This window comes from Serratia sp. ASV30, from assembly GCF_016428815.1.
GTDB lineage: Bacteria > Pseudomonadota > Gammaproteobacteria > Enterobacterales > Enterobacteriaceae > Chania > Chania fonticola_C.
In genome coordinates, this window is the sequence record NZ_JAELTL010000019.1 from 1 (window position 1) to 92593 (window position 92593).

Here is a 92593-nt window from a genome sequence, read left to right on the forward strand (position 1 = left end):
AGATGTGTATAAGAGACAGCTCTATCGGTGAATGGTATTTTTGCCATTGTCGTTATCTTTCCCTTGGATATTGAGAAAATTTGTGTTTCGCTTCGTAGCCAAAAGATAACAGATGCATGAGTAAAGATCTTGCAGTATGATGAAAATTAATTTTATTTTTTAAAATCATATAGTTAACCAACTTTAATTAGTAGAGATAGTAGTTTTATTTCTTGGTATAAACTTCAATTCCCCACCATTGCATCAGTTCACGCCGTTGCTCTAGATACGTAGTGCGATTATAGGCCCGGCGAACCTCATTCTTATCACAGTGCGCTAGCGCTGACTCAATCACATCAGCATTAAACTCCGCCTCATTCATAGCCGTGCTAGCGATAGAGCGTAACCCATGTGCGACAAGCTTACCGCCATAACCTATACGCTTTAAGGCCGCATTTGCTGTCTGGCTGTTCATCGGCTTGCGTGGATCGTTGCGGCTAGGGAATACATGCTCACGCCTACCGCTGATAGGGTGCATGATTTCGAGTATCTCTAATGCCTGGTCTGAAAGTGGAACAATATGATCGCGTTTTGCTTTCATACGTTCTGCCGGTATGCACCATTCCCTTTTCTCTATATCGATCTCGGCCCAAGCGGTTGCTGAGGCTTCCGCAGGACGTATCAGTGTAAGCAATTGCCATTCCAGCAAACAGCGAGTTGGTATCGATAGATTACTCATCGAGATAGTGCGCATCAGCTTAGGCAGTTCTTCGGGGCGTATAGTCGGCATATGCTGCTTTTTAGGGCGCTCGAATGCATTACCAATGCCTGAGGCAGGGTTAGCCTCAATCAAGCCGGTGTTGACGGCGTAAATCATGATCTCGTTGATTCGCTGCACCAGACGGCGAACTGTCTCCAAAGCTCCACGCGCTTTGATAGGCTCCAGCACCTGGATCAGCAAGCGGGCCTTAATTTCCTGAACAGGGACATTCTCCAGGGAAGGTAAGACATCTTTCTCGATGGAGCGCCAGATATCTTTTGCGTGATCCGCGCTCACGTGGGCTTGCTTCAATGCAAACCACTGCTTGGCAACGTTAAGGAAAATGCTTTCCTGTGCAATCTGCTTCTGTTCGGTTTCTTCGGCATCTTTGGCTTGCGGGTCGATACCGCGAACTAGCAGCGAAAGCTTTTCATCACGGATCTGTCGGGCATCGGCTAACGAGAGGGCAGGGTAGGCACCTAGGCTTACGTTGGTTCGCTTGTCAGTACCTGGGCGTTGGTAGCGTAACCGCCACAGCTTTTTGCCGCTGGTCTTGACCAGGAGGAACAGACCGTCGCCATCGTGCAGCGTGTAGTCTTTGTCTTGAGGCTTGGCTTTGAGGATTTCATTGTGGGACAGGGGGCGTGTTAGGCGCGCCATAGCTAGCTTTCTTCCATAATTGGTACACGATTATTGGTACACATTATAGCGTGTACCTAAACGTGTACCAATTATCTCTGGATTCAGGCGGATACTCTCGGACTACTACAGACACAAAAAAGCCCGCAAACCTAGGTGGGATGCGGGCTTTCCGTACTTCTCCGGACTTATCTGGTAATACCCGGATCATTATTTGGTGGAGCTGGGGGGATTTGAACCCCCGTCCGAAATTACTACACCGTCGGCACTACATGCTTAGTCCAATCTTTACATTCGCCGGTCAGCTGCGGATGGACACGCCACTAACAAACTAGCCTGATTAGATTTAGCACTTTAGCCCCAGGCAGGACTTCCATGCGATCTCTTTTGGGTTTGACCTCTCTTTATCCCCGTCTTAAGAGCGGAAGCTAGGGAGAGAGGGCTCTAAGCAGGGTATTAAGCTGCTAGTGCGTAGTTTTCGTCGTTTGCGACTATTTTTTTGCGGCTTTTTACGAGGCAAACCGCCCCTCGGCATGCTCCTAGGGCTTCGCAAATCCCGTCGAATCCAGAATCAGCCCCAAGTACTTTGTGCAGTATAACAGAAGATTACCCTGTTAAGCCAGCGGCTTAACGATTGGCATGCTTCATGATACGGGCTTTCGCCGTCTGCCACTCACGATCTTTGATGTCATCGCGCTTATCGTGTTCTTTCTTACCTTTGGCTACGCCGATCTTCACCTTGCTCCAGGCATTTTTCCAATACATGGAGAGGGCGACGACGGTATAACCATCGCGGGTAACGCGGCCGATCAGTGAGTCTAGCTCACGTTTTTTCAGCAGGAGTTTACGGGAACGTGTTGGATCGCATACCACATGAGTTGAAGCAACGTTCAGCGGCGAAATGGTGGCGCCAAACAGATAGGCTTCACCGTCGCGGAACATCACATAACTGTCGCTGATGTTAGCTTTGCCAGCACGCAGTGATTTTACTTCCCAACCTTGCAGGGCCAAACCCGCCTCGATCTCCTCTTCAATGGAGTATTCGAAACGTGCTCGTTTGTTTTGTGCAATGGTTGCGGAACCGGGTTTGTATGCTTTTTTCTTTGTCATAGTGCGCTCATTATACTGGATGACGCAGCGAAAGAAATCCTTTCCCACTCAGCACCTGCGCAATTTCTCGCATTTTGGATCCGTGCCGCGCGTAGCAGATTTTTTGTTTGGCGCCAGATAAATGGTATTATCTGTACGTTTTTTGCCTCTCAGGAAATGATATGCCCCAGATCAGTCGTTCTGCCTTAGTGCCGTTTAGCGCTGAGCAGATGTATCAGTTGGTTAACGATGTTCATTCTTACCCCGATTTTCTGCCAGGATGCACCGGCAGCCGGGTGATTGCCGCTTCCCCTAATGAAATGACCGCCGCGGTAGAGGTGGCAAAAGCCGGCATCAGCAAAACCTTTACCACTCGCAATACGCTGCTGGATAACCAAAGCATCAATATGCAGCTGGTCGATGGCCCGTTCCGCAAGCTGATGGGCGGCTGGCAGTTCACTGCGTTAAGCCCCGAGGCGTGCAAGGTAGAGCTGCACCTGGATTTTGAGTTCACCAACAAACTGATCGAGCTGGCCTTCGGTAAAGTGTTTAAAGAACTGGCCGGTAGCATGGTGCAAGCGTTCACTCAGCGCGCCAAAGAGGTCTACAGTGTCTGAGATACGCGTTGAGGTGGTCTATGCGTTGCCAGAACGCCAATATGTGCGCCAGGTTAAGTTGGTAGCAGGCAGCAGCGTTGAGCAGGCCATCCTGGCTTCTGGGCTGTTAGAGCTACGGAACGATATCGATTTGGCCAGCAACAAGGTGGGTATTTACAGCCGACCGGCTAAGCTGAACGATGTGCTCAATGATGGCGACAGGGTAGAGATTTACCGGCCATTGATTGCCGATCCGAAAGAACTGCGCCGTCAGCGGGCAGAAAAGGCAAAAAAATAAGGCGCTCAATGCGCCTTATCTTCATCAGAACGTTGTCTTCCGAGTTGCAGCCTGCGACTGTCATGAAGGATCTCACTCTTCCCCCATGGGCCGGATGACAGCTCCGGCTCGGCTTACTCAGTCAGTGCCGGTTTATTCTGCAGATCCGTCAACACACCTGCGCTGTCGAACGTCAACGTCAGCGTTTGCTGCGTGATCTTCTCATGGCCTGGCTCTTGGCGGAACACGTAGAACCACGTCTGGGTACCAAACGGATCCTGCATCATTGGCGTGCCCAATGTGTAAGCAACCTGTTGTTGCGTCATTCCCTTGTGGATTTTTGCCACGTCGGTTGGTGTCAGGTAGTTACCCTGGTTGATATCAGGCCGGTAAACCACCTTCTCAAAAGTAGAACAGCCTGCGGTCAGCATCACAAGAACCACAGCGGCAGCTGTCAGCATTTTACAGCGCATAATAATCACATTCCTTTAGGGCATAGGATGCCGATGATAATAGACCTTGCAGCAGTTGGGAACCTTTACAGGGCCTCATTATGACCTCAGGAAAGTAAAAAAGTTATGCGGCCAGCAATTCTTTTGCGTTTGCCAGCGTATTTTTAGTGACTTCACTGCCGCCAAGCAGGCGCGCCAACTCTTGCAGACGGGCGCGTTTGTCCAAGGGGGACATCTGGGTTTCGGTTACCGTGCCGTCGGTTTGCTTGCTGACAAATAAATGCTGATGACCGCAACCGGCGACCTGCGGCAGGTGGGTGACGCACATAACCTGGGTTGATTCACCCAACTGGCGCAGCAAGCGGCCAACAATGGCGGCCGTTGGGCCACTGATGCCTACGTCCACCTCATCGAAGATCAGCGCCGGAGTTTCCATTTTACGGGCGGTAATGACCTGGATGGCTAATGCGATGCGGGAAAGCTCACCGCCGGAGGCCACTTTTGCCAATGGTTGCAGCGGTTGCCCCGGGTTGGTGGAGACGCAGAACTCAACGCGGCTGGCCCCCTCACTGCTCAGGTATTCCGGTTCAAAGCGGACGTCGATATTGAATTTGCCGTGCGGCATCGAGAGTGCATTCATGCTCTCGGTGATCAGGGTGGTTAACTCGGCTGCATAGTGCTGCCGCTTCTGGTGCAACTGCTCAGCCAGCGCCAGCGCCTGTTGATGATGCAGGTTGACTGCTTCGCTCAGGTGTTGCTGATCGCTAGCCTGTTGGGAAAGCAGCTGTTGCTCATCCAGCAGTTGTTGATGCAGGCCGGGTAATTCTTCCGGTGAAACATGGTGCTTACGTGCCAGGCTGATTTGGCGCGACAGGCGCTGCTCCAGCTCATGCAGGCGGTTGGGATCGAGATCCATGCGGTCTGCGTAATGGCGCAGTTCATCGCTGGCTTCGCTGATTTGGATCGAGGCTTCTTCCAGCATATCCAGCAGGCCGCTTAACTTCTCATCCATGCCGATCAGATCCAGCAGCAGGTGCTTGGTGGTATAGAGCTGGCTGAGCATGTTGTGTTGTTCGTCATCGGCCAGCAGTTGCAGGGCCTGCTGGCTGAGGGTCAGCAACTGGCCGCTGTTGGCCAGACGCTTGTATTCGCTGTCGATCTGCTCAAACTCACCGGCCTGTGGGGCGAATTCGTTCAGCTCTTTCAACTGGTATTGCAGCAGTTGCTTGCGGGCATCGCGCTCGAGAGATTGCTGCTGATGGTGTGCCAGTTCGCGGCAGCTTTGATGCCATTGGTGGTAAGCCTGGTGCATGGCGGCCTGCAAGGCCGGTTCGCCAGCATAGGCATCCAGCAACTGTTTTTGATGTTCGGGTTTTAGCAGCAACTGGTGAGCGTGCTGGCCGTGGATCTGGATCAGGCGCTGGCCAAGTTCCCGCAATTGGGAAAGGGGAACGGCGGTGCCGTTGATAAAGCCACGGGAGCGGCCATCTGTCCCGATCACGCGGCGCAGCAGGCACTCGTTGCTGTCATCCAGCTGGTTTTGTTCCAGCCATTCGCGGGCGGATGGGGTATCTGCCAGTGAGAAGCGGGCACAGATATCGGCACGGGAGGCCCCCAGACGTACCACGTTGCCGTCTGCGCGATTGCCGAGGCACAGGCCCAACGCATCAATAGCAATCGACTTACCGGCACCGGTCTCACCGGTGATTGCCGTCATACCCGCTTGAAAGTCGATCTCCAACTCACGAACGATAGCAAAATTGCTGATGGTTAATTGCGCCAACATAGGGACCTTCCTGTGTATAAACACATAACTGTGATTTCATACAGTATAAACTGGTTTTATATACAGTAAAGCGGTTGGCGCCATTTTTAGAATAATTTTTTTGACCAGCCCAATTTGGTGCTCAACGTATTGAAATAGCTGTAGTCCTTGGGGTGGATCAGGTTTAAGTGGAAGTCGCTGCGGCGGATCAGTACCTCTTCGCCTTCCTGAATGGGCAGGGCGATCTGGCTGTCGCAGCTGATTTCCAGATCGCTGCCGATATGGGAAAACTTCAGGCGAATGGTGCTGTCGCCGTTGATCACCAGCGGCCGGGCGGAAAGCGTGTGCGGGAACATCGGCACCAATGCGATGGCTTCCAGCGATGGAGTCAATATTGGCCCGCCTGCGGAAAGCGAGTAGGCGGTAGAACCGGTTGGCGTGGCGATGATCAGGCCATCGGAACGCTGCGAGAAGGCAAAGCGATCGTCAATATAGACTTCGAACTCGATCATATGCGCCACCTTGCCAGGGTGTAACACCACTTCGTTAATTGCGGTGCTGACGCGGCATTGCTGGTGCTCTTTATGGACGATGGTTTCCAACAGGAAGCGCTTCTCGTCGATATATTCCCCTTCCAGCACGTCCGCCAACTGCTGGAGTGCGTTGTCTGGGTCGAGATCGGTCAGGAAGCCGAGATTGCCACGGTTGACCCCGATCACCTTGATGTCATAACGCGCCAATACGCGCGCTGCGCCCAGCATGTTACCGTCACCACCCACCACGACGGCCAGATCGGCCCGTTGACCAATCTCCGCCAGGCTGCCGGTATCTACGTCTTTCATGCCCAAATCGTGGGCAATTTGGCGTTCAAGGATCACCTTGTAGCCACGGGCAACCAACCATTCGAACAGCATTTCATGAGTAGCCAATGCGGAAGGGTGACGCGGGTGCCCAACAATGCCAATACATGCAAATTTTTTCTTCATCGCTGCCATTTTCCTCACCAGGGACGGTTTATGCCCCACATTGTGACCGGTTGACTTGAAACCCCGGTTTTGATCCCCATAATAAGCCAAGTTGCGAGATTAATGCTAAAACGCGGAGATATTCATGAGTAGTAAAGAACAGAAGACGCCAAACGAGCAAGCCTCGGAAGAAATGGAACAGCAAGCACAGCACGAGGAAGCCATGGCGGCAGGCGCCGATCTGCGCGATGATCGCATTGCCGAGTTGGAAGCCCAACTGGCTGAAGCTCAGCAACGCGAGCGTGATAGTGTGCTGCGTGCCAAGGCCGAAATGGAAAACGTTCGTCGCCGTAGCGAGCTGGATGTCGAGAAGGCTCACAAATTCGCGCTGGAAAAATTCTCCGGTGATTTGCTGCCTGTGATCGACAACCTGGAGCGTGCACTGGAGCTGGCGGACAAGAACAACCCTGAACTGGTCGCGATGATCGAAGGGATTGAACTGACGCTGAAGTCACTGCTGGACGCTGTACGCAAGTACGGCATCGAAGTGGTAGGTGAACTCAACGTGCCATTCAACCCGGACGTTCACCAGGCGATGAGCCTGATGGAATCAGCCGACCATCAGCCGAACCATGTGATGATGGTGATGCAGAAAGGCTACACGCTGAATGGCCGCCTGCTGCGCCCTGCGATGGTAGCGGTATCCAAAGCCAAGTCCTAATAAGACCTGCTGAGGATAAAGGCACCCGCGTGGTGCCTTTTTTGTGCCTGGTGGATCATTCCTGCGGCAGGTGCGGTACCCAGTCAATCGGTGCCAGGCCTTGTTGTTCCAGTAACTGATTGGTTTGCGAAAAGTGGTGGCAACCCAGGAAACCGCGATGGGCAGAAAGCGGGGAGGGATGCGGCGCTTTTAACACATGATGGCGCTGGCGATCGATAAAGCTCCCTTTCTTTTGTGCGTGTGACCCCCACAGCAGGAACACGACCCCCTCGCGATTTTCGTTTAACGCGGCAATGACCTTGTCGGTAAAGGTTTCCCAGCCCAGATTGGCGTGAGAATGCGCCCGGCCACCTTCAACGGTTAATACGGTATTGAGCAGCAGTACGCCTTGCTCGGCCCAGCTTTGCAGGCAGCCGTGTGTCGGGCGTTCAAAGCCGGGGATATCCGTCACCAGTTCTTTGTACATATTGACCAGTGAAGGCGGCGCAGGGATGCCTGGGCGCACGGAAAACGACAGGCCATGGGCCTGGTTCGGGCCGTGATAGGGATCTTGCCCCAGGATCACCACTTTGACGTCTGCCAACTCGGTAAAGCGGAAAGCGTTGAACACGTCTTTCTGCGGTGGATAAATGGTCTTACCAGCCTGGCGTTCATTAGCTACAAAGGCGAGTGTATCCAGAAAGTAGGGCTGCTCTTTCTCTTTGCCGATGACGTCGTGCCAGGTGAGGGAGGTAGACATAAGCACTCTCCTTTGTTTTTGTTAGCAATTCATGGTGCATAGCTTACCGTTAACCTCCGCTCGGCGAAACCCGCTTTTTCAATAGGTATGGCGAGCGAGATATACAAATATTTTTGAAAATTTACAAAAATAATTTTAATGAGCAAAAAGGTAAAATTGATATAAAACATAAATTTGCCTCCGTCGCTCATTTCAGTACCCCGTAAAAATTGATTTTAGTCAAAGAATTGACCCGGTTTGACTGGTATACAGAACAACAAGACAACATTGGTTTTACCAAATGGCCGGAAACCACAACCGAGTTTTCGGCGACGTAGAAATTTTTCTCCCTATTACGGAGGCAACAAAATGATTACTGGTATTCAAATCACTAAAGCGAACAATCAAGCACTGGTGAACTCTTTCTGGCTGCTGGATGAAGAGAAATCAGAAGCGCGCTGTGTATGTGCCAAAGCGGATTATGCGGAAGATCAGATCGTGCCTGTTAGCGAACTGGGCCAGATCGAGTACCGCGAAGTGCCGATGGAAATGCAACCTACCGTGCGCGTAGAAGGTGGTCAGCACCTGAACGTGAACGTGCTGCGCCGTGAAACGCTGGAAGATGCGGTTAAGAACCCAGAAAAATACCCGCAGCTGACCATTCGTGTTTCTGGTTATGCGGTGCGTTTCAACTCACTGACGCCAGAACAGCAACGTGACGTTATCGCACGTACCTTTACCGAAAGCCTGTAATTTTCGGCTAGGTAGACAAAAGGGAGCTTCGGCTCCCTTTTCTATTGTCTTCACCCCAGAAAATAGATTTTGATCACATTACCTGCAAAAAATAATCATTCCCATTACAGAACTCGTATGACTCGCCGATAGCTAAATCAGTTCCATTTGGGGCTGTCTATTGATAAGGAGTCTCTATGAGTTTGCCTTTGAGTTTCATTTCGACGATGGCGCCCATATCCGCTGTATCTGCTGCGGCACTCCCGGCTCAAAACGCAATAAAACCAGTCCAAACCGACGAGCCACAGGTGACAAAAACTGCTGTGTCGCTCCCCTCTGAAAATAGTCGTAATGCACAAAACCTGTTGAATTCACTGACTCACGATCTCTCTGCTGCGGTCCCTTTGGCTGCTAGGCGGGAGGTGTCTCGTGGGCAAGAGTCTCAGCAGGGCGATTACTCTTTGGCGTTATTGGCCAAGGATGTCTACAACCTAACGGGGCATGGTGCAGAGGGTTTTTCGCGCATGAGTGATAACGATTTGCTGAGTGTTGGCATTGACCCCGCAAGTCTATTGGATACAGCCTCGGGCTTACAGGCGGGTATTTATTCGAATAAGCAGCACTATGTGCTGGCTTTCGCTGGTACTAATGATATGCGCGATTGGCTGAGCAATGTGCGCCAGGCTACGGGGTACGACGATGTGCAGTACAATCATGCCGTGGCGATTGCCAAGAATGCCAAAGCTGCGTTTGGTGAAGCGTTAGTGATCACCGGCCATTCGTTGGGGGGAGGATTGGCGGCAACGGCGGCGTTGGCAACCGGTTCTCTAGCGGTAACATTCAACGCCGCTGGGGTTTCCGATCATACTCTGAACCGTTTCGGTATTAATCCCGCTGCGGCAAAGCAAGATGCAGAATCTGGCGGGATCCGTCGTTACAGTGAACAATACGATATGTTGACGGGGACACAGGAGTCGACCTCTCTGCTTCCAGATGCTATCGGGCATAAAATCACCATTGCCAACAATGAAACTCTGAGCGGCACTGATGCTTGGCGGCCAAGCAAATATTTCGATCGCAGCATGACGGCACATGGCATCGATAAGGTAATCAGCTCAATGGCGGAACAGAAGCCGTGGGAGATCAAGGCGAATGCCTAAAAGGTGGTGCAGAGGCTGCTGGATAGCGGCTCTCGTTTTGCCCCTGTTTGGGATCGCTGGGTTATTGATGGTAGCCAAGGAGCACTATATGGAACAGCAAAATTCGCCATTTGCGGGTACCGATAGCCTGTCTTTATCACAGGCGGTGGCTGAAGATGATGTTTGGCAAATTAGCCAGCAAGCAACAGCTGAACGGCTTCATGTGTGGGGAGATTTGCAGATCACACTGTTGCAGTGGGCGATTCTGCAGCAGAGGCCAGGCAGTGTGCAGGCATTGATACAGGCGGGGGCAGATATTGGGCAACCTGGTATGGAGGGCAACGGGGCATTGCATACGGCGGCGATGGTTAAGGATGCGCAATATTTACGCTTGCTATTGCAACAGGCTCCCCAGGTTAATATACGTAATATGGTCACTGGGGCTACGCCATTAGCCGCCGCTGTGCTGGCGGGGCGTGAGGAGCAGGTACGTATACTGTTGAATGCCGGGGCCGACAGTACATTGAGTGACAGAGTAGGGGATACGCCCTTGCACCTGGCCGCAAAAATCAGCGCACCACAGTTGGCGCTGCTGCTGTTACAAACGGGGGCTGATGCCAAGGCACTAAATCAGCAAGGGAGAACGTTCCAGTATTACTTTGCCCAGACGCCAGTGCATTTACAGAATAGCGAGTTGCGTGAGCAGTACCGTCAATTGGAGAGCTGGCTCAAAAGTCAGAAATTGGCAGGGCACTATACTCAGCCTTGAAAATAAAAAACCGCCTTCAAAGTGATGGCGGTTTTTTGATGGCAGAGAGATTATTGTGCGTCTGGTTTGGCTTTTGGCTGGCGGCGCTTACCGACGTTTTTCGCGTCGCGATGGCGTACCTTCACCTTGGCCTTCTCTTTGTTCTTCAGCTTGTCTTCGATGCGCTTGGCCAGCACCTTCTTCGAAGGTTTACCGTTGCTCTTCTCGCTAGGAACCTTGGTGGACGGACGCAGTTCGTCGATCACACGGGCTTTCAGTGGCTCATTGAGGTAACGCCCCACTTTGCCCAGCAGCAGATGGTCGTGCGCCTCTACCAGCGAAATGGCGGTGCCTTTACGCCCGGCACGGCCAGTACGGCCAATGCGGTGCAGATAGGTATCGGCAGTGCGCGGCATATCGAAGTTGAACACGTGGGTGATATCCAGGATATCCAGCCCGCGCGCTGCAACGTCGGTGGCGACCAGCACGTTGACGCGGCCATCCATCATGCGTTTTACCGCTTCGTTACGCTTGGCCTGCACCATTTCCCCTTCGAGATAGCAGGTATTGATGCCCGCTTCACGTAGCCAGGCGGCCAGCTCATGCACGCGCTCACGCTTACGTACAAAGATCACTGACTTCTGCACGTCCGGCTGTTGCAACAGATGCACCAGCAGGGCGGTTTTATGCTTCACGTCATCGGCGCGGTAATACCATTGCAGGATCTTTTTACGTTCGCGGCGGGAAGGATCGGCTTCAACCTCAACCGGCTCCTTCAGGATGCGCTCGGCAAACTCGCGGATAGCTTCGCCTTCCAACGTTGCGGAGAACAGCAACGTCTGGGTACGCCAGCGGGTTTCCGCCGAGATGGTCTCGATATCTTGCGCAAAGCCCATATCGAGCATGCGGTCGGCTTCGTCCAGGATCAGCGTTTCTACCGCACGGCAGTCAAAGTTTTCTTCTTTGATGTATTGCAGCAGGCGGCCGGTGGTAGCAACCACCACGTCCTGGTTTTCACTAAAGACTTCGGCGTGGTTCATATACGCCACGCCGCCGGTGATGGTGGCGATATCCAGCGAGGTATGCGCAGCCAATTCACGAGCCTGATCGGCCACCTGCATTGCCAGCTCACGCGTCGGGGTGAGGATCAGTACGCGCGGTGGGCCAGACTTCTTACGTGGGAAATCCAGCAGATGCTGCAGAACCGGCAGCAAGAATGCGGCGGTTTTGCCCGTGCCGGTCGGCGCCGAACCTAATACGTCGCGCCCGTCCATGGCTGGCGGGATCGCCTCGGCCTGGATAGCGGTGGGGCGATCGTAGCCTTTATCACGCAAAGCGAGGATCAGGCGCTCATCGAGTTCGAGTTCGGAAAAATTGGTTGCTGTCATTATCTACCTCTACTTGGGGCGCCGATTATAGACGGGATGGCCGCAGGGTTCACCCTTTTTAACTTTTACCCTAGATCAGTTTGCCTTATGCTACGCCAGTTTTGTCTGCTGGTGGCTATTGTGAGTAATCAAATTAAAACTAAATCGACCCCGCGCCGCGGCGGTTTTACCTTTAAGCAGTTCTTTGTCGCCCATGATCGTTGCGCGATGAAGGTGGGTACCGATGCGGTTATGCTCGGCGCCTGGGCTGCCGTGGAAAACGTGCAACGAGTGCTGGATATTGGCTGCGGCAGTGGGCTGATCGCCCTGATGTTGGCGCAGCGCACGGCTGGCGAGGTCACCATCGATGCGGTTGAGCTGGATAACGCCGCCGCCTTGCAGGCACGTGATAACGTGTTGGAGTCGCCTTGGCCGCAGAAGATCCAGGTGCACAGCCAGGATATCCATCATTTTGCCCAGCAGCATGCTCATTGTTACGATTTGATCGTCAGCAATCCACCGTATTTTGAGCCTTCTGTCGCCTGTCGCGATCTGGCTCGCACCAACGCCCGCTATACCGAAACCCTGACTCATGACGCCTTGCTGGATAGCGCCGAAAGGCTGATAACGGCGGAGGGGCAGTTCTGCGTGGTGCTGCCTTATGAGATTGGCGAAGCTTTTGAAGTGAATGCCCACCAACGTGGCTGGCACACCGTACGGCGGCTGAACATCAGCGACCGGGCCGACACGCCAAAGCACCGTTTGATGCTGGCATTAGCGCGCAAACCGGTGGCGAAAAAAGAGGCCGAGCTGGCAATAAAACTGGCGGATGGCAGCTACACCACCGATTTCCGCCAGTTGATTACCGATTTCTATCTGAACTACTGAAGCCTCAGGGTTGCAGAATGGTGGGTTTTGGCTCCGGCAACATATCCGGGTAATCCAGCGTGTAATGCAGCCCACGGCTTTCCTTGCGCTCCATCGCGCTGCGCACAATCAGTTCCGCCACCTGCACCAGATTACGTAGCTCCAGCAGATTGTTGGAGATGCGGAAGTTGGCGTAATACTCGTCAATCTCCTGCTGCAACGTATTGATGCGGCGTAGCGCCCGCTCCAGGCGTTTGGTGGTGCGCACGATCCCGACGTAGTCCCACATAAACAGCCGCAGTTCGTGCCAGTTATGCTGGATCACCACGCGTTCATCCGAATCATCCACCCGGCTCTCATCCCACTGTGGCAACTGTTTGGCCAGCTTGATGGCAGGCAGACGCGTCAGAATATCTTCGGCGGCGGACCAGCCATAAACCAGGCATTCCAGCAGTGAGTTGGACGCCATGCGGTTGGCTCCGTGCAGGCCGGTGTAGCTTACTTCGCCAATCGCATACAGGCCGTCCAGATCGGTGCGGCCATGCTGATCGACCATCACGCCGCCACAGGTGTAATGCGCCGCAGGGACGATCGGGATCGGCTGCTGTGTCAGGTCAAAGCCCAACGTCATCAACTTTTCGTGGATCATCGGGAAGTGCTGGGTGATGAATTCCGCCGGCTTGTGGCTGATATCCAGATACATGCAGTCAGCACCCAGGCGTTTCATCTCATGGTCAATCGCGCGGGCGACGATATCGCGCGGCGCGAGCTCACCACGCGGATCAAAGTCTGGCATAAAGCGGCTGCCGTCCGGGCGTTTCAGGTGGGCACCTTCACCGCGCAGCGCTTCGGTCAACAGGAAGTTACGCGCCTGTGGGTGGAACAGGCAGGTTGGGTGGAACTGGTTGAATTCCAGGTTGGCGACCCGGCAGCCTGCGCGCCAGGCCATGGCGATGCCGTCGCCCGAAGAGATATCCGGGTTGGTGGTATATTGATAAACCTTGGCTGCTCCGCCGGTGGCTAACACCACCGTTTTGGCACGGTAGGTTTCCACCTGTTCCCGCTCACGGTTCCAGACGTAAGCGCCCACTACGCGCTTGGTGCCCGGTAAGCCGATCTTGTTGGAGGTGATCAGGTCGACCGCATTGCGGCGCTCCATCACGCAAATATTGGGGTGAGCACTTGCTTTCGCTACCAGGGTAGTCTCTACTTCTTTGCCGGTGGCGTCGGCAGCGTGCAGGATGCGCCGATGGCTGTGTCCGCCTTCCCGCGTCAGGTGATAGCGTTCTTCACCTTGGGAGTTGGTTTCGGTGTCGAACAGGACGCCCTGATCGATCAGCCACTGTACGCAGTGGCGTGCATTGCCGGCAATAAACTCGACGGCGTCTTTGTCACACAGGCCGGCTCCGGCGATCAGCGTGTCATCAACGTGTGAGGCGATGCTGTCCGTTTCATCAAACACCGCGGCGATCCCGCCTTGGGCATAAAAGGTGGCGCCTTCATTGAGCGGACCTTTGCTGAGTACAGTAACCTTGCAATGTTGCGCCAGGCGCAACGCCAGGGAGAGGCCAGCAGCACCGCTACCGACGATCAATACATCGCTAACATGTTCAGATGATGGTTGCATAACGTATGATGTGTGCAGAAGAAGAGTGAAATTCATGTTAGCCTACTTGTCCGGGCAAAAGCCACGGACAAGGTGACATCAACAAAAAAACAATGGCGGTATGGAACTTAGCGTTCCGTATGAACTCCAAGCGAGTGCTTGCTCAGGAAAATAATGTATGGCTGGCGGTACAATTTCACGCGTGGAGATAGATTTGGGGAGAATTTACCTCGGATGAGCGAGCAGTTAACGGATCAGGTTCTGGTTGAGCGGGTCCAGAAGGGCGATCAGAAATCGTTTAACTTACTGGTAATTCGTTACCAGCATAAAGTGGCGAGTCTCGTTTCGCGCTACGTACCACAGGGCGACGTGCCGGATGTGGTGCAGGAGTCGTTTATTAAAGCTTATCGCGCACTGGAGTCGTTCCGTGGCGATAGCGCCTTTTACACCTGGTTGTATCGAATTGCTGTCAATACAGCAAAAAATTATCTGGTTGCTCAGGGCCGGCGCCCACCGTCAAGCGATGTGGATGCCAATGATGCCGAAAATTACGAAAGTGCGGGTGCACTGAAAGAAATTTCGAACCCTGAGAACTTAATGTTGTCAGAAGAACTGAGACAGATAGTTTTCCGTACCATTGAGTCACTCCCAGAGGATCTTCGCATGGCGATTACCCTGCGGGAGTTGGATGGTCTAAGCTACGAAGAGATAGCCGCCATCATGGATTGCCCGGTCGGAACCGTACGTTCACGTATTTTCCGTGCTCGGGAGGCTATCGATAATAAAGTTCAACCGCTGATCCAACGTTAGCGATAGCGGACACTGGAAGGGTACTTAGGCATGCAGAAAGAAAAGCTTTCCGCTCTGATGGATGGTGAAATGTTCGACAATGAGCTGCTGAGTTCATTGAGTAAAGATCGGGCGCTTCAACAAAGCTGGCAGAGCTATCACCTAATCCGTGACACGTTACGGGGTGATATCGGGCAAGTCATGCATTTCGATATCGCAGACCGTGTTGCTGCCGCATTGGAAAAAGAGCCCGCTCGTCTGGTTCCTTCGGCAATCCCCGAATCTCAACCGCAACCTCACACCTGGGGTAAACTGCCGTTCTGGCACAAGGTTCGTCCTTGGGCTAGTCAGCTAACTCAAGTCGGCGTTGCCGCTTGTGTTTCTCTGGCAGTGATCGTGGGTGTGCAACAGTACAATCAGCCAACTGCCCAATCAGGCGCGGCTGAAACACCAGCGTTCAATACGTTGCCAATCATGGGGCAAGCTTCCCCGGTCAGCCTGGGCGTCCCGGCAGACAGTTTCTCAACCGGCAGCGGTCAACAGCAGCAGGTGCAGGAACAGCGTAAGCGTATCAATGCCATGCTGCAGGATTATGAGCTGCAACGCCGTTTGCACTCCGATCAGCTGCAACTTGAACAAAGCAGGCCACAGCAGGCCGCAGTTCAGGTTCCTGGAACTCAGTCTTTAGGAATGCAACAGCAGTAATGAAGCAAATCTGGTTCTCCGTTTGTCTTTTAACGGGCGGCCTGCTCAATTCAAATATCGCCTCGGCGCAGGAACCTGCGTCCGGGGCGTTATTGCAACAAATGAGCAGCGCCAGCCGTTCACTCAATTATGAACTCGCCTATATCAGCATCAGCAAGCAGGGGATAGAGTCGTTACGCTATCGCCATGCAGTGATCGATAAACAGCCCTTGGGGCAGCTGCTGCATATGGACGGCCCTCGTCGGGAAGTGCTGCAACGTGGCGGTGGGATCAGCTATTTTGAGCCTGGTCTGGAACCGTTCACGCTGTCTGGCGATCACATCGTTGACGCCTTGCCCGCCATCGTATTTGCCGATTTCGACTATCTGGCGAAATACTACGACTTCATCTCCGTTGGCCGCACCCGCATTTCCGATCGGCCTTGTGACGTTTACCGCGTCGTGGCTCGTGACGGTTCCCGTTACAGCTATGTGGTCTGGATGGATATGGAGACCAAGTTACCGCTGCGGGTCGATCTGCTCGATCGTGATGGCGAAACGCTGGAACAGTATCGGGTCATCTCGGTAGTGGTGGGCGATCAGGTGAAAAGCGTCATGCAACCTTTGCTTAAAGCCAATCTGCCACCGCTATTGACCCTACCCGCGGCTGAAGACGTTAAGCTTGCCTGGAAAGCAGGTTGGTTGCCTGCTGGCGTTAACGAGGTGGCGCGTAATCGCCGCAAGTTACCGAATGTGGCAGTGCCGGTTGAATCGCGACTTTATAGCGATGGCTTGTTCAGCTTCTCGGTTAACATCAGCCCTTCGGGCAGCAATGCCAGCCAACAGTTTTATCGTCAGGGCCGCCGTACCATCCAAACCGAAATTCGTAATGGCAATGAAATTACCGTGGTTGGAGAATTACCTCCTTCAACGGCGAAACGCATTGCCGACAGCATTACTTTCAAGGTAGCGCCGCAATGATGAAAGAGTGGGCCACGGTGGTCTCGTGGCAACAGGGCGTGGCACAGCTGCGTTGTGAGCCTAAAGCCGGCTGTGGCAGTTGCACCGCGCGTTCTGGCTGCGGTGCTCGCGCATTCGACGAACTGGTGCCTGAAAGTGAACATCTCCTGCAGGTGGCAATCGCCCAGCCTCTGGAACCCGGCCAACGCGTCGAAGTCGGTATCGCCGAAGGCAGCCTGTTGCGCTCGGCGATGCTGGTCTATCTGACCCCATTATTAGGCATGATGCTAGGCGGTGGCCTGCTGCAATGGTGGTTGGGCAGTGACGCAGCGGCGGCACTCGGTGGGATTTTAGGGGGCGGCCTCGCTTTCCTGATCGCACGTGCATTGGCTAAACGCCTCGGCGAACAGGCCAATTATCAACCCGTAGTGCTGCAAATCGGCTTGCCGCCGGGTGCCTTGCGGTTGCACACCGAAACTGAATCCCCGATTTAATACGGCGGCCGCGTCATCGCCGGGTTGCTATAGGCGGGGATGCGGTTGTTGATCATATGCTCCATCAGTGCAATAAACAGATCGGCGCTGAACAGCGAGTCATAACCCAGCGAAAACAGTTCATTGCCTTGTAGATCCAGCAAACGAAGGGTGCCACGCTGCAGATTGTTTTCCAGCCGGTGGATCTTTTCGATCTGAACCTGGGCCTGGGCGGTACTCAGCGTCGTAGCGCTAAGCCGTAATGTTTGGGTCGGTTTCTCTTGCCATGAACCAAGCCAGCCCTTTCTGCTATTGAGATAGGCGAAGGTCAATATTTCCCCCTGATAAAGCGAATTTAATGCCAGCGGCCCACGCTGCTGGATCTGTTGTTGGATCAGGGTTTCAATCAACTGCCGAGAGTGAGAAATATTGCTCTTGATGTTGTACCAGAACGCCGCCTCCGAGGTGCGAAACGCCATATTGTCGTTCAGCCCGCCAAGCAGCCTGCTACCGCGAGAATGGTAGATATCGGCAATCTTTTCAAACGCAATAAACCGTTCTTTATGACTGTGGTGATCCAGCACGCGCACGCCGTGCTCATACAGGCGATAGGTCAGCATTGGCCGCAGATAATGGCGCAATGCCAGCAACATAGTGCCTAACAGAATGGTAACCGCGCCGGCTTGCAGTAAGGCCAGAACGTGAGGATCTTCCATGTTGCTCAATAACGGCATTAACAACAGCACCGCACCGAGTGTGAACAGCAGCGTTACCGCTGCCAAAATGCCCCAGTTGACCTTGGAAAAATCGTGCCGGCTCAGCATTTGCCCTTTATCGATCATGATAAACCTTCCAATCAATGTTCAGAGGAGATGCTGGTGAACTCTGGTGGGCTTGCCGATGTCGTCGTGCCCTGAAGTCTGTTTTTATCCAAAGTTCTTGTCACTTGTAACCGAGGGGCGAGGGAGCGTATATGGGGGTTTATCCGAAAGCAGGTGCCGTGTCGTTTAAATGTAAGTTATTGATAAAAATATTATTTATGAGGTAATTGAGATTGGGTTTATTGCGTAATCGCATAATATGTATTACCACCGGGTTAATATTGTCTGGCCAACAGGATTGGCGCAATTAACCCACAATTTTTATCAGGCCTTCGCCGCGTTAATATCTGCTTTCATCAACTGCGGCGCGTTGTAACACTAAACTACGTATAATCGAATAGCTTCCCTACACCGATTGCTAGGTTTTCAGTGTTGTGGCATGTAGAATGCTGCGATTCAGGCGAAAAATAGCCGACCCATTCACCGTCGCTTTATGTCCATGCGGGTTCCATAGGCGAGTAATTCAGAAATACCAAGGCAGAAAAACTAATTAAATGAAACACATAAGAAATTTTTCTATCATTGCCCATATTGACCACGGTAAGTCGACGCTGTCTGACCGTATTATCCAAATCTGCGGCGGCCTGACCGAACGTGAAATGGCCGCACAGGTGCTGGATTCTATGGATCTGGAACGTGAGCGTGGTATTACCATCAAAGCGCAGAGCGTAACGCTCGACTATAAAGCCAAGGATGGGCAGGTTTACCACCTTAACTTTATCGACACTCCTGGGCACGTTGACTTCTCCTATGAGGTTTCCCGCTCACTGGCCGCCTGTGAGGGTGCATTGCTGGTGGTGGATGCCGGGCAGGGCGTAGAAGCCCAGACCTTGGCCAACTGCTATACCGCACTGGACATGGATCTGGAAGTGGTGCCGGTGTTGAACAAGATTGACCTGCCAGCCGCCGATCCGGATCGCGCTGCACAGGAAATCGAAGATATCGTGGGCATTGATGCGACTGACGCGGTGCGCTGCTCGGCAAAAACCGGCGTTGGCGTGCCTGAAGTGCTGGAGCGTCTGGTGCGTGATATCCCGCCACCAGAAGGTGATGCGGATGCTCCGTTGCAGGCACTGATCATCGATTCCTGGTTTGATAACTACCTTGGCGTTGTCTCCTTGATCCGGGTGAAAAACGGTACTCTGCGCAAGGGCGATAAAGTTAAGGTCATGAGCACCGGCCAAACTTATAACGCCGATCGTCTGGGGATCTTCACCCCGAAACGTGTCGATCGCGACGTGCTGAACTGTGGCGAAGTGGGTTGGTTGGTCTGCGCAATTAAAGATATCCTCGGCGCACCGGTGGGCGATACCTTGACGCTGGCTCGCCAGCCGGCAGACAAAATGCTGCCAGGCTTCAAAAAAGTGAAGCCACAGGTGTATGCCGGCCTGTTCCCGATCAGTTCCGACGATTATGAAGCCTTCCGTGATGCGCTGGGCAAGCTGAGCCTGAACGACGCCTCCCTGTTCTATGAACCAGAGAGTTCCACCGCGTTGGGCTTTGGCTTCCGCTGTGGCTTCCTGGGTCTGCTGCACATGGAGATCATTCAGGAGCGTCTGGAGCGTGAATACGATCTGGAACTGATCACGACGGCACCTACGGTCGTGTATGAAGTCGAAACCACCGGCAATGAAACCATCTACGTCGATAGCCCTTCCAAGCTGCCGCCGTTGAATAACATCGCTGAACTGCGTGAGCCGATTGCGGAGTGTCACATGCTGATGCCGCAGGAATATCTGGGCAACGTGATCACGCTGTGTATTGAGAAGCGTGGCGTACAGACCAACATGGTTTACCACGGTAACCAGGTGGCGCTGACCTACGAAATTCCAATGGCCGAAGTGGTGCTAGACTTCTTTGACCGTTTGAAATCCACCTCGCGCGGTTACGCGTCGCTGGACTATAACTTCAAACGTTTCCAGGCCTCGGACATGGTGCGCGTTGACGTGTTGATCAACAACGAACGCGTAGATGCGCTGGCGCTGATCACTCACCGTGATAACGCACAGTATCGTGGCCGTGAACTGGTCGAGAAAATGAAAGAGCTGATCCCACGCCAGCAATTTGATATTGCGATCCAGGCGGCGATCGGCACGCATATCATCGCTCGTTCTACGGTGAAGCAGCTGCGTAAAAACGTGTTGGCCAAGTGCTACGGCGGCGACGTCAGCCGTAAGAAGAAGCTGCTGCAGAAGCAGAAAGACGGTAAAAAACGCATGAAGCAGGTGGGTAATGTTGAGTTGCCGCAGGAAGCGTTCCTGGCCATTCTGCACGTGGGTAAAGACGGTAAGTAAGAGCGAAAGCTCGCGTAACTAGGGAGTTTACATGGCGAATATGTTTGCCTTGATCCTGGCGATTGCCACTTTGGTGACCGGGATCATCTGGTGCTTTGAGCGCTTTAAATGGGCGCCGGCACGCCGGGCGAAAATCGCGGCGGTCAATGCACAGGCGGCCGGAACGGTCGACGAAGCGGCCTTGGCGAAAGTGGCCAGGCAGCCGGGTTGGGTTGAAACCGGGGCTTCGGTGTTCCCGGTATTGCTGTTGGTGTTTGTGGTGCGTTCGTTTATTTACGAACCGTTCCAGATCCCTTCAGGCTCAATGATGCCGACGCTGTTGATTGGTGATTTTATTCTGGTGGAAAAATTTGCCTACGGCGTAAAGGATCCGATCACCCAGACCACGCTAATTGAAACCGGTCATCCCAAGCGTGGCGATATTGCGGTCTTTAAATATCCACGCGACACCAAACTGGATTACATCAAGCGCGTGATTGGCGTACCTGGCGATCGCGTGACCTATGATCCGGTGAATAAGCGTGTGACGGTGCAAGAGTCCTGTAATAGTGGCCAGGCGTGTGATACCGCATTGGCGGTCACCTACAGCGATATGCAACCGAGCGATTTTGTGCAGATGTTTACCCGTAGCGGCATGGGTGAAGCCAGCAACGGTTTCTTCCAGATCCCTCTGACGGATAACGTGCCACAGGGCGGTATTCGCCTTGGCGAACGCAAGGAAACGTTGGGCAACGTAACTCACCGCATTCTGACCGTGCCCGGTGCACAAGATCAGGTCGGCGCTTACTATCAGCAAGCAGGCCAGCCGTTGGGCGAGTGGGTAGTACCCGCTGGCCATTACTTCATGATGGGCGATAACCGCGATAATAGTGCAGACAGCCGTTATTGGGGATTCGTGCCTGAGAAGAATCTGGTAGGTAAAGCCACTGCGATCTGGATGAGTTTCGAAAAGCAGGAAGGTGAATGGCCAACGGGCGTCAGATTGAGCCGTATCGGTGGTATTCACTAATAGCGTTTTGCAAACTGCAGCCAATTAGGTTGCAGTTTATATGGTCAAGATCCCTATGGATTTCGAGTCGCAGCTAGGCGACACGCTATTTAATCCCCAGGAGCTTACTTTTGGGTAAGTGACTGGGGGAAAATAGTGCAGGTAACAACGCTGCAGCTTGAAAGACGACGGGAAAAACGCAGCAATATATTTCCACTCGTTGTAGAATAGCCCCTCGAGCGATAAAAGTTGGCCCCTTTTGGGCGCCACTGCAAACGAAACAGCTTTGGATTGGCTTTTGGCAAAGCAGGCCTGTTCCGTATGCTGCAAGTTTTTGACGCATTCTTGATCTATTGGTAACTCATGAACCCCATCGTAATAAACAGGCTGCAGCGGAAGCTGGGCTACACTTTTCAACAGCAGGAGCTCTTACTGCAAGCGTTAACTCACCGTAGCGCCAGCAGTAAACACAATGAACGTCTTGAGTTTCTGGGTGATTCGATCCTTAGTTTTGTCATCGCCAATGCGCTCTACCAGCGTTTTCCTCGCGTAGACGAGGGAGACATGAGCCGCATGCGTGCCACGCTGGTGCGGGGCAATACGTTGGCGGAGATGGCGCGCGAATTCGATCTGGGCGAGTGTTTACGCCTTGGGCCGGGCGAGCTGAAAAGTGGTGGATTCCGCCGCGAGTCAATCCTGGCGGATACGGTGGAGGCACTGATTGGCGGTGTGTTCCTGGATAGCGATATTCAAAACGTTGAGCGACTGATTTTGGACTGGTATCGTAGCCGGTTGGACGAAATCAGCCCCGGTGATAAGCAGAAAGACCCGAAAACCCGCTTGCAGGAGTTTTTACAAGGTCGTCATCTGCCGTTGCCAACATATCTGGTGGTGCAGGTTCGCGGTGAGGCGCACGATCAGGAGTTTACTATCCACTGTCAGGTGAGTGGTTTGAGCGAGCCCGTCGTGGGCACCGGCTCAAGCCGCCGTAAAGCCGAGCAGGCGGCAGCGGAACAAGCGCTGAAAAAGCTGGAGCTTGAATGAGCGAAGAAAAACAATACTGCGGTTTTATTGCGATCGTAGGTCGTCCCAACGTGGGCAAATCCACGTTGCTGAACCAACTGCTGGGGCAAAAAGTCTCCATCACCTCGCGTAAACCACAGACGACCCGTCACCGTATTATGGGTATCGATACCGATGGCGCTTATCAGGCCATTTACGTCGACACCCCGGGTCTGCATATCGAAGAAAAGCGCGCCATCAACCGTTTGATGAACCGCGCGGCCAGCAGCTCAATCGGCGACGTCGAGCTGGTGATCTTCGTCGTAGAAGGCACGAACTGGACTGCTGATGATGAAATGGTGGTCAATAAGCTGCGCAGCCTGAAAAGCCCGGTGCTGCTGGCGATCAACAAGGTCGACAACGTTACCGACAAATCCAAGCTGTTGCCGCACATTGCGTTCCTCAGTCAGCAGATGAACTTCCTCGATGTGGTGCCGATCTCTGCCGAAAAAGGCATGAATGTGGACACTATTGCGGCTATCGCGCGCAAAGTGTTGCCGGAAGCGGAACACCATTTCCCGGACGATTACATCACTGACCGTTCCCAGCGCTTTATGGCGTCGGAAATCATCCGTGAAAAGCTGATGCGCTTCCTGGGTGAGGAACTGCCTTACTCGGTGACGGTCGAAATCGAACAGTTCGTACCGAATGAGCGCGGTGGTTACGACGTGCACGGTCTGATCCTGGTTGAGCGTGAAGGCCAGAAGAAGATGGTTATCGGCAACAAAGGTTCGAAGATCAAGACCATCGGTATTGAAGCCCGTCAGGATATGGAACAGATGTTTGAGACCAAAGTGCATCTGGAACTGTGGGTGAAAGTGAAATCCGGCTGGGCGGACGACGAACGTGCGCTGCGTAGCCTGGGCTATACCGACGACCTGAAATAAACTATCCAATGGATGGCTGGGAGCGCGCTTTCGTCCTACATGGGCGGCCCTTTAGTGAAACCAGCCTGATGCTGGACCTGTTCACGGAAGGCCATGGGCGGGTGCGCTTGCTGGCAAAAGGCGCACGCAGTCGCCGTTCCAATCTAAAGGGTTGCTTGCAACCCTTTACTCCTCTGTTAGTACGCTGGGGCGGTCGTGGCGAAGTCAAAACGCTGCGCGGTGCCGAAGCGGTTTCCCTTGGTTTACCCCTCAGTGGCATGATGCTTTACAGCGGCCTTTACGTGAATGAACTGTTGTCACGGGTGCTGGAGCAGGAAGGCAACTATTCGGTGTTGTTCTTCGATTATCTGCAATGCTTACAGGCTTTGGCGGCGGAGGACAGTTCCCCGGAACATGCCCTGCGGCAGTTCGAGTTGGCGCTGTTGGGGCACTTGGGTTACGGGCTGGATTTTCTCCATTGTGCTGGCAGCGGCGAACCGGTGGATGACGGCATGACCTATCGCTATCGCGAAGAAAAAGGCTTTATCGCCAGCTTGGTGGTGGATCATTACAGTTTTACCGGCCGTGAACTCCGTGCTCTGGATGAACGCCAATTTCCCGATGCAGAAACCCTGCGTGCAGCCAAGCGCTTTACCCGCATGGCGCTGAAACCCTATCTCGGCGGTAAGCCGCTGAAGAGCCGTGAACTGTTTCGTCAGTTCGTGCGCAAACAACCCGATACCCCCGTCGACGAAGCCTGAGTGGTTTCTGCTTTTGCCGTTTTGCTCGCCCGTGTAAACTGCTGCTACTGAAAATGAATTAGTAGAGGGTTGTCATGGCTGATTTACTGCTGGGCGTCAATATCGATCATATTGCCACGTTACGTAACGCGCGCGGCACCAACTACCCGGATCCGGTGCAGGCGGCATTTATTGCCGAGCAGGCGGGGGCCGATGGCATCACCGTTCACCTGCGTGAAGATCGCCGTCATATCACCGACCGCGACGTGCGTATCCTGCGCCAAACCATCCAGACCCGTATGAACCTGGAAATGGCCGTCACCGATGAAATGCTCGATATCGCCATTGAGCTGAAACCTCAATTTTGCTGTCTGGTGCCAGAGAAACGTCAGGAAGTGACCACTGAAGGTGGGCTGGACGTGGCCGGGCAGCAGGACAAAATGGCCGTGGCGGTTGAACGCCTGGCACAGGCTGGCATTTTGGTTTCGTTGTTTATCGATGCCGATCACCGTCAGATCGACGCGGCGGTGGCCGTAGGTGCACCTTATATCGAGATCCATACCGGTGCCTATGCTGAAGCGCAGGGCGATCTGGCCATTCAAGCCGAGCTCAAGCGCATTGCCAAAGCGGCTACCTACGCGGCTAGCAAAGGCCTGAAGGTGAATGCGGGCCACGGTTTGACCTATCATAATGTGCAACCGATCGCCGCGCTGCCAGAGATGCATGAGCTGAATATCGGCCATGCCATTATTGGCCAGGCGGTGATGAGCGGTCTACCGGCCGCGGTGACGGACATGAAACTGCTGATGCGGGAAGCGCGTCGCTAATGGCGGTACTGGGCTTGGGAACCGACATCGTGGAGATGGCGCGTATCGAAGCGGTGGTGGAACGTAGCGGCGATCGCCTGGCTCGCCGGGTGTTAAGCCCGGCCGAATGGGAGGTGTATCAGCAGCATCAGCAGCCGGTACGCTTCCTGGCTAAACGTTTTGCGGTCAAAGAGGCCGCCGCCAAGGCGTTCGGCACCGGCATCCGCAACGGCCTGGCGTTCAATCAGTTCGAAGTGTTCAATGATGGCCTGGGGAAACCCAATATCCGGCTGCATGAACGTGCTGCCGAGCTGGCGCAGGAGATGGGGGTGAAGTCGATCCACGTTTCTCTGGCGGATGAACGCCGCTATGCCTGTGCTACGGTGATCATCGAGGGATAAGGAAGGATTTGCCCTGAGTGGTTGTCAGGTGCCGGAGTCAATCTAGTCCCCCTCATCCCAACCTTCTCCCACAGGGAGAAGGAGCTAGTTAGGTGTCGCCGTCTGTTACAGAAGTAAGTCTATGGCACATTCGTTGGAAGAGCAAAGGTGAGCTCAGTAACGATAAATAGCTCGATCGGCCCCCTCTCCCTTTGGGAGAGGGCATTTAACTCACAGGCTATCGGCATGGTGCAGCACGACAAACTTGTCCCACAGCTGTTCCTGGTTCTCTACGTGCTGCGGATCGGTAATGATAGTGTTATCGATCGGGCACACCTGCTGGCAGGTTGGGGTCTCATAATGCCCCACGCATTCGGTGCAGCGGTTGGCATCGATCTGATAAATCTCATCCCCCATCGAAATCGCCTGGTTCGGGCATTCCGGCTCGCACATATCGCAGTTGATACATTTGCGTGTGATTAGCAGGGCCATGGCAACTCTCTCATTATTTACAGGGGTATTTCGCGGAGCGCAGATTATACGCCTTACACCCGTTTTTTCACTAATTGTTCGCTGTGGTGGATGCGATCGTGGGTTTGATCGAGCTCGTGCTGGAGCAGCGCCATAAACAGCAGGTCGGTCAGGGCGAACTGCGCGGTGCTGGAAGATATCGCCGCGCTGCGGATATTGGGCTCTTGCGCAATGGTATAAAGGCAGTGATCGGCCCGTTGCTGTAGGCCATTAGGCGAGAAACTGGTCAGAGCCAACACCTTGGCTCCGGCAATACGTGCTTCTTCGGCGGCCAGGTTGATTTCACGCCGTTCGCCGCTAAACGAGATCGCCAGCAGCAGGTCATCCTTACTCAGCGCCTTTATCGTCGCCAGTTGAACGTACATATCCGCTTCTGCCACCGCCATCACGCCAATCTTTAGCAGCTTGAACGACAGGTCTTTGGCCACTAGCCCGGAAGCCCCGATGCCGACCAAGATCACCCGCCTCGCCGCACGCAGCATCTCCAGGGCGGTAAGCAGCCGCTGTTCACTGTTGATATCCAGAGTAGCTCGTAATGCGGCCTGCTTTTCCAGCAGCAATTTCTCGCCGACGGTTTTGAGTGGATCGCTGCTCAGAATGTGATTATGGACAGTCACCACCGGTGCGACCTGCGGTTGAGCCAACACCTCACCCAATGCCAGTTTCAGCGCCGGAAATCCTTTGTAGCCCAGTTTCTGGGCGAACTTGACCACGCTCGATTGGCTGACACCGGCCAACTGGGCCAGCTTTTGTGAGCTGAGGTGAAGGGCCTGTTCGGCGTTATCCAACAGAAAGTCCGCCAGTTTGCGATCGTTTTGTGCCAGCGTTGGGTAAATCTGACGAATGCGAAGAAGGGTACTCATGGTTTTTTCCTTTGAGCCAACTGGCATTCTGCCACGCCGGTGGCAAAACGGGCAGCAATCATTTTTGCGAGCAGCAACACTATGACTTGATGAGTTAACGCGCCTTTGGCGTTGACCAATGTCGGTTGTATCTGGTTGGTCTAGTGATTACGATAATAGCCGGTTGTATTTTCACCTGCATAATGGGGTCAACGATCCCGAGGAGTAACGCTTGACTGACAAACCGGTTGCACAGGCCCAGCGCGTGGTATTTTTCGATCTGGATGGCACCTTGCATCAGGAAGACATGTTTGGCAGTTTCCTGCGCTTTTTGCTACGGCATCTGCCGTTGAACCTGGTGCTGGTGGTGCCGCTGTTGCCCATTATCGGATTGGGTTTGTTGATCGGTGGGCGGGCAACGCGCTGGCCCATGAGCCTGCTATTGTGGGCAATGACTTTTGGCCGTTCAGAGGCCAGGCTGAAAGCGCTGGAGGCGAAATTCGTCGACTATTTTCGCCGTAAGGTCACCGCCTTTCCGGTCGTGCAGATGCGTTTGCGTCAGTACCTGGATGCCCAGGATGCTCAAGTATGGTTGATCACCGGCTCGCCGGAACGGCTGGTGGAGCAGGTTTATCGGGACTCTGCGTTCCTGCCACGGGTACAACTGGTGGGGAGCAGCATTGTGCGTCGTTACGGGGGCTGGGTATTGCCCATGCGCTGCCTGGGAGTACAAAAGGTGGTGCAACTGGAGCAGCGTCTGGGAGCGCCATTGAAATTGTTCAGTGGCTACAGTGACAGCAAGCAGGATAACCCTTTGCTCTATTTTTGCGAACACCGCTGGCGGGTAGGTAAAGAAGGCGAGTTACAGCAGTTGGATTAAATGAGGCTCCCCCAGTAAACGAGGGAGCCTGGCAGCGGTTACATGGCTGCTTTAAAGATTGCAACGATCTGTTCGTGGCTTGCCTGAATTGGGTTGGTATATCCGCAGGCGTCGTTCAGGGCGTTAGTGGCTAACGTAGCAAAGTCTTCTTCTTTGACTTGCAGATCGCGTAAGCCAGCAGGAATTCCCACATCTTTCGCCAGTTGGCGAATGGCGGCGATACAAGCGGCAGCCCCTTGCTCATCGCTAAGGCCTGCAACATTTACGCCCATAGCGGCGGCAATGTCTTTCAGACGCCCTGCGGCCACCTGAGTATTGAACTCTTGCACGTGCGGCAACAGCACGGCGTTACACACGCCATGTGGCAGGTTGTAGAAACCACCCAACTGGTGCGCCATAGCGTGCACATAACCTAATGAGGCGTTATTAAATGCCATACCGGCCAGGAACTGGGCATAGGCCATGTTCTCGCGCGCCTGCATGTTTTGCCCATCGTTGACCGCATCACGTAAAGACTCGGCAATCATGGTGGCGGCTTTCAGCGCGCAGGCATCGGTGATTGGGTTGGCGGCGCTGGAGACGTAAGCTTCGATAGCGTGGGTCAGAGCATCCATACCCGTGGCGGCGGTCAGGCCTTTTGGCATGCCAGCCATCAGGTGAGGATCGTTTACCGACAGGATCGGGGTGACATGCTTGTCGACAATCGCCATTTTGATGTGGCGCGCTTCGTCGGTGATGATACAAAAACGCGTCATCTCGGAAGCGGTACCCGCAGTGGTGTTGATCGCGACGACCGGCAGCTGTGGCTTAGCTGAGCGATCAACCCCTTCATAGTCTTTGATTTCCCCGCCGTTAGCGGCGACCAGGGCAATCCCTTTCGCACAGTCATGCGGCGAACCGCCACCCAGAGAAACGACACAGTCGCAGCGATGTTCGCGCAACAGTGCCAGGCCCTGTTTTACGTTTTCCGTGGTCGGGTTGGGATGTGTGCCGTCATAGACGCAGCTTTCAATGTTCTGTGCCGCTAACAGGGTTTGCACCTGAGCGACGACGCCAATGCCGTTCAAAACCTTGTCGGTCACGATCAGTGCGTTATGCAGACCATGCTCTTTCATGGTTTTTGCCGCGTCTTCCAGACAGCCGGAACCAATCATGTTGACGGAAGGGATAAAGAATGTTGAGGCAGCCATAACCTACTCCTTATAAAGGCTTTTTGCGTGAGGTAAACCTTATCGTGCTAATGCATAAGAGAATATGATCTATCACAATTTAGTTAGAAAAAATTTGCTTAATTTTACAGCTTGATTTTCCACCAGTTTATAACGTTTATCTGAAATTCTAAGAGGTGAACAAAATTTAATCATCATTAAATATGATGTTATTGATTTGTTGGTGGCGTTTTGAGCGATCGACAAACGTGGCAGGTTCAAGCTTATTTGCATCAACAAGGCCGAGTGGCTGCGGCAAAAGGGACTAGTGTGTATAATGCCCGCCGCGATGCGCACGAGGACTGATGTGGTGAATGAATATAGTGATGAGTATTGGATGCGTCAGGCGTTAAGCCTGGCTCAACGTGCGCAGGAAGAAGGTGAGGTGCCGGTTGGGGCGCTGCTGGTGCTGGGCAATCAGGTGATTGGCGAAGGTTGGAACCGGCCAATCGGCCGCCACGATCCCACCGCTCATGCTGAAATCATGGCGCTGCGGCAGGGGGGGGCGGTATTGCAGAATTACCGCCTGCTGAATGCCACGCTGTATGTCACGCTGGAGCCTTGCGTGATGTGCGCCGGGGCTATGGTGCATAGCCGCATCCGTCGTTTGGTATACGGTGCGGCCGATGAAAAAACCGGAGCGGTGGGTTCGCTGGTGGATATTCTGCGCCATCCGGGCATGAATCATCAGGTAGAAATCGTCTCGGGCGTGCTGGCAGAAGAGTGCGCCGCCACCCTCAGCAACTTTTTCCGCATGCGTCGCGAGCAGAAAAAAGCGCTGAAACTGGCGCAGCGGGCCGGCAAAGACCCGCAATAACTACAGGGCGAGTGCCAGCTTGGCCTCCACGGCCGGATAGCCCTTGGCCAGTTCGGCCTGTTTCATCGCTTCTACCGCCTTCTTCTCTTTTTCCAACAGATAGCCCACCAGGCTGACCTGATAACGGCGGATGTTTTCCACGTAGTTATAGGCTTCGCGGCCACGGGCATAGCCATAGGTGAGTGACGGATAGTAGCGCTTCTGGCTCAGCATCGGCAGGCGCTGTTTCACATCGACCCAACTGTCGGGATTACCTTGCTGGCTTTTGGTGAGTTTACGCGCGTCCAGCATATGGCCCCATCCCATGTTATAGGCGGCCAGTGCGAACCAGATCCGCTCATCTTCCGGTACCGTGTCGGGTACCTTCTCCATCAGACGTTGCAGATAGAGCGCCCCGCCTTGAATACTCTGCTCCGGATCGAGCCTGTCGGTGACGCCCAGGCCGTCGGCGGTAGCTCTGGTCAGCATCATCAGCCCACGGACACCGGTGGGGGAGGTCGCCTGCGGATTCCAGTGCGATTCCTGGTAAGCGATGGCGGCCAGCAGCTTCCAGTCAATTTCGCTGGCATACTTTTCAAACAGCGAGCGGAAAGTGGGCAATACCGAGTCGATGGCCGACAGGAAGGTTTTGGTATCAACGTAGTCAAAACTGCCCACGTGCCCCAGATACTTCTCTTCCAACCGGGCCAGCGTGCCGTCTTCTACCCTTTGGCTATAAAAATCCAGCAGCGCGGCGTACAGGCTATCGTCATTGCTACGCTTCAGATACCAGGTCACAGGTTCTTCATCGGTAATGTCAAAAGCGACGGCCAGCTGTGGATGGATGCGTTGCAGCAGGGCAATGGTCACGGAGTCGCCGATGGTGTAATCCAGCTTGCCATCGGCCACCTGTTCCAGCAGCTCTTTCGAGGTCATATCGCTTGACGCTTCCCAACTGAGATCGGGGTATTTGCTTTGTTTGAGCTGCTTTAGCGTGCTGACGTGGGCCGAACCGGAGGCCACCGCCAGCTTGCCTTTGATATCGGCAAAGGTTTTTGGCCGCGTGGTTCCCAGCCGGTAAACCAACTGCTGGGAAACGGAATAGTACGCTGGGCCGGTACTGGCGCGGCTGAGGCGATCCCGGTTGTAGATCAGCCCGGCGGCGAGAATATCGGCATTGTCATCATCGAGATCGTCAAACAGGTCATTGATGTTTTGGTGTGGGATCACCACCAGCTTGACCCCCAGGTAGTTGGCAAAGCTTTTGGCCAGCTCATAGTCAAGGCCACTCGGCCCCTGCGGGGTAGTGAAATAGGTTAACGGTGAGTTTAACGTGCTGACGCGCAATTCTCCCCGCGATTTGATCGCCTCGAGCTGGCCTCCCTGTCCACCACGCCAGGCGATATTGGGCCACAGGGCAAGCGCCAGCAGCAGGGCCACAACACCGATTAGAATGTAATTTATTTTCAGGCGTTTCAAATAGTTATCTCAAATAAATGCACGCTTTATGTTGACCGTAATCAGGATTTTTTCATGGTTAAATCACCAGTGCCGGGGCATTTTGCGCAACATTACGCCAGCGCGCAACTTTATTGATAGGTTATGAGAATTCGGCAACGGGAATAGCTTTTATCAATAATAGCTACGCAAACGGTTTCGTCGGCGGCTTGGATTATCTATAATGGCGCGCGTTTTCCCCCTGTTGCGCCCAATGAAGTGCTGAACCCAGTTGCTTCGAAGACGAGAGAACTTTGATTATGGAAATACTGCGTGGTTCGCCCGCTTTATCGGCTTTTCGTATTACCAAACTACTGTCCCGCTGCCAGGATGCTCAACTCCCGATCGTTGATATCTATGCCGAGTACGTTCACTTTGCCGATGTCAGCGCACCGTTAAGCGCCGAAGAGCAGGCCAAGCTGCAGCGGTTGCTCAAGTACGGCCCTTCTCTCGCTGAACATGCTCCGCAAGGCCGACTGCTGTTGGTGACGCCACGCCCGGGCACCATTTCGCCGTGGTCTTCCAAAGCCACCGATATCGCCCATAACTGTGGCCTGACGCAGGTGGTTCGTCTTGAACGCGGCCTGGCATTTTATGTCACAGCGCCGACCCTGACCGAGGCCCAGTGGCAACAGCTTGCCACCCTGCTGCACGATCGCATGATGGAAACGGTATTCAGCGAGCTGCAACAGGCGGAAACACTGTTCTCTCATCATCAGCCCGCACCGTATCAGACGGTGGATATCCTGGCCCAAGGCCGCAGCGCGCTGGAACAGGCCAACACCAAACTGGGGCTGGCCCTGGCGCAGGACGAGATCGACTACCTGCTGGCCGCCTTTACCGAGTTGGGGCGCAACCCAACGGATATTGAGCTGTACATGTTCGCACAGGCCAACTCCGAACATTGCCGCCACAAGATTTTCAACGCCGACTGGGTCATCGACGGCGAACAGCAACCGAAGTCGCTGTTCAAGATGATCAAAAATACCTTTGAGCAGACGCCGGACTACGTGCTTTCTGCCTATAAAGATAACGCAGCGGTGATGGAAGGTTCCCAGGTAGGGCGCTTCTTTGCCGCGCCGCAAAGCGGCCTGTATGACTATCATCAGGAAGAAGCACACATCCTGATGAAGGTGGAAACCCACAACCATCCAACGGCGATCTCGCCTTGGCCAGGAGCTGCGACCGGTTCTGGCGGTGAAATCCGCGACGAAGGCGCAACCGGCCGTGGCGCGAAGCCGAAAGCTGGCCTGGTAGGGTTCTCGGTTTCCAACCTGCGTATTCCGGGTTTCGAACAGCCTTGGGAACAGGATTTCGGCAAACCGGATCGCATCGTCACCGCGCTGGATATCATGACCGAAGGCCCATTGGGCGGCGCGGCATTCAATAACGAGTTTGGTCGTCCGGCGCTGGTCGGTTACTTCCGTACTTATGAAGAGCGCGTCAATAGCCACAACGGCGTTGAGCTGCGTGGCTACCACAAACCGATCATGCTGGCAGGCGGCCTGGGCAACATCCGCGCCGATCATGTGCAAAAAGGTGAGATCACCGTTGGTGCCAAACTGGTGGTGCTGGGTGGCCCGGCGATGAACATCGGTTTGGGCGGCGGGGCGGCTTCGTCGATGGCCTCTGGCCAGTCTGATGCCGATCTGGATTTTGCTTCGGTGCAGCGTGATAACCCGGAAATGGAACGCCGCTGCCAGGAAGTGATCGACCGCTGCTGGCAGATGGGCGATAGCAACCCGATCTTGTTTATCCACGATGTGGGTGCCGGTGGTCTGTCGAACGCGATGCCGGAACTGGTTAGCGACGGTGGCCGCGGTGGCCGGTTCGAACTGCGTGACATTCTCAACGACGAGCCGGGCATGAGCCCGCTGGAAGTGTGGTGTAACGAATCCCAAGAGCGTTATGTGATGGCGGTAGCGCCTGAGCAGATGGCGACCTTCGAGGAAATCTGCCGCCGTGAGCGCGCGCCTTTCGCGGTGATTGGCGAAGCGACGGAAGAACGCCATCTGACGCTCAACGATCGCCACTTTGATAATCAGCCGATCGACATGCCGTTGGATGTGCTGCTGGGCAAAACGCCAAAAATGACCCGCGACGTGAAACGTCAACAGGCGAGCGGCGAAGCGTTGCAGCGTGCTGGTATCTCCATTGCCGATGCGGTCAAGCGGGTGCTGCACTTGCCAGCCGTCGCGGAGAAAACCTTCCTGATCACCATTGGCGACCGTACCGTCACCGGCATGGTTGCGCGTGACCAGATGGTCGGCCCGTGGCAGATCCCGGTAGCCGACTGTGCAGTAACCACGGCCAGCCTGGACAGCTATTACGGGGAAGCGATGTCGATCGGTGAGCGTGCTCCCGTCGCATTGCTGGATTTTGCCGCCTCTGGCCGCCTGGCGGTAGGGGAAGCGTTGACCAACCTGGCCGCGGTGGAAATCGGTTCGCTCAAGCGGGTGAAACTTTCCGCCAACTGGATGGCCGCAGCGGGCCACCCTGGCGAAGATGCCGGTCTGTATGAAGCGGTGAAGGCGGTGGGGGAAGAACTTTGCCCAGCGTTGGGGATCACCATTCCGGTGGGTAAAGACTCGATGTCGATGAAAACCCGCTGGCAGGAAGGCAATGAACAGCGGGAAATGACGTCACCACTGTCGCTGGTGATCACCGCATTTGCTCGCGTCGAAGATGTGCGCCACACCGTGACGCCGCAACTGCGTACCGACAAGGGTGAAAGTGCGCTGTTACTGATCGACCTGGGCAATGGTCACAATGCCCTGGGGGCAACGGCGTTGGCGCAGGTCTATCGCCAACTGGGCGACAAGCCAGCCGATGTACGCAACGTGGAGCAATTGGCCGGTTTCTTCAACGCGATGCAGCAGCTGGTGGCGGATCGTGCGCTGTTGGCCTATCACGACCGTTCCGATGGCGGCCTGTTGGTCACCTTGGCCGAGATGGCGTTTGCCGGGCATTGCGGCGTGGAAGTCGATATTCAGGCGCTGGGTTCCGACGCCTTGGCTGCCTTGTTCAACGAGGAACTGGGTGCGGTGATCCAGGTGCCTGCTTCGCAGCTGGCAGCCGTACAGCAAGTATTTGCCCAACACGGTCTGACGGATAATGTGCATCACCTTGGCCAGGCGCTGAGTGGCGATCGTTTCGTTATCACCAGCGCTGGCAAACCGGTGTACAGCGAAAGCCGCAACACCCTGCGTACCTGGTGGGCTGAAACCACCTGGCAGATGCAGCGTCTGCGTGATAACCCGGAATGTGCCGATCAGGAGCACCAGGCCAAGCAGGATGAACGCGATCCGGGCCTGAACGTCAAGCTGACCTTCGCGACCGATGACGATATCGCGGCACCTTATATCGCCAAGGGCGCACGCCCCAAGGTTGCGGTATTGCGTGAGCAAGGGGTTAACTCCCACGTTGAGATGGCGGCGGCGTTCCACCGTGCCGGTTTTGATGCGGTTGACGTTCACATGAGCGATCTGCTGGCAGGCCGCCGCGATCTGCAAGAGTTCCATACGTTGGTGGCCTGTGGCGGCTTCTCTTATGGCGACGTGTTGGGTGCCGGGGAAGGCTGGGCGAAATCGATACTGTTCAACGAGCGCGTACGTGATGAGTTTGCCGATTTCTTCCATCGTCCGCAGACCTTGGCACTGGGCGTTTGTAACGGTTGCCAGATGATGTCTAACCTGCGTGAACTGATCCCGGGGGCTGAACATTGGCCGCGCTTTGTGCGCAACCTGTCGGATCGTTTCGAAGCGCGCTTCAGTCTGGTGGAAGTGGCCAGTAGCCCGTCGCTGTTTATGCAGGGTATGACAGGCTCGCGCATGCCGATTGCCGTTTCTCATGGTGAAGGCCATGTAGAAGTGCGCGATGCGGCGCATCTGGCGGCGTTGGAACATCACGGCCTGGTTGCGTTGCGCTTTGTCGACAATCATGGTCAAGTGACCGAAGCTTACCCTGCCAACCCGAACGGTTCACCGAATGGGATTACCGCAGTGACCAGCAGCAATGGCCGCGCCACCGTAATGATGCCGCATCCTGAACGCGTGTTCCGCACCGTCAGCAACTCCTGGCATCCAGAGGAGTGGGGTGAAGACAGCCCTTGGATGCGCATGTTCCGCAACGCTCGCAAGCAACTGGGGTGATTTAACCTGAGGTTTGCGTGAAAGTTTACTAAGGCGCTGCATTGGCGCCTTTTTTTATTTCTTTATTTTTTAAGTGGTTAGCTAATATGTCGGTTTTTTGAGACAAAGGCCATATTGCCTGTCTCTAAAAAGAGACATTTAACTCATTGATTTTAATCAGGGTTAAAGCGATTGGATTTAGTTGTCGTGTTTTGGCGACGGTGTGTCGGATTAATACTCAAACTCGACTACCCAGGTAGCGCGCTGGACGTGACGTTAAAATAATTTATTGTTAATAAACAATATTATAAAAATATTTTTATAAAGTTGGCACGGATGGTGCATTATAATTATCAGTTGCTCATTCACCTTTTTATGATTGGCCCCGTCTAGTACGGAACAGCGCCTCATAAGCCTCTGAATGATGCCTAAGAAATGGTGCCTATCGTCCAACCAAACCGATAACAGACGCGCAAGCGACTTTATCAAGCATCGGACGACACGTGGAGTGAGGCACCGCCTAGTATCCAACTGTGATGAAGCGTTCATCAATCCCGGATACTTTTTGGATGCTATTCGTCCTGATCAGATGCCAGCCTAGTGCTACATCACCTGGGGACGAGGAGTAAGGGCATCCACATATTCCTTGCGATGGGGCATCATGCCCCAGCGTCAATATCCAAACCGCATTGCCTTCGTTATTTCCCTCGATACGTTCTCAAACCACATCAGTTTCCTCTTTTGGGGATAACGCGTTTTTGCTTATCTAAGCGCCATTAATCCGCTGCCGGGCTTTTCTCTCCCCGGATTGTCGGTTAGCATCTGGGCAGACTAGAGATAATGAGATGATTTCTTTGAAAAGATGGCGTCTATTTCCACGCTCGTTGCGCCAATTGGTCGTAATGGCGTTCCTGCTGGTGCTGTTACCGTTGCTGGTATTGGCTTATCAGGCCTACCAAAGCCTGGATCATCTCAGCGCGCAGGCGGCGGATATCAACCGTACGACGCTGGTGGATGCCCGCCGTAGTGAGGCAATGACCAGCGTGGCGCTGGAAATGGAGCGCAGCTATCGCCAGTATTGCGTACTGGTCGATCCGACCCTGGAGCGGCTGTACCAGAACCAGCGTAAACAGTATTCACAAATGCTGGATGCCCACGCCCCGATCCTGCCGGACGAACGTTACTACCAGACACTACGTAAACTGCTGACTCAGCTTGCCACCATCAAGTGCCAGAGCAGCGGGCCGGACAAGGACGCTTCACAACTGTTAGAGTCTTTTTCACATTCCAACGCCGAAATGGTCCAGGCCACGCGTACCGTGATTTTTTCCCGTGGGCAGCAACTGCAACAGGCGATCGCCGAGCGCGGCCAATACTTTGGCTGGCAGGCGCTGTTGCTGTTCCTGGTCAGCGTGCTGTTGGTGGTACTGTTTACCCGCATGATTATCGGGCCCGTCAAGGCCGTTGAGCGTATGATTAACCGTTTGGGGGAAGGGCGACCCATCGGCATGACGGCGTCCTTTAAAGGTCCACGTGAACTGCGTTCTTTGGCTCAGCGTATTGTCTGGTTGAGCGAGCGCCTGGCCTGGCTGGAATCGCAGCGCCATGAGTTCCTGCGCCATATCTCCCATGAGTTGAAAACGCCGCTGGCCAGCATGCGTGAAGGCACCGAGCTGTTGGCTGATGGTGTGGCAGGCCCGCTCACCTCCGATCAGAAAGAGGTGGTGGCGATCCTCGATCAGAGCAGCCGCCATCTACAATTGCTGATTGAGCAACTGCTGGATTACAACCGCAAACTGGCAGATGGCCCGTCGGAACATGAAAACGTCGAGCTGGAAGAACTGGTGGATATGGTGGTCGCCGCCCACAGTTTGCCAGCTCGTGCCAAGATGATCCGTACGGAAGTCAAACTTGAGGCGGAAATCTGCTGGGCAGAGCCTACGCTATTAATGCGCGTACTGGATAATCTCTACTCCAATGCGGTGCACTACGGCAAGGAATCCGGTAACATTTGGATCCGCAGCCGCCAGGTCGGCCAACGGGTACAGATTGACGTTGCCAATACCGGCAGCGCGATCCCGCAAGCGGAACGCACCATGATTTTTGAGCCTTTTTTCCAGGGGAGTCACCAGAGAAAAGGGGCCGTTAAAGGAAGCGGACTGGGGCTGAGCATTGCACAGGACTGTATTCGCCGTATGCGTGGCGAATTGACATTGGTGGATCTCGCCGATGCCGACGTCTGCTTCCGTATTGAATTGCCATTAACCGCCGAGAATGAATAAATAATGTACACAGGGTCTAATCGCGCTTATCAATCGCAGACCGAAGGTTCACCGCGTGTTTTTCTACGCGCACCGCTCGGCAAACATTCGCTTTCTTTTTTGGGCACGATCCTTTTTGCCCCGTTTCTGCTGATCGGCTGTGTCGATCGTGCCGTCAGTAGCGGCCCGGCCCAGCAGCAACAGGAAGCGATCCCGGATACCAAGGTGGTGGATTACCGCATTGCGCCTTGCGATACGCTATGGCAACTTGACGAAAAAGAAGCCTTGGAAAACTCACTCTTTTGGCTAAGGGCGATGGACTGCGCCGATCGTATTGGCTCCACGCAGGCCAGAGCGTTGGCGAAAACCCTGCCGGGCAACGATTGGCAGAACGTGTTCAAGCAAAGCATTTTGCTGGGCAGCGCTGAGCCAAGCTCGAGCGAGCGCCGCCAGATCATCGATCGTCTGAACAGCTATCGCCTCGAATTCCCTAACTCGCTGCGTCCATTGCTGCAACTGTGGCGTCAGCAGCAGGCGTTGCAAGTGAACCTGTTTGACGAGCGGGCGCGTTACCAGCACCTGCAGGAAAGTTCGGACAGCCAGATCGATTCGCTGCGCCAGAACCAGATCCATCTGCAGAGCCAGTTGCAGGAGACCTCCCGCAAACTGGAGAACCTGACCGATATCGAACGCCAGCTTTCGTCACGCAAGCAACTGCAGGGGGAAATCCCGGAAAGCAGCGTGGCGCAGCCTAAAGCAGATGCTGCAGGCAAGCCCGCAGCACCCGCCAGAGTGGCCGAGCCCGCAGAGCCAGCCCCGGTGACTGAAACCGGTACCGCCTTGCCGGTAGAGCCGGAAGAGACCTACACGCCGCCCGCGGCTAACAAGGAGTCCCCAGCGCAATGACAGCTCGCAAACCGGCCAATCTTTTGTTGGTTGACGACGATCCCAGCCTGCTTAAGCTGTTGGGAATGCGCCTGACCAGCGAAGGTTTTCACGTTACCACGGCGGAAAGCGGACAAGAGGCCTTGCGTCTGCTGGCCCGTGAAAAGATCGACCTGGTGATCAGCGATCTGCGGATGGATGAAATGGACGGCATGGCGCTGTTTGCCGAGATCCAGAAATACCAGCCGGGGATGCCGGTGATCATCCTGACCGCCCACGGTTCCATCCCGGACGCAGTGGCGGCGACCCAGCAGGGGGTGTTCAGCTTCCTGACCAAGCCGGTCGATCGTGATGCGCTGTATAAGGCGATCGATGAAGCGCTGTCGCTGTCGTCGATCCCTGCCGGTGATGACAGCTGGCGTGAGGATTTTGTCACCCGTAGCCCGATTATGCTGCGGTTGCTTGAACAGGCCAAGATGGTCGCCCAGTCGGACGTCAGCGTGCTGATCAATGGCCAGAGCGGCACCGGCAAAGAGGTGCTGGCACAGGCCATCCATGCGGCCAGCCCACGGGCCAAGAAAGCCTTTATCGCCATCAACTGCGGTGCGTTGCCGGAGCAACTGTTGGAGTCGGAGCTGTTTGGTCATGCCAAGGGGGCGTTCACCGGTGCCGTCAGCAGCCGTGAAGGTTTGTTCCAGGCGGCAGAAGGGGGCACGCTGTTCCTGGATGAGATTGGCGATATGCCGCTCTCGCTGCAGGTAAAATTGCTACGCGTGTTGCAGGAACGCAAGGTGCGCCCACTGGGCAGCAACCGCGATCTGGATATTGACGTACGTATCATTTCCGCCACCCACCGCGATCTGCCTAAGGCGATGGTAAAAAACGAGTTCCGTGAAGATCTCTATTACCGTCTGAACGTGGTTAACCTGAAAATACCGGCGCTCAACGAGCGGGCCGAAGATATCCCGCTGCTGGCCAACCATCTGCTACGTGCTTCGGCGCTGCGCCACAAACCTTTTGTACGCAGTTTCTCCTCCGATGCCATGAAACGCCTGATGACCGCCAGTTGGCCCGGCAACGTGCGCCAGTTGGTGAACGTGATCGAGCAGTGCGTGGCATTGACCACGGCGCCGGTGATCAGTGAAGCGCTGGTCGAGCAGGCGCTGGAAGGGGAAAACACGGCGCTGCCGACCTTTGTCGAGGCGCGCAACCAGTTTGAATTACACTATTTACGTAAACTGTTGCAGATCACCAAGGGTAACGTCACCCAGGCCGCGCGCATGGCGGGCCGTAACCGTACTGAGTTCTATAAATTGTTGTCGCGCCATGAACTGGACGCCAACGATTTCAAAGAATGATGTTTTCTTTTCTGAACCTGCATGCGCAGGTTCTCAACAAAGTAGCCGGAATGATTTACACTCCGTTTTCTTTGTTGTGGCATGGCAGACCATAGAGATATGAGCAGATCACTTTCCATTGCGTTGGCCCAGCTGAATTTGCTGGTGGGCGATATTGAAGGCAACAGCGAGCGCATGTTGCAAACCGTGCAGGAGCAGCAGAAGGCGGGAGCCGATCTGGTCATGTTCACCGAACTGGCGCTGTCCGGCTATCCGCCGGAAGACTTGCTGTACCGTGATGATTTCTACCAGCGCTGCGATACTCAGCTAAGCCGCTTGCAGCAGGCCTCCGCCGATGTGGCGATCCTGGTCGGCCACCCGTGGCGTGAAGATGGCAAGCTGTATAACGCGCTGTCCCTGTTCTCTGAGGGGGCTTTGCAGGCCCGTTACTTCAAGCAACAGCTGCCTAACTACGGCGTATTCGATGAGAAGCGCTATTTCCATGCGGGTGATAAAAACTGCGTGGTGGAGCTGAAAGGTTATCGCCTGGGGTTGCTGATCTGCGAAGACCTGTGGTTCCCGGAACCGGTCGATGCGGCGAAAGCGGCGGGGGCAGAGATCCTGCTGTCGATCAACGCTTCCCCGTATAACCGTGAAAAGCCGTATATCCGCAAAACCCTGATGGCGGGCCATTGCCAGCGTACCGGTCTGCCGTTGGTCTATCTGAATCAGATCGGCGGGCAGGACGAACTGATTTTCGACGGCTGTTCAAAAGTCTTTGATGCCGCTGGCAATATGACTCATCGCCTGGCGGCTTTCGCCGAGCAGGTGACTCTGCTTGAGTTCAAAGGCCTGGAAGTGGTGCCGATGACGGCTCCGGCGGCGGAGTTGCCACAGCTGGCGCAGGTGTATGAAGCGCTGGTGCTGGCCGTACGCGACTATGTGACCAAGAACGGTTTCAAAGGTGCGGTGCTGGGCTTGTCTGGCGGGATCGACTCGGCGCTGACCCTGGCGATCGCCGTGGATGCGTTGGGCAAAGACAAGGTTCAGGCCTTGATGATGCCGTTCCGCTATACGGCAGACATCAGCATCGCCGATGCCAAGGAAGAGGCCGAAATCCTCGGTATCGAATTTGACATCGTCTCGATTGAACCGATGTTCGACGCCTTTATGGGCCAGCTCGCCCCGATGTTTGCTGATACCGCACGGGATACCACCGAAGAAAACCTGCAGGCCCGCTGCCGCGGCGTGGTGCTGATGGCCTTGTCTAACAAACGCGGTAGCATCGTGTTAACCACGGGTAACAAAAGCGAGGTGGCTGTCGGGTATTGCACGCTGTATGGTGATATGGCCGGTGGCTTCGACGTATTGAAAGATGTGCCGAAAACCCTGGTGTTCAAGCTTTCCGAATACCGTAATACTGTCTCCTACGTGATCCCTCAGCGGGTGATCGATCGTCCACCGTCTGCTGAACTGGCGCCGGATCAGCTCGATCAGGACAGCCTGCCACCGTATGACATTCTGGATGCTATTCTGGAAGGTTATGTCGAGCGCGATAAATCGGTTGCCGATCTGGTTGCTGAGGGCTTTGAAGAAGCCGTGGTGCGCAAGGTGATCCGCCTGGTGGATATCAACGAGTATAAACGCCGTCAGGCCGCCGTCGGGCCGCGCATTACCGCCCGTAACTTTGGCAAAGACCGCCGCTACCCGATCACCTCCGGCTTTGGCCGTAAAAATTGGTAATTAAGGAATAAAAATGAAAAAAATTGACGCGATTATCAAGCCCTTCAAACTGGATGACGTGCGTGAAGCACTGGCCGAAGTCGGCATCACCGGCATGACGGTGACAGAAGTGAAAGGCTTTGGTCGCCAGAAGGGCCATACCGAACTGTACCGTGGTGCCGAGTATATGGTCGACTTCCTGCCAAAGGTTAAAATCGAGATCGTAGTGGCTGACGATATCGTGGACACCTGCGTGGAAACCATCATGCAGACGGCGCAGACCGGTAAAATCGGCGACGGTAAAATCTTTGTCTTCGACGTGGCCCGTGTGGTGCGTATCCGTACCGGCGAGCAGGACGAAGAAGCGATTTAATCATTCGGCTGACAAGCCCAACAGGCTCACAACAAAGGCGCGGCTTAGCTGCGCCTTTGTTGTTTTTGTGCACTGCCTCCCTATTTGCGTTCTAAAAAAGCGAACGATATCGCGTTTTTCACACATTTCCTGATGGCTTTCCGGTGAGCATCTACACTCAAACCAACTGTTTTGTTTGAGGTTGTTACCATGATGACGTTACGCCAAATCCGCCATTTTATTGCCGTGGCCGAAACCGGGTCGATCTCGGCGGCGGCGCAGGCGGTGTTTGTGTCACAGTCTTCGCTTACGCTGGCGATCCAGCAGTTGGAAACCGACATTGGTGTGCGGTTGTTTGAACGTCACGCCAAGGGAATGAACCTGACCCACCAGGGGCACCAGTTCCTGCGCCAGTCGTATCTGATCCTGGCAACGGTGGATAATGCCAAGCGCAGCCTGCAACTAGGCACCGAAAGCCTGAGTGGCAAATTGACCATCGGCGTCACCAGCCTGGTGGCGGGGTATTTCCTGGTTGAGCTGCTCAAGCGCTTCAAGTCTGCCTATCCTAACGTGACCATCCAGGTGATTGAGGACGAACGGCCCTATATCGAGCATTTGCTGGTGAGCGGTGAAATTGATATCGGGGTGCTGATCCTGTCTAACATTGAAGACCGCGATGCCTTACAGACCGAAGTGCTGATGCACTCCCCGTATCGCCTGTGGCTGCCGCCGCTGCACCCGCTGCTGGAGCACGAAAGCATCGGTTTGGCAGACGTGGCCAAACAGCCGCTGATCCAACTCAACGTTGATGAAATGGACGTTCATGCCCGGCGTATCTGGGGGAGAGCGGGCCTGAAGCCGGAGATCGCCATGAAGACCGCCTCCACCGAAGCGGTGCGCAGCCTGGTGGCGGCAGGCATGGGCATTGCCATCCTGCCGGATATGGCTTACCGCGCCTGGTCGCTGGAAGGCAATATGATCGAAGCGCGCAAGCTGGTGGATTTGCTGGAACCGCTGGATATCGGCCTGGCCTGGCGGCGTGGCAGCGCACGGCCTGAATTGGTGACGCCATTCCTCACCATTGCGCGGGAGAACAGCAAAACGAACATGACTGGCCTCAAGCCTTCGATTTAATCGAACGCTGCCTTCAGTATTTAGAATTTGTTGTCCGCAGTGCGCTCGCTTAGTCTGATTAAAACTAACTTATCACATTTAGTTAACGTTTTTGTCACATGAGGCAGCGCAATGGCAGAGTTACAGTTGGTTTCAGGTTTGTCCTGTCGGCAATTCATTAACGGCGAATCGGTCGAGGGTGAAGGCCACCAGGAGACCATTGTTAATCCTGCCAACGGTGAAACTCTGGTTTCCATTGCCGAGGCAACGCCAACTCAGGTGGGTCACGCAGTTGCCGCCGCGCAGCGGGCATTTTCCCACTGGTCACGGACCACTCCCGCTTTCCGAGCAACAATCCTGCTGCGTATTGCCGATGCCATTGAACGGCAGGCAGAACATCTGGCGCGCCTTGAAGCGCTGAACTGCGGTAAACCTTTCCATCAGGCACTGAACGACGATCTCCCCGCAGCCATTGACGTATTCCGCTTCTTCGCCGGGGCCGTGCGCACCCAGCAAGGCCAGTTGGCCGGTGAATATGTTGAGGGCCATACCTCAATGATCCGGCGTGACCCGATCGGTGTGGTGGCCTCTATCGCGCCATGGAACTATCCGCTGATGATGGCGGCCTGGAAGATTGCTCCGGCGCTGGCCGCAGGCAACACCGTAGTATTCAAGCCCTCCGAACATACCCCATTGACCATCCTGGCCTTGGTGCCTGCGTTGCAGGAAATCCTGCCGCCAGGCGTGTTGAACATTGTTTATGGCGGTGGCGAAGGGGTGGGTAGTCATCTGGTGGGTCATCCGCAGGTTCGTTTGGTTTCGGTTACCGGCGATATCGTTACCGGGCAAAAAATCCTGCAGGCGGCGGTCAAAAGCGTCAAGCGTACCCATCTGGAACTGGGCGGTAAAGCCCCGGTGATCGTCTGTGACGATGCCGATTTGGATGAGGTCGTCAGCAGTATCCGCACCTTCGGTTACTACAATGCCGGGCAGGATTGCACCGCGGCCTGCCGCATTTACGCCCAGGCAGGAATCTATCCGAAGCTGGTGGAAGCTTTGGGGGAGGCAGTCTCTAGCCTGCGCTTTGCCCGCAAGCGCGACGAAGATAATGAAATTGGCCCACTAATTAGCAGCCGCCAGCGTGACCGGGTGGCCAGCTTTGTCGAACGGGCCCTCAGCCAGCCACATATCGAATTGATCACTGGCGCGGCGGCGCACTCTGGCCCCGGCTTTTACTACCAGCCCACGCTATTGGCTGGCTGCCTGCAAACCGATGAAATCGTCCAGCGTGAAGTGTTTGGCCCGGTGGTCAGCGTGACGCGTTTCGACACCCTGGAGCAGGCGGTGACCTGGGCCAATGACTCCGAATACGGTCTGGCCTCCTCGGTCTGGACACAGAATATCGACCGCGCGCTGCATATCGCGGCGCATTTGCAATATGGCAGCACCTGGATCAATACCCACTTTACCCTGGCGAGCGAAATGCCCCACGGTGGCTTAAAGCGCTCCGGCTACGGCAAAGATCTCTCCAGCGATTCATTACAGGATTACAGCGTTGTCCGGCACGTGATGGCGAAGTTCAAGGCTTCCTTCTAGCCACACGGCCGATAAAAAATCGGCGGCAACCGTTCCTTGCCGCATATCTACTGCAACACAGGGGTAATTACGATGGGAAAAACACACGCAATCACCACAGTCACCGCGCTCTGTATGACGATCCTTTGCGGTATGGCTCAGGCTGCTGATACGCCGCAGCAGTTGGGCAAAGGGGAAGGGCGATTGGACATCATCGCCTGGCCCGGTTACATCGAACGTGGTCAGTCCGACAAGAACTACGACTGGGTGACCCAGTTTGAGAAACAGACCGGCTGTGCGGTGAATGTGAAAACCGCCGCGACCTCGGATGAAATGGTCAGCCTGATGGCGAAAGGCGGTTACGATCTGGTGACCGCTTCTGGCGATGCGTCGTTGCGCCTGATCTTCGGCAAACGCGTTCAACCAATCAATACCGCGCTGATCCCTAACTGGAAGAATATCGACCCACGCCTGATAAACGGCCCTTGGTACAACGTGGCGGGCAAAACCTACGGTACTCCGTATCAGTGGGGGCCAAACCTGCTGATGTATAACACCAAAACCTTCCCGACGCCGCCAGACAGTTGGGCCGTGGTGTTCCAGCAGCAAAACCTGCCGGACGGCAAGACCAATCAGGGCCGGGTGCAGGCTTACGACGGCCCAATCTATATCGCCGATGCGGCTCTGTTCCTGAAAGCGACTCAACCCCAGCTTGGCATCACCGACCCTTACCAACTGAACGAAGAGCAGTATCAGGCGGCGCTGAAACTGCTGCGCAACCAGCACGCGCTGATCCACCGTTACTGGCATGACACCTCGGTACAGATGAGCGATTTCAAAAACGAAGGCGTGGTGGCCTCCAGCGCCTGGCCATACCAGGCCAACGCCCTGAAAGGCGAAGGCCAGCCTACCGCTACCGTATTCCCGAAAGAAGGGGTTACCGGCTGGGCAGATACCACCATGTTGCACGCCGAGGCTAAGCATCCAAGCTGCGCCTACCAGTGGATGAACTGGTCGCTGGAGCCGAAGGTCCAGGGTGACGTTGCGGCCTGGTTTGGTTCATTACCAGCAGTTCCAGCAGGCTGCAAGGCCAGCACCTTGCTCGGCGACAAAGGGTGTGAAACCAACGGTTTCAACCAGTTCGACAAGATTGCCTTCTGGAAAACGCCACAGGCCGAGGGCGGCAAGTTCGTCCCTTATAGCCGCTGGACACAGGACTACATCGCCATTATGGGCGGTAGATAACTCTCATTGCTCTCACCTGCGAGCGCCAGACGGCTCCCTCTCCCTTTGGGAGCGTTGGGGTGAACAACTGGACTACATCGCCATTACGGGCGGTAGATAACCACCACTGTTCTCACCTACGAGTGTCTGACGGCTCCCTCTCCCTTTGGGAGAGGGTTGGGGTTACATCGCCATTACGGGTGGTAGATAACCACCACTGTTCTCACCTACGAGTGCCTGACGGCTCCCTCTCCCTGTGGGAGAGGGTTGGGGTGAGGGGCAACATTTTGGAGCGTACATCATGACCATTGCTGTGCAGTTTATCGATGTCTCGCGCATTTTCGGCGATGTTCGCGCCGTAGATCGGGTTTCTGTTGAAATACAGGACGGCGAGTTTTTCTCCATGCTTGGGCCTTCTGGCTCGGGTAAAACCACCTGCCTGCGGTTGATTGCCGGCTTTGAGCAACTGAGCTCCGGCTCCATCCGCATTCATGGGCAAGAGGCGAGCAATCTGCCGCCTTATCAGCGCGATGTGAATACCGTGTTCCAGGACTATGCGCTGTTCCCGCATATGTCAGTGCTGGAGAACGTGGCCTACGGCCTGATGGTGAAAGGCGTTGCCAAGCGTGAACGACTGGCCCGGGCAAATCAGGCGTTGGAAAGTGTGGCGTTAGGGTTTGCCGCTGAACGTAAACCGGCGCACCTTTCCGGCGGCCAGCGTCAGCGCGTTGCTCTGGCTCGTGCATTAGTCAATCGCCCACGCGTACTGCTACTGGACGAACCGCTCGGGGCGTTGGACCTGAAATTGCGTGAGCAGATGCAGGGGGAGTTGAAGAAGCTGCAACGCCAATTGGGCATCACCTTTATCTTCGTCACGCACGATCAAAGCGAAGCCCTGTCGATGTCCGATCGGGTGGCGGTATTTAACAATGGCCGTATTGAGCAGGTAGATGCGCCACGCGAACTGTATATGCGGCCAAGAACGCCGTTTGTTGCCGAGTTTGTCGGTACGTCCAACGTGGTACGCAGCGAACTGGCGGAACGGTTGCTGGGGCAATCGGCCACCTTCTCGATCCGCCCGGAGCATATCCGCCTGCTGGATCAAAGCGGCGCAACGCAAGGGGAAGTTCAGGTTCAGGGCACCTTGCAGGATATCCATTACCAAGGGGCGGCGACACGCTATGAAATCGCCCTCAGCAGCGGTGAGAAACTGCTGGTCAGCCAGGCTAACCCGCAGTGGCAGGCCGTGGCACAGCAGCGCCTGATCGGCCAGCCGGTCACCGCCTGTTGGGCCAGAGAGGCAATGGTACCGCTGCTGGAGGAGAGGTGAGATGGACATGAGCATCGAGCAGCCGGCAGCGCCCGGCGGTAAAATTCGCGCGATTTCAACCTACCTGTACCGCAAGCCAACGCTGTATCTGCTGTTATTGCTGGTGCCACCGCTGCTGTGGTTTGGGGCGGTGTATCTGGGCTCGTTGCTGACCTTGCTGTGGCAGGGTTTTTACACCTTCGACGATTTCACCATGACGGTGACGCCGGATCTGACCTTCGCCAACCTGAGCGCGCTGTTCAACCCGGCCAACTACGACATCATCGTGCGTACGCTGACCATGGCAGTGGTGGTTTCGCTGGCCAGTGCGGTATTGGCATTCCCGATCGCCTATTACATGGCCCGCTATACCAGCGGCAAGGTGAAGGCGTTCTTTTATATTGCCGTGATGATGCCGATGTGGGCTAGCTACATCGTTAAAGCTTATGCCTGGACGCTGCTGCTGGCGAAAGACGGCGTGGCCCAGTGGTTCCTGCAACATATGGGGCTGGAGCCGGTATTGGCGAGCATTCTGAGCATTCCCGGCGTAGGGGGTAATACGCTATCCACTTCCGGTCTTGGGCGCTTCCTGGTGTTTGTCTATATTTGGCTGCCGTTCATGATCTTACCGATCCAGGCGGCGTTAGAGCGCTTGCCACCTTCGTTGCTGCATGCTTCTGCGGATCTGGGGGCTCGCCCATCGCAGACGTTCCGCTATGTGATCCTGCCGCTGGCGGTACCGGGGATCGCAGCCGGTTCTATCTTTACTTTTTCGCTGACGCTGGGCGACTTTATCGTGCCACAGCTGGTGGGGCCGCCGGGCTACTTTATCGGCAGCATGGTGTATGCCCAACAGGGGGCGATCGGCAATATGCCGATGGCGGCTGCCTTTACGCTGGTGCCGATCGTCCTGATCGCCATTTATCTCTCGATTGTGAAACGCCTGGGGGCCTTCGATGCACTCTGAACGCGCGCCGTTAGGGCTGAAACTGGCCGCCTGGGGTGGCCTGATCTTCCTGCACTTCCCGATAGTGATTATCGCCATGTACGCCTTCAACACCGAAGACGCGGCGTTCAGCTTCCCACCGCGGGGTTTTACCCTGCATTGGTTCAGCGTGGCGGCGGGGCGGCAGGACATTATTGATGCGGTACTGCTTTCGGTGCAGATCGCCTGCCTGGCCACGGCGATTGCGCTGGTGCTCGGCACGTTGGCAGCAGCGGCGCTGTATCGCCGGGACTTCTTCGGCAAGGACAGCATTTCGTTGCTGCTGCTGTTACCTATTGCCTTGCCGGGGATTGTCACCGGTCTGGCGCTGCTGGCGGCGTTTAAGGCGCTGAATATCGAACCGGGGATCATGACGATCGTCATCGGCCATGCCACCTTCTGCGTGGTGATCGTGTTCAACAACGTGATCGCCCGCTTCCGCCGTACCTCACACAGTCTGATCGAAGCCTCGATGGATTTGGGGGCTGATGGCTGGCAGACCTTCCGATACGTGATCTTGCCGAATCTGGGCTCGGCACTGTTGGCGGGGGGGATGCTGGCGTTTGCCCTGTCATTCGACGAAATCATCGTGACCACCTTTACCGCCGGGCACGAACGTACGCTGCCGCTGTGGCTGCTGAATCAACTGGGCCGTCCACGTGATGTGCCGATCACCAACGTGGTCGCGCTGTCGGTGATGGTATTGACGATGTTCCCGATCCTGGGCGCGTACTACCTGACCAAAGGCGGAGAAAGCGTCGCTGGTAGCGGTAAATAGCATCCCCTTCGTCTTTCAAGCCATGGCGTTGTTGGCTGCGAGCGTAAACCCCAGTCACTTATTTTGTATAAGCTCTTGGGGATTTACGCTCTTGCCGCCTAGCTATGACTTGAAATCCATTGGGGATGGGAACTGTATTTCTAAGAATGAATAACCAGGTGTTTGCCATAAAGGCAGGCACCGAATTACGCCAACATTTTCAAAGGATAACCCTATGCAATGCCAACTGCTGATTAATGGTCAACTGGTTACCGGCCAGGGCGAAAAGTTGCCGGTCTACAACCCGGCGACGGGAGAAGTGATTGTGCAGGTGGCCGAGGCCAGCGCACAGCAGGTTGAAGAGGCCGTGCTGGCCGCCGATGCGGCGTTTGAACAGTGGGGGCAAACCACCCCGAAAGAACGTGCTGAGCACTTACTGGCGCTGGCGGACGTGATTGACCAGCATGCGGAAACCTTCGCCAAACTGGAATCCCTCAACTGCGGCAAGCCTTATCACTGCGCGTTGAATGACGAATTGCCTGCGGTGGCCGATGTCTTCCGCTTTTTTGCCGGTGCCAGCCGTTGCCTGAGTGGAATGGCGGCCGGTGAATATCTGGCGGGACACACCTCGATGATCCGCCGCGATCCGCTGGGTGTGGTGGCTTCGATTGCTCCCTGGAACTACCCGCTGATGATGGCCGCCTGGAAGTTGGCACCCGCGTTGGCGGCGGGGAACTGCGTGGTGATCAAACCTTCTGAACAGACGCCGCTAACCACCTTCAAGCTGGCCGAACTGGCTGCTGGCGTATTTCCGCCGGGCGTACTCAACGTGTTGTTTGGCCGTGGTGCCAGCGTGGGCGATGTGCTGACCGGCCATGACAAGGTGCGCATGGTGTCTCTTACCGGTTCTATTGCTACCGGCGAGCATATCATTGCCCATACCGCACCTGGGATTAAACGCACCCATATGGAGCTGGGAGGCAAAGCGCCGGTAATCGTCTTCGATGATGCCGATATCCAGCAGGTTGTTGACGGTATCCGCACCTTCGGTTTTTACAATGCCGGGCAGGATTGCACAGCCGCCTGCCGGATCTATGCGCAAAAAGGCATTTACCCACAACTGGTGAAAGCGCTGGGTGAAGCGGTGGCCAGCTTGAAGATCGGGCCTCCGGAAGACAGCAGTACCGAATTAGGGCCGTTGATCACTTCCCAGCATCTGGAGCGAGTGATTGGCTTTGTTGAGCGAGCCAAAGCACTGCCTCATATCCAGGTGGTCACCGGGGGTGAAAAAGTCGCTGGCCCTGGCTTCTATTTCCAACCAACGCTGTTGGCAGGCGCGCGCCAGGAAGATGAGATCGTCCAGCGTGAAGTGTTTGGCCCGGTAGTGACGGTGACGGAATTCGACGACGAAGCGCAGGTGCTGGCCTGGGCCAACGCCTCCAATTACGGCTTGGCTTCCTCCTTGTGGACGCGTGACGTAGGGCGTGCCCATCGCCTGAGCGCGCGTTTGCAATATGGCTGCACCTGGGTCAACACCCACTTTATGCTGGTGAGTGAAATGCCACACGGCGGGCAGAAGCTGTCTGGCTATGGCAAAGACATGTCGATGTACGGGCTGGAGGATTACACCACCATTCGCCATGTGATGTTCAAACACTAATCTGCTTGATCTGGCTGGATTTATACGCACAATAACGCGGCTCTCAGGCTGGCTTCGGCTGGCCTGATAATAATAAAGAATAAAAGGACGCTTTTATGGCTATCACCCGTCGCGATTTTCTTAATGGGGTGGCGATCACCATCGCCGCCGGGCTAACGCCGATGCAGATCCTGCGCGCATCGCCGCAAGCCGCCCATCAAACTCTGTATTACCCACCCGCGTTAACTGGCCTGCGTGGCAATCATCCAGGCTCATTTGAACATGCCCACCAACTGGGGCGTGATGGCAAAACCTTTGATTTTGGCCGCCTGCCGATCGAGGAGGAATTCGATCTGGTGGTCGTCGGCGCTGGTATCAGCGGACTGGCGGCGGCCTGTTTCTGGCAGCAGATGAAGGGCAAACAGCAACGTATTTTGCTGATTGATAACCATGATGACTTTGGCGGCCACGCCAAGCGTAACGAATTCAGCAGCGAGAACGGCACCCTCCTCGGCTATGGGGGCAGCGAATCGTTACAGTCGCCGCGTTCCAACTTCAGCCCGGTTGCCATGGGGTTGCTGAAAAATCTGGGCGTTAGCCTGGACGGTATGGAAAAGGCCTTCGACACCACCTTCTACCCAGACCTGAATCTCAGCCGTGGCGTCTACTTCGATCGCCAGAACTTTGGCGTTGATAAGGTGGTGAGTGGCGATCCGGGCCGAGTGGTGGCGGATGATATTCCGCGCGATCGCCTCAATGGTCGCTCTTATGAAGATTTTATCAACGACTTCCCGTTGCCGCAGGCCGATCGCCAGGCCTTGATTGCGCTGCACACCGTCGAAAAAGACTACCTGCCGGGCCTGAGCCAGGAAGATAAGGTGGCCTGGTTGGACAAGCACAGCTATAGCCAGTTCCTACGTGAGAAAGTGGGGCTGAGCGAAATGGCGATCCGCTATTTCCAGCAAACCACCAACGATTTTCAGGCCGTCGGCATTGATGCTACCTCATGCAGCGATGCCCGAATCTGTGATCTGCCGGGCCTCAACGGCATGAACCTGCCGCCGCTGGACGAGGAATCGCAGGCCGATCTTGACGATCCCTATGTATTCCACTTCCCGGATGGCAATGCCACGCTGGCTCGCCTGATGGTGCGCCATTTAATCCCGGCGGTGGCAGCGGGTGGCAAAGATATGAACGATATCATCCTGGCGCAGTTTGATTACAGCCAGCTGGATCGTCCAGAGTCGCCGGTGAAACTACGCTTGAACAGCACCGGGCTGCACGTGGCCAACGTGGGTGATAAGGCCGAGGTGGCCTATATCAACGGCGAGAAGATGGTCAAAGTGCGTGCCGGGCAGGTGGTGATGGCCGGTTACAATATGATGATCCCTTATCTGATCCCGGAAATGCCTCACGAGCAGCAAGAAGCGCTGAAGCAGAACGTCAAATCGCCCTTGGTGTACAGTAAGGTGGTGATCCGCAACTGGCAGCCGTTTATCAAACTGGGGGTGCACGAAGTCTATTCTCCTACCGCGCCTTACAGCCGGGTGAAACTGGACTATCCGGTAAGCATGGGGGGATATCAGCACCCGCGCGATCCAAACCAGCCTATCGGGCTGCATATGGTGTATGTGCCGACCTTGTCCGGCAGCGGCCTGAGCCCGCGTGAACAGTCGCGCAAAGGACGAGCGCTGTTGCTAGGAACCCCGTTTGAGGTACACGAGCAGATGATCCGTGAACAGTTGCAGGGCATGTTAGGTGATGCCGGATTTGATCATCAGCGGGATATTCAGGCGATCACCGTCAACCGCTGGTCGCATGGTTACTCCTATTTCCTCAACGGCATGTTCGATGATGAAGATGAGGCTAAAAAGATCATCGAAACCGCGCGGCAGCCGATCGGCAAGATCGTCATTGCCAATTCTGATTCCGACTGGAGCCCGTATGCCAACTCGGCGATCGATCAGGCTTGGCGAGCAGTGAATGAACTGGCTTACGGCAAAGTGGCTGCCAAGGAGGGGGTATGACATTACGTCCGTTGTATCTGATGCTGTTACTGGCTGGTGGCTCGGCTCACGCCATGTCCGCCGGTGAATACGTGGCCAAGGCAGGGGACTGTACGGCGTGCCATACGGCTCCGGGTGGTAAGGAACTGGCGGGTGGGATGAAGTTCCCAACGCCGGTGGGGGATATCTATGCCACCAATATCACACCGGATAAACAGCAGGGGATTGGCAGCTACAGCTTTGAAGAGTTCGACCGTGCCATGCGGCAGGGCGTGGCCAAAGATGGGCATCGTTTGTATCCCGCTATGCCTTATACCTCTTACGCCAAAATGAGCGAGCAGGACATGCGCGCTCTGTATGACTACCTGATGCACGAAGTCCCGGCGCAAGACACTGCCAACCGGGAAAGCGATATCAGCTGGCCGTTGTCCATGCGTTGGCCGTTAGCGGTATGGAATATGCTGTTCCATGAAGACCAAACCTATCAGCCAGACAGTAAGCAAAGCGCCCAATGGAATCGCGGCGCCTATCTGGTGCAGGGGTTGGGTCACTGTGGCAGTTGCCATACTCCGCGCGGCTGGGCGATGCAGGAACAAGGGCTGGATAACCAATCTCCAGAGTTCCTGAGTGGCGCAGAGTTGGATGGTTGGTATGCACCGAGCCTGCGTGGGTTGAAGCCGGATGATGTGGTTGCGCTGCTGAAAAGCGGCCGTAGCCGACATGCGGCAGTGGCCGGGCCGATGAGTGACGTGGTGGCGCACAGCACGCAATACCTCAGCGATGACGATTTAAAAGCTATCGCACAGTATGTGCACAGCCTGGAGATAGAGGCACCGAAACCTGTAGCAACCATGGCGGCATCAAGCGCGAGCATGGCTTCTGGCGGGCAGACCTATGCGATGTACTGCTCAACTTGCCATGGCAATAAGGGGGAGGGGAGCGACAACGTAATACCTGCTCTGGCGGGTAATCTGTCGGTGACGGCGGAAAATCCGCTGACCGCCTTGCGCGTGGTGCTGGAAGGCGCTCACACGCCGGTCACCCAACATGCCACGGCGATCGTTATGCCGGGTTATGGCTGGGTGCTCAACGATCAGAAGACTGCCGATCTGATGAGCTATCTGCGAGGAAGCTGGGGGAACCAGGCTGCGCCGGTGACGGCGGAACAGGTACGGGATGCATGGAAGCGGACTAAATAATAGAGTGTAGAGGCGCAGCATTGCTGCGCCCGTTACCTGAAGCCTTACAGCACCTTATGCGGGCCGAAGCATTCGTAGTGGATACGTTCGGCCTCCACGTCCATCGCCAGCAACTGCTTGCCCACGTGCTGCATAAACGGCACCGGACCACAGAAGTAGTAATGCATCTGCGGATCGCTCAACTCGCTACGCAATGCGCTCAGATCCATCAGGCCCTGGCTGTGATAATCGCGGCCCTGCACATCATCGGCATTAGGTTCACGGTACCAGACATGACGGCTCAGATTAGGCATGCGCCCGGCGATATCCGCTACTTCGTCGGCAAAAGCATGCACTGAGCCGTTTTCTGCTGCATGCAGCCAGTGGATGTTGGCAGGATGCTGATTGTCGTGCAGGGTGTTAAGCATCCCCAGCATTGGCGTTTGGCCAACGCCTGCCGAGATTAATGCCACCGGTGTAGTAGGTTCCACCTGCAGGAAGAAATCGCCGTGTGGTGCCGCGAGATGAATAATATCGCCTTCTTTGGCCTGCTGATGCAGGAAGTTGGAAACTGCGCCCTGTTCCTCACGTTTGACCGCGATACGGTAATATTCCCCGTTCGACGCGGTGGTGAGTGAATACTGGCGGATCTCCTGATGTTGCAGGCTGCCATCGTTAATATAGACCGCCAGATACTGGCCTGGTTGGTAATCGGCCACGCGGCCACCGTCTACTGGAGCCAGTACAAAGCTGGATATCACCTCACTCTGCGGCTGTTTTTTCACGATGCGGAAGGCACGCAAATCACGCCAGCCACCGTCACTCTTTTCCGTTTCCTGATAGATCTGGCCTTCACGCTGAATAAACACGTTGGCCAGCACCCCGTAAGCTTTTCCCCAGGCATCAAGCACTTCCTGGCCAGGGCTGAGCATTTCGTCCAACGTGGCTAACAGGTGGTGGCCGACAATCTGATACTGATCGGGCTGGATATTGAAGCTGGCGTGCTTCTGGGCAATGCGTTCTACCGCAGGCAGCAGGGCGGCCAGGTTTTCCAGATTGCTGGCGTAAGCGCAGATAGCATCGAACAATGCCTGGCGCTGATCGCCGTTACGCTGGTTGCTCATATTGAAAATATCTTTCAATTCAGGGTTATGAGCAAACATGCGATCGTAGAAGTGGGCGGTCAGTTTGGGGCCGGTTTCGGCTAACAGAGGGATGGTAGATTTAACGGTGGCGATGGTTTGACTATCCAGCATGGTGAGGCTCCTTGGGGATGTTTTTATGGTCATTTAGTAGGTGTATTTTAAATGCATCTTATAAAATTACCCCGTGCTTGTAAATATCCCTGTTATTGTTGCGGGGTTGTTAACCGTCGATCGTCTTCACAGAACATGAAAAAAGCGCATTTTGTTGATGAGTAAAACTCCGTTGCCAAAATGTGACCTTTAAGGGTTCAAAGCCTTACGCCACCTGATGCCAATCGTTTGCGTAAAAACCTCTGTCAAGACCTATCTTCGATAGGCCGAAACGGTTTACACTGTGGCCCAGCACCCATAGGGGTAAATTAAGTTAGCTGATTTCAGTCAGGAGATGCCGGATGTTAAAGCGTGAAATGAACATTGCTGATTATGATGCCGAACTGTGGCATGCAATGGAGCAGGAAGTAGTGCGTCAGGAAGAGCACATTGAGCTGATTGCGTCTGAGAACTATACCAGCCCGCGCGTGATGCAGGCTCAGGGTTCCCAACTGACCAACAAATACGCAGAAGGCTATCCGGGCAAGCGTTACTACGGCGGTTGCGAATACGTTGATATCGTTGAGCAACTGGCGATCGATCGCGCCAAAGAGCTGTTCGGTGCCGACTATGCCAACGTGCAACCACACTCAGGTTCCCAGGCTAACTTTGCCGTTTATACCGCACTGCTGCAGCCGGGCGACACCATCCTGGGGATGAACCTGGCACATGGCGGCCACCTGACGCACGGCTCACCGGTGAACCTGTCCGGTAAGCTGTATAACGTGGTGCCTTACGGCATCGACGAAACTGGGCAGATTGACTATAACGATCTGGCCAAACAGGCGCAGACCCACAAACCAAAAATGATCATCGGCGGCTTCTCGGCCTTCTCCGGTGTGGTTGATTGGGCCAAAATGCGTGAAATCGCTGACAGCATCGGCGCTTACCTGTTCGTGGATATGGCACACGTGGCGGGCCTGATTGCCGCTGGCGTTTACCCGAACCCGGTTCCTCATGCCCACGTCGTGACCACCACCACCCACAAAACGCTGGCGGGTCCGCGTGGCGGCCTGATCCTGGCCAAAGGTGGTGATGAAGAGCTGTATAAGAAGCTGAACTCTGCCGTCTTCCCTGGTGGCCAAGGCGGCCCGCTGATGCACGTGATCGCGGGTAAAGCAGTAGCGTTGAAAGAAGCGATGGAGCCTGAGTTCAAGGTTTACCAGCAGCAAGTGGCCGATAACGCCAAAGCGATGGTGAAAGTGTTCCTGGAGCGCGGTTACAAAGTGGTTTCCGGCGGCACCTACAACCACCTGTTCCTGCTGGATCTGGTAGATAAGAACCTGACCGGTAAAGAAGCTGATGCCGCGTTGGGTCGTGCCAACATCACCGTTAACAAGAACAGCGTGCCAAACGATCCGAAGAGCCCGTTTGTGACTTCTGGCATCCGTCTGGGGACTCCAGCGGTGACTCGCCGTGGCTTTAAAGAAGCCGAAGTGCGTGAGCTGGCTGGCTGGATTTGTGACGTGCTCGATAACCTGAACGACGAAGCCACCATCGAACGTACCAAGAAGAAAGTGCTGGATATCTGCGCTCGCTTCCCGGTTTACGCCTAAGTACTTCGAGTGGTTTGCAGATAAACCCGCCTCGGCGGGTTTTTTTAGCGTTGTTGCAGCGAAACTGTGAACTGCTTTGCACTCTAGCCCTTTGAGCATGAATGAAGATTGCTGCAAGGTGTGAGCTCTGTCAAAGTATTGCCCTCATCCTGGAGGGAACATGGTTCTGCAATCAACGCGTTGGCTCGCTCTCAGTTATTTCACGTACTTCTTTTCTTATGGCATCTATCTACCGTTTTGGAGCGTTTGGTTAAAAGGTGAGGGCATACCGCCTGAAACCATCGGTATCTTGCTCGGCGCTGGCCTGGTAGCGCGCTTCCTGGGTAGCTTGCTGATTGCTCCACGCGTTAAAGATCCCTCATATTTAATCACCGCGTTGCGTTTGTTGGCATTACTCTCCTTGGCGTTTGCCGTCGGTTTCTGTTTCGGTAATGGCTGGGCCTGGCTGATGCTGGTGATCGCCGGTTTTAACCTGTTCTTCTCCCCGTTGGTTCCGCTGACCGATGCGTTGGCTGCCACCTGGCAACGGCAGATCACTCTGGACTATGGCCGGGTGCGGCTGTGGGGATCGCTGGCCTTTGTGATCGGTTCGGCGTTAACCGGCAAGCTGGTGTCCGTTTGGGGCCATAATGCGATATTGATCAGCCTGTTGGTCAGCATTTTGGCGATGCTGGTGGGCATGTTGCTGAAACCGAGCGTGCTGCCACAAGGTGAGGCTCGGGCGCAGAATGAACCCAGCCGCTCCTGGCGTGAACTGCTCAGCGAAGGACCTGTCTGGCGTTTTCTGCTGTGTGTGACGCTGTTGCAAGGGGCACATGCCGGTTATTACAGCTTTGCCTCCATCTATTGGGAAGAGGCGGGTTACTCTGCGGCGACTATTGGCTACCTGTGGTCTTTGGGCGTGGTCGCCGAAGTGGTTATCTTTGCCAGCAGCAATTTCCTGTTCCGCCGCTGGAACGCGCGTAATCTGCTGTTACTTTCCGCCGTATGTGGCCTGCTGCGTTGGGGCTTGATGGCAACCACGACAGAAATCGGCTGGCTGTTGCTGGTGCAGGTGCTGCACTGTGGTACCTTCACGGTCTGCCATCTGGCGGCAATGCGCTTTATTGCGGCGCGTCAAGGAGCGGAAGTGATCCGTCTGCAGGCGGTTTATTCGGCGCTGGCGATGGGCGGCGGAATTGCCGTGATGACCGTGGTGGCGGGCTTCCTGTTCGAGCACTATCAGGGCGGAGTGTTCTGGGTGATGGTAGCGGTAGTGGTGCCAGCGCTGTTTATTCGCCCACCGGCGGTGGCGGTTAGCAATAGCCGTTAATGGCTTTCCAGTAGCGCACGGATCGCCTTGCGCTGCTGACGCTCCAGCGGCAGTTCGGTAATAATCAGTGTGGGTGGTTGCTCCTGGCTCGGTGTGGCGTAGGGGCTAATCACCAGCGTAATCCCTTGTGGTGCACCAGCAAGCAGGTAGTCGTGCAATGGCTGATATTTGATGTTCAATGGCAATAGCGTCAGTTCGCGGATCTGATATTCCACTTCTTCTTCCAACTGCGGGTTATCCAGCGTCAGCAACAGTATCTGCTTTTCATGCAGCGCGTTGCCCTGCATCAACCAGGCACCAAAGCTGATCGCCACTAGCCCTGCTTCTTCCCGCGAAAATTGAATCTCATATTCCTGTTCAAACGGCGCTAATGCCTCCTGCGTGGTGCGCATCAGACGGGGATATTTACGGACTACCTCTTCCAGTAGCGTATTGTCGATACCGATAGCAAACCGGCAGCGTTCCACGGCAGGGGCCAAATGGGCAAACAGCTGGCTGATTAACCCCTCCTGGCTGCTGAAATGCATGCCGGAGATCTGCTGGAAGCGTTCCACCACCTGTCCAATGGCCGCCATCAGGCGTTGGTCCTCTGGCGAATCGCTGCTCTGGTAGCTGTGACTTTTCAGCAGGGTAAACATCAACGCCAGGAAGTCGCATTCTCTACTATCACCGGGCTGGCCAACTAGCTGATTCAGCGCTTGATGCAGTTCCGCTGCCGCCAGGTGCTCTGGCTTGCTTTGCAGCCACTCATGCTGGCGGCGATCAAATTGAGGATGGCGCTGATGCTGGCTAGCCCAGACGCAATAACCAAGATAGTGTTGCAAAAACAGTCGGTCACGCTGCTCAAAACGGCGGTTAAGGCGCTGTTCACATTGGTTGATGCACAATTCCAGTGCCGGTAGCTGTTGGTGCTGAAGTTGCATCGCCCGCTGAAACTGAGGGCCAAAGTGTTGTTCGACAAATTCAGGGCTGCAACGCAAGGCTCGCCGTAGCCATTGGAGCAGACACAAGCGAAGATCCAGCTCGCTGCCCTGGATCTGGTAGCCTTCGTGGGGATCGCCGCTGATTTTCAGATGATGGAAATGCTGGATCTCACTGGCAACCTCGGCTATATCTTGCCGGGTAATGAGCAGGTCTACGCCGTTGATTTGGCCGATTGTCTCCAGTTGTACCAAGGGTACTGGCGCATACAGCATCAGCAGTAAATGACAGCGCCGTTGTTGACCTGAAAACTCAGGCGCAGAAGAAGTCTCCAGGCTCATATCACCTTCTGGCAGGTCGTGTTTAAATTATGTTTAAGCATAGCAAAAGGCTCTGTGGGGCGTGGCAGTTACCCCTGCTTTTACTTCGGCTTACTACTTTCGTCACAGTTATTCGGCTTGTTAACGCCGGTTGAGGTTTTGTTGATGTTATATTATAACAATAAAAAGTATGCTTGGAGGATGAAACTCCGCGTCCTGGTGGCCTGCTTGGTCATGATGTTCAGCATGGGGGCACTGGCCCACCCACACAGTTTTATCGATATGAACACCACCTTTGTGGCTAAGGATCAGAAGCTGACCGGTTTAAAAATGGTTTGGGTAATGGATGAGATCACCTCGGCGGATCTGCTGTATGACGCAGAAAATGCCAACAGCGATTCAGAAGTCTGGAAAAAACTGGCGGCGGAAGTGATGGCTAACGTCCTCGGGCAGCACTATTTCACCGATATTTACCGCGCAGGCAAACCGGTGAAATACCTCAACCTGCCAACCGAATACCATCTATCCCGGCAGGGCCATAAAGCCGTGTTGGAGTTTGTGTTGCCGCTGGCGGAGCCACAGCCGCTGGTGGGGAAACCCTTTGAGATTGCCACCTACGATCCCACCTATTTTGTGGACATGACCTATCAGGATCAAAAGGCGCTGCATCTGCCGCCAGAGATGGCAGAGCAATGCAAATTCAGCCTGGTGACGCCAAAGCCCGATTCGTCATTACAAGCCTACGCATTGTCTCTCGATAAGAACGACTCGCCCGGTGAAGATATGGCATTAGGGCAACAGTTTGCCCAGCGGGTGACGTTAACATGTCAGTAAACCTCAACCAGACCAGTAAACCTCAGCGCCATTGGGCCTTCAGCCTATGGCCGTTGTTGCTGTTCTTCATTCTGCTGGTGGCGGTGGCTCAGTGGGTTTGGCATTACTGGCCGCAGCTGTTGATGCAAAGCGTGGTGTGGCAGAAAGGGCTACATCAGGAAATGGCGGCCTTGCTGCAACAGGTCAAGGCGGCTCCCCAGCAAGCGGGAGTGGCGCTGATGCTGTTCAGTTTAGGTTATGGCGTGTTGCATGCCCTGGGGCCGGGCCACGGTAAAGTGGTGATCGCCACCTATCTGGCTACCCACCCGGCACGGTTGAAAAGCAGCCTGAAGCTGACGTTTGCCGCCTCCGTGGTGCAGGGATTGGTCGCGATTGCCCTGGTCACGCTAGTGCTGGTGGTGCTGCAACTTTCTTCCCGGCAGTTGCATCAAAGTAGTTTCTGGCTGGAGAAGGGCAGTTTTATTCTGGTGATCCTGCTCGGTGTCTTGCTCAGTTGGCGGGCGTTAAAGCGTTTGTTTATGGCGGTGAAAGCCATGCGGCCTCGGCCTGCGCTGCGCATCAACAGCTTGCAGCCTCTGCCTGCCGATCATGTACATAGCGCGAATTGTGGTTGTGGCCACCGGCATTTGCCGAGCGATGAGGAACTGCAAGCCGGCAATGATTGGCGCACCAAAACGGCGATTGTGCTGGCCATGGGGCTGCGGCCTTGCTCCGGGGCGATCCTGGTCTTGCTGTTTTCTAAAGTGATCGGCGTTTTTACCTGGGGCGTGTTGTCGGCACTTGCCATGGCTCTGGGTACCTCGATCACGATTTCCGGGTTGGCGCTGTTGGTGCATTACAGCCGTAAGCTGGCGATACGCATCAGCCGCCAGCGCGCACCGGCGGCCTGGAGTGCGGTTGCTTGGGGGGCGTTGGCGTTAGCCGGAGGGTTAATTCTGCTGTTTGCCGGTGTGCTGCTGTACGTCAGCGCTCAGCCGGAATTTGGTGGCGGGATACGGCCTTTTGCCCGTTGATGACATAAAAAAAGCGCTGCAAATGCAGCGCCTTGATTTTCATCTGAGTTCTTAACGCTTCAGCGCTTCGCTCAGTTCTTCACGCATGTTGGAAAGCAATGCTTTCACCACGCGCGGGTTACCGGCAACCACGTTGCCAGAGCTGAAGTGGTTATGCCCGCCAACAAAGTCGGTGACCAGGCCACCAGACTCACGTACCAGCAGTTCGCCAGCAGCAAAGTCCCAAGGCTTCAGACCAATCTCAAAGAAACCATCAACGCGGCCAGCGGCAACGTAGGCCAGATCCAGCGCGGCGGAACCGGTACGACGGAAATCGGCACATTGGGTGAACAGTTTGCCCAGTACGTTGATGTAAGCCGGTGCGTGCTGTTTGACTTTGAACGGGAAGCCGGTCGCCAGGATGGTGCCATCCAGATCTTTGGCATTGGTGCCGCGCAGACGGTAACCATTGAGCTGTGCGCCCTGGCCACGGGTGGCGGTGAACAGTTCGTTGCGCATTGGATCGTAAACCACGGCCACTTCGGTACGGCCTTTAATGCGTACGGCGATGGAAACGGAGAAGTGTGGAAGACGTTTGATGAAGTTGGCGGTGCCATCCAGTGGATCAATCACCCATTGTACATCCTGATCTTCACCGGTTAACTCACCGCACTCTTCACCAATAACGGTGTGTTTCGGGTAAGATTTACGGATGATTTCGATGATCAGACGCTCAGCCTCGCGATCGACGTTAGTGACAAAGTCGTTAGAACCTTTTTGTGTCGCTTCTACAGCGTCTGGAGTCTCGTAATTTTTGGCAATCAGGTTGCCAGCCTTGCGCGCAGCGCGCACGGCGATAGTCAGCATCGGATGCATGGGTATCTTCCACAGGATGTTAAAGAACAGGAAACGGCGCGAAGTATAGCAGGTGTTCGGCAAAATACCTACGACTGTGTTAGGATGCTACGATTTTCCGCAACGCTCAGAGTTTGTATGCTGCACAATATCCGCATTGTTCTGGTTGAAACCTCTCATACTGGCAACATGGGCTCTACTGCCCGTGCCATGAAAACCATGGGGTTAACCAACCTTTATCTGGTCAATCCGCTGGTGAAACCCGATTCCCAGGCGATCGCCCTGGCCGCTGGCGCCAGCGATGTGATTGGCAACGCCACGATTGTCGATACCTTTGATGAAGCCATTGCGGGTTGCCGCTTGGTGGTAGGCACTAGCGCTCGTTCGCGCACCCTCCCATGGCCGATGCTGGAACCTCGCGAATGTGGCGTGCGTGCGGTACAGGAAGGCGAGCAGGGGCCGGTCGCGTTGGTCTTTGGCCGTGAACGCGTTGGGCTAACCAATGACGAATTACAGAAATGCCATTATCATGTCGCCATTCCTGCCAACCCGGATTACAGCTCGCTGAATCTGGCCATGGCGGTGCAAATCCTGGCGTATGAGGTCCGCGTTGCCTTCCTCGATCGCCAGCAGGCAGAGGCCGCACCGGTGGAAGAGTCACCGTATCCTCTGGTGGATGATATTGAACGCTTCTATCAGCATCTGGAGCAGACGCTGGTGCGCACCGGCTTTATACGCGCCGCCCATCCAGGGCAGGTGATGAACCGTTTACGCCGCCTGTTTGCCCGAGCACGCCCGGAAGCGCAGGAGCTGAATATCTTGCGTGGTATGCTGACCTCGATCGAGAAACAGGATAAACAGCAAGGTAATTAATTTTTGCTGTCGCCCGCAGTTAGGCAAGATAGTATTGCTTATCTGTGGGTTATAAGGTGTATTTTATATACATCGGATAGCAAAGCGCACGAAAAGCACGAATACTTGAGTAAATTAGTAGGTTAAATAGTTGACTGATTTACTCGGGAATGTCAGAATTTGGCCCATGTTTGACCAACAGGTAACCAATTAGCTATGAGACTGACATCCAAAGGCCGTTATGCAGTAACTGCCATGCTCGACGTGGCATTACACTCCCAGGAAGGGCCGGTACCACTGGCGGATATTTCCGAACGCCAAGGTATCTCGCTCTCTTATCTGGAACAACTGTTTTCCCGTCTGCGTAAGAATGGCCTGGTGGCCAGCGTGCGTGGGCCAGGCGGTGGTTACCTGTTGGGCAAAGACGCAGACGCTATCGCCGTAGGTGCGGTGATTTCCGCAGTCGACGAATCAGTAGACGCAACCCGTTGCCAGGGTAAAGAAGGCTGCCAGGGAGGCGATCGTTGCCTGACCCATACCCTGTGGCGCGATCTGAGCGAGCGCATCAGCGGGTTCTTGAACAATATTACGCTGGCCGAACTGGTGAACAACCAGGAAGTGCTGGACGTGGCAGACCGTCAAAATAGTGATACGCGCCGCACGGCCAACGGTCGTCTGCAAGAAACGATCAACGTTAATCTGCGCGCATAAGCAGCTGACGACTAATTTATTGGTTTTTGGAAGTGATGTACGGAGTACAAGAGCAATGAAATTACCGATTTATCTGGACTACTCGGCCACGACCCCCGTCGACCCGCGTGTTGCCGAGAAGATGATGCAGTTTTTGACCCTGGACGGCACTTTCGGTAACCCGGCCTCCCGTTCCCACCGTTTCGGCTGGCAGGCGGAAGAGGCGGTTGATATCGCCCGTAACCAAATCGCTGAGCTGGTTGGCGCGGACCCGCGTGAGATCGTGTTCACCTCTGGGGCTACCGAATCCGATAACCTGGCGATCAAAGGTGCTGCCAACTTCTATCAGAAGAAAGGCAAGCACATCATCACCAGTAAAACCGAACATAAAGCCGTGCTGGATACCTGCCGCCAACTTGAGCGCGAAGGTTTTGAAGTCACCTATCTGGCACCGCAGAGCAACGGGATCATCGATCTCCAGGTTCTCGAAGCCGCGATGCGTGAAGACACCATCCTGGTTTCCATCATGCACGTGAATAACGAAATTGGCGTGGTGCAGGACATCGCCGCCATCGGCGAAATGTGCCGGGCGCGTGGCATCATCTATCACGTCGATGCGACCCAGAGCGTAGGTAAACTGCCTATCGATCTGAGCAAGCTGAAAGTGGATCTGATGTCCTTCTCCGGCCACAAGATTTATGGCCCGAAAGGCATTGGTGCCCTGTATGTGCAGCGTAAGCCGCGCATCCGCATCGAAGCCCAGATCCACGGCGGTGGCCATGAGCGCGGTATGCGTTCCGGTACCCTGCCAGTGCATCAGATCGTTGCCATGGGTGAAGCCTATCGTATCGCCAAAGAAGAAATGGCCAGCGAAATGGCACGCCTGCGCATCCTGCGCGATCGTCTGTGGGACGGCGTGAAAGATATGGAAGAAGTGTATCTGAACGGCGATCTGCAACACGGTGCACCGAACATTCTCAACGTCAGCTTCAACTATGTTGAAGGTGAGTCGCTGATCATGGCGTTGAAAGACTTGGCGGTTTCTTCAGGTTCTGCCTGTACTTCTGCCAGCCTTGAACCCTCCTATGTGCTGCGTGCACTGGGTATGAGTGATGAGTTAGCGCACAGCTCGATCCGTTTCTCCCTGGGGCGTTTTACCACGGAAGAAGAGATCGATTACACCATTTCGTTGGTGCGTAAATCCATTGGCCGTCTGCGCGATCTCTCCCCACTGTGGGACATGTTCAAACAGGGCGTGGATATCAACAGCATCGAATGGGCACATCATTAATTCTCAGCATCCAGGAGCAACGTCATGGCTTACAGCGAAAAAGTAATCGATCATTATGAAAACCCGCGTAACGTAGGGTCGTTTGATAACGAAGATCCTACCGTCGGTAGCGGAATGGTAGGGGCACCAGCCTGTGGCGACGTGATGAAGCTGCAGATCAAGGTCAACAACGAAGGCATTATTGAAGATGCCCGTTTCAAAACCTACGGCTGCGGTTCCGCCATCGCTTCCAGTTCGCTGGTGACCGAATGGATGAAAGGCAAGTCTCTTGATCAGGCCGAAGCGATCAAAAATACCCAGATCGCCGAAGAACTGGAGTTACCTCCGGTTAAAATTCACTGCTCAATTCTGGCCGAAGACGCCATTAAAGCAGCGATCGCCGACTACAAGAGCAAGCACAGCGCCAAGTAGTTATTATTGAGTCAGTTAGCCCGCCTTGTGGGCTAAGATTGAAGAGGTTGTTATGTCGATTACCATGAGCGACAGCGCCGCGCAGCGGGTTCAGGCATTTTTGGACCACCGTGGCAAAGGTCTCGGCCTGCGTCTGGGCGTGCGAACTTCCGGCTGTTCCGGAATGGCGTATGTGCTCGAATTTGTTGATGAAACGAACGACGATGATATCGTTTTTGAAGACAAAGGCGTCAAGGTGATCATTGACGGCAAGAGTCTGGTCTATCTGGACGGTACCGAGCTTGATTTCGTCAAGGAAGGTCTGAACGAAGGCTTCAAGTTCAACAACCCGAACGTCTCAAGCGAGTGCGGCTGCGGCGAAAGCTTTAACGTCTGACAGTCCATCGTGCTCCCCCGTGAACCACGGGGGAACCTCAATCATCACGATAACGCCCCGAGCACGCTATGGATTACTTTACTTTATTCGGGTTGCCGGTCCGCTACAGCGTAGACGGCAGCTTGCTTACCTCACGCTATCAAGATTTGCAGCGCCAATTCCACCCCGATCGTCATGCCCTCCAACCGGAGCGTGAACGCCTGATGGCGTTACAGCAGGCGGCGACCATCAATGAAGCCTATCAGTCGCTGAAGCACCCGTTAAAACGTGCCGAGTATATGTTATCTTTGCACGGCTTTGATTTGGGCAACGAGCAACATACCCTGCGCGACACCGCGTTCCTGATGGAGCAGTTGGAGCTGCGTGAAGAGCTTGATGCCATTGAACGCTCGCCGGATGCGCAAAACGCACTGGCTGCCTTCGCCACGCGCCTGAACAAGACCTTCAAGCAGCGTAGTGCGCAGATGGTGCAGGAGCTGGATGATCAGCAGTGGTCACAGGCTGCCGATACCGTGCGCAAGCTACGCTTTTTGGACAAGCTCCAGCAACAGATTGAACAACTCGAAGAAAAATTGCTGGGTTTTGAGTAATAGATTCTTGATCTTGATTTTGGAAGCTCTGTAAATGGCCTTATTACAAATTAGTGAGCCTGGCCTCACGGCTGCGCCGCATCAGCGCCGCTTGGCTGCCGGTATTGATCTGGGGACCACCAACTCGCTGGTGGCTACGGTGCGTAGCGGCCAAGCCGAGACGCTGGCTGACCTTGAAGGGCGCTATCTGCTGCCTTCCGTGGTGCATTATCAGGCCACCGAACATCAGGTTGGCTGGAGTGCTCGTGCACAGGCGGCACAAGATCCGGTCAATACGGTCAGCTCTGTCAAACGCATGATGGGCCGCTCTTTGGCGGACGTGCAACAACGCTATCCAAACCTGCCGTATCAGTTCCAGGCCAGCGACAACGGCTTGCCGATGATCGTGACCGCCGCAGGCCTGGTTAACCCGGTTGGCGTATCTGCCGATATCCTCAGGGCACTGGCTACCCGCGCCAAAGCGGCGCTGGAAGGTGAACTTGATGGGGTAGTGATCACCGTTCCTGCCTACTTCGACGACGCTCAACGCCAAGGCACCAAAGACGCTGCGCGTCTGGCTGGCCTGCACGTGCTGCGCCTGTTGAACGAACCGACCGCCGCGGCTATCGCCTACGGGTTGGATTCGGGTCAAGAAGGGGTGATCGCTGTTTACGATCTGGGCGGCGGCACCTTTGATATTTCCATTTTGCGCCTCAGCCGTGGCGTGTTCGAAGTGCTGGCTACCGGCGGTGATTCCGCATTGGGTGGCGATGACTTCGATCATCTGCTGGCGGACTGGCTGCGTGAACAGGCCGGCATTAGCGATCGCCGCGATCATGGTGTGCAACGTCAATTGCTGGATGCCGCGATTGCGGTCAAAATCGCCCTGAGCGATGCGCAGAGCACCACGGTCGATATCGCTGGTTGGCAGGGGGAAGTGACCCGCGAACAGTTCGAAACGCTGATTGCCACGCTGGTGAAACGTACCCTGATGGCCTGCCGCCGCGCGCTGAAAGATGCCGCCGTCAGTGCCGAAGAGGTGCTGGAAGTGGTGATGGTGGGCGGCTCAACCCGAGTGCCATTGGTACGCGAACAGGTGGGCGAGTTCTTTGGCCGCACGCCACTGACGTCGATCGATCCGGACAAGGTGGTGGCGATCGGTGCTGCTATTCAGGCGGATATCCTGGTGGGTAATAAACCAGATAGCGAAATGCTGCTGCTGGACGTGATCCCACTTTCGCTTGGTCTGGAAACCATGGGTGGCCTGGTTGAGAAGGTGATCCCGCGTAACACCACCATTCCGGTGGCGCGTGCGCAGGAGTTCACCACCTTTAAAGACGGTCAGAGCGCGATGATGATCCACGTGCTGCAAGGCGAGCGTGAACTGGTGCAAGATTGCCGTTCGCTGGCACGTTTTACGCTGCGTGGCTTGCCGCCGTTACCTGCCGGTGGGGCACATATTCGTGTGACCTTCCAGGTAGATGCCGATGGCCTGCTGAGCGTGACGGCGATGGAGAAATCCACCGGCGTCGAAGCCTCTATTCAGGTCAAGCCTTCGTATGGCCTGTCCGATGCCGAAATTGCCGGCATGTTGAAGGACTCGATGGCCAATGCGCAAAGCGATGTCGGTGCTCGCAAGCTGGCGGAGCAACGGGTAGAAGCTTCCCGCGTGCTGGAAAGCCTGCAAGGTGCACTGGCGAGCGATGCTGCTCTGCTGAGTGACGAAGAAAGCCTGGCTATCAATAACGCGGTAGCCGAGCTCCAGCAAGAGATGCAAGGCTCCGATCCTGCAGCGATCGAGGCTGCAATAAAAAGAGTCGATGCAACAACCCAAGATTTTGCCGCGCGCCGCATGGATGCCTCCATTCGCCGTGCGCTGGCTGGCCATTCTGTGGATGAGGTTTAACCATGCCGAAAATTGTTTTCCTGCCCCATCAAGATCTATGCCCAGAGGGGGCAGTACTGGAAGCGGAAGTTGGGGAAACCATCCTCGATGTCGCACTGCGTAACGGTATTGAAATTGAACATGCCTGTGAGAAATCCTGCGCCTGTACCACCTGCCACTGCATCGTGCGTGAAGGGTTTGATTCCCTGGCCGAAAGCAGCGAGCTGGAAGATGACATGCTGGACAAAGCCTGGGGGCTGGAGCCGGAAAGCCGCTTGAGCTGCCAGGCCCGCGTCACCGAAGACGATCTGGTAGTCGAAATGCCGCGTTACACTGTTAACCATGCGCGCGAGCACTAGGAGATAAGAATGGGACTGAAGTGGACAGACAGCCGCGAAATCGGCGAAGCCCTGTACGACGCCTATCCAGATACCGATCCTAAAACCGTGCGTTTCACCGACATGCACCAGTGGATTTGCGATCTGGAAGAGTTTGATGACGAACCGCAGGCTTCCAATGAAAAAATACTGGAAGCGATCCTGCTGGTCTGGTTAGATGAAGCAGAGTAAATAGCATGACGGGCTGCCATAGGCAGCCCGTTTATTTTGTATCCGACATACCCGTCGTCTTTCAAGCTGCAGCGTTGTTACCTGCGCGATCTCACCCCAGTCACTTACCCAAAAGTAAGCTCCTGAGGCTGAGATAGCTTGTCGCCTGGCTGCAACTTGAAATCCATAGGGTATACAATAAAAATCCCCAATGAATTTCGCTTGATAGAGTGAAGAATGAAGGGGGGAATCCGGAGTAAGGCTATGAGAACCGAAATCATGCAGATCACGCTATCCCAGCAACCCGCCGATGCGCGCTGGGGTGAAAAGGCGCTGCTGAGCACCAATGACCAAGGCATTACCATCCATCTGACCGCAACCGGCAAACTGGGCCTGATCCAGCGCGCGGCACGCAGGATCGATGGCCAGGGCATCAAGAAAGTAAAACTGGCCGGGGAAGGCTGGGACCTGGAAAACAGCTGGGCGTTTTGGCAGGGCTTTCGCGGGCCGAAAGGGCAGCGTAGCGTTGAATGGGCCGAGCTGCCGGAAGCGGAAAGCCAAGAGCTGCAACAGCGCCTGAAGATTGTCGATTGGGTGCGTGACACCATCAATATGCCAGCGGAAGAGCTGGGGCCAGAGCAACTGGCAACCCGCGCGGTTGATCTGATGTGTGCTGTTGGTTGCGATGCCGTCAGCTACCGTATCACCAAAGGTGAAGACCTGCGCGAGCAGAACTACGCCGGTATTCATACCGTTGGCCGGGGTTCCGACCGTTCCCCGGTGCTGCTGGCGCTGGACTTTAACCCGACGGGCAACCCGGATGCACCGGTATTTGCCTGCCTGGTAGGTAAAGGTATCACCTTCGACAGCGGTGGCTACAGCCTCAAGCAGAGCGCGTTTATGGACTCGATGAAGTCCGACATGGGCGGTGCGGCTACCATCACTGGCGCATTGGCATTAGCCGTGGCACGCGGCTTGCAGCAGCGTGTCAAACTGTACCTGTGCTGTGCAGACAATATGGTCAGCGGTAACGCCTTTAAACTGGGCGACATTATTCGCTACCGCAATGGCAAGACGGTTGAAGTGATGAATACCGATGCGGAAGGGCGTCTGGTGTTGGCCGATGGCCTGATCGATGCCAGCGCACAAAACCCGCAGTTGATCATCGACTGTGCGACCTTGACCGGCGCGGCCAAAACGGCGGTAGGTAATGATTACCACGCGCTGTTCAGCTTTGACGATGCGTTGGCGCAAGAGCTGTTAGCCAGTGCGGATGAAGAGCATGAGCCGTTCTGGCGTCTGCCGCTGGCGGAATTCCACCGCAGCCAGTTACCGTCAAACTTTGCTGAACTGAACAACGTTGCGGGCCCGGCTTACACCGCTGGTGCCAGTACCGCAGCGGCCTTCCTGTCGCACTTTGTGCAGAATTATCAACAGGGTTGGCTGCATATCGACTGTTCTGCCACCTATCGCAAAGGTGCCGTGGATCAGTGGTCAGCAGGTGCAACCGGTCTGGGCGTGCGTACGCTGGCCAACCTGTTGCTGAGCAAAGCCAAGTAACCTGTATTTGCCCCTCACCCCAACCCTCTCCCAAAGGGAGAGGGAGCTGAAACGATGACGTGGTGAAGGGCGGAATTAAATTGTGGCACGGACAGTCCCCTCTCCTTGGGGAGAGGGTTAGGGTGAGGGGAAGATCACTGAAGCAGGAAAACTTCTCACCTCGATTATCCCAAACTTTCCCAGGGGCTCAGCATGCTGAGCCCTTAATACATAGGAGGAGTCGGCAATGAGTTCCCACCATCATGATGATGACGCCGTTTCAGGCGAAAACGAGCTTGAGCGCCTGCTGAGGCTGGCGGCCTCGGAACCGGCACACCGCCCGGCGTTTTTCCGCGAACTGCTGGATTCAACGGTCTACATTCTGGGTGACAGCGAGCAGGTGCCGCACGACGGTGAAATTACGCTGAATGCCGAGACGCCGGTGAACATTCAGCACTGGGAAAAGCAGGATGGCAGCAGCGTGGTGCCTTTCTTCACCTCGTTGGAGGCGCTGCAAAAAGCGGTGGAGGATGAGCAACCCTTTATCGCCATGCCCGCTAGAGTGCTGTTTGAAATCACCCAAGGTGCCGAACTGTTCCTGAACCCGAAAGGCACCCACGGCAAAGAATTCTTGCCAGCAGAGATCGCCATGCTGTTGGCTACCGGTGGCGTAGTGAAACCGGCGGAACGCTATATCGATACCGAAACCCAGTTGCTGCTGGGGCAGCCTGAAGAGTATCCGGCGGCGATGGTGGATGCGCTGACGACCTTGTTCAGCCAGCGGAAACCGGTACGCCGCGCTTTCCTGGCGTTGATGCACGATCGCGCCGTAGACGAGAAGCCGAACCTGTTAGTGGGTCTGGAAGTGGATGGCGATCCGGCAGAGATTGAAGCCCTGATCAGCGAAGCCGGCATGGTGGCCAGCGAAACCGCGCCGAACGATGAGCCAGTCGATTTTTGCCTGGTAGAAGAGAATGCGCGGGGCGTGAGCCATTACCTGATCACCCATACCCAGGCCTTCTATCAGCGTCGCTGGGGCAGTTGGCTGCGAAATATGATCCCATCGACCGATAAAACCCAGTAAGCCGACCGGTCAGGATCCCATTTGTCGCTGACTATCGAGGATTAAGATAATTTTTTTTTAATGAAATGTTGATTTTCCCGTAGGCAAGCGTTAACAGCGCACATATAATCTGCGCCACTTGAAAGGCCGGCACCTCACCTTATCGCCCGGCCTGTTTTGGAAGACATAATAGAGGCCATCATGACCGTAGAACGTACCTTCTCCATCATTAAACCAAACGCTGTAGCTAACAATGACATCGGCGCTATCTATGCTCGTTTCGAGCGCGCGGGTTTCAAAATCATCGCATCTAAAATGTTGCGTCTGACTCGCGAACAGGCCGAAGGCTTCTACGCTGAGCACAAAGGCCGTCCTTTCTTCGACGGTCTGGTGGAGTTCATGACTTCTGGCCCAATCGTAGTTCAGGTTCTGGAAGCCGAAAACGCCGTACAGCGTAACCGTGACATCATGGGCGCAACCAACCCGGACAACGCATTGGCCGGCACCCTGCGTGCTGACTATGCGGACAGCTTCACGGCCAACGCCGTGCACGGCTCAGACGCAGTAGAATCTGCCCAGCGTGAAATCGCCTATTTCTTTAACGAAAGCGAAATCTGCCCACGCTAATACCCGCCGTCTTTAGGGTTAAGTAGGTTTCACTTGGTGAGAGCGGTGTTTACCGGCAGATACAATAAAAAATGTCGTGAAAGCCGTTCAGACGTAGAAACCCGCTACTAAAATTTGTACAATGCCGCGCCCCAGGGAAGCTATCTTGCCTGGGGCGTGTCTTTTGATGACACACTTACTTTCCACTCCTTCAAGCCATAACGTGTAATAACGAGGCTAAGAGATCATTATGTTAGAACCCATCGCGCCCGAGCATACCTTGTCTGAAAATAATTCCCTGACCGTGCAAACGGAACAACCGGCTACGGCCAAAATCAACCTGCTGGATTTGAACCGTCAGCAATTGCGCGAATTCTTCGCCAATATGGGTGAAAAACCTTTCCGCGCCGATCAGGTGATGAAGTGGATGTATCACTATTGCTGCGATGATTTTGAGCAGATGACCGACATCAACAAGGTGCTGCGCAATAAATTACAGCGCGTTGCGGAAATCCGTGCGCCGGAAGTCGCAGAAGAGCAGCGTTCGGCCGATGGCACCATCAAGTGGGCCATCAAGGTGGGCGATCAACAGGTCGAAACCGTCTACATCCCAGATGGCGATCGCGCCACCCTGTGCGTGTCTTCACAGGTAGGCTGCGCACTGGAGTGCAAATTCTGTTCCACAGCTCAGCAGGGCTTTAACCGCAACCTGCGCGTCTCGGAAATCATTGGCCAGGTTTGGCGTGCCGCTAAAATCCTGGGTGCCATCAAAGTCACCGGCCAACGTCCTATCACCAACGTGGTGATGATGGGCATGGGCGAGCCGTTGCTTAACCTGACCAACGTGGTGCCAGCGATGGAAATCATGCTGGATGACTTTGGTTTTGGTCTGTCCAAGCGCCGCGTTACCTTGTCTACCTCCGGTGTCGTACCCGCTCTGGACAAATTGGGTGACATGATCGATGTGGCTCTGGCCATTTCGCTACATGCGCCTAACGACAAGATCCGCGACGAGATCGTGCCGATCAACCGCAAGTATAATATTGAAACCTTCCTGGCAGCGGTACGCCGTTATCTGGAAAAATCCAATGCCAACCAAGGGCGGGTCACCGTTGAGTACGTGATGCTGGATCATATCAACGACAGTACCGACGATGCGCACCAACTGGCGGAAGTGCTGAAAGATACGCCGTGCAAGATCAACCTGATCCCATGGAACCCGTTCCCTGGGGCACCTTATGGCCGCAGCTCCAACAGCCGCGTCGACCGTTTCTCCAAGGTGTTGATGGAATACGGCTTTACGACTATTGTTCGTAAAACCCGTGGCGATGACATCGATGCTGCCTGTGGGCAGTTGGCGGGAGAGGTGATCGATCGTACCAAGCGTACCCTGAAAAAGAAAATGGCCGGGGAACCTATCAACGTACGAGCGGTCTGAATCCTATAGCATGATTTTTTTGTTATCTAACAGCCTGTTATGTGAGCAGCAATCCTTCAGGCGATCGGGTAACATCGGATAAGGAAATGAGTGCAAGCATGAAGCTGAAACTGTGGGGTGTAATATTGGCGGCCAGTTTGCTGGCGGGCTGCTCCAGCTCGCAACCCGATCACGACGGGCCAGCGGTGGCAGCAGGCCAGACCCGGTTACAACTGGGCCTGGAGTATCTGAACCAGGGCGATCTACCGGCTGCCAGGCAGAATCTGCAAAAAGCGGTCGATGCGGCCCCACAGGATTATCGTACCCAATTGGGCATGGCACTCTACAACCAGCGGATTGGCGATAACGCCGCCGCTGAACAGCGTTATCAGCAAGCGCTTAAACTTGCACCGGGTAACGGTACCGTATGGAATAATTACGGTGCGTTTCTCTGTAGTTTAGGGCAGTATGTACCGGCCCAACAGCAGTTTAGCGCTGCGGCACTGGCGCCAGAATATGGCCAGGTTGCCGACAGTCTGGAAAACGCAGGTTACTGTTTCCTCAAGGCCGGTCAAAATGATGAAGCTCGTAAGTTATTAACGCGAGCGCTGAAGATCGATCCGGACAAGGGGGCTCCGCTACTAGTGGAAGCAGAAAAGCAATTTGGAGAAGGGAAGCGCGCGCAGTCGCAACTTTTATTGGACAGTTATCAACATGTTCTGCCGGCGAGTGCCGACAGTCTATGGTTACAGATTCGTTTCGCCGCGTTAGCGGGCCGTCAGGATAGCGTTCAACGCTATGGCAAACAGCTAGCGCGAAGTTTTCCACAATCCAAACAGTACCAGCAGTTCTTAGCTAATGAATACTGAAGATTCCCAAGATAAAACCGTATCTATGACAACAGGTCAACGCCTGCGCCAGGCTCGTGAACAACTCGGGCTGAGTCAACAGGCCGTGGCTGAACGCCTGTGCCTAAAAATGTCTACCGTGCGCGACATTGAAGACGACAATATGTCTGCCGATCTGGCTTCAACGTTCGTGCGTGGTTATATCCGTTCCTATGCCAAGCTGGTGCATTTGCCAGAAGATGAACTGTTGCCGATGATGGAAAAACAGGCACCAGTGAGAGCGGCCAAGGTGGCTCAGATGCAGAGCTTCTCTTTGGGTAAGCGCCGTAAAAAGCGTGATGGCTGGCTGATGAGCTTTACCTGGCTGATTGTGTTTGTGGTCGTGGGTTTGACCGGTGCCTGGTGGTGGCAGAATCACAAGGCTCAGCAGGAAGAGATCGCCACCATGGCGGATCAATCTTCCGCACAGTTGTCTCAGCATGGTGAAGGCCAGCCCGTGCCATTGACCGACGGTAACGTGGATAATGGTGCATCGGCAGTTGTTCCAGACAACAGCCCTGCGCCGTCAACCAATAGTGCTGCTACGACTCAACAGGCCCCGGCCGTGCTTGATCCTCAGGCGGCTCAACAGCCTGCTGTGGTAGCACCAAGCCAGGCTACTATCCCGGATGCGACATCGACCGTGCCAGTCGCTCAGGCTCAGTTGCCTACCGGTGCTGCTGGCGTCAGTGCTTCAGAGGCTGATGCCAACGGGCTGGTGATGGATTTTTCCGGCGACTGCTGGGTACAGGTGGTTGACGCGACTGGGAAATCCTTGGTCAGCGGCATCCAGAAAAGCGGTTCCCGGCTGAATCTGGCTGGCAAGGCGCCGTTTAAACTGACCCTTGGCGCACCGGCTTCGGTACAGGTCCAATTCCAGGGTAAACCGGTCGATTTAAGCCGGTTTGTCAAGTCAAACCGTGTTGCTCGTCTGACCGTTGCCGCGCAGTAATTGCGCGGCTATTGTCGGAATAAAAGAGCAGCAGTGGAGAGTAACTGATGCATAACCAAGCTCCCATTAACCGCCGCAAATCCACCCGTATTTACGTCGGTAACGTGCCTATAGGCGATGGAGCGCCGATTGCCGTGCAATCGATGACCAACACCCGTACCACCGATGTCGAAGCGACAGTTAATCAGATCCGGGCTCTGGAGCGCGTGGGGGTTGATATCGTCCGCGTTTCCGTTCCCACCATGGACGCCGCCGAGGCGTTTCGGCTGATCAAGCAGCAGGTCAACGTACCGCTGGTGGCCGATATCCATTTCGATTACCGCATTGCGCTGCAGGTTGCCGAATACGGCGTTGACTGCCTGCGTATCAACCCTGGCAACATCGGCAACGAATCTCGTATCCGTTCAGTGGTTGACTGTGCGCGTGACAAAAATATCCCGATCCGCATCGGCGTTAACGGCGGCTCGTTGGAAAAAGATATTCAGGAAAAGTACGGCGAACCTACGCCGGAAGCGCTGCTGGAATCCGCTATGCGTCACGTGGATATTCTGGACCGTCTCAACTTTGACCAGTTCAAGGTGAGCGTGAAAGCGTCCGACGTGTTCCTGGCCGTGCAGTCTTACCGGCTGCTGGCTGCCCGTATTGACCAGCCCTTGCATCTTGGCATCACCGAGGCGGGCGGAGCACGTAGTGGCTCAGTAAAATCAGCCATTGGCCTGGGCATGCTGCTGTCGGAAGGGATCGGCGATACGCTACGCATTTCGCTGGCGGCGGACCCGGTCGAAGAAGTGAAGGTTGGCTTTGATATCCTGAAGTCCTTGCGCATCCGCGCCCGTGGCATCAACTTCATTGCCTGCCCAACCTGTTCACGTCAGGAGTTTGACGTCATTGGCACCGTCAATGCGTTGGAACAACGTCTGGAAGACCTCATCACCCCGATGGATGTGTCCATTATCGGTTGCGTGGTGAACGGGCCGGGCGAAGCCCTGGTGTCGACCATTGGGGTAACCGGTGGGCACAAGAAGAGTGGCTTCTACGAAGACGGCGTGCGTCAGAAAGAGCGTTTTGATAACGAACAGATGATTGACCAGTTGGAAGCTAAGATCCGGGCCAAAGCGGCCATGATGGACGAATCCAAGCGTATTTCGATCAATCTTCTGGAAGAATAAGTCGGCGGCTATTGGCCCGCTGATTGTTTATCCGAGGACTGGATTGCGCATCTGCGTTGAATAGCGGGTGGCAAAGTCCCTATAATCGGATCCATTTTATATAAACGGACAGAGAACTCACGTGGCAAAAAACATTCAAGCCATTCGCGGCATGAACGATTACCTGCCGGAAGAAACGGCACTGTGGCAGCGTATTGAAGGCACACTCAAGCAGGTGCTGAGCGGCTATGGCTATAGCGAAATCCGGTTGCCGATTGTAGAGCAGACCCCGTTATTTAAGCGCGCCATCGGTGAAGTGACCGACGTCGTGGAAAAAGAGATGTATACCTTCGAGGACCGCAACGGCGAAAGCCTGACGTTGCGCCCGGAAGGAACGGCTGGCTGCGTACGCGCCGGTATCGAACATGGTCTGCTGTACAATCAGGAACAGCGTCTGTGGTATATCGGCCCGATGTTCCGTTACGAACGTCCACAAAAAGGCCGTTACCGCCAGTTCCATCAGTTAGGGGCTGAGGTATTTGGCCTGCAAGGCCCGGATATTGACGCCGAACTGATCCTGCTCACCGCCCGCTGGTGGAAAGCGCTGGGTATTGCCGAACACGTCAATCTGGAACTGAACTCCATCGGTTCACTGGAAGCGCGCGCCAACTATCGTGACGCTCTGGTGGCTTTCCTGGAACAGCATCAGGAAAAACTCGACGAAGACTGCAAGCGCCGCATGTACAGCAACCCACTGCGCGTGCTGGATTCTAAAAATCCAGAAGTGCAAACCCTGCTTAACGATGCGCCGCGTCTTTCCGACTATCTGGATGACGAGTCCAAAGCCCACTTTGCCGGGCTGTGTGAACTTTTAGCTCAGGCCGGTATCCCATATACCGTTAACGAGCGCCTGGTGCGCGGCCTGGATTATTACAATCGCACGGTGTTTGAGTGGGTCACCACCAGCCTGGGCGCTCAGGGCACCGTGTGTGCCGGTGGCCGCTACGACGGCCTGGTTGAGCAACTGGGTGGGCGCGCTACCCCTGGGGTTGGTTTTGCCATGGGTCTGGAGCGTCTGGTGCTGCTGGTTCAGGCGGTTAATCCGGACTTCAAGGCACCGGCCACCATCGACGTGTACGTCATATCGAGCGGGGCGGGTACCCAGAGTGCGGCCATGTTGCTGGCAGAGCTGGTTCGTGATGCTGCGCCGCAGATTAAATTGATGACCAACTATGGCGGCGGCAACTTTAAAAAGCAGATCACCCGTGCGGACAAGTGGGGCGCGCGTATCGCCCTGATCCTGGGTGAGAACGAAGTCGCAGCACAGCAGGTGGTGATTAAAGACCTGCGCAGTGGTGAACAAGAAACGCTGGCGCAAAGCGAAGTCGCTGCGCGTCTGGCTTTGATGTTAGGTTAAGGAGAAGGACACCGTGGAAGTCTATACCACTGAAAACGAACAGCTTGACGCCGTGCGCAACTTTTTTGCCGAAAACGGTAAAGCTTTGGTTGTGGGTGTGGTGCTCGGTATTGGTGCCCTGGTTGGTTGGCGCTATTGGCAGAGCAACCAGACCTCCAGCATGATGGCTGCCTCACAGTCTTATCAACAGGTTGACGTTGCCCTGGCATCGGGTAAAGCCGAAGACGTGGCAACGGCAGAGAAGTTTATCCAGGCGAACGACAACAGCTACGGCGTGTTCGCGGCTCTGGATTTGGCTAAACACTTTGCAGAACAAGGTGATTTCGCCAAGGCAGAACAGCAACTGGTGGTGGCACAGGGCCATGCCAAAGATGAAAACCTGCTGGCGCTGGTAAACCTGCGTCTGGCTCGTATTCAGTTGCAAGAGAAAAAGCTGGATGAAGCGCTGAAAACGCTGGATGGCGTGAAAGGCGAGGGTTGGATGGCGATGATGCAAGACGTACGCGGCGACGTACTGTTGGCCAAAGGCGACAGCAAAGGTGCGCGCGAAGCTTACAGCAAAGGCATCGAGTCCAATGCTTCTCAGGCGCTTGCGGCAGTAATGCGCATGAAATTGAATAACTTGTCCAGCTAAGGGGAATTCCCATGCAATTGCGTAAAACACTCTTGGTCGGACTGGTTTCCGTGACTTTGCTGAGTGGTTGCTCGCTGTTTAGTGGCGAAGAAGACGTGGTTACCATGTCGCCGCTGCCAAAGGTTGAAAATCAGTTCACGCCGAACAAAGCGTGGAGCACGTCAGTCGGCGATGGCATTGGCGAGTATTACTCTCACCTGCGTCCGGCTTATCAGGACAGCACGGTTTATGCTGCCGACCGTCGCGGTACGGTGAAAGCGATGGACCTGGCCGACGGTAAAGAAAAATGGAAGGCCGATGTCTCCGAGAAAACCGGCTTCTTCTCCAGTAACCTGCCTGCTCTGCTGTCTGGTGGCCTGACGGTGTCTGGCTCCAACGTATACGTTGGCAGTGAGAAAGCGGTGGTGTATGCGCTGAATACCGAAGACGGTAAAGTCGCCTGGCAAACCAAGGTGGCGGGTGAAGCGATTTCCCGTCCGGTGGTCGCCGAGGGGCTGGTGCTGATCCATACCACCAACGGCCAACTGCAAGCGTTGAACGAGTCTGATGGTGCCATCAAGTGGACGGTCAACCTGGATATCCCTTCACTGTCACTGCGTGGTGAGTCTGCTCCGGCAACGGCCTTTGGTGCAGCGGTAGTTGGCGGTGACAACGGTCGCGTCAGCGCCGTGTTGATGCAGCAGGGTCAGTTGATCTGGCAGCAGCGTATTTCCCAGCCAAGCGGTGCGACTGAGATCGACCGCCTGAATGACGTAGACACCACGCCGGTGATTATTGACAACGTGGTCTATGCCTTGGGTTACAATGGCAACATGGCGGCGCTGGATCTGCGCTCCGGCCAAATCATGTGGAAACGTGATATGGGCTCGGTGAACGATTTTATCGTCGACGCAGGCCGTATCTATGTGGTCGATCAGAATGACCGTGTAGTGGCGATGAATACCGAAGGTGGTGTTAACCTGTGGCGTCAGAGCGATTTGCTGCACCGCAACCTGACCGCACCAGCGTTGTATAACGGCTACCTGGTTGTCGGCGATGCCGAAGGTTATCTGCACTGGATCAATACCACCGATGGCCGTTTTGTGGCTCAGCAGCAAGTGGATAGCTCCGGCTTCCTGTCCGCGCCAATTGTGGCCGGTGACAAACTGCTGATCCAGGCGCGTGGCGGCAAGGTTTACGCCTTCACTCGCTAACCGTTTTAGCCCCAATAGATCGCAGGCTGTGCAGTCTGTAAGATTCATGGGATAACGGCTCCTGATACCAGGAGCCGTTTCGTATTTTTAAGCTATGCTGCTGCTGTCTATTGCGCTGCATAGTAACGCATTGATTATTAAGTAATGAGGCTTCAACATGATACCTGTCGTTGCGCTGGTCGGGCGCCCGAATGTCGGTAAATCCACCTTGTTTAACCGTTTAACACAGACGCGCGATGCGCTGGTGGCGGATTTCCCCGGGCTAACGCGAGACCGCAAGTATGGTCGTGCTGAAGTTGAGGGCAACGAATTTATTATCGTCGATACCGGGGGTATTGACGGGACGGAAGATGGCGTTGAAACGCGTATGGCCGGTCAGTCGCTGCTGGCGATCGAAGAGGCCGATATCGTGCTGTTTATGGTCGATGCCCGTGCCGGGCTGATGCCTGCCGATCAGGGGATTGCTCAGCACCTGCGTAATCGCCAGAAGGCGACGTTTCTGGTTGCCAACAAAACCGATGGCATGGATCCGGACACCGCGACGGCAGATTTCTATTCCTTGGGTCTGGGCGACGTCTATGCGATTGCCGCTTCCCATGGCCGTGGCGTCACGCAGCTGATTGAACACGTGCTGGTGCCGTTCATTCCGGCAAAACCGGAAGAAGTCGAGCTGACCGAAGAAGAAGCCAATGCCGCCTATTGGGCCGAGCAGAGCGGTGAGCTGGAAGAGGGTGAATATGAAGATCCGGAAGATGACTTCAACCCGCAGGATCTGCCGATCAAGCTGGCGATCGTTGGCCGCCCTAACGTAGGTAAGTCGACGCTCACTAACCGTATCCTCGGCGAAGAGCGTGTTGTTGTGTTTGACATGCCAGGCACGACTCGCGACAGCATTTACATTCCGATGGTGCGTGACGAGCGCGAATACGTGCTGATCGACACCGCCGGGGTGCGCAAGCGCGGCAAGGTTACCGAAACCGTAGAGAAATTCTCGGTGATCAAAACGCTGCAGGCGATCGAAGATGCCAACGTAGTGTTGTTGGTGATCGACGCCCGCGAAGGCATTTCCGATCAGGATCTGTCGCTGCTGGGCTTTATCCTCAATAGTGGGCGCTCACTGGTGATTGCGGTCAACAAGTGGGACGGCATGAGTGAGGAAGATCGCGATCACGTGAAAGAGATGCTCGATCTGCGTTTGGGCTTTGTCGATTTTGCGCGTGTGCACTTTATCTCTGCGCTGCACGGCAGCGGTGTGGGTAACCTGTTCGAATCTGTGAACGAAGCCTATGAGTGTGCTACTCGTCGCGTAAATACCTCGATGCTGACCAAGATCATGCAGATGGCTGCCGAAGACCACCAACCGCCGTTGGTGCGTGGCCGCCGCGTGAAGCTCAAATACGCGCACGCAGGGGGTTATAACCCGCCTATCGTGGTGATCCACGGTAACCAGGTATCCGATCTGGCCGACTCCTACAAACGTTATCTGATGAACTACTTCCGTCGTTCACTCAAGGTGATGGGTACGCCGATCCGCATCCAGTTCAAAGAGGGTGAGAACCCGTTTGCGGGTAAGCGCAACACCTTGACGCCAAATCAGATGCGCAAGCGCAAGCGCTTGATGAGCCACCTGAAGAAGTCAAAATAACAATCGTAGGGCGTGGAATTGATACCGCGCCCTATTTTTATCCTGCTTAAACCGTTCTATTATCTGCCAATCTCACTTCTTCACCGACCCTGTAAAGGAAGCTCATGTCCTGGGAAACCTGGAGTTTTGCCTTTAGCGTCACCGTACCCAACTTATTGATGATGCTGCTGGGGATCCTGCTGCGCCACTGGCGGCTGATGGACGACCGCTTTATCGATGGGGCCACCAAACTGGTCTTTAATCTGGCGCTGCCCTGCTTGTTGTTCTTCAGCATCGCCACCAACCATCCGCAACTGCGCGATAATTTTGCTCTGGTGATCTACGGTGTGGTAGGGACGATAGCGACCTTCTTGCTGTTGGAGATCGCGGCCAAGTGGCTGGTGAAAGAGCCACGCGAGCGTGGCGTGTTTGTACAGGGAGGGTTCCGGGCGAATACCGCGATTGTTGGTCTGGCTTATGCTATGACCGCCTACGGCGATGAGGGCGTCGCGATTGCCTCGCTGTATCTGACCGTGACGGTGATCCTGTTTAACGTGCTGTCGGTCATCACCCTGACGCGCAGCCTGCAAGGCGGCAACGGGCAGAAGATCAAACATTTGTCATTGCTGCGCAGTATCGTGACTAATCCGCTGATCTTGGGGCTGCTGAGTGGCCTGGCCTATGCGCAGACCGGGTTGGGGATTGCGCCAGTGCTCAAGCAGACCGGCAGCTATATCTCAGGCCTGTCATTACCGTTGGCCTTGCTGTGTACCGGGGCCAGCCTCGATCTGCGGGCAATGTTCCGCTCTTCCAACGTCGCGGCGTTGTCTTCGTCGGCTAAACTGTTTTTGGTGCCGGTGTTGATGACGTTTGGGGGTTGGCTTTGCGGTTTCGAGGGCGCTACGCTCGGCATTATTTTTATGTTCTCTGCGACGCCAACCGCCTCCGGCAGCTATGTGATGACGCGTGCCATGGGGGGCAACGCGACGTTGGCCGCCAATATTATTGCGATCACCACCGTGGGATCCTTCTTTACCACCGCGTTGGGGATCTCTTTCTTACGCTCGTGGGGCGTGATTTAAACCAGGAGGAAAGATGGACGCCTTATGTCCGGTTTGTGCCCAGCCGATGAGCTGGGTGAATGGCCACTATCATTGTGACGACTGCAACAGCGATTACCGGCAGCTTGCCGAGTGCCCCGACTGCGGGCAACCGTTGCAAGAACTGAAAGCCTGTGGTGCCGTGGATTATCTCTGCCAGCATGGCCATGGGCTGATCTCCAAAAAGCGGGTGAAGTTCAGCTATCAACCGGTGGAATGACCTTATGCATCATAGAGCCGGTGGTCGTGCGTGCTGACCGCTGGCGACACCTTGTTTTGGCTGAGCCGCTTTACCGAGGCCCGTACCGCTAAACGCCCATGCAACAGCATATTGCTGGGTGGCGCATCCGGGCGCAGCATACGGCGCTGCAACAGCGCTATGGCCTCTGCACCCAGCTCATCACGAGGAACGTGAACCGAGGTTAGCGGCACGTCGTGGATCTCCGCCAGATTAAAACCATCCGTACTCATCACCGAAATATGCCCCGGCACGCTGATGTGCATTTTCTTTAGCGCATTGACGGCACCCACCGCCATATAATCCCCCCCTGCCAGGATCGCCGTTGGCAATTGTGCCCGATCGGTAACGCCGTTGATAAAGGCTGTGATGGCCTGCTCGGCTTCTTCGCTGCCAAAACCTGAGGTGGTGACCAGATGCTGGCGGTCATCGAAGGGAATATTATGCCGCATATAGGCTTGTTTGATCCCCGCCAGCCGCAGCTCCATGGTGTTGCGCCGTAGACATTGCAGATTGAGGATACGGCTGTGGCCCTGTTGCAACAGATAGTTGGCGGAATACTCCCCAATCAGCTGATGGTCGGGGGAAACGCTGTCTAACCGCATCTGGCGATCGGTGCAGTTAATCAGAATGCAGGGTTTGTTCAGATCGGCGGCCAGCGTATGGATATGCTCGTCATCAATGCCGATGATCAGCACGGCTTCGGTTAACGGATCGCTCATCTTTTCCAAAAACAGCACGCTGTCGCTGTGTTGCTCCTCCAACCCGCAGTAGCGGATCCTCACATCATGTTGCGCCAGTGCGGTGGTGATCCCCTGGATCACCTTGTAGTAGAAAATGTCGGTGCGGACATCAAAGGCGCGCTGTGGGGCAAATACCATCACGTTGTTCAACATCAGCCTGCCGTTGGAAAGCCCCTGCAAGATACCGTTTTGCTGCGCGCAAGCCAGCACCCGTTGCCGCGCCTCGGCGCTGGTGTTGGCTTTTCCTGCCAACACGCGTGAAACGGTGCTGATCGAAAGCCCGGTTTGGCGCGCAATTTCCTGTATTTTCAGCTTTCCGTTCATTTTGTGATCTCCTTCAAATTTGGTCGTGAGAATATTTTCACGGCGTATGTCTTCCTTTCAGACGGCTTTCTATGGCTATAACGGCGAAAATTTAGCTGGTGTATGAAAATTTTTGCAAATTTCGCCATTTCACTTGCACTCTCCGCTGGTTAGTCTGCCTTGGTACACCAATTTTATAGATTTATCAGTCCAATTTATTGGATGGAATACAAGTAAAACAACATTAAATCATAGGGTTGTCGCAGCATTGACGTTGTATTTGTGGCCGACGTCACAAATAACGCTGTTAACACCTCCGTTAGCAAGAGTTGCCCTACCAAAAAGGCGTATGGTCGCCACGGAGATCAAGATGAGTGTAGAAATCAATCAAACGGTCGTCGCCAGCAGCCGCCGTAAATTCAAATCGTTGCGCTGGTGGATGTTGGCCCTGTTCCTGTTAGGCGTCACGGTTAACTACATTACCCGCAACTCGCTGGGTATTCTGGCACCTGAGCTGAAAACCAGCCTCAACATGACCACCGAGCAATATTCTTGGGTGGTGGCGTCCTTCCAACTGGCTTATACCCTGTTCCAACCGATCTGCGGCTGGCTGATAGACGTCATTGGTTTGAAGATGGGGTTTCTGGTTTGTGCCAGCATCTGGGCGGTGGTGTGCATGATGCATGCTGGCGCGGGCAGTTGGTTGCAACTGGCGATCCTGCGTTTCTTCATGGGCGCAGCTGAAGCGGCGGCTACCCCGGCTAACGCTAAAGCCATTTCTGACTGGTTCCCGAAAAAAGAACGGCCGATTGCCGCTGGCTGGGCAGGGGTTGGCTTCTCGATCGGCGCGATGTTGGCTCCGCCGATCATTGTGATTGCCCATGTGTCCTTCGGCTGGCAGGGGGCATTTCTGTTCTCCGGTGCCTTGGCGCTGATCTGGGTGGTTTTGTGGTGGGTGTTTTACCACTCGCCGCAACAGCATCCGAACCTGAGCCAAAAGGAGTTTGACCTGATCAACGAGGACAATGAACCGGTACTGCCGAAGCTGCCGTTCTTTAAATCGTTGGCGATCCTGTGCAAAAACAAAAAATTCTACGGCATCGCCATCCCTGCGTTTCTGGCTGAACCGGCATGGGCGGTGTTCAGCTTCTGGGTGCCGCTGTATCTGGCCACCGAGCGCGGCATGGATCTCAAACAGATCGCCATGTTTGCCTGGCTGCCGTTCCTGGCAGCGGATATCGGCAGCGTCGCCAGTGGTTATCTCACTACGCTGTATCGCAAATGGTTCGGCTGTTCACGGGTGAACTCGGTGGTGGCCAGCTCGGTGACCGGAGCCTTCATGATGGTATCGCTGGCGTTTGTCGCGATCACTAAAGACCCCTACATCGCGATCGCGCTGATCTCCATTGGTGGCTTTGGCCACCAGGTGATCTCCTGCATGTTGAGCGCGCTGGTGGTGGAATCCTTCGATAAAAACCAGATGGCGACGGTGAACGGTATGCGCGGCTCCAGCGCCTGGATCGCCAGTTTCCTGTTCACGCTGTTGATTGGTGCCGTTTCCGACACCGTCGGCTTCAACCCGCTCTTCGTCGCCATGGGCTTCTTCGATCTGATTGGTGCGATGTTCCTGATCGGTTTGATCGCCGAGCGCGGCAAAAAACCTTCACCTACTGTTTAAGTTGGATAATTATGAAAACGTTAAAAAACTGGACGCTGGCTGGGCAATACGCCGACCGTGTTGAACTGCTGGTGGATGAGCAACACCTGTTCTGCCTTTACGTGCTGGAAAGCAATCTGTTCCGCGTGCTGATCAAACGCCACGGCGAACTGGCACTGGATCGTACCTGGAGTATCGCTCCGCAGGAGGATGTGCCTTGGGAAGGGCGGGATCGCCTCAGCGTCGCCGGTTTTGGCCTGCCGGGCTATCAACTTGGCCAGCAGGCAGACAGTTTGACGGTAGCGACTTCGCAGTTGCGCGTGACGATACATCAGCCGTTATGGCTGGAATGGGAATACTGCAATGCGGCGGGGGAATGGCTACCACTGGCTGCGGATCGCCCGACCAGTGCCTATCTGCTTAATGCGCACGGCGACGGCGTGGCGCACTATCAGCGCCGCCATCAGGGCGAACGTTACTATGGGCTAGGTGAAAAAGCGGGCGATCTGGAGCGTACGGGCCGCCGCTTTGAAATGCGTAACCTGGACGCGATGGGTTACAACGCCGCCAGCACCGATCCGCTTTATAAACATATCCCGTTTACCATCACGCGCCGGGAAGAGGTCAGCTTTGGCCTGTTTTATGACAACCTGAGCAGTTGCTGGCTGGATCTGGGGAATGAGATCGACAACTATCACCTGGCCTATCGCCGCTATCAGGCCGAGGCGGGCGATCTGGATTACTATCTGTTCCTGGGGCCAAAGGTGCTCGACGTCACCAAAGCCTTCGTGCGTCTGACCGGTAAAACCCATTTTGGGCCGAAGTGGAGCCTGGGGTACAGCGGCTCGACGATGCACTACACCGACGCACCGGATGCCCAGCAGCAGTTGCAGCAGTTTATCCAGCTGTGCCGCCAGCACGCCATACCGTGCGATTCGTTCCAGCTCTCTTCCGGCTATACCTCGATCAATAACAAACGCTACGTCTTCAACTGGAACTACGACAAGGTGCCGCAGCCTAAACAGCTTAGCCAAGCCTTCCACGATGCTGGGCTGAAGCTGGCGGCGAATATCAAACCCTGCCTGTTGCAGGATCATCCCAAATATCAGCAGGTGGCGGAACAAGGCTTGTTTATCCGCGATTCGCAGAGCGACGGCCCAGAACGTTCCAGCTTCTGGGATGACGAAGGTTCGCATCTCGACTTTACCAACCCGGCAGCGGTGCGCTGGTGGCAGCAGGGGGTGACGGAGCAACTGCTGGAAATGGGGATTGATTCCACCTGGAATGACAACAACGAGTATGAAGTGTGGGATGGTGAAGCGCGCTGCCATGGCTTCGGCAAGCCGATTGCCATCAAGCATATTCGCCCGGTGATGCCGTTGCTGATGATGCGTGCCTCACTTGAAGCACAGCAGCGTTTTGCGCCGAACCTGCGGCCTTATTTGATCTCGCGTTCTGGCTGCGCCGGTATGCAGCGTTATGTGCAAACCTGGAGTGGCGACAACCGCACCAGTTGGCAAACCTTGCGCTATAACACCCGAATGGGGGTGGGGATGAGCCTGTCCGGGCTGTTTAACGTTGGGCATGACGTGGGCGGTTTCTCCGGCGATAAACCAGACGCGGAGCTGTTGGTGCGTTGGGTACAAAACGGAGTAATGCACCCGCGCTTTACCATTCATTCCTGGAATGATGATGCTACCGTCAATGAACCCTGGATGTACCCGGCGGCGACGCCGATGATCCGAGATGCCATCAACCTGCGTTATCGCCTCATGCCATACTTCTACACGCTACTTTGGCAGGCAAGCCATGATGATGAGCCGATGCTGCGGCCAACCTTCCTCGATCATGAGCACGATGAGCGCACCTTCGGTGAGACCGATGATTTCCTGATTGGCCGCGACCTGCTGGTGGCCAGCGTGGTGGATCAGGGGCTGCGCCAGCGTGAAGTCTACCTGCCGGATAACGTTGATGGTTGGTATTGCTTCTATAGCGGCCAATGGTACAGCGGTGGTCAGAGTATTGTGCTGGAGGCACCGCTGGAACGCTTGCCGTTACTGGTACGCGCTGGGGCCGGGCTCCCGATGTCACAACGGTTGGGGCATGTAGACAATGCGGCAGACGATCGCCGGGAACTGCGGCTGTTCCCCACCAAGGGCTGCGGATGGTCCTCAGGCCTGCTGTTTGAAGACGACGGGGAAAGCCATGGTTGGCAGCAGAATAATGCGCTGTGGCTCCGCTGGGAGGCGGTGAGTGACAATCAGCGCATCGAACTGACCTTCACCCACCAGGGGCATTTCAAACCGACGTGGCAGGTGCTGAACATTGTATTGCCAGCAGGTGAGACTCGCGAACTGTGGGTGAACGGGGTTTGCCGGGATACTTTTGTGCTGTAATTAATGTCATATCCCAACCCTCTGCAGAGGGTTGGGGAAGTATCAAACTGGATGAAGTTTGGCGTGGGGGTTGGTTATCATTAATACACTGCTATCTAGGTACCCATAAGGTGTTCTCTGTGAAAAAGACCAGCTTACAAGCTAAATTAGCCTATTAAGATCTGCCACTAACCGCTATTCCACCACGCGTTTCTTACGCGGCTTTTTTGCCACGGTGACGGTTTTGACTTCGCTCTCCACCCAGCCATCCTGCAGACGGGTTTTCAGCATTTCCCCAACCTGTGCCTGCTTGGTGGTTTTCAGTAACTCACCCTGTGGCGTCTGCGTTACGCTATAGCCGCGAGCCAGGGTTGCCAGCGGGCTAACCGCCTCCAACTGACTACAGGCGACGCCAAAGCGTTGGCGATAGCCATTGAGTTGCCGCTCCATCCCTTGCTGCATTCGGTATTCCTGCTGCTGAACACGCTGCTGCAAGCGGTGGATGCGGCCCATCGGCTGGACCTGCGCCAGGCGCTGCTGCACGCGTTCACTGCGGCGAGAAGATAGCCGTAATTGCTGCTGCATCCCATCTTCCAAACGGCGCTGTAGCTTGAATAACAGCGTTTGCTGCCGAGCTAGCCGCAGGTGTGGATGCTGCTGTTGCAGACGGTGGTTGATGCGGGTGAACTGCTGCTGGCGCTGCGCCAGATAATAGTCCATCGCCATTTCCAGCCGCTGTTGCTGTGACTGCAATTGGCGCAACAGCTCAAGCTGATTACGGCTGACCAACTCTGCGGCCGCGGAAGGGGTAGGTGCCCGCAGGTCGGCAACAAAGTCGGCAATGGTAACGTCGGTTTCATGGCCGACGGCGCTGACGATCGGGATACGGCTGGCAAAAATTGCCTTCGCGACGCGTTCGTCGTTAAAGCTCCATAAATCTTCTAACGAGCCACCGCCGCGCCCGACGATCAGCACATCGCACTCATCACGGCGGTTGGCGGTTTCGATCGCGCGAACGATCTGCAACGGAGCTTCTGCACCCTGAACAGAGGTGGGATAAATCACGATCGGCAGTGAAGGATCGCGCCGCTGTAGCACCTGCAAGATATCGTGCAGAGCCGCGCCGCTGGCGGAGGTGATCACCCCAACGCATTTGGCCGGGCTTGGCAAGGGTTGTTTGAACTGCTGATCAAACAAACCTTCGGCCGCCAGGCGCTGTTTTAACTGTTCGAATTGTTGTTGCAGCAGGCCGTCACCGGCAGGCTGCATGCTTTCGGCGATCAGTTGGTAATCACCACGTGGTTCATACAGGGTGATGCTGGCACGTACCAGAACCTGCTGGCCATTTTGTGGGCGAAAGGTGGTGCGGCGGTTGCTGTTGCGGAACATCGCGCAACGCACCTGGGCACGGTCATCTTTCAGCGTGAAATACCAGTGGCCGGAGGAGGGCTGGGAGAAGTTGGAGATCTCGGCGGAGAGCCAAATCTGCCCCATTTCCATTTCCAGCAGCTGTCGAACCGTCTGATTGAGGCGGCTTACGGTAAAAATGGACGGTGAAGTAGGTAGCGACATGTGACCCAGATCAAATTTCAAAACAAGCACTTAATTGGTCGATATTACAGCTCGGCGAAAGGTAATCAAGAGTTTTTGTAAGAAAGTGCTGGAGGCAACCGATTACGCTCTGTATAATGCCACGGCAATATTTTATCTTTTCCGCATCCACCTTGGTGAGATATTGCCCATGCTACGTATTGTAAAAGAAGCTCTAACGTTTGATGACGTTCTCCTGGTTCCAGCCCACTCCACAGTTCTGCCTAATACCGCAGATCTTGGCACCCAACTGACCAAATCTATCCGCCTGAATATCCCTATGCTGTCCGCAGCCATGGATACCGTAACCGAATCCAACCTGGCCATTGCGCTAGCGCAGGAAGGCGGTCTGGGCTTCATTCACAAAAACATGTCCATTGAGCGCCAGGCGGAAGAAGTTCGCCGGGTGAAAAAACATGAAAGCGGCGTGGTCACGGACCCACAGGCCGTTACACCTTCCACCACGCTGGCAGAAGTGAAAGAGTTAACCGCGCGTAACGGCTTTGCCGGTTACCCGGTTGTGACCGAAGAAAACGAACTGGTGGGGATCATTACCGGCCGTGACGTGCGCTTCGTAACCGATCTGACTCAGCCTGTCACCGCAGTGATGACGCCAAAAGAGCGCCTGGTCACCGTCAAGGAAGGCGAAGCGCGTGAAGTTGTGCTGCAAAAAATGCACGAAAAACGCGTTGAAAAAGCGCTGGTGGTGGACGACAGCTTCCACCTGCTGGGCATGATCACCGTCAAAGACTTCCAGAAAGCAGAGCGTAAACCTAACGCCTGTAAAGATGAGCATGGCCGTCTGCGCGTAGGCGCTGCGGTGGGTGCTGGTGCCGGTAACGAAGAGCGTGTTGATGCGCTGGTCGCTGCTGGTGTTGACGTACTGCTCATCGACTCTTCACACGGCCATTCCGAAGGCGTGTTACAGCGCATCCGTGAAACCCGTGCCAAATACCCAGACCTGCAAATCCTTGGCGGCAACGTCGCGACCGGGGCTGGTGCCAAAGCCCTGATGGAAGCTGGCGTAAGCGCGGTGAAAGTCGGTATCGGTCCTGGCTCTATCTGTACGACTCGTATCGTAACCGGCGTGGGTGTTCCGCAGATCACCGCTATCGCCGATGCGGTCGAAGCGCTGGAAGGAACAGGTATCCCAGTTATCGCTGACGGTGGTATCCGCTTCTCTGGCGATATCGCCAAAGCGATTGCTGCCGGTGCGTCTTGCGTGATGGTTGGTTCAATGCTGGCGGGGACGGAAGAATCTCCGGGCGAAATCGAGCTGTATCAGGGCCGTTCGTTCAAATCTTACCGTGGGATGGGGTCTCTGGGCGCGATGTCCAAAGGTTCCTCGGACCGTTACTTCCAGACCGATAACGCCGCTGATAAACTGGTGCCGGAAGGTATCGAAGGCCGTGTGGCCTACAAAGGCATGCTGAAGGCGATTGTACATCAGCAGATGGGCGGCCTGCGTTCCTGCATGGGCCTGACCGGCTGTGCGACCATCGATGAACTGCGTACCAAAGCCGAGTTTGTGCGCATCAGCGGTGCCGGGATTCAAGAAAGCCATGTGCATGACGTGACCATCACCAAAGAATCACCAAACTACCGCATGGGCTAATGCTTTAACCTCTCTCCTGCGGGAGAGGGGCAGGGATGAGGGCAGCCTCTCATCCCAAATACCCTTTTTGCTCTTTTTCTCTGTTGCTGGAATTTGCCTCACATGACAAAAAATATTCATAAGCATCGCATCCTGATCCTGGATTTCGGTTCACAATACACCCAACTGATTGCCCGCCGCGTGCGTGAGATCGGTGTTTACTGTGAGCTGTGGGCCTGGGACGTCAGCGAAGAGCAGATCCGCGAATTCAATCCAAGCGGCATCATTCTCTCCGGTAGCCCGGAAAGCACCACCGAACTGAACAGCCCGCGTGCGCCAGAGTATGTCTTCACCGCTGGTGTACCGGTATTGGGCGTGTGCTACGGCATGCAGACCATGGCGATGCAACTGGGCGGCCATGTACAGGGTTCTACCGAGCGTGAGTTTGGTTATGCGCAGGTGGAAATCACCCAGGCAAGCGCCCTGATCCGCGATATCGAAGACGCTATCAGCCCGGCAGGCAAACCGGTATTAGACGTGTGGATGAGCCACGGCGATAAAGTTACCGCTATTCCGTCAGATTTCGTCACCGTTGCCAGTACCGATACCTGCCCGTTTGCCATTATGGCCAACGAGGAAAAACGCTTCTACGGCGTACAGTTCCATCCTGAAGTCACCCATACCCGCCAAGGCCAGCGTATCCTGGAGCGTTTCGTACTGGATATCTGTGGTTGTGAAGCGCTGTGGACGCCAGCCACCATCATTGAAGATGCCGTTGCGCGTATTCGTGAGCAGGTCGGTGAAGATCACGTGATCCTCGGCCTGTCTGGCGGTGTGGACTCATCCGTTACCGCCATGCTGCTGCACCGTGCCATTGGCAAGCGCTTGACCTGCGTATTCGTAGATAACGGCCTGCTGCGCCTGAACGAAGCTGACCAAGTGTTGGAAATGTTCGGTGACCACTTCGGCCTGAACATCGTGCACGTGGCGGCAGAGAACCGTTTCCTGAGCGCGCTGGCGGGTGTTGATGAGCCAGAAGCCAAGCGTAAGATCATTGGCCGCGTCTTTGTCGAAGTGTTCGACGAAGAAGCCTGCAAGCAGAGCGCCGTGAAGTGGCTGGCTCAGGGCACCATCTACCCGGATGTGATCGAGTCTGCTGCTTCGGCTACCGGCAAAGCGCACGTGATCAAATCGCACCACAACGTCGGTGGCCTGCCGAAAGAGATGAAGCTGGGGCTGGTGGAACCGCTGAAAGAGCTGTTCAAAGACGAAGTGCGCAAGATTGGTCTGGAGCTGGGCCTGCCGTACGACATGCTGTACCGTCACCCGTTCCCTGGGCCAGGTCTGGGCGTGCGCGTATTGGGCGAAGTGAAGAAAGAGTACTGTGATCTGCTGCGCCGTGCCGATGCGATCTTCATCGAAGAGCTGCACAAAGCCGATCTGTACAACAAGGTCAGCCAGGCGTTCACCGTGTTCCTGCCGGTGCGTTCCGTTGGCGTGATGGGCGATGGCCGTAAATACGATTGGGTTGTCTCTCTGCGTGCGGTAGAAACCATCGACTTTATGACCGCGCATTGGGCACACCTGCCGTACGATTTCCTTGGCCGTGTTTCCAACCGTATCATCAACGAAGTCAACGGTATTTCCCGTGTGGTTTATGATATCAGCGGGAAGCCACCGGCGACGATCGAGTGGGAATGATAAGTTAATATCAGCCTCACTCGATAGCGTGAATAGAAAGAAAATCCTCTGTTTTACAGAGGATTTTTCTTTTTCAGCGAGCATTCATTGTATTAGCCTCGAAAGTTTTGCCATCAGCATCGCGTGGTGGCAGAATACGGCAAACTAACTTATAAGAATTTTTCGCATTGAATACTTTTTTACGTTATGCATCTATAGGTGTGCTGAACACCTTTGTTCACTGGGTTGTGTTTGCGCTCATGTTTTTTAGTGGTTTTTCCCAATCAATATCCAATGTTGTTGCCTTTTGCATCGCGGTGACCTTCTCGTTCTTTGCAAACGCCAGGTGGACCTTTAAAAAAGAAGCGACAACTGTCCGCTACATGGCGTATGTGCTGTTTATGGGGGGCATGGCATTTTGCGTAGGTTGGATCGCAGACAAAGTAAATGCTAATCCAATAGTTACCCTGATTACTTTTTCCTGTCTCTTATACACATCTAAAAGGGGGGGGGGGGGGGGGGGGGGGGGGGGGGGGGGGGGGGGGGGGGGGGGGGGG

The 92593-nt window shown here is 55.1% G+C and carries 84 protein-coding genes and 1 other RNA gene; 66 read left to right on the forward strand and 19 right to left on the reverse strand.

Annotated features, from left to right (window positions below; genetic code table 11):
• Window positions 1-205: 205 nt before the first annotated feature.
• The 3 genes from JHD74_RS10705 to smpB all read right to left on the reverse strand — a co-directional run bounded on the left by JHD74_RS10705 (window position 206) and on the right by smpB (window position 2488).
• Window positions 206-1399 carry an integrase domain-containing protein gene (locus tag JHD74_RS10705; protein ID WP_199062696.1) on the reverse strand — a complete coding sequence of 398 codons (1194 nt, stop codon included), beginning with the start codon at window positions 1397-1399 and terminating at the stop codon, window positions 206-208.
• A 194-nt stretch (window positions 1400-1593) separates the two neighbouring features.
• Window positions 1594-1957: a transfer-messenger RNA gene (gene ssrA / locus JHD74_RS10710) on the reverse strand.
• Between the two features lie 48 nt (window positions 1958-2005).
• Window positions 2006-2488 (reverse strand): SsrA-binding protein SmpB, encoded by a 483-nt coding sequence (smpB, locus tag JHD74_RS10715; RefSeq protein ID WP_021178921.1) that lies wholly within the window; start codon window positions 2486-2488, stop codon window positions 2006-2008.
• A 161-nt stretch (window positions 2489-2649) separates the two neighbouring features.
• Between smpB and JHD74_RS10720 the strand changes: the two genes are divergently transcribed.
• Together JHD74_RS10720 and JHD74_RS10725 are read left to right on the forward strand one after the other, a co-directional pair.
• Window positions 2650-3084, forward strand: a complete 435-nt coding sequence (locus JHD74_RS10720; RefSeq protein WP_021178920.1) for a type II toxin-antitoxin system RatA family toxin — start codon at window positions 2650-2652, stop codon at window positions 3082-3084.
• Window positions 3077-3361: an RnfH family protein gene (locus tag JHD74_RS10725; RefSeq protein WP_074029510.1), complete on the forward strand. Its 285-nt coding sequence runs from the start codon at window positions 3077-3079 to the stop codon at window positions 3359-3361. The genes JHD74_RS10720 and JHD74_RS10725 overlap by 8 nt, the downstream gene beginning before the upstream one ends.
• Window positions 3362-3474: 113 nt before the next feature.
• Here the strand turns inward: JHD74_RS10725 and bamE are convergent, their stop codons facing one another.
• From bamE to nadK, 3 genes are all read right to left on the reverse strand, one after another.
• On the reverse strand, window positions 3475-3813 hold the full coding sequence (gene bamE / locus JHD74_RS10730; protein ID WP_021178918.1) for an outer membrane protein assembly factor BamE: 339 nt from the start codon (window positions 3811-3813) through the stop codon (window positions 3475-3477).
• 103 nt (window positions 3814-3916) lie between these two features.
• Window positions 3917-5578 carry a DNA repair protein RecN gene (gene recN / locus JHD74_RS10735; RefSeq protein ID WP_024485806.1) on the reverse strand — a complete coding sequence of 554 codons (1662 nt, stop codon included), beginning with the start codon at window positions 5576-5578 and terminating at the stop codon, window positions 3917-3919.
• Between the two features lie 86 nt (window positions 5579-5664).
• Window positions 5665-6543 carry an NAD(+) kinase gene (gene nadK, locus JHD74_RS10740; RefSeq protein ID WP_024485805.1) on the reverse strand — a complete coding sequence of 293 codons (879 nt, stop codon included), beginning with the start codon at window positions 6541-6543 and terminating at the stop codon, window positions 5665-5667.
• 124 nt (window positions 6544-6667) lie between these two features.
• Here nadK and grpE point away from each other — a divergent pair, with 124 nt between their 5' ends.
• The gene (gene grpE / locus JHD74_RS10745; protein WP_021178915.1) at window positions 6668-7243 is read left to right on the forward strand and encodes a nucleotide exchange factor GrpE; all 576 of its coding nucleotides are present in this window, start codon (window positions 6668-6670) and stop codon (window positions 7241-7243) included.
• Window positions 7244-7298: 55 nt separating this feature from the next.
• On the opposite strand, the gene ung is transcribed toward grpE, so the two are convergent.
• A complete protein-coding gene (gene ung, locus JHD74_RS10750; RefSeq protein WP_021178914.1) occupies window positions 7299-7982 on the reverse strand; it encodes a uracil-DNA glycosylase in 684 nt (227 codons plus the stop codon).
• Window positions 7983-8330: 348 nt separating this feature from the next.
• Here ung and grcA point away from each other — a divergent pair, with 348 nt between their 5' ends.
• The 3 genes from grcA (at window position 8331) to JHD74_RS10765 (ending at window position 10601) form a co-directional block, all read left to right on the forward strand.
• A complete protein-coding gene (gene grcA / locus JHD74_RS10755; protein WP_021178913.1) occupies window positions 8331-8714 on the forward strand; it encodes an autonomous glycyl radical cofactor GrcA in 384 nt (127 codons plus the stop codon).
• Window positions 8715-8890: 176 nt separating this feature from the next.
• Window positions 8891-9853: a DUF2974 domain-containing protein gene (locus JHD74_RS10760; RefSeq protein ID WP_199062697.1), complete on the forward strand. Its 963-nt coding sequence runs from the start codon at window positions 8891-8893 to the stop codon at window positions 9851-9853.
• Window positions 9846-10601: an ankyrin repeat domain-containing protein gene (locus JHD74_RS10765; protein WP_199062698.1), complete on the forward strand. Its 756-nt coding sequence runs from the start codon at window positions 9846-9848 to the stop codon at window positions 10599-10601. The genes JHD74_RS10760 and JHD74_RS10765 overlap by 8 nt, the downstream gene beginning before the upstream one ends.
• Window positions 10602-10651: 50 nt before the next feature.
• Here the strand turns inward: JHD74_RS10765 and srmB are convergent, their stop codons facing one another.
• Entirely contained in the window at window positions 10652-11968 is a 1317-nt protein-coding gene (srmB, locus tag JHD74_RS10770) for an ATP-dependent RNA helicase SrmB (RefSeq protein WP_024485802.1), read from the reverse strand.
• Between the two features lie 87 nt (window positions 11969-12055).
• Here srmB and JHD74_RS10775 point away from each other — a divergent pair, with 87 nt between their 5' ends.
• Window positions 12056-12835, forward strand: coding sequence for a tRNA1(Val) (adenine(37)-N6)-methyltransferase (locus tag JHD74_RS10775; RefSeq protein WP_199062699.1), 780 nt, complete (start codon window positions 12056-12058; stop codon window positions 12833-12835).
• 4 nt (window positions 12836-12839) lie between these two features.
• Here JHD74_RS10775 and nadB read toward each other — a convergent pair whose 3' ends face one another.
• On the reverse strand, window positions 12840-14441 hold the full coding sequence (gene nadB, locus JHD74_RS10780) for an L-aspartate oxidase (RefSeq protein WP_024529381.1): 1602 nt from the start codon (window positions 14439-14441) through the stop codon (window positions 12840-12842).
• A 213-nt stretch (window positions 14442-14654) separates the two neighbouring features.
• On the opposite strand from nadB, the gene rpoE reads away from it, so the two are divergent.
• The 4 genes from rpoE to rseC are packed head-to-tail and all read left to right on the forward strand — an operon-like array spanning window position 14655 to window position 17346.
• A complete protein-coding gene (gene rpoE / locus JHD74_RS10785) occupies window positions 14655-15230 on the forward strand; it encodes an RNA polymerase sigma factor RpoE (protein ID WP_012146382.1) in 576 nt (191 codons plus the stop codon).
• Between the two features lie 30 nt (window positions 15231-15260).
• On the forward strand, window positions 15261-15914 hold the full coding sequence (rseA, locus tag JHD74_RS10790) for an anti-sigma-E factor RseA (RefSeq protein WP_199062700.1): 654 nt from the start codon (window positions 15261-15263) through the stop codon (window positions 15912-15914).
• Window positions 15914-16873, forward strand: coding sequence for a sigma-E factor regulatory protein RseB (gene rseB / locus JHD74_RS10795; RefSeq protein ID WP_199062701.1), 960 nt, complete (start codon window positions 15914-15916; stop codon window positions 16871-16873). Before rseA ends, rseB begins: the two co-directional genes overlap by 1 nt.
• Entirely contained in the window at window positions 16870-17346 is a 477-nt protein-coding gene (gene rseC, locus JHD74_RS10800; protein WP_199062702.1) for a SoxR-reducing system protein RseC, read from the forward strand. Before rseB ends, rseC begins: the two co-directional genes overlap by 4 nt.
• On the opposite strand, the gene JHD74_RS10805 is transcribed toward rseC, so the two are convergent.
• Entirely contained in the window at window positions 17343-18167 is an 825-nt protein-coding gene (locus JHD74_RS10805; protein WP_074029500.1) for a hypothetical protein, read from the reverse strand. The two genes, rseC and JHD74_RS10805, sit on opposite strands and share 4 nt — an antisense overlap.
• A 533-nt stretch (window positions 18168-18700) precedes the next feature.
• Here JHD74_RS10805 and lepA point away from each other — a divergent pair.
• From lepA to acpS, 7 genes are all read left to right on the forward strand, one after another.
• Window positions 18701-20500 carry a translation elongation factor 4 gene (gene lepA / locus JHD74_RS10810; protein ID WP_024529376.1) on the forward strand — a complete coding sequence of 600 codons (1800 nt, stop codon included), beginning with the start codon at window positions 18701-18703 and terminating at the stop codon, window positions 20498-20500.
• 31 nt (window positions 20501-20531) lie between these two features.
• On the forward strand, window positions 20532-21509 hold the full coding sequence (gene lepB / locus JHD74_RS10815; RefSeq protein WP_074029498.1) for a signal peptidase I: 978 nt from the start codon (window positions 20532-20534) through the stop codon (window positions 21507-21509).
• A gap of 342 nt (window positions 21510-21851) precedes the next feature.
• The gene (gene rnc, locus JHD74_RS10820; RefSeq protein WP_021178901.1) at window positions 21852-22532 is read left to right on the forward strand and encodes a ribonuclease III; all 681 of its coding nucleotides are present in this window, start codon (window positions 21852-21854) and stop codon (window positions 22530-22532) included.
• On the forward strand, window positions 22529-23437 hold the full coding sequence (era, locus tag JHD74_RS10825) for a GTPase Era (RefSeq protein WP_199062703.1): 909 nt from the start codon (window positions 22529-22531) through the stop codon (window positions 23435-23437). The genes rnc and era overlap by 4 nt, the downstream gene beginning before the upstream one ends.
• Window positions 23438-23445: 8 nt before the next feature.
• On the forward strand, window positions 23446-24177 hold the full coding sequence (gene recO, locus JHD74_RS10830) for a DNA repair protein RecO (RefSeq protein WP_021178899.1): 732 nt from the start codon (window positions 23446-23448) through the stop codon (window positions 24175-24177).
• 74 nt (window positions 24178-24251) lie between these two features.
• Window positions 24252-24983, forward strand: coding sequence for a pyridoxine 5'-phosphate synthase (pdxJ, locus tag JHD74_RS10835; RefSeq protein WP_024529373.1), 732 nt, complete (start codon window positions 24252-24254; stop codon window positions 24981-24983).
• The gene (gene acpS, locus JHD74_RS10840; protein ID WP_024486233.1) at window positions 24983-25363 is read left to right on the forward strand and encodes a holo-ACP synthase; all 381 of its coding nucleotides are present in this window, start codon (window positions 24983-24985) and stop codon (window positions 25361-25363) included. The genes pdxJ and acpS overlap by 1 nt, the downstream gene beginning before the upstream one ends.
• A 210-nt stretch (window positions 25364-25573) precedes the next feature.
• On the opposite strand, the gene JHD74_RS10845 is transcribed toward acpS, so the two are convergent.
• Window positions 25574-25834, reverse strand: a complete 261-nt coding sequence (locus tag JHD74_RS10845; protein WP_021807691.1) for a YfhL family 4Fe-4S dicluster ferredoxin — start codon at window positions 25832-25834, stop codon at window positions 25574-25576.
• A gap of 53 nt (window positions 25835-25887) precedes the next feature.
• Entirely contained in the window at window positions 25888-26736 is an 849-nt protein-coding gene (locus tag JHD74_RS10850; RefSeq protein WP_024529372.1) for a MurR/RpiR family transcriptional regulator, read from the reverse strand.
• Between the two features lie 211 nt (window positions 26737-26947).
• Here JHD74_RS10850 and yfhb point away from each other — a divergent pair, with 211 nt between their 5' ends.
• The gene (gene yfhb / locus JHD74_RS10855) at window positions 26948-27595 is read left to right on the forward strand and encodes a phosphatidylglycerophosphatase C (RefSeq protein ID WP_024529371.1); all 648 of its coding nucleotides are present in this window, start codon (window positions 26948-26950) and stop codon (window positions 27593-27595) included.
• Between the two features lie 38 nt (window positions 27596-27633).
• Here the strand turns inward: yfhb and yiaY are convergent, their stop codons facing one another.
• Window positions 27634-28785 carry an L-threonine dehydrogenase gene (gene yiaY, locus JHD74_RS10860; RefSeq protein WP_199062704.1) on the reverse strand — a complete coding sequence of 384 codons (1152 nt, stop codon included), beginning with the start codon at window positions 28783-28785 and terminating at the stop codon, window positions 27634-27636.
• A gap of 328 nt (window positions 28786-29113) precedes the next feature.
• Between yiaY and tadA the strand changes: the two genes are divergently transcribed.
• Window positions 29114-29620 carry a tRNA adenosine(34) deaminase TadA gene (gene tadA, locus JHD74_RS10865; RefSeq protein ID WP_199062705.1) on the forward strand — a complete coding sequence of 169 codons (507 nt, stop codon included), beginning with the start codon at window positions 29114-29116 and terminating at the stop codon, window positions 29618-29620.
• Here the strand turns inward: tadA and mltF are convergent, their stop codons facing one another.
• Window positions 29621-31078 (reverse strand): membrane-bound lytic murein transglycosylase MltF, encoded by a 1458-nt coding sequence (gene mltF, locus JHD74_RS10870; RefSeq protein ID WP_199062706.1) that lies wholly within the window; start codon window positions 31076-31078, stop codon window positions 29621-29623.
• Window positions 31079-31353: 275 nt separating this feature from the next.
• On the opposite strand from mltF, the gene purL reads away from it, so the two are divergent.
• The 15 genes from purL to JHD74_RS10945 all read left to right on the forward strand — a co-directional run bounded on the left by purL (window position 31354) and on the right by JHD74_RS10945 (window position 53590).
• Window positions 31354-35247, forward strand: coding sequence for a phosphoribosylformylglycinamidine synthase (gene purL, locus JHD74_RS10875; protein WP_199062722.1), 3894 nt, complete (start codon window positions 31354-31356; stop codon window positions 35245-35247).
• Window positions 35248-36071: 824 nt separating this feature from the next.
• Window positions 36072-37508 (forward strand): HAMP domain-containing sensor histidine kinase, encoded by a 1437-nt coding sequence (locus JHD74_RS10880; RefSeq protein WP_074029482.1) that lies wholly within the window; start codon window positions 36072-36074, stop codon window positions 37506-37508.
• Window positions 37509-37511: 3 nt separating this feature from the next.
• Entirely contained in the window at window positions 37512-38393 is an 882-nt protein-coding gene (gene qseG / locus JHD74_RS10885; protein ID WP_199062707.1) for a two-component system QseEF-associated lipoprotein QseG, read from the forward strand.
• Window positions 38390-39730, forward strand: a complete 1341-nt coding sequence (glrR, locus tag JHD74_RS10890) for a two-component system response regulator GlrR (RefSeq protein WP_021178888.1) — start codon at window positions 38390-38392, stop codon at window positions 39728-39730. The genes qseG and glrR overlap by 4 nt, the downstream gene beginning before the upstream one ends.
• Before the next feature lie 99 nt (window positions 39731-39829).
• Complete coding sequence (locus JHD74_RS10895; RefSeq protein ID WP_186530995.1) at window positions 39830-41452, forward strand: NAD+ synthase; 1623 nt, start codon at window positions 39830-39832, stop codon at window positions 41450-41452.
• 13 nt (window positions 41453-41465) lie between these two features.
• Window positions 41466-41804 (forward strand): nitrogen regulatory protein P-II, encoded by a 339-nt coding sequence (gene glnB / locus JHD74_RS10900; RefSeq protein WP_004847623.1) that lies wholly within the window; start codon window positions 41466-41468, stop codon window positions 41802-41804.
• 189 nt (window positions 41805-41993) lie between these two features.
• Entirely contained in the window at window positions 41994-42917 is a 924-nt protein-coding gene (locus JHD74_RS10905; protein ID WP_021178886.1) for a LysR substrate-binding domain-containing protein, read from the forward strand.
• Window positions 42918-43028: 111 nt separating this feature from the next.
• Window positions 43029-44492, forward strand: coding sequence for a gamma-aminobutyraldehyde dehydrogenase (locus JHD74_RS10910; RefSeq protein ID WP_065686622.1), 1464 nt, complete (start codon window positions 43029-43031; stop codon window positions 44490-44492).
• A 72-nt stretch (window positions 44493-44564) separates the two neighbouring features.
• Entirely contained in the window at window positions 44565-45716 is a 1152-nt protein-coding gene (ydcS, locus tag JHD74_RS10915; RefSeq protein WP_199062708.1) for a putative ABC transporter substrate-binding protein YdcS, read from the forward strand.
• A 280-nt stretch (window positions 45717-45996) separates the two neighbouring features.
• Window positions 45997-47025: an ABC transporter ATP-binding protein gene (locus JHD74_RS10920; protein ID WP_021178883.1), complete on the forward strand. Its 1029-nt coding sequence runs from the start codon at window positions 45997-45999 to the stop codon at window positions 47023-47025.
• Between the two features lies 1 nt (window position 47026).
• The gene (locus tag JHD74_RS10925) at window positions 47027-47971 is read left to right on the forward strand and encodes an ABC transporter permease (protein ID WP_021807702.1); all 945 of its coding nucleotides are present in this window, start codon (window positions 47027-47029) and stop codon (window positions 47969-47971) included.
• Window positions 47961-48767 carry an ABC transporter permease gene (locus tag JHD74_RS10930; protein ID WP_021178881.1) on the forward strand — a complete coding sequence of 269 codons (807 nt, stop codon included), beginning with the start codon at window positions 47961-47963 and terminating at the stop codon, window positions 48765-48767. Before JHD74_RS10925 ends, JHD74_RS10930 begins: the two co-directional genes overlap by 11 nt.
• A gap of 214 nt (window positions 48768-48981) precedes the next feature.
• A complete protein-coding gene (patD, locus tag JHD74_RS10935) occupies window positions 48982-50406 on the forward strand; it encodes an aminobutyraldehyde dehydrogenase (protein ID WP_199062709.1) in 1425 nt (474 codons plus the stop codon).
• 95 nt (window positions 50407-50501) lie between these two features.
• Complete coding sequence (locus tag JHD74_RS10940; protein ID WP_199062710.1) at window positions 50502-52412, forward strand: FAD/NAD(P)-binding protein; 1911 nt, start codon at window positions 50502-50504, stop codon at window positions 52410-52412.
• A complete protein-coding gene (locus JHD74_RS10945; protein WP_199062711.1) occupies window positions 52409-53590 on the forward strand; it encodes a cytochrome c in 1182 nt (393 codons plus the stop codon). Before JHD74_RS10940 ends, JHD74_RS10945 begins: the two co-directional genes overlap by 4 nt.
• A 44-nt stretch (window positions 53591-53634) precedes the next feature.
• Here JHD74_RS10945 and hmpA read toward each other — a convergent pair whose 3' ends face one another.
• Window positions 53635-54825 carry an NO-inducible flavohemoprotein gene (gene hmpA / locus JHD74_RS10950; protein WP_199062712.1) on the reverse strand — a complete coding sequence of 397 codons (1191 nt, stop codon included), beginning with the start codon at window positions 54823-54825 and terminating at the stop codon, window positions 53635-53637.
• 341 nt (window positions 54826-55166) lie between these two features.
• On the opposite strand from hmpA, the gene glyA reads away from it, so the two are divergent.
• Complete coding sequence (glyA, locus tag JHD74_RS10955; RefSeq protein WP_024529358.1) at window positions 55167-56420, forward strand: serine hydroxymethyltransferase; 1254 nt, start codon at window positions 55167-55169, stop codon at window positions 56418-56420.
• Between the two features lie 160 nt (window positions 56421-56580).
• Window positions 56581-57732: a 3-phenylpropionate MFS transporter gene (locus tag JHD74_RS10960; RefSeq protein WP_074029474.1), complete on the forward strand. Its 1152-nt coding sequence runs from the start codon at window positions 56581-56583 to the stop codon at window positions 57730-57732.
• Here JHD74_RS10960 and csiE read toward each other — a convergent pair.
• The gene (gene csiE, locus JHD74_RS10965; protein WP_024529356.1) at window positions 57729-58994 is read right to left on the reverse strand and encodes a stationary phase inducible protein CsiE; all 1266 of its coding nucleotides are present in this window, start codon (window positions 58992-58994) and stop codon (window positions 57729-57731) included. The two genes, JHD74_RS10960 and csiE, sit on opposite strands and share 4 nt — an antisense overlap.
• 144 nt (window positions 58995-59138) lie before the next feature.
• On the opposite strand from csiE, the gene JHD74_RS10970 reads away from it, so the two are divergent.
• On the forward strand, window positions 59139-59807 hold the full coding sequence (locus JHD74_RS10970; RefSeq protein ID WP_024529355.1) for a DUF1007 family protein: 669 nt from the start codon (window positions 59139-59141) through the stop codon (window positions 59805-59807).
• Window positions 59798-60820, forward strand: a complete 1023-nt coding sequence (locus JHD74_RS10975) for a nickel/cobalt transporter (RefSeq protein WP_024529354.1) — start codon at window positions 59798-59800, stop codon at window positions 60818-60820. Before JHD74_RS10970 ends, JHD74_RS10975 begins: the two co-directional genes overlap by 10 nt.
• A gap of 51 nt (window positions 60821-60871) precedes the next feature.
• On the opposite strand, the gene suhB is transcribed toward JHD74_RS10975, so the two are convergent.
• Window positions 60872-61675, reverse strand: coding sequence for an inositol-1-monophosphatase (suhB, locus tag JHD74_RS10980; protein WP_021178863.1), 804 nt, complete (start codon window positions 61673-61675; stop codon window positions 60872-60874).
• A gap of 117 nt (window positions 61676-61792) precedes the next feature.
• Between suhB and trmJ the strand changes: the two genes are divergently transcribed.
• From trmJ to JHD74_RS11090, 22 genes are all read left to right on the forward strand, one after another.
• Window positions 61793-62527 carry a tRNA (cytosine(32)/uridine(32)-2'-O)-methyltransferase TrmJ gene (trmJ, locus tag JHD74_RS10985; protein ID WP_024529353.1) on the forward strand — a complete coding sequence of 245 codons (735 nt, stop codon included), beginning with the start codon at window positions 61793-61795 and terminating at the stop codon, window positions 62525-62527.
• Window positions 62528-62722: 195 nt separating this feature from the next.
• On the forward strand, window positions 62723-63217 hold the full coding sequence (gene iscR / locus JHD74_RS10990; RefSeq protein WP_021178861.1) for a Fe-S cluster assembly transcriptional regulator IscR: 495 nt from the start codon (window positions 62723-62725) through the stop codon (window positions 63215-63217).
• A gap of 55 nt (window positions 63218-63272) precedes the next feature.
• Window positions 63273-64487 carry an IscS subfamily cysteine desulfurase gene (locus JHD74_RS10995; protein WP_024529352.1) on the forward strand — a complete coding sequence of 405 codons (1215 nt, stop codon included), beginning with the start codon at window positions 63273-63275 and terminating at the stop codon, window positions 64485-64487.
• A 24-nt stretch (window positions 64488-64511) separates the two neighbouring features.
• Complete coding sequence (iscU, locus tag JHD74_RS11000; protein WP_004952090.1) at window positions 64512-64898, forward strand: Fe-S cluster assembly scaffold IscU; 387 nt, start codon at window positions 64512-64514, stop codon at window positions 64896-64898.
• 52 nt (window positions 64899-64950) lie between these two features.
• The gene (gene iscA / locus JHD74_RS11005) at window positions 64951-65274 is read left to right on the forward strand and encodes an iron-sulfur cluster assembly protein IscA (RefSeq protein ID WP_021178859.1); all 324 of its coding nucleotides are present in this window, start codon (window positions 64951-64953) and stop codon (window positions 65272-65274) included.
• A 68-nt stretch (window positions 65275-65342) separates the two neighbouring features.
• Complete coding sequence (gene hscB / locus JHD74_RS11010) at window positions 65343-65864, forward strand: co-chaperone HscB (RefSeq protein WP_024529351.1); 522 nt, start codon at window positions 65343-65345, stop codon at window positions 65862-65864.
• Between the two features lie 34 nt (window positions 65865-65898).
• On the forward strand, window positions 65899-67749 hold the full coding sequence (hscA, locus tag JHD74_RS11015) for a Fe-S protein assembly chaperone HscA (protein ID WP_199062713.1): 1851 nt from the start codon (window positions 65899-65901) through the stop codon (window positions 67747-67749).
• Window positions 67750-67751: 2 nt separating this feature from the next.
• Window positions 67752-68087, forward strand: a complete 336-nt coding sequence (gene fdx, locus JHD74_RS11020) for an ISC system 2Fe-2S type ferredoxin (RefSeq protein ID WP_021178856.1) — start codon at window positions 67752-67754, stop codon at window positions 68085-68087.
• A gap of 9 nt (window positions 68088-68096) precedes the next feature.
• Window positions 68097-68297, forward strand: a complete 201-nt coding sequence (gene iscX / locus JHD74_RS11025) for a Fe-S cluster assembly protein IscX (protein ID WP_021178855.1) — start codon at window positions 68097-68099, stop codon at window positions 68295-68297.
• A 243-nt stretch (window positions 68298-68540) separates the two neighbouring features.
• Window positions 68541-69836 (forward strand): aminopeptidase PepB, encoded by a 1296-nt coding sequence (gene pepB / locus JHD74_RS11030; protein ID WP_199062714.1) that lies wholly within the window; start codon window positions 68541-68543, stop codon window positions 69834-69836.
• A 226-nt stretch (window positions 69837-70062) separates the two neighbouring features.
• Window positions 70063-70899, forward strand: coding sequence for an enhanced serine sensitivity protein SseB (gene sseB / locus JHD74_RS11035; RefSeq protein ID WP_065686608.1), 837 nt, complete (start codon window positions 70063-70065; stop codon window positions 70897-70899).
• A 180-nt stretch (window positions 70900-71079) separates the two neighbouring features.
• Window positions 71080-71505 (forward strand): nucleoside-diphosphate kinase, encoded by a 426-nt coding sequence (gene ndk / locus JHD74_RS11040; protein ID WP_004952077.1) that lies wholly within the window; start codon window positions 71080-71082, stop codon window positions 71503-71505.
• 229 nt (window positions 71506-71734) lie between these two features.
• A complete protein-coding gene (locus tag JHD74_RS11045; protein ID WP_024484240.1) occupies window positions 71735-72922 on the forward strand; it encodes a bifunctional tRNA (adenosine(37)-C2)-methyltransferase TrmG/ribosomal RNA large subunit methyltransferase RlmN in 1188 nt (395 codons plus the stop codon).
• A gap of 98 nt (window positions 72923-73020) precedes the next feature.
• A complete protein-coding gene (gene pilW, locus JHD74_RS11050; protein ID WP_199062715.1) occupies window positions 73021-73770 on the forward strand; it encodes a type IV pilus biogenesis/stability protein PilW in 750 nt (249 codons plus the stop codon).
• Window positions 73760-74740 (forward strand): cytoskeleton protein RodZ, encoded by a 981-nt coding sequence (rodZ, locus tag JHD74_RS11055; RefSeq protein WP_199062716.1) that lies wholly within the window; start codon window positions 73760-73762, stop codon window positions 74738-74740. The genes pilW and rodZ overlap by 11 nt, the downstream gene beginning before the upstream one ends.
• A 47-nt stretch (window positions 74741-74787) precedes the next feature.
• The gene (gene ispG / locus JHD74_RS11060; RefSeq protein ID WP_024484238.1) at window positions 74788-75909 is read left to right on the forward strand and encodes a flavodoxin-dependent (E)-4-hydroxy-3-methylbut-2-enyl-diphosphate synthase; all 1122 of its coding nucleotides are present in this window, start codon (window positions 74788-74790) and stop codon (window positions 75907-75909) included.
• Between the two features lie 121 nt (window positions 75910-76030).
• Window positions 76031-77305 carry a histidine--tRNA ligase gene (hisS, locus tag JHD74_RS11065; protein WP_199062717.1) on the forward strand — a complete coding sequence of 425 codons (1275 nt, stop codon included), beginning with the start codon at window positions 76031-76033 and terminating at the stop codon, window positions 77303-77305.
• 13 nt (window positions 77306-77318) lie between these two features.
• Entirely contained in the window at window positions 77319-77939 is a 621-nt protein-coding gene (locus JHD74_RS11070; RefSeq protein ID WP_024526995.1) for a YfgM family protein, read from the forward strand.
• Between the two features lie 11 nt (window positions 77940-77950).
• Window positions 77951-79132 (forward strand): outer membrane protein assembly factor BamB, encoded by a 1182-nt coding sequence (bamB, locus tag JHD74_RS11075; protein ID WP_199062718.1) that lies wholly within the window; start codon window positions 77951-77953, stop codon window positions 79130-79132.
• Between the two features lie 157 nt (window positions 79133-79289).
• Entirely contained in the window at window positions 79290-80777 is a 1488-nt protein-coding gene (gene der, locus JHD74_RS11080; protein ID WP_024526997.1) for a ribosome biogenesis GTPase Der, read from the forward strand.
• Between the two features lie 104 nt (window positions 80778-80881).
• Entirely contained in the window at window positions 80882-81838 is a 957-nt protein-coding gene (locus JHD74_RS11085) for an AEC family transporter (protein WP_199062719.1), read from the forward strand.
• A 13-nt stretch (window positions 81839-81851) separates the two neighbouring features.
• On the forward strand, window positions 81852-82076 hold the full coding sequence (locus tag JHD74_RS11090; RefSeq protein ID WP_021807182.1) for a zinc ribbon domain-containing protein: 225 nt from the start codon (window positions 81852-81854) through the stop codon (window positions 82074-82076).
• A gap of 2 nt (window positions 82077-82078) precedes the next feature.
• Here JHD74_RS11090 and JHD74_RS11095 read toward each other — a convergent pair whose 3' ends face one another.
• Window positions 82079-83161, reverse strand: coding sequence for a LacI family DNA-binding transcriptional regulator (locus JHD74_RS11095; RefSeq protein ID WP_074029466.1), 1083 nt, complete (start codon window positions 83159-83161; stop codon window positions 82079-82081).
• Between the two features lie 349 nt (window positions 83162-83510).
• Here JHD74_RS11095 and JHD74_RS11100 point away from each other — a divergent pair, with 349 nt between their 5' ends.
• Window positions 83511-84818: an MFS transporter gene (locus JHD74_RS11100; RefSeq protein WP_024484230.1), complete on the forward strand. Its 1308-nt coding sequence runs from the start codon at window positions 83511-83513 to the stop codon at window positions 84816-84818.
• Window positions 84819-84829: 11 nt separating this feature from the next.
• Window positions 84830-87193, forward strand: coding sequence for a glycoside hydrolase family 31 protein (locus JHD74_RS11105; protein ID WP_199062720.1), 2364 nt, complete (start codon window positions 84830-84832; stop codon window positions 87191-87193).
• 174 nt (window positions 87194-87367) lie between these two features.
• Here the strand turns inward: JHD74_RS11105 and xseA are convergent, their stop codons facing one another.
• Window positions 87368-88744, reverse strand: coding sequence for an exodeoxyribonuclease VII large subunit (gene xseA, locus JHD74_RS11110; RefSeq protein ID WP_074029457.1), 1377 nt, complete (start codon window positions 88742-88744; stop codon window positions 87368-87370).
• A gap of 169 nt (window positions 88745-88913) precedes the next feature.
• On the opposite strand from xseA, the gene guaB reads away from it, so the two are divergent.
• The 3 genes from guaB to JHD74_RS11125 all read left to right on the forward strand — a co-directional run.
• Window positions 88914-90377, forward strand: coding sequence for an IMP dehydrogenase (gene guaB, locus JHD74_RS11115; RefSeq protein ID WP_037411907.1), 1464 nt, complete (start codon window positions 88914-88916; stop codon window positions 90375-90377).
• 102 nt (window positions 90378-90479) lie between these two features.
• On the forward strand, window positions 90480-92057 hold the full coding sequence (gene guaA / locus JHD74_RS11120; protein ID WP_024527003.1) for a glutamine-hydrolyzing GMP synthase: 1578 nt from the start codon (window positions 90480-90482) through the stop codon (window positions 92055-92057).
• Window positions 92058-92224: 167 nt separating this feature from the next.
• The coding region (locus tag JHD74_RS11125; protein WP_199062721.1) for a GtrA family protein at window positions 92225-92593 on the forward strand (369 nt) is incomplete at its 3' end.

Bases quoted from the DNA above. Each gene is read 5' to 3' on its own strand.
- xseA (WP_074029457.1), bottom strand. From the start codon at position 88,744: ATGTCGCTACCTACTTCACCGTCCATTTTTACCGTAAGCCGCCTCAAT.
- ung (WP_021178914.1), bottom strand. From the start codon at position 7,982: ATGTCTACCTCCCTCACCTGGCACGACGTCATCGGCAAAGAGAAAGAG.
- JHD74_RS11105 (WP_199062720.1), top strand. From the start codon at position 84,830: ATGAAAACGTTAAAAAACTGGACGCTGGCTGGGCAATACGCCGACCGT.
- glrR (WP_021178888.1), top strand. From the start codon at position 38,390: ATGACAGCTCGCAAACCGGCCAATCTTTTGTTGGTTGACGACGATCCC.
- smpB (WP_021178921.1), bottom strand. From the start codon at position 2,488: ATGACAAAGAAAAAAGCATACAAACCCGGTTCCGCAACCATTGCACAA.
- JHD74_RS10720 (WP_021178920.1), top strand. From the start codon at position 2,650: ATGCCCCAGATCAGTCGTTCTGCCTTAGTGCCGTTTAGCGCTGAGCAG.
- recN (WP_024485806.1), bottom strand. From the start codon at position 5,578: ATGTTGGCGCAATTAACCATCAGCAATTTTGCTATCGTTCGTGAGTTG.
- JHD74_RS10705 (WP_199062696.1), bottom strand. From the start codon at position 1,399: ATGGCGCGCCTAACACGCCCCCTGTCCCACAATGAAATCCTCAAAGCC.
- rodZ (WP_199062716.1), top strand. From the start codon at position 73,760: ATGAATACTGAAGATTCCCAAGATAAAACCGTATCTATGACAACAGGT.
- fdx (WP_021178856.1), top strand. From the start codon at position 67,752: ATGCCGAAAATTGTTTTCCTGCCCCATCAAGATCTATGCCCAGAGGGG.
- JHD74_RS10910 (WP_065686622.1), top strand. From the start codon at position 43,029: ATGGCAGAGTTACAGTTGGTTTCAGGTTTGTCCTGTCGGCAATTCATT.
- rseB (WP_199062701.1), top strand. From the start codon at position 15,914: ATGAAGCAAATCTGGTTCTCCGTTTGTCTTTTAACGGGCGGCCTGCTC.
- bamB (WP_199062718.1), top strand. From the start codon at position 77,951: ATGCAATTGCGTAAAACACTCTTGGTCGGACTGGTTTCCGTGACTTTG.
- JHD74_RS10970 (WP_024529355.1), top strand. From the start codon at position 59,139: ATGTTATATTATAACAATAAAAAGTATGCTTGGAGGATGAAACTCCGC.
- sseB (WP_065686608.1), top strand. From the start codon at position 70,063: ATGAGTTCCCACCATCATGATGATGACGCCGTTTCAGGCGAAAACGAG.
- JHD74_RS10850 (WP_024529372.1), bottom strand. From the start codon at position 26,736: ATGAGTACCCTTCTTCGCATTCGTCAGATTTACCCAACGCTGGCACAA.
- JHD74_RS10895 (WP_186530995.1), top strand. From the start codon at position 39,830: ATGAGCAGATCACTTTCCATTGCGTTGGCCCAGCTGAATTTGCTGGTG.
- hscA (WP_199062713.1), top strand. From the start codon at position 65,899: ATGGCCTTATTACAAATTAGTGAGCCTGGCCTCACGGCTGCGCCGCAT.
- ydcS (WP_199062708.1), top strand. From the start codon at position 44,565: ATGGGAAAAACACACGCAATCACCACAGTCACCGCGCTCTGTATGACG.
- csiE (WP_024529356.1), bottom strand. From the start codon at position 58,994: ATGAGCCTGGAGACTTCTTCTGCGCCTGAGTTTTCAGGTCAACAACGG.
- guaB (WP_037411907.1), top strand. From the start codon at position 88,914: ATGCTACGTATTGTAAAAGAAGCTCTAACGTTTGATGACGTTCTCCTG.
- der (WP_024526997.1), top strand. From the start codon at position 79,290: ATGATACCTGTCGTTGCGCTGGTCGGGCGCCCGAATGTCGGTAAATCC.
- JHD74_RS10930 (WP_021178881.1), top strand. From the start codon at position 47,961: ATGCACTCTGAACGCGCGCCGTTAGGGCTGAAACTGGCCGCCTGGGGT.
- JHD74_RS10760 (WP_199062697.1), top strand. From the start codon at position 8,891: ATGAGTTTGCCTTTGAGTTTCATTTCGACGATGGCGCCCATATCCGCT.
- grpE (WP_021178915.1), top strand. From the start codon at position 6,668: ATGAGTAGTAAAGAACAGAAGACGCCAAACGAGCAAGCCTCGGAAGAA.
- JHD74_RS10845 (WP_021807691.1), bottom strand. From the start codon at position 25,834: ATGGCCCTGCTAATCACACGCAAATGTATCAACTGCGATATGTGCGAG.
- iscA (WP_021178859.1), top strand. From the start codon at position 64,951: ATGTCGATTACCATGAGCGACAGCGCCGCGCAGCGGGTTCAGGCATTT.
- recO (WP_021178899.1), top strand. From the start codon at position 23,446: ATGGATGGCTGGGAGCGCGCTTTCGTCCTACATGGGCGGCCCTTTAGT.
- glyA (WP_024529358.1), top strand. From the start codon at position 55,167: ATGTTAAAGCGTGAAATGAACATTGCTGATTATGATGCCGAACTGTGG.
- JHD74_RS10945 (WP_199062711.1), top strand. From the start codon at position 52,409: ATGACATTACGTCCGTTGTATCTGATGCTGTTACTGGCTGGTGGCTCG.
- JHD74_RS10995 (WP_024529352.1), top strand. From the start codon at position 63,273: ATGAAATTACCGATTTATCTGGACTACTCGGCCACGACCCCCGTCGAC.
- JHD74_RS10940 (WP_199062710.1), top strand. From the start codon at position 50,502: ATGGCTATCACCCGTCGCGATTTTCTTAATGGGGTGGCGATCACCATC.
- JHD74_RS11100 (WP_024484230.1), top strand. From the start codon at position 83,511: ATGAGTGTAGAAATCAATCAAACGGTCGTCGCCAGCAGCCGCCGTAAA.
- JHD74_RS10880 (WP_074029482.1), top strand. From the start codon at position 36,072: ATGATTTCTTTGAAAAGATGGCGTCTATTTCCACGCTCGTTGCGCCAA.
- nadK (WP_024485805.1), bottom strand. From the start codon at position 6,543: ATGAAGAAAAAATTTGCATGTATTGGCATTGTTGGGCACCCGCGTCAC.
- rseC (WP_199062702.1), top strand. From the start codon at position 16,870: ATGATGAAAGAGTGGGCCACGGTGGTCTCGTGGCAACAGGGCGTGGCA.
- guaA (WP_024527003.1), top strand. From the start codon at position 90,480: ATGACAAAAAATATTCATAAGCATCGCATCCTGATCCTGGATTTCGGT.
- ndk (WP_004952077.1), top strand. From the start codon at position 71,080: ATGACCGTAGAACGTACCTTCTCCATCATTAAACCAAACGCTGTAGCT.
- nadB (WP_024529381.1), bottom strand. From the start codon at position 14,441: ATGCAACCATCATCTGAACATGTTAGCGATGTATTGATCGTCGGTAGC.
- grcA (WP_021178913.1), top strand. From the start codon at position 8,331: ATGATTACTGGTATTCAAATCACTAAAGCGAACAATCAAGCACTGGTG.
- iscX (WP_021178855.1), top strand. From the start codon at position 68,097: ATGGGACTGAAGTGGACAGACAGCCGCGAAATCGGCGAAGCCCTGTAC.
- lepB (WP_074029498.1), top strand. From the start codon at position 20,532: ATGGCGAATATGTTTGCCTTGATCCTGGCGATTGCCACTTTGGTGACC.
- patD (WP_199062709.1), top strand. From the start codon at position 48,982: ATGCAATGCCAACTGCTGATTAATGGTCAACTGGTTACCGGCCAGGGC.
- JHD74_RS11085 (WP_199062719.1), top strand. From the start codon at position 80,882: ATGTCCTGGGAAACCTGGAGTTTTGCCTTTAGCGTCACCGTACCCAAC.
- pepB (WP_199062714.1), top strand. From the start codon at position 68,541: ATGAGAACCGAAATCATGCAGATCACGCTATCCCAGCAACCCGCCGAT.
- JHD74_RS10920 (WP_021178883.1), top strand. From the start codon at position 45,997: ATGACCATTGCTGTGCAGTTTATCGATGTCTCGCGCATTTTCGGCGAT.
- iscR (WP_021178861.1), top strand. From the start codon at position 62,723: ATGAGACTGACATCCAAAGGCCGTTATGCAGTAACTGCCATGCTCGAC.
- pilW (WP_199062715.1), top strand. From the start codon at position 73,021: ATGAAGCTGAAACTGTGGGGTGTAATATTGGCGGCCAGTTTGCTGGCG.
- trmJ (WP_024529353.1), top strand. From the start codon at position 61,793: ATGCTGCACAATATCCGCATTGTTCTGGTTGAAACCTCTCATACTGGC.
- acpS (WP_024486233.1), top strand. From the start codon at position 24,983: ATGGCGGTACTGGGCTTGGGAACCGACATCGTGGAGATGGCGCGTATC.
- JHD74_RS10975 (WP_024529354.1), top strand. From the start codon at position 59,798: ATGTCAGTAAACCTCAACCAGACCAGTAAACCTCAGCGCCATTGGGCC.
- rnc (WP_021178901.1), top strand. From the start codon at position 21,852: ATGAACCCCATCGTAATAAACAGGCTGCAGCGGAAGCTGGGCTACACT.
- JHD74_RS10775 (WP_199062699.1), top strand. From the start codon at position 12,056: ATGCTACGCCAGTTTTGTCTGCTGGTGGCTATTGTGAGTAATCAAATT.
- JHD74_RS10925 (WP_021807702.1), top strand. From the start codon at position 47,027: ATGGACATGAGCATCGAGCAGCCGGCAGCGCCCGGCGGTAAAATTCGC.
- pdxJ (WP_024529373.1), top strand. From the start codon at position 24,252: ATGGCTGATTTACTGCTGGGCGTCAATATCGATCATATTGCCACGTTA.
- JHD74_RS11095 (WP_074029466.1), bottom strand. From the start codon at position 83,161: ATGAACGGAAAGCTGAAAATACAGGAAATTGCGCGCCAAACCGGGCTT.
- JHD74_RS10805 (WP_074029500.1), bottom strand. From the start codon at position 18,167: ATGATCGATAAAGGGCAAATGCTGAGCCGGCACGATTTTTCCAAGGTC.
- yiaY (WP_199062704.1), bottom strand. From the start codon at position 28,785: ATGGCTGCCTCAACATTCTTTATCCCTTCCGTCAACATGATTGGTTCC.
- hscB (WP_024529351.1), top strand. From the start codon at position 65,343: ATGGATTACTTTACTTTATTCGGGTTGCCGGTCCGCTACAGCGTAGAC.
- JHD74_RS11045 (WP_024484240.1), top strand. From the start codon at position 71,735: ATGTTAGAACCCATCGCGCCCGAGCATACCTTGTCTGAAAATAATTCC.
- srmB (WP_024485802.1), bottom strand. From the start codon at position 11,968: ATGACAGCAACCAATTTTTCCGAACTCGAACTCGATGAGCGCCTGATC.
- bamE (WP_021178918.1), bottom strand. From the start codon at position 3,813: ATGCGCTGTAAAATGCTGACAGCTGCCGCTGTGGTTCTTGTGATGCTG.
- lepA (WP_024529376.1), top strand. From the start codon at position 18,701: ATGAAACACATAAGAAATTTTTCTATCATTGCCCATATTGACCACGGT.
- glnB (WP_004847623.1), top strand. From the start codon at position 41,466: ATGAAAAAAATTGACGCGATTATCAAGCCCTTCAAACTGGATGACGTG.
- JHD74_RS10905 (WP_021178886.1), top strand. From the start codon at position 41,994: ATGATGACGTTACGCCAAATCCGCCATTTTATTGCCGTGGCCGAAACC.
- ispG (WP_024484238.1), top strand. From the start codon at position 74,788: ATGCATAACCAAGCTCCCATTAACCGCCGCAAATCCACCCGTATTTAC.
- iscU (WP_004952090.1), top strand. From the start codon at position 64,512: ATGGCTTACAGCGAAAAAGTAATCGATCATTATGAAAACCCGCGTAAC.
- era (WP_199062703.1), top strand. From the start codon at position 22,529: ATGAGCGAAGAAAAACAATACTGCGGTTTTATTGCGATCGTAGGTCGT.
- rseA (WP_199062700.1), top strand. From the start codon at position 15,261: ATGCAGAAAGAAAAGCTTTCCGCTCTGATGGATGGTGAAATGTTCGAC.
- rpoE (WP_012146382.1), top strand. From the start codon at position 14,655: ATGAGCGAGCAGTTAACGGATCAGGTTCTGGTTGAGCGGGTCCAGAAG.
- JHD74_RS10765 (WP_199062698.1), top strand. From the start codon at position 9,846: ATGCCTAAAAGGTGGTGCAGAGGCTGCTGGATAGCGGCTCTCGTTTTG.
- suhB (WP_021178863.1), bottom strand. From the start codon at position 61,675: ATGCATCCGATGCTGACTATCGCCGTGCGCGCTGCGCGCAAGGCTGGC.
- hmpA (WP_199062712.1), bottom strand. From the start codon at position 54,825: ATGCTGGATAGTCAAACCATCGCCACCGTTAAATCTACCATCCCTCTG.
- qseG (WP_199062707.1), top strand. From the start codon at position 37,512: ATGTACACAGGGTCTAATCGCGCTTATCAATCGCAGACCGAAGGTTCA.
- JHD74_RS11090 (WP_021807182.1), top strand. From the start codon at position 81,852: ATGGACGCCTTATGTCCGGTTTGTGCCCAGCCGATGAGCTGGGTGAAT.
- JHD74_RS10960 (WP_074029474.1), top strand. From the start codon at position 56,581: ATGGTTCTGCAATCAACGCGTTGGCTCGCTCTCAGTTATTTCACGTAC.